The following is a 115,343-nucleotide window of genomic DNA, read 5'->3' on the forward strand; positions in this document are numbered from 1 at the left end:
TCATTGTCGTAGACGTACTGGAAGGTGGAGTCGTTGCGGTCGGTCCAGGACGTTATGCGGCCGACCGGATCGTAGGTGAAAAGCAGCGGCAGGCCCGAGGAGTTGGTGACCGCGTTGAGGTTGCCGTCCTCGTCGAAGCCGTAGGAGGCGACGGTGACCGGGCCGTCGGGGGTGCGCAGGGACAGCGTGCGTATTCGCTGGTCTTCTGCGGTGAGGTGGACCGTGTAGCCGCCGTGATGGACGACGGCGGTCGGGGTGCCGTCGCCGTGGCGGTCGATGGTGATGCGGTTGCTGTTGCGGTCGGTGAGCTCGGTGAGCCAGTAGGCGGTCGACTCGTTATAGGGACTTCCGGTGAAGCAGCGCACGGCGCCGGTGTGCGTGTCGGTTACCTGGTAGACGATTTCGGTGTTCTCGTCCCCGCCATAACTCAGGGGCAGGCGCGGGCCTTCCAAGGGGAGAACCGGTTCACCGCCGGGCTGAGGAAGGCGTGGATAGACCAGGAGGGAGCCGTCTTCCCGTGCCCAGACCGCCCCAGTCCCCGCGGTGTCGAGTTCGATGCGCTCGTCAAGGGTGGAAGCCCAACTGCGGCCGAACCACTGCCCGTAGCGATACCCAGACAGGTGCGTACGCCGCAGGACCAAGGGCAGGACCCCGGGCAGCGACAGATCCGTCTGCGGCAGGGTCATCTCGCCTGTGGCGACGTCTACTGGATCGTTTTTGCAGGTTTTGTTATCCAGTTGGATGCCGTGACGGCGCGGGTCAGACTTCGCCTCGCTCAGCGAGTCCGGCTTACTGTAACGCGACCCCCCTCCAGGGCCCTTGGATGCAAGGTGGAGGTCGTCGTTCCCGCCGTGGTGCTTGCGGAGCTTGTGGAAGCCGTCCTCGATGTCCTGGTCTGCCTTGCGGAAGTCCTTGGAGATCTGCTGGACGGCCTTGGGCAGACGGTCCTTGAGATGGTCGCCCAGCTCCGTGGCGGCCTTCTCCAACGCGTTGACCGCCTTCTCCGCGACCGGTGCGATCGCCTCGGCGATCACACCCCTGCCGCGAGTACGCCCCAAGTGCCCGCGCGCCGTGAATATCTGGCCCCTGGTCTTGCCATGAACCGCGGCACCGACCACGTTGAGGTGAGTGCTCGCCCGCTCATGCTCGGCGTGGTCGATCAGGACATCATCGGAGCCCCCACCGCCGCCCCCTCCGGCTCTACCGTCTCCGCCGCCGACGGAGTCAAGGTGCAGTGCCCCCTTCGCGGAGCCCACACCCTGATGGAAGCCGTCCTTGCCCGCCTGCTTGACCTCGTTGAGGTTCACCCCGTCCTGCACGCCCATGCCATCGGCGGCAAGTTGGATCGCCAGATCAACCGCCATGCCATCCAAAGCCGCCACCGCGGGCTCGGCCAGGGCCGAGACGATGTAGTTGACCGCGTCCTTGGCGACCGCCTGGAACAGCTGCTTGACGACCTGCTGCGTGGCTTCGATCGCACCCGCGTCCAGCAGCGCCGACAACCCGCCCGTCTCCGGGATCAGCGCAAGCGCGATCCCGGTCTCGTCGGCCAGGTACCCCAACTGCGTGATGGCCTCGCCTTTTTGGGCTGTGATGGCACCCGCAGCCAGGTCCAAAGCCCCTGCCACCACTGTCGCCGCAGTGGCGAGGTCTTTCAGGTGCTTGTCCTTGACCTTCCCCCAGTGGGAGCTGAGTGCCTGCATCGACTGGCCCCGGCCGGACGCCAGCAGGCGTTGCATGTGCTGGTTGGCGGCGCCGGTGTTGTCGTCGAGGTCGTGCGCGAAGTCGCGGAGCGAGTCGGCCGTGTGGTGGTAGTCGTCCTCGTCCACGTTGGGCCATGACACGCCGATGAGGTCCAGCATCGTGGCGGCCCAGTCGGGCAACACAACACCCACGACTCAATCCCCCCGTAAAAACGATCAAGATTGGCTAGTCGTATCACGAGGGGATCGGGCAGCGGAAGCCGAGTTTTGGCCTCTTACCGGTACGTAATGCCGGGTCAGGACAGGCGCCATCTTCAGCAAGCCCAGATCAGTTGGGAGGCCCAGCCCATACGCTGTCCGTGCGGCCAGTGCGAGTGCGCTCGAGTTGGTTGAAGCCGCTGTGCTGTGTTGGACAGCGGCACTCAGGTGGTTTGGGCGGTGCGCCGCCGGATGAAGAAGCCGGCAATGGCTCCCGCGGCGACGATCGCCCCCAGGCCGCCCAGGGCCCAAGGCATCATGCCGCTGCCGCCGTGGTCCCCGGCAGCAGTCTGCTCCTTCTCGCCATGCGCCGCAGTTCCAGGCTTGGGTGCCGCGGAGGCCGAGGAGTTGCTTCCAGCGGGGTTCGGCAGGGGGAAGACGTTGGCAGGCCCAGGATCCCCTTCGTGGTCCAGGAGAACCATCCGGGGGCGCACGATCCCGTAGCCGAGGTACTCGCTGGGCACCTTGCCGTCCTGCGGCTTACCAGCGGTCTCGATCAGTGCGCGCAGCACCTGGTCGCCTGTCCAGTCCGGGTGCGCGGACCAGACGAGGGCGGCGGACGCGGAGGCGATAGCCGTAGCTTGGCTTGTACCCCAACTGGAACACAGTCCGGTGCTATTGGGGCAGTGCATGGGAATGTCGTCCCCTGGCGCCGCGAGGGCCACCTGCGGACCGTGGGTTGACCACTTCGTGACGGTGAGGTTCTTGTCCACGGCGCCGACGGCCACCACGCCGTACATGGAGGCGGGCGCGGTGAGCAGGTTGGCCTTGTCGCCGTCGTTCCCTGTAGCCGCGAACATCAACACGCCTTTTGAGTTCGCGTAGTTGACTGCCGAGCGCATATCTGGGCTCTCACCTTTGAGGATGCTCCCGAATGACATGTTGATGATGCGAGCCCCGTGATCCACGGCGTATCGAATATATTTGGAGATCACCTCTCCGCCGAAGTAATACTTGAGGGGGAGGATTTTTGCCCGTGGAGCGAGACCTTGAATGCCGCCGTCGGCGCCCGTTCCCGCGATCAAGGCCGCCATCTCCGTGCCGTGACTGTCGTCGCTCCCCGCAGGCGCCTTGCCCTTGTTCAGATCCGCGCTGGGCAGCAACTGGCCCCGCAGTTCCGGCCTTGACCCGTCGATCTCGCCGTCTATGACGGCAACCGTCACCCCTTGCCCTTGGCTTACCTTCCACATGCTGTCGGCTTGCATGCGGTCCAGGTACCACTGATGCGAGCGAGCATCATCAGCAAACGTCCCTGATGCGGCGGCAGTTGATGCGAGCGTGAAGCTGCCGAGGGCTGCAAGCAACGACGCCAAGCGATAGGCCGCCTTCGCTGTCGACGTTCGCATGGCGCCGTTGCCTCCCACCAGTCCCCAGCTTCCTTTTGGCCTACTCAATGACACGTGGCACGACGCCCTGTCGGCTCGCCTTCCACGTCTCTTCGTCTTTTTCGAGATAGTTCGGGCGAGCGTGGGTGGTGCGTCGGGCGCCGCCTGTTGACCCTACGCCAGTCGACGGAAGGACCCCGTTGCCTGGGTCTTGCCTCACCAGGCCGGAACCGCCAGGGGTGAACTCCCGTGCGGCCGGGTCTAGCTCATGTGCCTCACCCACAACTCCGCCTCTTTCGGAAGCAAGGCGCCGACCAGGACTCGTGGGAGCGCCTGGCGCTCGCCCACCTACGTTCGCTACCCCGCCGGTGCCCATCGGCCCACGGAACATTGAACCGGTAGGAGACGGCTCGCCTTCTCCGCCGATGACGGTCCCCCGAGGAAGCCGGGGTGAGGACATGGAAGCCCCGTTACGACTGGGAATGCCACCGACGATCCCATCGCCGCCTGCTTCGCTCGGCAAGCCGCCACGCGTCGGGAGACGGTAACCGCCGAATCCACCGACGCCCTTGGGTACCTCGACAGCCCTCTCTGGAATTCGTGGAGTTACGTCGCCAGGGCCGGTTCCGGGGATGGTAGCCACGGGAGGAATGCCGATACTCCTCGGCGGGGCGACCGACGGTTCCACCGGTGCATTGCTGCCATGCGGGGTCAGAGGCGGCGTCGTGGGAGCATGGGTCACCGAGTCAATCGTCGTATGCGAACCGACATCGCCTTGCGGCTCGCGCTGATGAACGTCCTCTGCCGTGGCCGTCGAGCCATTGCCTGGTGTCATCGCGTGTTCGGGAGCGCTACTGCTGTCCCCGTGGGATACCGCTGGCTCGTACGTTTCACCGCGTGGTGTGATACCGCTGGTCGTCGCGTCGGGCGATCCGTAAGGGCGGAATCCTCCGCCGTGTTGGTCCGACGGCAGCAAGGGGGCTGGCATCGGCTGAAAGCGCGGCTCCTCCTGCTGCGCGATCGTCTCCGTAGACGTCACGTAGTAGGAGGTCAGCTTGTTCATCTGGTTGATGGCCTCTTGGTGGTCCGACTCGCTCGCCTTGCCACCGCCATTCGACAGCGACCACATGGTCCCGGTCACCTCGGCGAGCGCCTGACCAGCCGCGAGGATGTGGTCGCCCGCCGTACCGGTGTAGTTGGCCAATGTGAAGCTCTGCTTGGACAGTTGGTCGACCCACAGGTGAAAGGCATCGGCGCCATCACTCTCCCACTCAACCCCTTGCCCATACGTCTTGAGGTCGTTGGCGATGGACTCAATCTGCTTCTGCGCGGCCAAGAGCGCATGCCCAGTGCTGGTGAGTTCGCTGGGCATGGCGTTGGCCACCATGGCATGCAAGTCCTCGAAGGACTTGCCCTCGAAATCGGTCTTACTGCGATAGCACGCGGTGACATTCATCTGGCCGGCGGTGATGCCGTCGTCGCCTTGCCCCATCTGCTCTCCCCGGTGCCTAAATGCTGCCCGGCGCGGCGGTCTTACCCTGTCCTTCGGCCGACTGCGGTGTCGACGAAGTGGTCGACCGCGTACCCGATCCGCTCGACTTCGGCGCCTGGTAGAACTTCTCGGTGCTCTGCTGGATCGCGATCAGCCGCTCCATCTGCTCCTGATCAGCGCCGCTGTAGCCGTCCTTGGCCATCTGAACTGCGATGCCGAGCGCTTCTATCTGCTCCCCGAACGTCTTCGACAGAGCGACGAGCCGACCGTGGACCTTGTCGTACAGGCCCGCCAGATCGCCTGCCTCAGCGAAACCTTCGCCGTACGACGAGTGCTCGATCCCCTGAGCGCCGACATTGGTATGCGACGCCTGGGACTTCTCCAAGTCGCTGAGCATCTTGTCGACGCGGCCCTTGAACACCGCAAGCGACTCGGCCTTGACCGCGAGCCCCTTCGCATCGCTGCTGGGCGCAACCACGGTGCCCTCCCCCAATCACCACCACCCCTAACACCTGGCACCACTCTATCGACCCCCTCTGACACCGCCCAACCAAGTTCGCGGCGGAGCAGCCCTCCAAAGCGCGGGCCGCGTCGCGCCAGCTCCGGCCCGACGTGGCATGTCCTGATGCCCTTGACAGCCTTCCTGCCCTCGCGTCCGACTGGCCCGAATACTCCGGTTCCGGTGCAGGTCAGGCTTTCACCTGATGGCCCGCTAATTCGCAACACGACCCGGTGTCCGACTGACAGTACGTTGCGTCCTGGTAGTGTTGACAACATGTCCGAGAGAGGAGGACGGTTGATGTCTGATGATTCCGTGCTGAGTGCTCGCCAGCGGGCGCTGCTGATCTCAACCGCCATGCTCAAGGACGCACCGGTAGAGGAGGCCACCAGAATCGCCAGCACCCTGGTCAACTCCCTACGGCAGCGCGAGTCCGCAGACCGGGTGGAGGCAGCGGCCTGGCTGGCTGAGTTCAGTGATCAACTTCTGCTTGCCGCTGTGGCGGCTGAGCGTTCTGACGGGGCGTCTTGGAGCACCATCGGCAAGGCTCTCGGAGTCACCCGTTCTGCAGCTCACGGGCGTTTCGCAGACGCCGTGGGTCGGCACATTAGGGCCGGGCAGGATGGTAGCGACTCGCCAGAGGAGCCCACGTCTGCCGAGCTGTTCGATCGCGTCCGCCTCTTGTGGGCGGAGGTCGGAGCGAAGGCAGCCGAGGAGTCGCGTGTGGCAGCGCTTCAGTCACTCACAGTCGGCGATCTGTCCATCGACACTGACTACGAGAACGAGAAGCCAGGCAAGTTGCTTCTCCACGGTCCGCCTGGCACGGGCAAGACGCAAGCTCTTGAAGCGGCCATTGAGGCGTTGCGTTCCGAGAGCCCAGGCAGTCATGTCGTCGTCGTTCAGACAGGGCGTCGAAGCGCTTTGGCGAATTTGGGCCGGGTGCTCCGCCAGGCGGGCGAGCCCGAGGAAGCGGAGCGGGGGGAAGACCTCGTTGGCCACACTGCGGATGGTCACCAACTCAGTATTTTGCGGCTTCAGCACGAAGCAGCAGTCCGTGGCGGCCTGGCTGAGTCCGGTTGTGACCTGGATGCCGACCTGGTTGTGACTGATCTGCCACCGCTGGACGAAGCGGTCCAGCGCCCAGGACGATCCGGTCGCCAGGTTGAGGAGCGCCTGTTGGAGCTTGAAGCCCAAATCAAGGTGATCTTGGAGCGGCTGCCTGAACGGCCATCTGCCGATTCGGAAGAGGGAGCACCCGATCCAGCCGCTCGATCTTGAACAAAGACCAAAGTGCCACCCCGCCGGCAAGAGTTAGTGGCGCCAGGTCGCAGAACCGTCCTCATGGAAAGGATGAGGTCCGTTGGTCCAGTATCTCGTGCCTTCGCACAGTCGGTCACCGCGCCCAGCTGGTGATCCCTCCTGGTCGGGACCCCGGGAGGCACGGTGACCACGGAGTCAACGCGCACCCAACAGATCCACCCAGCTGCCTACGGCGCACTGGTCGAGGCCCTCGCCAGCATCTACTGGTACAAGAAGGACCTGGCCAAGTTCATCCGACACCGGGTGACCGACTTCCCCGAGCTGCTGGTCGGCCTCGACTTCGACGGGTACAAACGGACCGTTGCCGACGAGTTCGTGGACCGGCTCATGGAGGGCGACAGCCGTTACCGCGAGCTGGCACTCGACCTCATGGTCGAGATCTCGGAGATGGACAGCTTCCCGGGTCTCAAACGCAACCCAGATTCGAACCGCCTGATCGGGCTCGCGCGTGAGGCGGTCGCCGACCTCAAGAAGTGGACCGAGCAGTACCGCGGAGCACTCCAGGAACGGCAGGCAGTCGAGCGCGCCACCGCGGACTACCGTGCCCGGACTGCCGCCCGGCAAAGCTTTTCCGGAGAGCTGGAGAGACTCAAGGAACGCTTCCTCGAAGTCGGGTCGATGCCCAATCGCCAGGAGGCCGGCCGGCTGTTCGAGATCTTCCTCAATGAGCTGTTCCAGCTGTTCGATCTTGATCCCCGGCTGTCCTACAAACTGGCGACCGAGCAGATCGACGGGTCGCTGTCGTTCGACACAGACGACTACATCATCGAGGCGAAGTGGCATAAGGGCGCCATGGAGCGAGAAGCGCTGGACATCTTCGACCAGAAGGTCAAGCGCAAGGGCCGCAACGCGCTCGGCCTCTACATCGCGGTCAACGGCTTCACCGCTGGCGCGCTGCGTGAGTACAACCGCTGCACCTCGTTCATCACCTTGGACGGTGGCGACCTGTTCTGTGTGCTCGACGGGCGGATTCACCTGGACGAATTGTTGAAGCGGAAGAAGCGCCACGCGAACGAGACAGGCAACTGCTACTTCCCGGTGCATCAAGTGATCGAGTAGCTCAGAGCCTCGGGTGGGGCCAGATGCTCTGGCCCCACCCCCTTCGGCCCATGCTCCTCGACGTCAGCGGTGGAAGGGAGATCAGACGCAAGGGCTACGGGAGTCCCCTGCGCGGCTCGAACGGTTCTGCACAGCCCAGTCAGCATCTACCGCTCGTTACAGCAGGTAGCTGCCAGCCAAGGTGCCATCAAACCCCTGCGCGGCGATGGCGTCGTTGAGGCTTGGGTAGAGGACCTGATCTGGCGTGTTGATGAGGGCCTCGAAGTCGGCACGGGTGATCTCCGGCTCCGCCCACTGATTACCGCAGCGGCACTGGATCCAGACGGTGCGGCCCTCGTTGATCAGTAGCCAGTCGCGTCTGGCGCTGCAGGCCGAGCAGAAGGCCGGAATACCGCGGAGCGCGAGTTCCTGCCAGTGTCTCAGGCAGCGGATCGCTACCGGTCCGGTCGGCGCCTCGGGCTGGAACTCCAACTGCAGCAGCGGACCGCTGCATGCCGTGGGCTGGGTGGTAACCGGCTGTGTGGCGCGGTCGGTCGTTTCGAGCACGGGTATCTCCCAGTAGTGGCCTTGAGTTTTATCCGTAATAGCAGGTGAGGCTGGTGTCCAGCGGCCTTCTGCTGAGCCAGCAGGCCGTCGCTGGCCTGCTAGTTCGTGCCAATCAGCGGCGCGCTGGGCGGCTGCGGAAATCGGGTGCTGCCGACCGCGGTTCAGGCATTGCCGGTTGAGTGGTGCGGCAGCTCGCCGAATTGGTGCCTGTCTCGGTCCTGGGTCGTCGACTGACGGGTTGCGGGTGCGCGGGAAGGTTGGCGAGGCGACGTAGGCGCCAGACCAGGACATCGTTAGCGCTCTCGGCGGTGTCCAACTCCCGCATGGCGATGGCCTGCTGGAGCAGAGTCTCGGGGTCGTGACCGGCTTCTTCGACTTGGGCGAGGGTAGCGGCCAGCGCATCGTTCTTGGCGTGCCCGGACTCGTCTTCAACGCTCGAAGTGCGGTGGTGGAGGGCGGCCGAGATGGTGGCCTCGTGGCGGCGCCGCTCGACTTCCGGCAGGGCCCGACCTTGGTCGCGCAGGGTCTGCATGGGTGTGGTGGCGGCTTGGCGGTAGGCGGCGCGCAGGTGTCCGGCGGCCTGGCGGGCGGCTTCGGCCTGCTGGGCATGGTGGCGGGCGGAGTGCCAGCGGGCCGCCGCGACGGTGACCAGGACGAGAGTGGACAGCAGCATCGCCGTGGCTCCGCCGTCTTCGCCGCGGCCGAGCGCACTGCCCGCCTGGATGATGCCGCGAGCTGCCGAGCGCAGGGCGCGGGCATCGGCGCGCTGGGCGCGGGTATGGGAGCGGGTGGCGCGTTCGAATGCCTGGGTCGCTGCTCGCAGTTCCTGGCGCGTGGCTGCTGGGGAGGTCTGGGCGAGCGCGTCGAGTAGTTCGCCGACGCCGACGAGCTGGCTGGCGGCCTCGTCGCCGTCGGTGGTCAGGCTGGTGGCGGCGTGCTCGGCGACGTCGGTCGCGTGTCGACGGCCCTTGGCAGGCGCTGACCACCGTGTCGATGGAGCGACGGACGCGATGGATGACGCCGTCTCGGTGGAAACTGCACGCTCCGCAGTGATGCGTTTGCGGATCTTCGGCAAGGACAGGTCCGGGGCGAGAGTCGAGCCCGCGAACCAGACTGGTTCGCGGTCGCGGTTGCGATCACCGGGCAGGGCGACCTTGTAGCCGAGGACGTCGCCGGAGGGAGCATGCCGCAGTTGGACGCGGACGCCGGCGTCGCGCAGGCGTGTGAAGAACTCCTCCTCCGTTGCGGCTCCGGCCAGCGCCTGGCGCACGTTCTCGCGCAGCGTCTCACGCGGGGTCTGGGGGCGGCCGAGGCGTTCGGCCTTGAACCGTTCCGCACTGGTGGGGGCCTTGGCTGCTGTGCCGTCGCCGGGTTTGAGCTGACGCAGCCCCATCTCCCTCTCCATCAGACGGCATTCCGCTTGGGCCTTCTTCTTGTCGTAGTTCAATCGAGGGCGTCGCAGGTCGCCCCGGACCATGATGGCGACGATGTGGATGTGGTCGTCGGCGTGGCGTACGGCGACCCAGCGGCAGCCGTCCGGATCGCCCTCGGGTGCGAGGCCGACGGCCTGGACTAGGCGCCGGGCGGCGGTGTGCCACTCGGCGTCGGTGAGCAGGCGGTCGTCGGGTGCGGTGCGTACCGAGCAGTGCCAGACGTGTTCCGTCGGGGCCTTGGGTCCGGCCTGCTTTACCCGTAGGTCCAGCGCGGCAGCGAGGCGGGCGAGGGTGGCTTCGGGATCGCGACCAGGGTCGGGAGCGAAGCCGTCCCAGGAGCCGACGAGGTGGGGGTCGATGTGCTCGTCGCGCTTGCCGGGACCGTACAGGTAGGCGAGCAAGCCATGGGTGCGCGAGCCGCGACGGATCTTCGGGACCATCAGGTGCGCTTCTTCACCAAGGCGTCAGCCGCATCGTCTATGCGGGCCAGCACGCGGCCCAACGCGGTCAGTGCATAGGCGAGTTCACCGGGGCGGTGCTGGCCTCCGGCGTTGTAGATGTAAGCGATCTGGTTGACATTGTTGCCGACTCGGGCGATCTGGGCGCGCAGGGCGGCCAACTCGTCGATGGCGGCGTCGAGCTGGGCGTTGTTGTCCACCGTGGTAGCACCGCGGGCGGCAGCGAGGCCAGCGGCGGCCATGTACCCGGAGGGGTACATCTTCGCGTGCTGGGCGGCGGCGACGATCTCCGCTTTCTCTTGTGATGACAGTCGGACGGCGATGACGTCTTCGCGGTGACGCGGCTGGTAGGCACGGCGGCGTGGCTGACGATCGGGGAAGGCGGGAGTGCGCGCGGACGAAGCATCGACGTCGGGCTCGGACTGCGTAGGCGCTTCTCCCTCGACTGGCTCCCCCTGGTGCTGGTCGCTCTGCCGGTGTTCGGGCGCCCTCGGCCGAACTCCGGCAGAGCCGCGCTCGTCCCCCTGGGCGAGGGCATCCGCCTTGGATAGCCCGTTGGGATATCCAAGGCGACAACTTGCTCCGCCAGGCGCCCCGAGAGGTTCACGCTCCGGTTGAGGGGTGGTACCCGCCGTGCCCGTGGCGATCAATGACCCAACTCCATGGCCTGCTGCTTGACTTCCCGCAGAACCTCTGCGATCCAGTCCATGGCCAGGACCGGGTGGTGCAGCGTCCAGGGGCGGCTGTGATGGTGTCGTTGCACGATCCGGGTGTCTTCTGCACCTGGTTGGGCGTGGTGCAGATGGCCGCGTTGGTGCAGGACAGTGAGCCAGGTATCTACTTCAGCCCAGGTGGCAGGGGTCGTACGCATGGTAGGACGCTCCGTTTCGGGATTTGGTGGCGGAGAAGTTGGAGCCGGGGAGGGCGACCGGTCAGCTATGTCGGTTCCGTCGCCCTCCCGGGGCACGGGTCAGGTCCGGCACTCGTGGGGCTGCTCTTCGGCCCGACCGCGGTTGCGTTGTCCGTTCGTCTCGCGGAGGCGGACCATCAGGGCGGTCAGCCGGTCGTTGGACAACGGGATCTCCTGACCGCGGATGGCATCGGCGACGACCTTGCGGGTCAGCTTGTCCTGGGCCATGACCGCTTCGCGGGCTATCTCCAGCAGCCTCTCGGTGTCCGGGTCAACCTTGCGGTCACCGGTTGTCCGGCTGTCCGGGTCGGTAACCGGCCGAGCAGTCTCCGGCGTCCGGTCAGTGACCGGGTGACCGTGTTTCGGGCGGTCGTCCGTTGGCCGGCTGACCGGTGGGGCTGTGACCGACCTGCGGTTGTCCGGTCGGTCAGTGTCCGTTGCTGCGGTCTCCGGGTGACCGCGCAGGTCAGCGCCGCCGAGCGCCGGGTCAGCGGGGTGGGATCGGTCAGGCTCGGTGTCCGGCGTGGTGCTGTCCGCAGGCGTGCTGTCCTCGGTCGCCATGGGACCGTCCGCGTCCTGGGTGACGGCGGTGAGGGCGGGCCGATCGCTGTCCTGTCCGAGGGGTGGGGTCAGGGCACTGATCGGTTGTCCGGGCGTGACCTGACCGGAGGCTGGCTTCTGTCCGGGGCGGTCCGGCCGAGTGACCGGGATCCGTTCGGTCTGTCCGCGGTGACCGAGGTGTCGCCGGTGACCGTCCCCTGCTGGTCCTCGGGCGATGAGGATGTAGAGGTGAACAGCTCCGGCCAGGGCCAGCGGAGCGAGGGTGGACAGGATGGCGACGACCGTGTCCCCGAGCCGTAGGCCGCCGGATCGGGTTGCCAGTTCGTTGAGCCGGACGGCGTGCAGGGCGTTGGCCCAGATGCTGGCGGTGGTGGCGGTGCCGAACAGGGTCCAGACGTATGCGCGGGCGCCCAACGGTGCGGTGCGCAGGACGAGCAGGGCGCGTACGCCGTAGGCGATGAAGCCGTCGATCACGAGGGGGAACAGGTAGGTCAGGAAGCCTCGGACGTGGATGGCGACGGCCATCTGCTGCAGCGCGTCGTACGACAAGGCGCATCCGGCGGCGCCGAGCAGGATGATGACGGCACGGTCCCAGCCGGTGATGTGCGCTGTCGTCGGTGTGGTGGCGAGGTTCACGCGGCTGTCCCGAAGTCATCGCGGCTCAAGGTGAGTTCGGTGCAGGGCTTGGGTGACTTACCGGTGCCGGCGGATTGTTGGGCATTGCGGTTGCGCAGCGCGCGGCGGGTCTGGCGGTAGAGCTTCTGCGCGTGCTCTTCGGTGATCTTCAGTAGCCAGGCGAGGCGTTGGGGGCTGATGCCGTGGCGGTATGCGGCGCGGGCGACGGCACGGCGTTCGGCCTTGGTGAGGTGGATGTCTCGTCCGGCGAGGGCCGCGTTGACGCGGGAGTAGTCGAGGCGGGAGGGGAGGTTGTCGTGCAGGGGGCTGCGCTCCTCCTCGGTCAGGCCGCCTCGGATGCCATGGGTGTCGCCGTGTTCCAGGGCGGCGTCCAGGCAGATCCGGCTGACTGGGCACTGGGCGCACAGGCGCTTGGCCGCATGGATCTTGTCCATCTCGTCGGGCTCGGGGAAGAAGAGGTCTGGATCGACCGGGTTGTGTCCAGCGGACTGGCAGGCGGCCTTTTCGTGCCAGGTGTGGTCTCCGAGGGAGCGGTGGCGAGCAGGGTTGATCGTCGTGGTCATGCGGGATTGCTCCGATTCACTCTCCGCGCGCAAGGTCGGCGTCGGCGGAGGGAGGGGTGCGCTGGGTCTATGGGGCATCGGGTGGCGCGATGGCGCGGCCCGGCGTCGAGCCGCAGGTCAGGCGGCGCTGTGCCGTCTGCGGTCGACGGTGTCGAATTCGACCCGGGTGGTCATCTGCGCTAGCCGGGAGGTGACGCGGTCGCCAAGGTTGGCGCGGAGGTCGCTGATCGGGAGGTTGGTGGTGATCAGCGTCGGTAGGCAGTGGTTGTACCGGCGGTTGATCAACCGGTAGGTGATCTCCTCGGTCCACTCGCTGGTCTTGGCTGCACCGAGGTCGTCGAGAATCAGGAGCGGACACCGCGCGACGGCCGCCAGTTGCAGTTCGGTGTCCACCCCGGCGCGAGGACGCAGGTCTGCGTAGAGGTCGGCGGCGGTGGTCGACCGCCAGCGCACGCCGATACCGGCCTGGACCAGGGCGCGGATGGCGCCGTACGCCTGGTGCGTCTTGCCTGCGCCGACGACCCCGGCCATCAGCAGCGACGGCCCGGTGGTCACTTGGCGGCGCGCACCGATGCTGGGGGCGACGGCCTGCCGCGCGACCTCTTGTACCCAGGCCAAGACCGTCGGGTGGTCGGCCACCGCGTCTCGATAGCGCGGCGGCAACCCGGCCGACAGGGCTTCCAGCGGCGTGTACGTCTTCGGTTCGTCACCGGCGGCAGACGCGGTGCCGGGGTCGATGTTGCGGGCTGTCAGGATCCGGGTCACCCGGTCGACAGCTCCGCCGAGAGGCTGCGGGTCACGGGTGCGCATCACAACTCCTCGGCGTAGGCGGCGGCACCGTCGACCGGGTTGGTCCACGCGGTGTGAGCGGGCACGTTAGGTCGGATTCCCGGCCGCGCCAAACCGCCAGCGTTCATGGCCTCGTTGACCAGGCTGGCGAGCACGCTGGGGTGCATCGGCTTGACCCGGAAGCGCTCCAGCCCCGCCCGGATATGCCTCGGATCGATGCCCTCGCCGAGCATCTTGTTGATCTCGCGTCCCAGGTGTCCGAGGACGTTGCCGGGTGGGCGATTCGAGCAGGCGGCGACGTATTCGCCGATCAGATGCCGGGCGGTGGGCGTCGGTGCGGGGGCGCTTGCGTCCCCCGTAGGGATAGATCCCTGATCCAAGGTCCTAGGTCCAAGATCCGTGCACTGAGGGCTCATGGAGGGCTCAGTGAGTCCTCCATGAGGGTTCACTGAGCCCTCAGTGAACCCCTGCTGAGCTGGGGATTTCTCATTCCCTTGCACACGGCTGGAGTCTTCACTGCGGTGTTCGTGAGTCTTCAGTGAGGGCTCAGTGAGTCCTCCGTGAGACTTCACCGAGGGCTCGCGGTGGTCCGATGGGGTGCCGCCCTCGTGCACAGGGCAGGCGGAGCAGCGTGACCCGCTCGGGCGGTTGATCTTCTGGTGCCGGTGCCAGGAGACGATGTGCAGGTAGCTCTTCCCGTCGTCACCGGTGTAACGGCAGATCAGCCCCGCGTCGGCGAGTTGGTTGAGGTCGTCTTCGACGTCAACCGGCGTGTGCTCGGGGCGTAGTGGCCACAGCAGGCCCCGGATGATCGCGGCGTGGTCGCGGTGGCGGCCGTGGTCGTCGGCCTGGGTCAGCAGGCCGAAGAACGTCCGCTCGGCGGTGAGGGACACCTGGGCGAGGGACTCAGACGTGAACGCTTCCGGCTTGATGGTGCGAATCCTCGCCATCGGTTACCGCCTCCGGTCGACGACGGTCAGGGCCGCGCTGGCGAGCCGGGCGCTGGCGCGGTGGAACTCGTGGACTTCGCCCCACGGCGCCGCGTTCGGGTGGGCCCGCATGTTCCAGCGGGCAGCGGTGTTGGCCTGGGTCCGGGTCGGCGGCACCAGACCCCCGGCCGTGTCGTGGGCGTGCGGGTGGGGCCAGGTCCGACTCGGGTTCTGGAAGTGGACCCGGATGGTGGCGGCTCCGGGGATCACGTCGGCCAGGAGAGCCGCGAGACGGCGCTGGCTCTTGCTGATCCCAGATATGGCCGGAGTTCCGCTCCAGGTTTCGGACATGCGATACTTCCTCGTTTGTAGGAGGGCGGAGCGGCCGTCTCGTCGAAAAGTTCAGCCGCGTCGCCTGGTTGTGAATCCGCACCCTCCGGGGTGCTGGCCGGCGTCCGGGAGCTGGTAACTCTCGGACGCCGGTCCACGCGCAACTGCGCTGATCGCCTCACGGCGGGATGTACGTCATCAAGCCTCTTTCCACAGCTATCGGCCCGGCCGGTGCGGCCTTGTGGAGCGACCGGAACCATACGAGCACCTCGGCCACACGTCCACGGCGATACCGCCCACCCGACCAGGTTCGATGCCCAAACCTACGGTACGTTGGTTTGGGCGTTCAAGCGGGGGGTACAGTTTTCCTCATCGCCTATCCCCGCAGGTCGAGCAGCATCAGGAGTACACGCAATGCCCGCACGCCACTTCGACGGCAAGCGAGTGCGGGCAGCGCGGCGGGCCCTCGACCTCACGCAGGACGATGTGGGCGCGGCTCTCGACGTATCGCGGGGCACCATCGCTGGCTATGAGGCCAATCGCTCCTTCCCTGACGGGTACAAGCTCCCTGGCTACGCCCGGGTCTTGCAGCGCCCCCTGGACGAGCTGTTCCCCCGGGACGGTGAGCCTGATCTGGCCGATCTGCGGTGCGATGCGGGCTATCCCCAGTACAAAACCAGCGAGATCATCGGAACGCGCAGCGCCACTCCGGTGCAGAACGCGGAGCGAGGCGTTGCCCGTCTGGACGACCGCTTCATGGGGCCTTTGGCCGCCGCATACGGGGTGACCGTCAACGAGTTGCTGGCGGCGCAGGAGCGCTCGTTCGGCATCTCCACCCCGCCACCGTCCGCTGCGCAATGCAGCGCGCAGGCGCTGGTCCCGCGCACGGTGACCGAGAAGATCAACTACCTGCTGCAGAATGCCTACTTCGGCCAGACCCCTCCGACCGATGCGGAGATCGCGCAGGCCATCAATGAGGCTGGCACGACCGTCGCCACGGCGGACGACGTCCGCGCGCTGCGCACCGGCACCGAAACATTCGCTTCCCCGGCGATGCGCGCCAGCCTGGCCCGGGCCTTCCAGGTCGAGCCCGCCTTCTTCGAGGACGGAGCGGAGGTGAACCCCGCGGCGAGGGAGGTGCTGGAGGGCATCCGCTTCCTAGGATCGATCCACCAAGGACAGATCCTCGCCCTGGCAGCCCGCGGCAGCAACACCGGCCTGTCGGCCGGGATGATCGCCAAGATCAACGAGCTCGTTGCCGAACTCCAGGACAAGCTTCCCGACGCGCCGGGCAGCGCCTGACGCTGGCGCATTGCGGGCTCTGGCCACGGCGCTTTTTACAGCAGCAGTACTTTTGCGGTGACCGCTCCCAGGGGCGTGCTGGCCGCGGTCTGCACGACCGCGTGGTGGGTCAGGGCGACGCGGCTCCAGCAGACCGCCACGACCAGGAGTTAGCCCACCAGCTACGTAGCTGGTGGCGGCGATGCCCGCGCGCAGCGCGGCGAACAGGCCCCACCCGGCTCCGTCCAAGGCCCCGGTCGTCGCACCGAGTCGGTGGGTCCGGCCACCAGGGCGTTGCGGGTGGGTCTAGACCTCGGTCAGGGGCACCCCAAGCAGGTCCTCAAGCTGCGAAATCGTCTGCTTGGGCTCCTTCGCGTGGACCGTCGCGAAGCCGAGATCGACTGCTGCCGGAAGGTAGCTTTCGGTGTCGTCGACGAAGACGCATTGCTCTGCGGGCAGCCCCAGGTGCTGCAGCGCGATCTGGAAGATCTCCGGGTCGGGCTTGCGCATCCGGTGGTGCTCGGAGATCACCACGGCGTCATAGAGCGTGTCGAGGTCGTGTCCGTCGTAGAGGTTCCAGGGGGCGAGCCCGACGGAGTTGGACAGGATGCCCACCTTGATCCCTGCTCGTCGTGCTGCGGCAGCCGCGTTGATCATCAGTGGCTCAGGACGAAGATCTCCGAATATTCGCCCCATCAGGTTCTCAGGAGCGACTCCGAGGCTCAGCGCTGCCGCCTCATTCCACTCTGTCTGGCTGATCGCACCGCGCTCCAGCAAGTGGGTGCGACGGGTGCCTTCCTCGTCGAGGTACAGCGCGGTGATGCACGCGCCTTCGGCCAGTCCCTCGCGCTTCTCGAACGCGAGCACGGCGGGCAGCAGTGGCGTGGTGAGCACCCCGCCGAAGTCGAGGACGAGGCCAGTGCGGTGGGACATGTGGGAACTCCAGCTGTGATGAGGGCTCGTGGTGTCGAATCAGGTGCTCGGCCAGGTCGAGCAGGCCGTGCAGCAGCGCCGAACTATGTCGGCATCAGCGAGGCGAGGGCATCAGCCAGGCGCTCGGCAGCGCATCGCGTTACCGCGGCAAATATCTCTGCGCGGGGGCCGGATCACCGGCGGATCAGGGACTGAATGATGCGTGCGCTGGGCCGCGGGACGCGATTGCGGTCGAATAGGCCGAATGGCACGCCGTACCCGTTGAGCCACTCATAGTTGTCCACACCGGTCCAGAAATGGACGCCGGTGATGCCCATGCCGCGGGCGACGGCGTCGCGGACCTGATCGAGGGCGGCTTGCAGGTAGGCGGCCCGTACGGTGTCGTCGTCGCCGCCATAACCGATCTCAGCGACGAGGAACCGCTTGCCCGGCAGCTCGGTGTCCAGTCTGGTGAGGACCTCGCCGAGGCCCGGTGCCCAAGACGCATAGCCCTGCGGCCCCACACGTTCCCCCGCTGGGTAGGGCAGGAGGTCTCCCGAGGAGTTGACCGCCGCAGTGAAGTAGTAGCTGAAGCCGTATCGGTCGAACGCGCCTTCGTATCTAGGCGTCCGAGCCATGTTCAGCCACGATCCCCACACGACGGCATCAACGAGGGCGGTGGCTGCTGCGGCGTCGTCGCTGTCGTCGACCGGGTGCAGCTGTAGCAGGGCCTCGTTGGTGGAGGTGGGCTTGCCGCCTTGGCGGAGCCGCAGCGCGGCTTCGAAGTCGGCCTGGTGGATGGCTTGCAGGGCGGTGAGGAATTCTTCCTGCGAGGTGTGACCGGGAGGGAAGGTACCGGCCAGGTATGCCTTTTGGGCGTAAGCGGTGGGGTTGTTCACCGGCATCCACCCGTCGGCGAGGTCGCCGAAGGTCTCTGCGATGAAGTCGACGTGCCGCAGCCACGTGTCGCTTGCCGTAGGGGAGAGGAATCCGCCCTCGGCCGCGAACCACGCGGGCAGAGCGGTGTGCAGGAGGCAGACCCACATGGTCAGGCCCGCATCGCGCCCGGCGAGGAGGACCTGTCGATAGTGCTCGATCGCCTGGCGGTCGTGCTGTCCCGGCTGCGGCTCGATCCGTGCCCAGTCCAAAGACACCCGGTAGTCGCTGAAACCCCAGTCGGCCAGCAGCGAAAAGTCCGAGGCATAGAGCCTGTCGAAGCCGTTGCCGTCGCCGCTGCGGGGCGCTTTCCCGGCCTGCTCCCAGCCCCACCAGTTATCCGCTGGTGTCGCTCCCTGGCTTTGGGTGGCGGAGCTGGCGGTGCCCCAGGAGAAGCCGGCGGGAAAGCCGCTGGGGCCGGGGACGGACGTGGTCATGGCAGTGCTCTCCTGATCGGTGCTGGCTGGTTGGGAGTCGGGAGACGGAGCGACGCGTCGCGCGAGTACGGGCGTCATGGCCGCGCTCCTGTCAACGAACGACCGCCGAGTGGGTGTGCACCGCGCAGAGACGAAGTGTGTGTCACTGATGCACTCCGTGGCTGCGCGCCCACCAGCCGACTTCGCGGCGGCGAGCTGAGCGCGGCGCACCTCACCAGGAGGTAGTGCTCCCGGCGATGAGGAGTCTGCCATCCCGGTGGTCCGGTTCCGATCGTGGGCCTATCGAGTGGACTCATGCCACTAGCCCTTCCTCGGCTTCCTCGAGCAGCCGCTGAGCTTGGGCAGTGGCGATCTCGCAGTACACCTTGCGTACCCGCACCAGCCAGGCTGCTTCACCGTCGGTGTCGACGAACGGCTTGGTCTGCATGGGGGAAGGTTGCTGACTTGGTCGTCTGTTGGCGACAGCCTGCAACGCGGCCTTGATCCAGTATGCCTCTGCCGCTGGCTGGGGGTCGGGGTGTTCGAGGTGTGACGCAACCGCTTCCTCCGCTGCGAACAGCAGCTTGGCCGGGGCGAAGTGGCGCAGTTTGTCGAAGGCGTCTGCGATGTCCGCGGTCCATCGGTCCAAGCGCACGTCGGTGGATCCGTGTGAGCGGGTGAGCTCGCGAAGGCGGGATCCGGGCGGGTACAGGCTGGTGCCAGGGAAGGCTTCCATCAGGTCCCGCCAGAGTGGGTAAAGCAGGTACAAGGTGCGCCACGTCCTCCAGCGAGCGGCGACCGCGCTGGTGGCGGGGATGCTGGCGCCCACCGCGACGAGCAGGAACAAGACATTCATCCACATAGCCGTGGCTCTGACGACGTCCTGCTCGACGACCGGGTTCAACGGGATGGCCACCGCCACCCAGATAAGGGCGATACGGGCCGCCGTGTAGACCAAGCCCATCCACATCGAGATGGCCATCAGCCCCAACCCGATGCGCATGCTGGAGGTCTCGGCCCGCCGGGCCGCGCTCGACCATTGGTAGCCGCAGACCGCAGTGGTGATGAGCGGAAAGAAGTAGAACACGCTCATATAGATCGCAGCGCCCCACTGGCCGGCGTGGTCGGTAACGAAGTCGGCGCTCGGCGTCTTGCGATCCACCACGGTGAAGAACAAGACGGTCAGCACGATCACGCCCACCACACCGGCCTTGTACGCGACGTGGGCGATCCAGCGGGAAACGGCGACGTGCCGGGGCACCACGCGCGCCGAGGTCTTGCCGTAGCTGGTGGCGACGTAGGTCAAGGCCGCCAGGATGGCCGCGGTACTGGCGAAGTGTTTGAGCAGGGCATCGAGATCGACGACCGGGACGCGACCCACGGCGCGCATCACCACAGGTGTGCTGAGCCACAAGGCCGCGGCGAATCCTGCGTAACCGCCCCACAGCGCCCGGCGGTGGGCGTCGCCGTACCGAACAGCCGGAACGCGCCACACGGCTACGACGGTCATCACAGCTGCGGCGAGGTAGTCGAAGAAAGCAAGCACGTAACCGGTGCTCCTTAAGGGCGTTACGCCTTGCCGCAACGTAGCGGGGCAACGGGGTGAGACAGCGAGGACTCCAGGAGGCTGACCATGTCGTCGCCAACGATCGGCTGCCGACGGGCGAACCGTTTAATCAAAGAAGCCGACAACTCCGCCTGCTGTTCCTCGGGGCTGTCGTAGTTGACTCGCCCCTGGACCAAGGCGGTGGGAAAACGGCGCAGCACTCCCTGCCGGATGTGGTCGGGCACGTACCGCTCGATCTCGGCTCGCGTAAGCGTGGTTCCGTGGTCCAACCACTCGTGGGCAAGCTCGTGGAGGATGACATGTTCGGTCTGGTTACGGCTCGCCCGCCGCCGGTAGAGCACAAAGGTGGCATCGGGCCCCTTGACCCGAAGTCCGCACGCCGCGCCCAGTTCCGCATCGCGTTCGTCCAGAGACGCGAGCCGAATCTGGCGGCCCAGCGCGCGCTCCATGTTGTGCACCAGCGCCTCGACGCTGAAGGGAACGGGCAGAGGGAGGTCCGCGAGTAGTTTCTCGCATTCCTTCAGAAGAGCGCGGCGTGAGGGATCGCTGCGCCACCGCATGATCGCTCCTTCTCGAGTGACACATTCGACAGGGGCCAGCCATCGGCGCGACTCCCCCTGCGCCATAGCGGGGCACCCTGCCGGTTTCAGAACTGGACTGGTTGAGCAGCGACACTACGCGACAGACCGGAGCCCCTGATTCCGGACCTGATCGCCCGCACCACAAGTTCAACCATCAATCATTCCCGTGATCAAGGTTCCTACCAGCGCATTCTCTGCCCTTGACTGGCGTCGCGACCGATCCGGCCGCGCTAGTGCATGCCTACTGCATGAGGTGCGCTTGAGCGACTCGTTATCGAAGCGCAATAGAGCCTTTGGGCGCATTCGATCTTGAAAGCGACGTCAAAACGGGTAGTTCTGCCGGATGCTGGGTGAGCAAGTTGCTTTGCTTTCCCGGGAGTTGATCCTTCGCGCGCCTCCGGGCTACGTGATGCGCGGCTGCGACCGGTCGCGACCGGCAAATCTATGCATGCCGCATCAAGGGATACGCTCGTGAATGTCACTGACCACGACTGTCCGCCCCGCATGCCTCTGCGAGAGATGATCAAGGGCTGGTCGGATGGCGTCACCCGAACAGATCAAGAAGGAATGCCGCCTTCTGGGGAGTCGAGGGTGATGGCCGTCACACGCGAAACCTGCCCAAGGGATGAGGTGAAGCCGAAATGGCGCAGCAGGAGAGAGCTGTCAAAACACGTCGCACGATCATCGAGGCGGCGGCGGCACTCTTCGGGGAGTTCGGCTACAACGGCACCTCCACTACAGACATTCTCGAACGCTGCGGCGTGACGCGTGGTGCGTTGTATTTCCACTTCCCGAACAAGCTGTCCATCGCCGATGCGGTAGTCGCCCTACAGGACGAAGCCCTCGGACCGCCCGAGCGCGAGGTCAAGGTCCAGGCCATGATCGCGTTGTCGTATCAGTACGCGTGGGGGTTGATGTACGACCCAATGCTGCGCGGTGTGGTGCGGCTGGCGGTGGAGCAAGCCACGTACAAAAAGCCGGATGACCTGTCCTACCGGGGGCCGAAGAAGGCTGTCCTTGAACTGCTGCGACAAGCCGAGCGGCGAGGCGAACTCCTGCCTGGCCTTGAGCTGGAGGCGGTTGCCCAATTCTTCGTGGGGTCCTTCACCGGCGTCCAGGTCTTGTCCGAGGCGTCAACGGGCCGTCAGGATCTGCCAGAGCGCGTCACTGAGATGTGGCGGATCATCCTGCCTGGCCTGGTCACCCCCGGCATTCTCACCAGACTTCGTATCCCGGATCTGCCTGGCGGAACACGTCCTGACGGTCGGCTGTCAGCGTAGGGCGACTGGGCCGACTTCGCCGTTCGGCTGCCCGTGACGGTGATCTGCGAGATGCTCGGTGTCCCAGAGGCCGACGGCGGGCTCGTACGCGGCTGGTCCAACGACCTGTTCCTGACCGGCCAGCACGAGCGGATCGACGCGGCCTCACACACGCGATTGAAACAGCCACGAGAGACAAACCACTCAACCTCTCCTGCCTGGGCTAACACACCACCGGTAACTCCATGTCACGGTTCAGCCAACTGCTGTTCCCACCCTTCACTGCCCCGAGTTGACTCGATCGGACCTGCGACGAGCAAGTCCGACCTAGCATGCTGTCAACGATCGAGGAGGGGATGATGAGCCGCCTCTTGCGGGCTGCGGAGCAGCAGGTGACCGTTGAACGTGGCCAGTTCGCTCTATGCGACAGCGAGATTCCCTTTGAGGACGACCCTTGGGCCCTGCCTGGCCTCGGTGGCCATCAACTTGCCGTGAGCCGAGGCGGTGCCATGGTCGCGAGTACCGTGGCTGCGCACGACACAGTGGTTCGCTTGGAAGTCTGGGATGGCCAGCCGCAGCAACGGGAAGGGGCTGCGCTGGGTGAAGCGAAGTTGGAAGTGCCCTCGGGCTCCGTGTTCGCCTGGTCGGTGCCGCATGGCCCTGCTGGCGATCCGCTGGAGCTGGATGGGGAGGGCACCTACAACTTTCGTGTTGTCCGATTCGGGGGCGGCCCTGAAGCGCAAGCGCGTCAGCAAGCTGCCACCCCCCCACTCTTCACTGGCCTGGAGCGGTACGAGATCCAGATGTGGCGGTGCTCCGCGTCGCAGTAGACGCGGAGCACCTGGAAATGACGGGATCAGGGGTCGATCTGGACGTAGAACTCGTCGTTGTGCAAGATCCGATCGGCCACGTACCAGTTGTTCAGGTCCGTTCCTGCGTTGCCGTTCTGGGTTTTGTCGAGGTACTGGACGGAGAAGTTTCCATCGCCCTTGCCGGCGCCTTCCCAAGTGGAGGCGAAGGGATACTCGTCACATTCCTGGTCTGGCTGATGGGTGAGCGCCGCGCACGTATTGCTGACGACTGCTCGATTCTTGTTGTACCGGGTCGTCGCTGCTCCGTCCCAGCTCGACATGAGCCGGTGCAGTGGCTTGCCCGAGGCTGGGCTGCCAGGTATGGACTTGGTTCCGCCGCCGGGCAATGGCGGGTAGGTCGCGGCCGGGTTGGTCTGAGCGAGGTGGATGTGGGCGGCGACGGCACCGTGTCGAGACGACGAGAGGCTGTAATGCATGACTGCCTTCACCCGGTCGAATATTCCCGCGCCTTTGGAACCGAGGTAGGAGGCGGAGTCGAACCGTACACCGTTTTGCAGGATGTTGTTCCCGACGGTGTTGTCCACGGCTCCCCACTGGCCCACGCTGCATCGGGACACGAAGTCTCGGCTGTATCCATCGGTCTTCGCAGAGGAGATGGTGAAGATCGCTGTCTTCCCGTTCTCCCACTCGGCTTGGGACTGTGGGCCGTCCCCGTGGACTGAGCACGGCTTGTTGCTGCCGTCTACACCGCTGTATCCGTTGGTAGCCCAATAGACTCGCAGAGGCGGATCAGCCGGTGGCTTGCCTATGACTTTGAAGTTGTCGAAGCCTGTCTCGAACCGGATGGCGCGGGAGCCTTTCGTGCCTTGACCAGCCGTGGTGCAACGGTAGGTGACGATGCCCACGATCTTTTTGTCTTCGACCCAATAGTATCCGCACTTTCCTGACTGGCAGTAGTTGTAGTGGTTGAGAACGCGCTCGCCCTTCTTACTGCCGAACAGAGAGCGGCAAGACGCCACACTGACTTGTGCTGCGGAAGCCGACTCATCAGCAGGATCGTTTCCCCTGATGACGCTAACCTGTTGCGCGGTGACATCTCCGTGTTCGTGTAACTCGGCTGGAACGGGAGTCTCGCCTCCATTGTCAGGAGGTGCGGTGAGCGTCGTACCGATCGGCAAGGTTGGGTGAGTGTCGTCGACCGTAAAGAACACCCCGGTCGCTTGTTGTGGTTTGAACGGCTGGGCGTTGGCGCCGGACGCGGCGAAGAGGACGACGGCTAAGGTCGCCAGAACAGCAGATAAGCAGCGGCGCATACAAGATCCCCCCGATCGTGAACGCCGGTTGCTGACTGGCTAGTACGTTAGTTCAGGGAGCGCACATCTGGCACATGTATATCGGTAAACTTCTTTCGCCTCACTTCTCTCCGCTGAGCACTGGCGGAGGGGACTCCGCGACGCCACGAGCGGTTCGCCGCCGACAGTGTTACGGGACAGGAGTCCGTTCCACGGACGGGATGGACGTACTTGGCTTGGCCCCTGGCGCCACAGGGCGACCGCAGTTACTTCACCCAAGCCCTGTTTCTGGCCCGCAAGATCAATTGCGCTCGGTTGATGACCGAATCGACACCCGAGTAGGGCATAGGGTTGCTACGGTCACGCGTATGACGCTGTCGCTTCCTGCCGCTCGCACTGTTGACTTGCGAAAAGAACCCGTCAGTCACGTACTTGACCGAGTGGAACGGGCTCTCGGGGTGCATCTGGACCGGGAGACGATGGTGCGTAAGCGTCGCTCCGTGGGGGCGCGTACGGACCGGGATTCGTGGGTGCGGATCGAGCGGCGCGGGCTGGACAGGATCGGCAAGCAGGGTTGGGATGGCGCCGCGTGCGCGGAAGCCTTGCAGGAGGTCGCCAAGCCGACCTGGTTCGGCGGCGTGTCTTGGCGGGAGGCCAATGAGGGGGTCATGTGGCGGGCTGATGAGACCGCCCTCCTGCCGGGGGCTCCGGTCGGGACGAGCATTGTGGCCGTGGACCCAGATGTGTCGGACGAGTGGTGGGCGGCGCTGAATGCCTCCCTCGATGCGCTTGCCACACAGCAGTCGAACCGCATCGCCACGCCAGACACTGAGACGATCACGCAGTCGTTGGTGAACGAGACCATTTGGAGCGTCTTTCCCAGGTCGTTGGATACGACTGTCGAGCAGTGGCGGCTGGCCCATGCGGATCTGAACTGGGCGAACGTGACCGCGCCGCAGTTCTCCCTGTTCGACTGGGAGGACTGGGGTATGGCACCGCGTGGGCTGGATGCCGCGACGCTGTGGGGGGCCTCTCTTGCCGTCCCGGCTCTGGCTAAGCGAGTCCGCCATGAGCGGAGGGAGGACTTCGCAAGTCGTGACGGCATGCTGATGACGCTCTTCGTTGCCGCGAAGATCCTCGGTCCTCATGCGCATCCCGAGGATCCCCGCCTCGAACCCGCCCGCGCCGTCTCGGCGCAGGTGATCAAAGAGCTTCAGACGGGTTGAGAGCGCGCCCGTAGCAGCTCTCGGTACTGCTGGATCATGTGGTCGTCGAGCTCCAGGTCCAAGGCGTCGGTCAACTCCCCGAGATGGCCAGGGTTATCAGTGCCGACGGCTACTGCGCTCACGGACGGAAGTCGGTAGGCGGCTCGGAATGCGGCTTGGATCGGCGTCGACGTCCTGGGTTCTCGCAGGAAGATCCTCGGGTCGAACCTGTCCCACACGGCGTCGGCAGTGCTTCCACCGAAGGGACTCATGCCCCACGCCTCTCTCGGCCGCAACCGCTCGGCCAGTCGCTCTGCCGCGTCGAGGATGTCCGCACTCACCAGGAGTCCGGCGCGGGTCATCAGAACATCCGGCCTTGGGAGTTCTCCCTCAGCGGGGATCACCAGTAGTCGTGGGTCCCAGGAGGAGATGCCCCAGCGATCGCAGAGTCCCTGCGCGCAGGCGTCCGCCAAGGTGGAGCACGCGGCCTCCAACAGGTCATCCCGCGTTGCTTCGGTAAGGCTGTGCTCGGGGTTGTGCAGGAACACTACGTCCGGCTCCCTGCCCAGGTCGCTGGCCGCGCGCTCCGTTGCCCTCCGCAGACGATCTGGCGCGAGAGAGTGCTGCGCGCCTGGGAAGTATCCGACCTTCGTGGAAACCGTAAGCCTCGGCAGCAGGTCACTAGCGACGTTTGCCAGGGTTCTGTGCGATTGGAAGTCGAGGTAGTTGCTGCCGGTATCGATCGCTTGAACGCCGAGTTCGAGCGCCCGGGTCAGAAGACGGCGCCCGTGACGAGACCGGTGTAGCCCGAGGACAATTCGGGGGTGAGCGGGGCGCATATCTCCTCCTGAACCAGGATCTCGGCTACCTCAGTCACCTCGGCCCCGGCGACAGCCGTGGCTTGTCGCAACGGAACCGGCTGGCCGCTCAGCAGCAACCTGAGTGCCGGTCGGGCTTTGACTGCGAGGGTGAGCTTCTTCCCAGACGTCACGACGTCGACCGTCTCCCCGTGCTCCTCAATTCGGGGCGGAAAGTGGGCGATGCACACCACGACGTCGAGTGGACCGAAGACGTCGAGATAGGGCACGTGTCGTCCGGGGGTGGTCTGTTGCTCGTACGCGGCGAGGAATTCCTGCGGACCGCGCTCATGGGCCAGCTCGGCGGCGGCTTCGACCAGGGCGTCAGCGCCAGTGCCGTACCAGCGGTCAAGGTCGAGCCGGAAGGTCTCGCGCTCGCGTGACCAGTCGGCTAGCCATGACAGCCAGCTTGCACCCGTTCGTTTTGTGATACCGAAGGTGACGTGCAGACTCTTGCCTGAGCCACTGCGGGTTCGGGTTGCCTGGTGCCAATGCCCTCGGGGGATGTGCATGACGTCGCCCGGCTTGACCACCCCTGCCCAAATGATGCGGTCGCTGGGGGTGTAGTTGGGGTCGGCGTCCCGATACATCGGCGCGGTGCGGGAAGTAGCGCGCACTTCCCACTCCTTCTCCCCCGCGAGTTGCACGATGACCACGTCGTGGTCGTCCCAGTGCAACGGGAACCCGGCAGCATCGTTTGTCGTCAGGTACACGTTCACTTGCACCCGCTCACGCGCCCACCACTGCAAGGCCCGGCAAGCGACTTCCATCGTTGGGTCGAAGACGTTGACCTGGTCCATGATGAGCGTTGCCCCCTCTCGCAGGAGGTCGCCGAGGCGGTGCATGTTGACCATGGGAATGCTCTGCCCACGGGGACTGACGCTGTCAGTCAAATAGACGGCGGGATGTACCTCTTCCCCTTTACGGAAGAGCCGGAACTGCGGGCGGTACAGGCTGCGGCGCATGGCGATGTCAAGGAGCCGGTTTGCCGTCAGGACGCGGGTGAGAAGTTCTTCGTCATCCACACGGCCTTGCGCGAACTCCTTACCGAGGGCTCCGGCCCCGTCCCAACCAAGGGCCGTCTCGATGGCGCTGACTAACCGGTGTTGCACACTGCCTCCTCATGAGTGCCGATCATGGTGACGGGGCGGCGGAGGTCGGCGCAGTGCCGGCCCCCGCCGCCTGGTGCGCTACTCGACGTCGTTCAGATTGCCGTCGCCACCGGGCCACGGCGCATCGCCGGAGGACCCTGCGTTGTCGGACCGCAGGCTGTCATAGCGGTCCTGGACGGCTGTCAGTTCTTCCACCGCCACCAGAAGGGTGCTCTTGTCGGCGGGCGGCGTTGCGCTTTGTGCCACCTCGTGCTCCTTCCTCTTCGGTACTTCCACCCACTGCCGGGCGGAAGGTCTGAGTCAACCCGCGCCCCGGCATCGGGCAGAAGCGGGGTTTCGGACGTGCGCCGCACACCCGGTCGGTGCTGATGGCCGATTAGACCGTGTGCTAGACCGTGTGCTTGGTGAGCTCGTCTGTGGTGCGCTCTGCGGGGATGCTGCGGTCGTTTTGCAGTCGCCACAGCTCGCTGAACAGGCCAGGATTCTCTACGAGTTCGTCGAAGGTTCCCTGCTGAGCAATGCGGCCATGGTCGAGGACGATAATGCGGTCGGCGATGGCGACATTGGTCAGGCGGTGGGTTACGAGAACGACGGCGCGGGTGGCGGCTAGGTCACGCAGCCCGGTGAAGATGCGGTGTTCGGCGCGGGGGTCGAGGGCGGCGGTGGGTTCGTCGAGGACCAGCAGTCCTGCGGGGCGGTGGAAGGCGCGGGCGATGGCGATGCGTTGCCACTGCCCGCCGGAGAGTTCCTCTCCGCTGAGCCATTCACGGGCCAGGAGGGTGTCCAGCCCTGAGCGCAGTTCCTTGACCACGTCGTCGGCTCCGCTGGCGTCACACGCGGCCCACACTGCCGCGTCGCCACCAGGTGTGGGCTGGCCGAGGGTGATGTTCTCCCGGGCGGACAGCGGCCAGCGGGCGTATTCCTGTGGCACCACGGCTACCCGTTGCCATGCCGCGAGCGGGTCCATCTCCTGGCTGTCGACGCCGTCCCACATGACGCTGCCGGAGGTGGGCACGTACAGTCCTGTCAGTAGCTTGGAGAGCGTGGTCTTGCCGGAGCCGTTCTCCCCGACCAGCGCCAGCACTTCGCCCCGCCGTACCGTCAGCGTCACGCCGTCCAGGGCGTTGCGCTGTGATCCCTCGTAGCGGTAGACGAGGTTCTCCGCCCGGATCTCCTCTGGGTCCTTCGGCGTGAGTGTGCCGCGGCACAGGCGGTATCCGCCGGCCTCGTCGACGAAGGTCGACCAGTCTTCGAGGTACATCCCGATGCGGAACGTCCGGGCGCCACCTGCGACGAGGCTCTGCACGGACGAGGTGACCGTTCTCAGTGCCAGCACCGCCGTGCCCGCCGATGCCACTGATATCCGACCGGTGGCCAACAGCATCACCAGTGCCGCCCACACCAGCCCGGAGGCCAGGCCACCGCACGCCGCACCCAGGAGGGCCATCAGCGCGCCCCGGCCCGCGGCCTGCCGTTCTGAGGCGTTGACGCGTTCGGCGATGCGTCGATAGGTGCTCAGAAGGAAGGAGGCCATCGTTCCGGCGCGGACCTGGTCGGCGGTGTGGGCTTCAGTCATGTGCCAGCGCAGCGCGGACAGCATCCGGCGTTGGCCCCATGTGCGAACGACCGCTAGGTAGGCGGCCTTGGCGCTTTGTACCTGTGCCGTTCCCTGCGGGAGCGCGGCGAGCACAAGCAGCGGTAGCAGCACCGGGTGTACGGAGGCCAGCACGGCGGCTCCTGCGGCCAGCGACGCCATCGCTGATATCAGGTCCTGGCATCCCTGGAGCAGGTCCCGGACAAAGTCCGCGCCACGTTCGGCTGCCTGCCTTCGATCACCGAAGCCGGGGCTGTCGTAGGCTGCCAGCTCGGTGGTCACCGAGGCTTCCAACATCAGCAAATGCGCTTCCTCGGCCATCACAGGAGCCAGCCGCGATGACAGCCATGTCACCACGATCGTCAGCAGCGCGCGTACGCCAGCCGCTGCGATCATCACAGCGACCGACGGCCAGGCCGACCACAGCCGGTGTGTCACGTCGCCGGAAGAGATCAGCGCCGTGATCGTGCCTGTGGTTGCCAGCAGGCCCATGCCCTGCGACGCCCCCGAGATCACCTGGCAGCCGAGCAAGCCGATCACAGACCGTCGGTCTACCTGCCAAACGAGTTGTAATGACCGTCCCACCAGCCGTGGCAGTGACCGCGCCATCCGCCGCGCCGTGATCGACTTCCCTGCCTCCCAATGAGAATCCCCGTCGAGCCGGAATTGCAGCTCCTCGCTGGGTACCTCCGAGACAGCCGCCTCGGTCATACCGCTCCCTCCATATGCTCAGGCAGTTCTCTGGCCATGCGGGAGCGGTACGGGATTCTTACCGCGCGCGTGGAGTTCCGGCTTTCGTGCCTGAGCTGTCAGATCGTTCGGACATCGTCGTGCTTGTGATCACGGCCGCTCGTCCCAACCGACGATCGAGAATGGCTGGCCGTCTTGTACATGGCGCAGGGCGACGGCCGTGTAATCGACCATCGGTGCGGGTAGTGCGTCCAGCGGCCACCAGCCAAGGTGTGCGCAGCGGTCGGGTTCGGCGTTGGCTGGTTCGCCTTCCCACCGTTGGGCACGGAAGAAGAGTTGGATGCGTGGGTCGTCTTCGACCGTGGCGTGGTGGACGGTGTGGACCAGTTGCAGGTCCTCTTCGGCGATGCGGATGTTCAGTTCTTCGGCGGCCTCTCGTACCGCGCACTCGGTGACCGTCTCACCGGCCTCGAGGTGGCCTGCGGGAACGTGGTAGTGCTGGTCACGCCATCCGGTGCCGGCTCGCAGGCCCAGCAGGACGGTGTGGTCGCGTTGCAGGATGAGGTGGACGCCGATGACGGTGCGGTAGCGGCCGTCGGGGTACTGCATGGTTGTGCTCGAGAGGTCGGCTTGCGACACGACAGGCTCCTTGCGGCGGTCTGCCCGGCCGCACACCTGCGGAGCCGGTGGACCGCTCGTCGCTGCCCGCTACCGCAGCCGGTGTTGACGCTTACGGCTGTGGGTCGTTGCCGAAGAGCAGGGTCGGTTCGGCAAGAATGTCACGGCCGAGCTCACTTTTGTAGATCTCGTCCACGCTACCGAAGCGGGCCTCCCCGTAGTCGAGTTGAAGCAGCTTGGCAGCCTCTCGCACGGCTGCCTCGTCCGGCCCTTCGATCTCCAGAAACGTGGGCAGGCCCGGCCAGGTGTCGAAGTCGAAGACGACCTCGCCGTACTGCCATTCCTCCCGGTAGTTCTCCTGGTAGCGCACCCGCCGCAGGCCGACGGCGCCCAGAAGCTCGGTAGTGGCTTGGAGATCGTTGACCTGGATCTCGATCTCGGTGGTGCCATTGATGCTGCTTGCGTCGGTGACTTGCTTGAGGGTGAGGGTGATCTTGTCGCCCTCGTCACGCAGGCGCAGCCACTGGTTGCCCTGGACGGTGTCGTTCTCGTAGATGACGCGCGTGAGCTTGGTCTGGGACTTGGCCTGCTCGGCGCCGAGCTGGTGGACCTTCTCGCGGAGGGTGTCAACGTCGATGTCGAGGAACTTGGCTTCGTATTCGTGCTTCATGCCTGATGTCCTTCAGACGGTTTCGGGTTGGTGGGTGGCGAGGAGGAACCCCATGCGGTGTTCATGGTCGTTGGGCTGACCGACGTGGGCTCGTTCCGTGAAGACGCCGGTCCGTAGCGTCAACGCAATGTTCCATGCGTAGAAGTTGTGGCGGATGAGGCGCTCGGGCGAGGTGTAGTGCTCCAAGACGTTGTGTCGCTGGTCGATGGGCATCATGAACTCCGCACCGAAGAGTCCCCGGGGGCGCAGGCAGTCCTGCATCCGGCCGACGAAGTCACCCAGTGGTCGCCGATGGTTGACGCTGTAGTGCCACGAGCAACTCGTCCACACAGCGTCGGCCACGCCCTGGAGGGAGTCGATGTTGAGGAAGTCCTCTTCCATGATGTCCACCCGGTCTTCGAGACCCTCGGCCTTGAGACGGGCCAGCAGGCCGGGCGCGTGCGTCGTGGTGCCGCCGGGAAGCACAACGTCTCCGCCATGAATGGCGACCGGGTCTCGTTCGATGGCGATCACGTGGTAGCCGGACGCCACCAGGGGCAGCACGAACTTTCCGTCGGAGGCCCCGACCACCACGACGGCGCCCTCGGCTATCTGCTCCTGGAGAACCGTGTGGAACTGAGGGAAGAAGGTCAGGGTGTGCTGCCACAGGCTCTGGGTCTTCATACCGGGCTCCTGCTGGGCGTGAGGGCGAGGATGGCCTCGACCACTTCGGGCGGCGTGCGTTCTGTGGTGTCCACCGGCTGCATGGAAAACGCCGCATAGGAGTCTTCGGTTCTGTCTACGACGGCCTCGGCCAGCAGGTCCCACCGTGTGGGCGGCTTGCGTCGCCGTGCGAGTCGTCTGCGGCGCACGTCCTCGCTGCAGGTGAGACGGTAGGTGTTCGGCTGTGGCAGATCGTCGGGCAGAGCGACGCCTAGAGTCGCACCCATGGATTGATGAGTGGCCAGGCACCTGGCGAAGTAGCTTTCCACCACGACGCCGACGCCTTCGGCCAAGTGCCTGCGGATCTGCCGGGTGGCCGCGAACAGGGCCGAAAGGTAGAGGCACATGCGCGTGTCCGGACACTCCTGCTGATCGACGAGTCGTCGCAACTGGTGGTAGGGCGCCGGGATGGTCGGCACCAAGATCGCCCCTCGCGCTTCGGCGAGAAGTGGCGCTACGGTGCTCTTCCCAACGCCGCGAAGCCCCTCCAAGCTCTCGAACAGCGGCTGATCAGGCACGGGAGTACACCACGTTCGGGACCGGCAGCGCGATCTCGTCGCCGCTGGTCGGCCGGTGTTCGATGATCCGGCGCTGTTTGTCGTACCAGAAGGCGTGAGCGTCCTTGCCCACGGCCTTGCACGACATGGTCAGCGCGCCCCGCGGGTCCGCCTCGATCCGATCCAGGACGACGGAGCCTGCCGTCGGGGAAGAGGTCATCGGCGCGGGCTCGGCTGAGAGGTCCTCGTCGATGACCATCTCCATGGCGAACGTCGTGGATTCGAGTTGTCGCCGCAGTCGTTCGTAGGCGTGTGTGTCGGTGATGGCCAGCTCTGGGTGGTCGGCGGCGAAGCCGACGAGGCGCAGGCAGTGCAGCTTCAACTGCCTGACCCCGTAAGTCTCCAGCACGCATGCCAGCGGAACGACCTCGCTGATGTTCCGGGAGTTCACGGTCATCGTGACTCCGGTCGGTACCCCGAGGTCCCGAGCCGCGGCGAGCGTGCGCAGTGCTGCGTCGAAGCTACCTTTCTTCCGCAGCTCATCGTTGGTGTGGCTCAGCCCCTCCATGGAGACTCGGAGTAAGTCGATCTGTCCGGCCAGGGCCGGAAGGTGGCGTTCGATGCGGTAGCCGTTCGTGCAGATCTCGACGCGCATCCCCAGCTTCTGCTTGGCGTGCTCGATGACCTCGGGCAGCGGCCGGTAGAGGAAGGGCTCACCGCCGAGGAGAGTGACGGCCTCGGTGCCGTAGTCGCGGTGCACCAGCTCCAGCAGGTCGATTGCTTCGGCAGGGCTGTAGGCGTCCTTGTGGCTGAGCCGCTCGCCATGGAAGCAGAAGGTCCCGCACTCGAAGTTGCAGCGGTAGAGCAACTGCAGGTACAGCATCCGGATCTTTTCGATTCCGGTCACATCCCTGATCACCGAGGCTCCTCCTGAACAGTCGGGGTCGGCTGTGCTGGGAGACGATGCTGGCCTGGCGGCAGGGACGGCGGTACCGTCTCGGCGGACGCCTCCGGGACGTCCTGGGACGTTTCACGTGCCCGCTGGAAGGGCGCTGCGCAACGCGGCCATCAGAGCGGAAGTGTCGCGAAGGTCAGGAAGGACTGTCCCGGCTCCGGCCTGGCGAAGTTCGTCGGCGCTGTGGATGCCGGACGCGACGGCGATGACACCGGCGTCGCTGGTCAGAGCTGCATCCACGTCGCGTGGCGTATCGCCGATCAGTACAACGGGCGTGTCCGTTGGCAGCCTGTACGCGGCGTGCACGCGCTTGCGTGCCACATCGACGAGGGCGGCACGATCGGCGGAGTCCGCCCCGTAAGACCCGACAGAGAGATCCACGAACTGGTCGAGGTCGAACGCCGCGAGCTTCATCCGGGCGTTCGCGGCGATGTTGCCGGTCAGCACGGAAGAGACCATGCGGTGATCGGCCCGCACAGCGCGCAGCGCATCGGGTACTCCAGGCAGCACTCTGCCGCGCAGCCGCAGCTGCCCGCTGTGGGCGGCCCCAGCCGTCTCCAGCGCTGACAGCGCACTTGGCCAGTCTGGAGCCGGCAGTCCATGCTGCCGGAACATTTCCGCGAGGATCAGTCGGTCCGTCCGGCCTTCCGTTGGGGCGGGCGCCATCGGCTTCTGCCGGGCAAGCTGGGTGAAGGCGGAGGCATAGATCTCCTTGCTCACACCGGCATTTTCGATGAGCGTGTGGTCGATATCCCACAAGACGATGACTGGCACCAGACCAGCGTAAACACGCCGAGACGGCCAAGGCGTTGAGGTCCTGCTGGACGCTTCGGAACGCTGAGACATCCTTGCCCAACACGCACCGTGTCCGCTTGGATGGGCAGTGTGAACGAGCGTCCGAATGAGCGCCTTCGCTTCGTCCTCACCCAGCGGGGCATACCTCCCGAAAAGTTAGCTGAAGTCTGTTCAGTGGATCCCAAGACGGTGGACCGCTGGATCAGCACCGGACGGACACCGCACCGACGGCACCGATTTGCCGTCGCCCAGCGCCTTGGCGTGGAGGAGACCTACCTGTGGCCGCCAGCCGGTGCGACTGCGGGTCCAGGCGAAGCCGCCGCGCGATCAGAACTCATCGACGTCTACCAGAACCGCGCCAGCGTTCACCGCGATGTGTGGATCTCCCTGCTGCTGGGAGCAGTTGAGCAAATAGACGTCTTGGTCTTTTCCGGCACCTTCTTCGCCCAGAGCAATCCGCGGGTGGCCGCCATGCTCGCTGAGCGCGCCTCAGACGGCGTACAGGTGCGGCTGTGCTTCGGGGACCCAGAGGGACGAGCGGTTGCCATCCGCGATGCTGAAGAGGGCCTTGGCGGTACGCTCGCCGCCAAGATCAAAGCCTCCCTGACGTACTACCGGAAACTCCCTGGCGTACCCGGATGCGAGGTGCGACTGCACGACACGACGCTGTACAACTCGCTGTTCCGCTACGACGACATTCTCATGGTCAACCCTCACATCTGGGGCCAGCCAGCCAGCGCCAACCCACTGCTCCATCTCCAACGCCTCGATGGCAGTGGATGGTTCGACCACTACATGGCCAGCTTCGACGCCGTCTGGGAGACCGCACGCCCCTGGGCAGCCGAGCGATAGGAGAAACACCACCGTGGGCAGGATTGAGTACTACCACGATCCATCGGCCCCGAAGGCCAACACCCTTATCCCCGCCAGCAATCTCCTGGTGGTCAACGGCGAAGGAGCAATCCTCCTGCAGCGCCGCCGGGATACCGGGCAGTGGGCTCTTCCCGGCGGTGCGCAGGATATTGGCGAAAGCGCGGCCCAATGCGCGGTTCGCGAATGCCAGGAGGAGACCGGAATCCTCGCCGAGGTCACCGGGCTGCTCGGGGTGTACTCCGAGCCCAAGCACATCGTCGCCTACACCGATGGGGAAATCCGGCAGCAATTCGAAGTCGCCTACATCGGACGACCGATTGGCGGGGAGCCGACCATCAACGACGAAGCGGACGGCGTTCGTTGGGTACGGCCGGAAGACCTTGACCGCTACGACATCCACCCGAGCATGCGCCAGCAGATCGGCGACTACCTGAGTGGTAGCTATCCCTACCTTGGCTGAGGCACGCGGCCCGCGAACCTATGCCGCATCCACTCGTGCTTGCACCCTGGTCACACTCGCGTGGATATCGGGTGCGGCGCGGCGGATGAACCTGCCCACCACGCTGTCGGTGCCGTACCGGTTGACGATCTCCGCGATGCGCTCCTCGGACGAGGTCCGTTTTCCGTCGGGCGTCGTCGTCATGTCGCAGTAGACCAGGGCGTCCAAAAGGAACGGGTCATCCACCAACGGGAACTCGCGCTCCAGATCCTCGCGCAACCCCCGCTCCTCGGCCTCCAGCAGCGCATACGAATGGTTGGCCACCAGCCGAACCAGCAGCTCGTGCGACGCGTGAACGTCCCGCAGGTACCGAGCGCCGTCCAGGGGATGGAACCCGGTGACCGCCAGCGGCGGCGCGTACCCCACGTCGTGCAGCCATGCCGCGGCGACAAGCAAGTCGGCGGACTCCCCCACGACGGGTTCCAGCGAACGGGCGCGGTCCGCGACCCCTTGGGTGTGTGCCCAGCGCCGTGGCAGAGCCTCCGCGAGCTGGGACTCCGCGATGTGCGTTGCCCATCCTTCGAGTCCCACACCGGGCAGTGTAGGTAACGCCGGGTCGCACGGACAGTGGTCTTGACGGGCGTTGCGCGGGATCATGCGTGACTACTTTCTTCCATGAGGTGGGCGAGTGTGACGCGTGCTCGCAAGATGGCTTCGGTGTCCAGGGCAGCGTGGCCGGATCGCAGCCTGGTGAGCGCATCCAGAGCTGCGAAAGCCGGAAGCGCGGCGCGCTCGACGTCGGTCAGATCCTGGCCGTAGCCGTCCAGATATGCCTCGCGAAGGTCATCGCGGTGGATCCACGGCCCGTAGGCGAGTCGGACGGTGTCACGTAGACGCAGGTTCTGCTCACAGCACTCGAAATTGAGCAGGGCGGCTACTTTCTGGGAGTTGTGCCATGATCAGTTGTGGGGCTGGTTGTCGCCGTGGCAGTAAGCAGTGGGGAGTTCGCTCATTTCTGGGCCAGCCAGGACGGCAGCATGCTTGCGAATCAGGGCCTCCTCATCGTCGGAAGGGAGCCTTGAGAGGCGCTGCAGAAGGATCTCCAGCTTGTCCACGGCGTGGTGGATGAAAGTGCTCGCTGGCGCTTTGGGAAGAGCCGCCTTTGGCGTGGCATCGTGCAGCCGACGGATCAGCTGACCGGCTTGACGGTGCAGGGAGGACTCATCGGTGTGCGACAAGCTCAGACTTGCGGCCACCGCTCCCGGCAGACCCGCGGTGACCACGGCGCAGAGGCGGGCGTTTGCAGCGACCAACCGTGGTGCCTGCCCATGCCCGAGGGACGGAACGGCGCGGCGAAGCGCGAAGACCTCACGGTGAAAGAACGCCGGGTTCGGCGGAATCTTGACGAAGTAGCTGGTCCCACTTGGGCGCAGAATCCGCCACGCACGGGACGCGTCCTGCTTCGACGAAGAGTCCCAGCATCCCACGTATTCGCCGACCATCCGGTACACCCACAGCCGCAATTCCGCGGGAAGTTCGGCGGGCTGTGCCCGGCCGCTCACGAGCCCCACCTCCTGGCGGCGGACGTCTGCCCCGCTCCAATTTCGCCTGGTGCCGCTTCGGGCTCAGCCGCGGTGATGGCGCCCTGGTGAGGCACAACGCGGGAGAACATCCAAACGCCGCCCTTGCGCTCGTCGCGGCGGAGGGCACGCACCAACCCGCCTCGTTCGAACGGCAGATGTGCGCCGATGGTGTTCTCGTGAAGTGGCATGCTGCTTCCGGTTCGCTCGTGTGATCGTGAAGTGGGCGGTGGTGTGGCGCGAGCGATTACGCAGCTGGCTGGCCCCAGACCAAGTAAGCGGTCCTTCCCGTCCCGGCGGCCGCAGTGGCGGCTCGGATTCGCCGCTCTTGGCACGGCCTGACGTAGTTGCTGAGCCGTGCGAGTGGGACAAACCCGTAGGCATCCAGCTCCGCTTCCTGCAGTGCGCTCTCTGCCGCGCGTGGGATTGTCCAGCCGCGGAAGACGAAGGTGATCCCTTCGACCGCGTCCTGCCTCCGGTTGGTCGGCGTGGAGTCGACTGCCAGAAGTTCGATCCTGGACAGTGTCAGGCCGGTCTGCTCGCGGATCCCACGGCGTGCCGCTTCGTGCGGTGTCTCGCTCGCGTGTGTTCCGCCGCCCGGCAAGGTCCACCCGTCGTCGCACGTTTCATGCGGCTTGACCAGCAGCACCTTCCCGGACTCGTTCAGGAAAAGAGCGACGCCGTTCACCCGTCGGCGTGTGACCTTGTACGTGGACCCTCCTTGCTTGGGAAATCCGGTGAAGGCGAGTAGGTCGGGGCGCATGTGTCGGAGTCCTTCCCGGTGCTGGGCGCCCTCGATGCCTGGGCGATTCGTTCAGGACGATCTAGGCGTACATCGGCATGAGGCGCCTCGGTGTGCCGCAGCTGACTGTCGGCCGCGGATCGACTACGCCTTGGGCGCCAGGTGGATCGGCAGGGCACGCAGGCCATGGGCGATGAACGACTCGACCGGCTGGAGCCGTTCGGCGTCGATGGCGAGTTGAAGACCGGGGAAGCGGCCGAAAAGCGCGGGAAGCGCGATATGGGCCTCCAGACGAGCCAGGGGCGCGCCGAGGCAGTGGTGGACGCCGTGGCCGAATGCCAGGTGGTCAGTGTGGGGGCGGGTGATGTTGAACTGGTCTGCGTCAGGTGCGTGATGGGCGGGGTCACGTCCGGCGGCGGCGTAAGCAGGCAGGATCGCTTCACCCTTGCGGATCGTGTGGCCGCAGGGGGTGGGGATGTCTTCGACGGCGAAGCGCAACGGCAGGCTGGCGATGCTGGGTGCCCATCGCAGAGTTTCTTCGATCACGTCGCTCCACGACGCCGTTCCTGTGCGAAGCAGGTGGAGTTGGTCCGGGTGGGTGAGCAGGGCGTGAACAGCGTTGCCGATGAGGTTGACGGTGGTTTCGTGGCCGGCGCCGATGACCAGTAGCAGGGTGTCGACCAGCTCGGGGTCGCTCAGGCGCGCGTTGCCGTCTTCGTCGCGGGTGGCGATCAGCACGCTGGTCATGTCGTTACCGGGGTTGGCGCGCTTGAGGGCGATGAGGTCGGCGAGCAGCTCATGGATCTCACGCCAGGTGGTAGCGGCCTGTTCTGGGGCCGCGGCGGCGGTAACGATGGCTTCGACAAGGCGGGCGGTCTCAGCGCGTAGGGCGTCGGGGAGACCGAACAGTTCGCAGATGACCTGCATGGGCAGCGGGTGGGCGAAGGCAGTGCGGAGGTCCACAGGTTGTCCCGTGGGGGTGGTGGACATGGCATCGAGTAACTGGTGAGTGATCTCTTCGATGCGTGGGGCGAGGGCCTCGGTGCGGCGGGCGGTGAACGCCGGGGCGATGAGTTTGCGCAGGCGCCGGTGGTCGGGGCCGTAGGCGGTGAACATGTTGGTGACGCCGATCCACTGGTGCAGCCACGAGGCGGGAGTGATCTCGCCGCGCTGCCAGACCGGCCAGTGCTGCCGGGGGTCCTTCGAAACCCGCGGGTCGGCTAGGAGCTGTTTGAGGAAGTGGTGGCTGGTGATCGCCCAGGCGGTGATTCCGCCGGGGAGCTCTACGAGGGCTGCGGGGCCGAGCTCGCGGAGGCGGGCTGCCTCACCGTGGATGTCGGTGCCTGTGGGGTCGATGGCGACGGGCTGCTGTTCCATGGGGTGGCTCCTGTTTGGTCGGGGCTGATAGGGGAGAAGCGGGCCGGGAGGGCGGAGAGGGCTCGGTGGAAGGGGCCGGGGCGCCACACCAACTGCTCGTAGGGCACGGCGAGCTCGATGTTGGACAGCCATCCGGTGAGGCGCTCGATCGCGGTGGTGGCGATCAGGAGCGCGTGCTGCTTGACGGGGCAGGCGTGCGGCCCAGCGGCCCAGGCGAGGTGTGATCGCTCGCCCGAGCGTGCCTGGCCGGGCGCGGTGTGGGCTGGCTGGGTGCTAGCCGCAGCGTAGGAGACCAGGACGAGTTGCCCGGCGCGGATCCAGGTGCCGTGGAAGTAGATGTCCCGTAGCGGGTAGTGAGCGGAGTAGTTGGCCATGGGCGGGTCCTGCCACAGGACCTCATTGATGGCATCCTGTGCGGTCAAGGCGCCGCCGGTCAAGCTGCTGTAGTAGCGGTCGTCCGAGAGCATGCGGCCCAGTGCGTTGCCGATCAGGTTGGTGGTGGGCTCGTGCCCCGCTCCCATGGTCAGGATGATCTGGTCGACGACTTCCTCTGGGCTGAGCCCTGCGGGGTGGTGCATGAACCAGGAGGTCAGGTCATCTCCGCGCTGTTGGCGTTTGAGGGCGACGAGTTCCCTTACGTACTGGCCGTAGGCGGTGTTGGCTTCTGCTGCCTCTTCGGGGCTGTTGCCTTCGAGCATCCCGGCCAGCGCGGCGATGAGGCGCTCGCTGTAGTGGTCGGGCAGTCCGAAGAGGGTGTTGAAGACCAGTAGCGGCAGGCTGCGAGCGTACTGCGCGATCAGGTCGCACTGGCCCGCGCCGCCGAACTCGCGGATGAGCCGGTCGGCGCAGTGTTGGACCAGGAGTCGCAGTTCGTGGGGTTCGACGAGGTCGAAGGCATCGACGATGACGTGCCGGTAGCGGGCGTGAGCCTCGCCGTCGCTGAAGAGCACGTTGCTACGCCAAGCCAGCATCGGCAGCACGGGCGAGTCCGGTGGGATGGTGACCTGCCACCGGCGCGGGTCCTTCGACCAGGTACTGGTATCGCGCAGCAGTTCCAGCGCAACCTGGCGGTCGGTGACCAAGAGCGCCTCGACACCGGGGGCGATCTCAACCGGCGCGACAGGACCGTGGAGCCGCAGGTGCGCGTAGAAGGCTTGAGGGTTGGCGGCGAACTGAGGGCCATAGAGCTGGACTACACCGGGTGCGTCAGCATGGGCCGGGCAGTTCGGCGGAGGTCCCGGTGGCTGTGGAGAGTAGGGCGTTGTCACGCGGGCTCCAGGTGCGTGTGGGCGATGACGTGCTCGACCAAGGCGATCAGCGCGTCGAGTGATTGGTCGCGGCTGCGGGCGTCGCACAGGACCAGTGGGGTGTCGGGGCGCAGGTCGAGGTGGTCCCGCAGCGTGTCCAGGTCGTATGTCGGGGCTTGGGGGAAGGCGTTGACGGCCACGGCGTACCGCAGCCCCGCCTCCTCGATGAGGTCCATAACTTCGAAGGACTCGTCCAGGCGGCGGGTGTCGACCATGACCAAAGCGCCGAGTGCTCCCTGAGCGATGTCCTCCCAAAGCAGGCGGAAGCGTCGCTGTCCCGGAGTTCCGAACAGGTACAGCACCAGGTTGTTGGGAAGGGTGAGGCGTCCGAAGTCGATGGCCACCGTGGTGGTGGTCTTGTGCTCGGCTTCTGCCAGGTTGTCGACGAACGCACCGGCCTGCGTCATCACTTCCTCCGTGTGCAAGGGCGCGATCTCGGAGATGGCTCGGATGAGCGTGGTCTTGCCGACGGCGAAGGGTCCGGCGATGAGAAGTTTGATCAGTACCGGATCGTTCCCGGTCAGGTACCTGGGGTCAGGACTTGAGCGCGCGGAGTCCATCGAGAACCTTTTCCATTGTTTCGATATCGGGCCCGGTGGCCTGGGGAATGGGAGGGCGGGCGTGCAAGAGCCCGGCGCTGACCAGATCAGCCACCAGGACTTTGACGATGCTGACGGGCAGGCGCAGATACGCTGCGGCATCGACCAGCGGCAAAGCCCCCGGCTGGATCAGTTCCAGCACGCCGCGCTGCTCCGGGCCCAAGCCGACTGGTATCTCCTCGCAAGCGGCGTGCAACGTGGTGAGCCGGTCGAGATGGTTGCGGCTGGGATGAGCGCGCCCGCCGGTTGCCAGGTAGGCGGGCACGAGCCGTCTGCTGTGCCTGCCGCCGGTCATCCCTGCGCATCCCCGGCGGGCTCGCGTGCCGGACTGGTCATGACCTTCTCTCCCAGGGACTTCACCTGGACCTGCATCTGATGCGCCACCACCCCCAAGTTGACTTCCGGACTGGCGAACACGGCCAGATAAGCGTTCCCTCCGGCGGGGATGACGAAGACGAAGCCGTCGTCGGATTCGATGATGGTCTGGCGCAGCCGGGGCTTCGGGTTACCGGAGAAGGCCTGTGTGGCGGCGCGGGCGGCCCCTTGAAGAGCTGACATCATCGCAGCCGCACCTTCCGCTTCCTCCTGCGTCAGGTCCGCAGAGCGGCCTTCGATGAAACCGTCGCCCGACAACACCGCGGCGTGAACCACGTGCGGAAGTTCCAATAGCGGGCCGAGCACCCACGACTTGCCCTCGGTCGCCTTCCGGAATGCGTTCATGAGGTCGCCTTCCCTTCTGCTTGCTGGGCGCCAGGCTCCACTGCAGCCCGGCCCGATTCAGTGCCGGCTTGGAACGCTGCCCAGCGCTGACCTGCCTCCTCCGGCGTACGGTCCGGGGCCGCCTCACCGCGCCTCGGTCCGGGCTGGGCTCCGGTGGGCTGACGTCGGCGTCGACGCGGTAGGACCTCCCCGGTAGCCGCGGGCGCAGCTGCGGGAGCGGTGGCGGAACGATGGCGTGGGGCCATCGCGGACATGGGCTGGGCCTCGGGATCCATGCGCGTGAGCAGGGCGCCCGGGAGGTACACGATGGCTCGCACGCCCCCGTAGGGGGACGGCTCGACGCGGACCGCAAACCCGTGTTCGTGGGCCAACTGCCCGATCGCAGGGAATCCGATCTGAGGCGGGTCACCGAGCTCAGTGAGCAGCACGGGAGCCCGACCGGTCATCAAGCGTTCCGCGCGCTGGAACTCCTCGGGATGCATGCCGATCCCGGCATCGTCGATGACCACCGAGGCACCCTGATGGCCCTGCAGCAGCACGACTTGAACCCGCAGGTCCGGGTGCGAATAGTGGAGCGCGTTCGCCAGCAATTCGGCGATGGTGATGGCGACGGGCTCCACCGCGCGGGCAACCACACCGAACGGCTCACGCAGTTGGTTGCTCGCCTGGACCCGCTCATACCCGCGCACCCGCGACCCCGCACCGACCACGATGTCGGCCAGATAGGAGTCTTCACGGATCAGCCCCGTCCAGGACGCTCCACACACCACAGCTGTGGCCTGCACCCGACGCAGCGTCTGCTCGTTGAGAAAATCAGCAGCAAGCAGATCCTGCGCAATGTACGGGTCGTCGTATCGCTCCTGCATCTGCTGCAGAACGCTCTGCAACTGGTACAGCATGGCCTGAATCGTGCTGGTGGACCCCCGCATCGCAGCCCGAGCCGCGGAATCGACACGCAGCCGCTCCTTGGTGACAGCCTCGCGAACCTGCTCCAGCACCAAGCCCAGAGCACGCTCGATATCCGTTCCGGCGAACCGGTCATCCAGCAAGCCCCGGACAGGTACGTGCGGGTGCGCCAGCGACCTCACCAGATCCGGAATGCGAGCCCCGGCCAAGTGCCCGACCTCAGCCTCCAGGGACTGCCACAGACTTGTCAGGTGAGCGTTCCCCTCCTCCACCGCCGCGCAACGCTCAACTTGAGCCTTCCTGCCCAGCCAACTGCGGATGAGGAAAGGTGCCATGCCAAGGGCTGCAGCAGTGGCCCCCGTCAGGGACGCCACTAGCACCCCCGGTATCTGCATCATTGAAGGTCCTCGCTATAGGGACGACGGATGCTCAAGGCTTCGTCGACTGAACTGGGAGAAAGTAGGAGATCCGGCTTAGCCTTCGCTGCGGCGCTACAGGTGGAGCTGGCCTACCAGGTGTGTCACGTTGGTCGTCAGACCGCGGATCGTGGGAGCGAGCGAGGAGCTGGCGAGATAGAAGCCCAACAGGATGCACATCAACGCCTGGCCGGTTTTCAAGCCTCCCTGCTTCACCAGCAGCAGCACCACGATCAGCAGAAAGAGAACCGTGGATACGCTAAGGACCACTGGCTTTCCTCCAGCGACTGTTCACGCTGCTCTAGCCCAGGTGGCGCGAACCGCTGCGAGTGAGTGATGCAGTTCAGCGCTGTCGGTGACAGGGAACGACGAGCCGTGCGGCAGCAACCAGATGCGGACGCACTCGCGGTGCTGCCATTCGCGACCAGGAACCAGGCAGGAGAAGTCGCCGTAGCGGCATGGAGCCTGGGGCGCGTGCCAACGCCACGCGGCGCCACCCTCCACAGGGATGTGAACCAACAGGTCGGTCATGCAGCACAGCACCGGCCCCACCGGACGATGTAGTTTACGCAATTCATCTAACGCCTTCATCCCGACGCAAAGGCCCGCCTGCACTACGTCTGTGCTAGTCGTCACTATTGAATCCAGTTGGGGGCGCTCCCCAAGACATACATTCCAGGGGAGCTCTGACAGGAGGGACAGCATCGTGACTCCGGTGCGGACAGTGAATGTGATGAGCTAGGGGCGGGCTGTCTGCCCGGCGGCACGATGCTGACCTGGTCTGCGGGACGGCGAAACCGCTTCGGTGGACGCCTTGAGGACGTCTCGGGACGTTTCTGGGTAGCTGCCGCAGCGACTCGACGGGGCACCCCCAAGCCCCACTCGGGACTGTGGTCAAGGTTCTACAGGGCAGCCTCACTGCCGAAGCGAACCGGGACTGAAAACCGACACTCATCCGCCAGTTCGCCGGGGGCAGACAGGACTGCTCCCGAAAGGACTGGTGGATAGCGGCAGGGGCATGCCAACGTGGAGCCCTCCGGAAAAACCCATGTCAGAGAGGTGCTTACCGTGGGCGTAGAGGCTGCTCGGCCCGGTTTCTTCACGACTGTCGAGGCCCTTCGGCTGCGCTCTTGGCTACTCGGACCAGGCCAGCCAAACACGGTCATCGATCAGTTCGACGCCGAGGACTTCACCTTGATCGTGGACGACCGAGCGGACGTCCACATCAGTTCCAAGGACTCCCGTTTCTATCTCGGATGGTTTCCGCTGGGGCGCCCAGGAACCGAAGGAGAGGGCTGGAAGCTCGCGGTCACCGGCACCAACGCGGTCCCCGGGTACAGCATCTCCTTTGACACCGAGACCCCCGCAGAGATCGTCACCACCACCGTGGCCAAGGTCCTGGCCACCTCCCACCCCTTGCAATCGAACAGCGCACGTCGCTAAACGCGTCATCAGCGATTCGCAATACCGGGGGGCTAGTCGTAACTTCTCCCACCCCTACGTGCAGTCAATAGCTAACGTCGGGGCCACATACCACATCTCTTCGGCCTGACCAAACCCCGGACCATCCAGACCATGGGCTCGAAAGTATCCGCCCCTCTGGAGACCGACCGATGCCCGAAGAGAAGCACACGACCCACCAGACGGCTTTCTTGAACCTTCCCAAGGCTGCCGAATATCTCGGGATCTCTCCGAACACTCTCTACGTCTGGCGTCATCGGCGGCAGGGGCCGCCGAGCTTCTGCATGGGGCGCCGCGTCATGTACCGGATTTCGGCGCTGAACGAGTGGGTCAGGCAACAGGAGCAGGCCGACTCACGCTCGAACCCTGCGCTCGATCCACTCAACACCAAGGCACAACCGCGTGCCGGACACACGCAGCGATAGCCCCGGCTGCTCCCACCTTCACGAATGAACATCAGCTAAAGGATCGTCAAGCTTTGTCAGGGTACATAGAGGACCGCTGGCTCAAGAAGCGGCCGAACAAGGAGACCGGGAAGCGGGAGCGCACCGATCTCTGGGGAAAGGGAGCGCGATATCGCGTAAAGGGCATACCCGGTGTCCGTGACCGCTCCTTTCATACCAGTGAGGACGCGAAGCAGTGGCTGGCCACGGCCCAAACTGGCACGATACGCGGCGAGTTCATTGACCCACGCGATGGGGCCATCCGCCTCGCCGACTACATCGAGCAGCACTGGTGGCCAGGGCGAACCGACGAGCCCTCCACTGAGGGGCCGATGCGCAGCAGGATCTGGAACCACATCATCCCCCTCCTGGGAGCGTTCGCTCTTCGGGACATCGACGCGGCGGTACTGCGCATGTGGAAGGCACAGCTGCTCTCCCGCGTTGAGGAGTCGACAGCAGAGGTGATCTGGATTCACCTCGCGACGATTCTCGGGGCGGCCGTCGACGACGGTCGCCTGCTCAAGAACCCGTGCAAGGCTCATCGAACCGTCAAGCCGCCGAAGCGGACGAAGAAGAAGGCCAAGGCGTGGGCGAGGGCGATCGTTGACTCGGTCCGCGCGAACGTGCAGGAGCGGTACCAGATCGCGGTGGACCTCGGCGTGGGCCTCGGTCTCCGGCAGGGGGAAGCGTTCGGCCTCGCCGAGGACGACTTCGACTTCGACGCTGGCGTCGTCCACGTTCGGCGGCAGCTGCGGTGGGACAGCAAGGGGCGGCCGTACTTCTGCTTGCCGAAGGGGGGCAAGACCCGCGACGTACCCATCGCTCCTAACCTCGCTCAGCGCGTCCGCGCACACTTCCGGCGGTTCCCGCCGGTCCCCTGCACTCTGCCGTGGCGCAACCCTGAGCCGCCGATGACAGACCTCGAAGCGCGGCAGCGAAAGCCGATCACGGTCCGGTTGGTACTCAGCACGTCGCAAGGGAACCGTGTCGTCTACAAGACGTGGAACGAGCGGAGCTGGAAGCCCGCACTCGCAGCCGCGGGGGTCCTCAAGGTCGTCGGTGAGAAGGTCCAAACGTACGGCGGACGCATCCGCAAGTACCCCGTCTTCGAACTCTCGCGCGAGGACATGTTCCATGTCCTGCGGCACACCTACGCCAGCGTGCAGCTTGAGGCTGGAGAGTCCATCGTGAGCCTCGCGCAGTGGCTCGGTCACTCCTCCCCGAACATCACCCTGGACCACTACGCTCACTTCATGCCCGAAGCGGGTCGGCGGGGGCTCGCGGCCATGGACACGTGGTTCGCGCCAGCCCAGCCGCAGAAAATCCCTGAGAAGTCCCTGGGCGCCCCGTGGATCAAGGAACTGAACCTAAACCCGCAGGTCAAGGACATGATCAGGTCTGCTGGGGCCATGAAGGTCAAGTACAAGGAGACCGCCCGCGGCGGGCTGGCGGTGAACGTCATCGAGTGCTGAGCTGATGGGCCAGTCGTCGGCCCGTCAGCGACGGGAAGCCGTCGGACTGCGCCTACTGGCCGCGGCGCCGGGTCGCGTGATGCTACAAGAGCGGAAGGAGGTGGATCGGCCGGGCTCGGGAAGCGGACAGAGTGCGCTCGGCCTTCCGGCACAATGGAGGCCATGTCCAGCGTCACCGACCCGCTTGCGAACTCGCCGACCGGCGACCCGGGCCGGGACGAGGAGCCATATCGGCCGTTCGCCCACCTCACCACCGACAACTGCGCCCTCTACCGCCAGGTGGTAGGGGTCTTCGTGCGGGCCAAGCAGGAGTTCACCGTCCATCTGCGCCCGGAGGACGTGCACTTGGGGCTGCCGCCGGACGCCCGTCCGCCGCTGGAATCGGTGGCAACCGCGCTGGAGCGGCTCGCCAAGTGGGGCAACCTGCGGGCCGATCCGGACACCAGCCGGGTCACCGCACTGGAGGACTTCTACCGCGCCCGCCACATCTACCAGCTCACCCGTGCCGGTGAGGCCGCCGAGGAGGCGCTGGCGGCGTACGACGAGGCATTGGGCCGGCGCGGTGAGCTGCAGGCGGTCGCGCTGGCCGACATCACGGTGCAGTTGCGGGCGCTGCTGGCGCTGGCCCAGCGGCCCGAACCCGACCCGGCCGTGGCGCACCTGTCTCTGCTGTCGCTGGTGGACCGCTTCTCGGGGCTGGCGGAGAACGCCCGGGCGTTCATGAACTCGCTGCAGCGGACGGTCGATCTGCACGAGGCCGAGGTGGAGGTGTTCCTCGCCTACAAACAGCGGCTGATCGAGTACCTGGAGCGGTTCATCGAGGACCTGGTCACCCGGGGTTCGGAGATCGCCGGCCTGCTGGCGGAGCTGGGCGCGCCGCCGGAGGGTCCGGTCGGACCGCTGCTGCGGCTGGCCGCCGAGCGCGAGGCGTCGGACGCGGCTCCGGATGCCGCCGCCGAGGCGCTGGCTGCCGCCGAGCGGCGCTGGCATGGGCGCTGGGACGGGCTGCGGGCGTGGTTCCTGAGTGTGCCGGGGCGCAACTCCCAGGCCAAGCTGCTGCGTTCGGCCGCCCGCCAGTCGATTCCCCAGCTGCTCGCTGTGGTCCAGGCGTTGAACGAGCGGCGGGCCGGACGGTCGGACCGCTCGGCCGACTTCCGGGAGCTCGCCCGCTGGTTCGCCGAGGCACCCGATGACGAAGCCCGTCACCGGCTGTGGCGGTCCGCCTTCGGGTTGTACTCGTCCCGGCATCTGACGATCGACCAGGAGTCGCTGGCCGAGCAGGAGGCCGAGCCGGCACCCGCCGCCGCGTCCTGGTACGACGCGCCGGGCGTGCGGATCAGCCCACAGCTCCGCCGAACCGGTTCGTACGAGCGGCGCGGCCGGGCCAGGGCGGTGCAGGACCGGACCGAGGCGAAGGCGTACCTGGCGGAGCTGTCCCGCAAGCAGGCCGGGCAGACGGCGGCCGCCCGCGCCCGGCTGGCCACCCGGGGAGAGGTGCGCCTGAGCGACCTCGGCGAGTTGGACCGGGATGCCTTCCGGTTGTTCCTGCTGCTGCTCGGCGACGCGCTGTCGGCGTGGCGGCCGGGCATGGAGTCGGTGTCGGCTACGACCAACGACGGGACGATGGAGATCAAGCTGACCAGGCTGCGCGGCGGCGGGGTCGCCGAGATCCACACTCTCGACGGCATCCTGCGGGGTCCGGAGCACGTGGTCGAGATCATCGACCTGGCGGCGCAGCGCGAACCGGTCGGTAGCGGGTGGTGAGTGACGACCGGCTGGGTGACGCCCTCGCCGCGCAGCGGGCCGAGGAGGTCCGGCGGGCCGCACGAGCGCTGCTGCGCCGACCGCTGCTGCGTGCGGGCAGTGACGAGTTCCGGCTGGTTCGGCAGCACGCGGCCGAACTGCGGACGTGGTTCGAGCGCAACACGGGCTGGGCCTTACTGGTGGACTCCGAGGTGGCCCGGCTGCGCCGCATCCCGGGGCGGGGCACCGATCCGAGCCACCCGGCGCGGGATCAGCGCACCTGGCTTCCGTTCTCCCGGCGGCGCTACGTCCTGGTCTGTCTGTGCCTGGCGGTGCTGGAGCGCGCCGAGCACCAGATCGCCCTGGGGCGGCTGGCGGAGCAGGCCGTGCTCGCGGCGGCGGACCCGGCACTGGAGGCGGCGGGCATCGACTTCACGCTGGCCGACCGCGAACAGCGCACCGATCTGGTGGCGGTCGTCCGGCTGCTGCTGCAGTGGGGCGTGCTGGCCAAGGTCGCCGGGGATGAGGATGCGTTCCTCAAGGCGGCCGGTGACGCCCTGTATGACGTGGACCGCCGCGTGCTGGCGGGGCTCCTGGTGTCCCGGCGCGGCCCGAGCACCGTGCGTGCCGACGGTTTCGAGGAGCGGCTTGCCGAGCTCAACGCCGAGGTGCTGCCGGACAGCGACGAGCTGCGCAATCGCGCGCTGCGCCACACCCTGACCCGGCGGCTGCTGGATGATCCGGTGCTGTACCTGGACGAGTTGTCGGAGGCCGAGAGCGCGTATCTCGCCTCGCAGCGGGGCGCGTTGACCCGGCGGATCGGTGAGCTCACCGGCCTGGTGCCGGAGGTGAGGGCCGAGGGCGTCGCGATGGTGGACCCGGACGATGACCTGACGGATCTTCGGATGCCGGAACAGGGTACCGACGGACATGTGGCGCTGTTGGTCGCCGAGTACCTGGCGGGGAGGGGCGGCACCGTCCCGCTGGCGGAGCTCCACCGGCAGGTGACCGCGTGGGCGCTGGACCATGCCGGGTTCTGGCGGCGCAGCGCGACCGTTCCCGGCGCCGAGACCGAGCTGACCGAGCAGGCCGTGGAGCGGCTGGTCGCGCTCGGGCTGCTGGAGCGGGCGACGGCAGCCGACGGAGCCCCCGCCGTCCGGGCCCGCCCCGCACTGGACCGCTACCGCGTCGGCGAGGCGATCCTGCTGGAGCCGGGCCAGAGCGCCCCCAGGAAAGGCCGTCAGAAATCCGCGAAGAGCACGAAGGGCAAGAGGACCCGATGAACACGACTGCCGGGACACTGCTGCCGTCCCCCGGCCGCACCCGCTGGCAGCCGCTGCGGGTCGGCCTGGTCGACCTGTTCTACTACGACGTCGAGGAGTTCCACTTCCGCGCCGGCCGCCTGCTGTTGCGCGGCAACAACGGCACCGGCAAGTCCAAGGTGCTCGCCCTGACCCTGCCCTTCCTGCTGGACGGCGACCTATCCGCGCACCGGGTGGAGCCTGACGCCGATCCCAAGAAGCGGATGGAGTGGAACCTCCTGCTCGGCGGCGAGCACCCGCACCCCGAGCGGCTCGGCTACACCTGGATCGAGTTCGGCCGCCTCGACGAGGACGGCACCACGCACTACACCACCCTGGGCTGCGGCCTGAAGGCGGTGTCCGGCCGGGGCATCGCCCGGCACTGGTTCTTCGTCACCGACCAGCGGATCGGCCCGGAGCTGAGGCTGCTGGACTCCACCGGCGCCGCGATCACCCGGGACCGGCTGGCCGAGGCCCTGGACGGTCGTGGCCTGGTGTACGACTCGGCGCGGGCCTACCGCCGGGCGGTGGACGAGGCGCTGTTCGGCCTCGGCGAGCAGCGGTACGCGGCCCTGGTCGACCTGCTGATCCAGCTGCGCCAGCCGCAGCTGTCCAAGCGGCCGAGCGAGAAGGCGCTCTCCCAGGCGCTCACCGAGTCGCTGCCGCCGATGGACCAGGCTGTGATCGCGGACGTCGCCGAGGCGTTCCGGTCTCTGGACGAGGAGAAGGACCAGTTGGCGGCGATGGTCGCCGCCGAGCGCGCTGCCCATGCCTTTCTCCAGCACTACCGCCGGTACGCGCAGGTCGCCGCCCGGCGCAAGGCCCGAACGCCCCGCACACGGCATTCGCGTTACGAGGCGCTGCGCGCCGACCTGAACACCGCCGAGCAGGAGTTCGAGGCAGCCGGCACGGCGCTCGCTGAGGCCGCGGCCCGGCTGGTAGAGCTCGACCAGCGGCGGGCGGGCCTGCGCGCCCGGGACGAGGTGCTGCGGGCGGGGCCGGAGATGCGCAGTGCCCGGGAGCTGGAACAGGCCGCCGAGCTGGCCGAGCGCACCGCCCGGGACGCCGGGCGCGCCGAGACCGACCGCGCAAGGGCCGAGGACGAGCTGGCCAGGTTCGCCGCCCGGCTCGGTGCCGCGCGCTCCCGGGCGGAGGCGGCCGAGCGTGCCCAGGAGGCCGCACTGGCCCGGGCCGGTGAGGCGGCGGCGGCCGCCCGGCTGGAGCGGGAGCACGCCGACCGGGTCGTCCTCCCGCTCGCACAGGAGGAGACCCCCCAAAGCGCCCAGCGCGGCGCCGCCGAGTTCACCGCCCGCCGACTGCGTTCGATCGCCTTGGTCGAGGAGCACCTGGCAGCCGCCCAAGGCTCGTTGCGCGAACTTGACCGGTCGCGCCGCCAGTTGGAGGACGCGGACGCGGAACTGGCCCACCGCACCGAGCTGCGGGCCGACGCCGAGGAGAGCGCGGCGCAGGCCGGTCATGACTACCTCGCGGCCGTCCGCGCGCACTTCACCGGGTGCGCCCTGCTCCGCCCAGCCGACCCCGAGGGTGTGCTCGACGACCTCGCCCAGTGGGTCGAGACGCTGGTCGGCGCCGACCCGTCCCGGATGGCCGCACAGCAGGCGGCCTCCGCGATCAATGCCGAACTCGCCCGCCGCCGCGCCGTCTTGGAGGCCGAGCAGCAGGAGGCGCAAGAGCTCCGCGACCGGCTTCAGGCCGAACTGTCCGAGTTGCGCGCCGGAGGCCAGCGCGCCCCGCGCGCCCCGCACACTCGCTCCCCCGAGGCGCGGCGGGACCGCCCCGGCGCACCGCTGTGGCGCCTGGTCGACTTCGCCGACGAGAGCCTGGCGGAGGACCAGAAGGCTGCTCTGGAGGCGGCGCTGGAGGCATCCGGACTGCTGGACGCCTGGATCGGCCCGGACGGCACGGTCGTCGCCGCCGGCACCTGGGACACCCTCGCCACCGTGGGCGCGCCGCTGGACGGCCCCTCGCTGGCGGGCGTCCTGCGCCCGGCGGTGAATCGTGACGACCCGGCCGCGGCGGCCCTGCCGAACGACCTGGTCGCCCGGCTGCTGGCCGGCATCGGCCTGCTCGGGCCGGACGAGTTGCTCCCCGGCACCGGTAGCTGGATCGGCCTGGATGGCCGGTTTCGCCTCGGCGCGCTCACCGGCGCCTGGTCCAAGCCGGCTGCCGAGTACCTCGGCGAGGGCGCCCGCGAGCAGGCGCGGCGCGCCCGGATCACCGCCATCGAAGCCGAACTCGCCCAGATTGCGGACCTGTTCGACCGCCTCGCGGCTCGTTTCGAGAGCCTCGACGCGGACGTGCGCACCCTGGCCGCCGAACAGGCCCTGCCGGACGACGCCGCCCTGCGGGGTGCGCACGCCGCCGTGGCGGCGGCCCACCGGGAGCACTCCCGCGCCGCCGAGCGCCGAGAGGCGGCCGAGCACGCAGCCGCCGAGGCCGCCGCAGCCGCCGAGCAGGCCACGGCCGAACTGCGCTGCCTCGCCGAGGAGCTCGGTGTGCCCACTACCGCCACCGGCCTGCGCGAGATGCGCGAAGCCCTCGGCGGCTACCGCGAAACCCTGGCGGCGCTCTGGCCCGCCGTACGCGAGGCCCGAGCCGCCCGCGCCGCACTCGCCGCCGAGCAGAGCGACCACACCCGCGCCGCAGAGCACACCGCCGAGCTCGCCGAGCGCTCCCGCATGGCGGCACGCGAGGCCGTCGGCGCCGCGGAGCGCCACGAGACGCTCGCCGCCACCGTCGGCGCCGCCGTCGCCGAGCTGCAACGCCAACTCGCCGACGTGGCCGCCGCGCTGCGCGCATGCGAGGAGGCCGAGCGCGCCGCCCACCGCGAGCAGAACGCCGCCACCGGTCGCCGGGCCGCCGCCGACGCCGTGCGCAGCCGGGTCCGCGCCGAGATCGAGGAGGCCGGCCGGACCCGCGCCGAGGCCATCGACGCGCTGCGCCGCTTCGCCGCCACCGGCCTGCTCGCCGTCGCCCTGCCCGGCCTGGAGATCACCTCCGACTCGTGGGCGCCCGAACCCGCCGTCCGCCTCGCCCGCGCCGTCGAGCGCGAACTGGAGTCCGTGGACGACTCCGACCCGGCCTGGGAGCGCGTTCAGCGCAAGATCACCGAGGAGCTCAAGGAGCTATCCGACGCGCTCGCCCGCCATGGCCACACGGCCGCCGCCCGGATGCTGGAGGACGGCCTGGTGGTCGACATCGTCTTCCAGGGCCGCGAACGCTCAGTCCCCGAGCTGGCCGCCGCGCTGAGCACCGAGGTCGCCGACCGCCAGCATCTGCTCTCCGCCCGCGAGCAGGAAATCCTCGAGAATCACCTGATCACCGAGGTGGCCGGAAACCTTCAGGAACTCGTCGGCGCCGCCGAGCAGCAGGTGCTGCGGATGAACGAGGAGCTCAAGGACCGCCCGACCAGTACCGGCATGCTGCTCCGTCTGGTCTGGCGCCCCGCCCGCAACGCCCCCGGCGGTCTGACCGCCGCCCGCGACCGGCTGCTGCGCCAGTCCTCCGACGCCTGGAACGCCGCCGACCGCGCCGCCCTGGGCGAGTTCCTCCAAGCCCAGATCGGGCGTGCCCGCACCGACAACCCGGCCGGCACCTGGCTGGAACACCTCACCACGGCCCTGGACTACCGTGCGTGGCACGAGTTCGGTATCGAGCGGCACCAGCACGGCAGGTGGCAGTCGGCCACCGGACCGGCCTCGGGCGGCGAGCGGGTGCTGTCCGTCTCCTTGCCGCTCTTCGCCGCCGCCTCCTCCCACTACGCCTCGGCTGGCACCCCGCACGCCCCGCGCCTGGTCACCCTGGACGAGGCGTTCGCCGGTGTGGACGACGACTCCCGTGCCAAGTCCCTCGGTCTGCTCGGAGCCTTCGACCTGGACGTGGTGATGACCTCCGAACGCGAATGGGGCTGCTACCCGCAGGTCCCGGGCCTGGCCATCGCCCAGCTCTCCCGCGTGGACGAGATCGCAGCCGTCCTGGTCACCCGCTGGGAGTGGGACGGCCGCCGGCGCACCCGCATCCCCGACGCCGAAGTGCCGGGCCAGCGCCAGGCGGGCCTGTTCGCCTGACCATGGATCTTCCCCGCCTGCGGCGCCTCCTCGGCGGCCCCGAGACCGCCTGGTTGCTGGAACGCGCCCGCGACCGAATGGCCGCCCTGCGGCCGCTGGACACCCCCGCCACCCTCAAGGCCGCCACCCCTGCACAGCGCCGCGCGGTCGAGCTGCTGCTCGGCCGCCGCCTGCGGGCGGGCACCTCCCTGACCGTGCCGCTGGCCGAGGTCGACCGCGTCCTGCGCGAGTCGTTGGCCTGCCCGGACGGCCTCGCGGCTGCCGTGGTCGCCCTCACCGGTCCGGTCACCGACAAACGAGCCCAGGACGCCGCCCTCGCCGCCGCCTGGCAGCAGGCGCTGGCCGAACTCGACCACCCCGCCGTCACCGACCGGCCCGAACTCGTACCCTGGCGAGCCAAGGTGGAGTCGACCGGCCTGCTCAAGCGCCTCTCGCAAGCCGACCCGACCACCGCCCGCCGACTTGCCGCCGACACGGTACGGGTACTCTCCGCGCTTCCGGCCGACGGTCTTACCCTCCCCGTCCTCGCCGCCCGCACCCTCGGCGACGCCCACGCACTGGACGACGGCCGCCCGCTCGCCGCGGTCGTCCTGTCGGCCGTCCGCGCCCTCGCCGCACTGCCCGCCGAGGCCACCACCGGCGCCGAAGGCCGCCGAGCGGCCTGGGCCACCGTCGGCGTGGCGTTGGACGAACTCTCCTCGCGGGTCCTCGTCCTCGGCCTGCCCGGTTCACCGCGTACCACGCCCGGCCGTGTCCTCGCCGCCGCGCACGAAGACGGTGAACCGTGCCTGCTGACACTTCGCCAGCTCACCCGGCAGCCGGCCGATCTCGGGCTGGCCGGGCGCACCGTGCGGGTCTGCGAGAACCCGGCCGTCCTCGCCGCGGCAGCGGACGAACTCGGCCCCCACTGCCCTCCCCTGGTCTGCGTCGAGGGCAACCTCTCCGCCGCCGCGCGCACCCTCCTGCGCCACCTCTCCGACCAGGACTGCCCCATCGCCTACCACGGCGACTTCGACTGGGGCGGCTTCCGGATCGCCACCAGTGTGCTGCGCCTGCCGACCGCCACACCCTGGCGGTACGACACCCCCTCCTACCTGACCGCCGTCGAACGCGGCCTCGGCGCCCCGCTCACCACCGGATCCCCGATCCCCACGCCCTGGGACCCTGCCCTGAGCACTGCCATGGCCCGCCACGGCATCCGCGTCGAGGAGGAACACCTGATCGACCGACTACTCGCCGACCTCCGCCAGTCATAGGGCCGCTCAGCTCCCGGTCGAGCCCGGTCGGTGACTCGGGCAGCCGACGAGGGCCCCCGGGCCAGACCCACCGGCGCCTCACCGTCAAGATGGCACATGTATTAGCGTCGGTACATGTCCATGAAGAGGACCAACGTCTACGCCGACCCCGAAGATCTCGCCCTCATCAAGGAAGCCGCAAGCCGTCGGGGCATCCCCGAGGCGGAGATCATCCGCGAAGGCATTCACCTGGCGGCCATGGCAAACCGTGTCTGGGACGAGCCCTTCGACTGGCCCACCTTCGACGGCAGCGGTGAACCGGTCACCGGCGAAGAGGTCACCGCGGCGGTCGCCAGGGGAGCCTCCAGGCGGTGATCGTAATCGCCGACACCTCCGGCATCATCGCCGCCTCCGACCGGAATGCCCCCGAGGCCGCTACCTGCCAGGGCGTACTGCGTGATGCCGGTGATCATCTCCCCGCTGGTGCTCGCGGAGGTCGACCACCTGGCCAAGGTCCGCTTCGGGCCCACCGCCCGGACCACGATCATCGCGTTCATCCTCACGCAGGTGCACAGCCTGCGATTCCAGGTCCCAGAGACCAGCACCGAAATCCTGGGCGCAGCACAAGCCGTCCAGCGGTGACACGCCGACCTGGACCTAGACCTCGCCGACGCGGTGAACATCGCGCTGGCGGCCGAGTATCGCACCGACGCCGTACTGACGCTGGACCGCCGCGACTTCCGCGCGGTGCGTCCACTCACCCCGCACAAGGCGTTCCGGCTACTGCCCGACGACCTGTAGACAGCGCCCGGCGGTACGCCGGTGAGAAAGTCCCTGAGAAGTCCCTGACGTTGCCGTGGATCAAGGAATTGCCCCATAAGCCTGGGTCGGCGCGGCCAAAGGGTCTGACTCGGTCTCCGTCCACTGTGATCCCGAAGGCGCCCGCGCCGCCGATGCTCGTCCGCTCGGACGCGATCCCGCTCCCGGGGCGGTATTCGCCCGGCCAGGCGGCGAGTGCGACGGATGCCCGATGCCCGATGCCCGATGCCCGATGCCCGATGCCCGATGCCCGATGGGCCAACTCCCTGCGGTGACCGAGGACATGGCCGTCCGCGAGGGGAGCTACGTCGGACTGGCCCCGGTCGCCGACGAGCCGCCGTTCGGCCCGGCTCCTCAGCCGCGGGGTCACCCCCGGGGCTGGACACCGTCCAGGGCGACGGGCAGATGGCGGGGGCCGCGCAGGATCGGGTTGCGCCGGTAGGGGGGCGGGTCCGCGACCAGTCGGGGGTTGCGCAGTCTGCGCGCGAGTTCGGTGAGCGCGAACTGTGCCTCCAGCCGGGCGAGCGGTGCTCCGAAGCAGATGTGGATCCCGCTGCCGAAGCCCAGATGCTGGTTGTCCCGGCGATCGGGGTCGAAGCGGTCGGGCTCGCTGAAGCGCCGCGGGTCCCGGTTGCCGGACGCCAGGGCGAGCCAGACGGACGAGCCTTCGGGGATGACGGTTCCCGCGATGTCGACGTCGGCCAACGCGACGCGCTGCGGCAGCAGTTGGACCGGCGGCTCGTAGCGCAGCAGTTCCTCGACGAGGGGGGATGCCAGATCGGGGTCGTCCGCGAGCCGTTTGAGATGCTCCGGCTGCCGCAGCATGGTCAGCATGCCGTTGGTGATGAGGTTGACGGTGGTCTCATGACCGGCGATGAGGAGCAGTACCGCGGTGGTGATCTGTTCGATCGGTGACATCCTCCCGTCCGGGCCGTGGTCGGTGGCGAGCACGGAGAGCATGTCGTCGCTGGGGCTGCGGCGGTACTCCTCGATGAGTCCGCCGAGGTATCCGCCGAGTTCGATCCTGGCCTGCTGGGCGGCGCGCTGCCGGTCCGCTTGGCCCTCGTCCCCCGTGGGGTCCAGACCCGCGACGACGGCGTCGGCCCAGCCGTGGAAGCGGGATTCGTCCTCGCGCGGAACGCCGAGCAGGCGGCAGATCACCGTGACCGGGAACGGGTAGGCGACCTCGTCGACCAGGTCCACCTGCTCCTTGCCCTGCAGTTCGTCGATGACGTCGGAGATGATCCGCAGCAGCTCCCCCCGCATGTCGAACACCCTCCTCGGGCTGTGCGGCGGCCCGAACGCCCGCATCGCGAGCCGCCGCAGCCGGTCGTGCTCGGGCGGATCGAGCCTGATGAAGGAGGGCGGCAGTCCGGACTCCTCCTCCGCGGCCAGCCCGCCGCCGCGGCCGACGAGGTTGCGGATGTCCGAGCTGAGCCGCGGGTCGTGCAGGAGGCTGATGATCTCGTGGTACGTGCCGACCAGGTAGGTGCCGTCGTCCTGGCGGGCCACCGGCGTCCTGCGCAGTTCGGCGTAGAGCGGATACGGGTTGGCGCGGTTGGCGTAGTCGGTGATCTGCTGGAGCAAGGTGCCGGAGGTCATGGACGGGTCTCCTGCGGTCTGCGGGGTCGGTCTGGTCGACCGCCGTGGGGGCGTTCATGCTCATAGAGGTGTCGATCGATCAATTCAGGACGCCCAGCCCATACTTCCAGCCAACGTCGGACGGTGACGGTCACCCTCCGGCGTGGCGAGGTAACTTCGGGTCGCTGCCGCCACACCAGGAGCACGAGGCTCCCAGGGACATGCGGCACGAGAGGTGAAACTGCCTTGCGCACCAGCCAAATCATGCTGGCTGAGACCCGCACGACAGAGCCTGAGGAAGAATTCGAGGTCTTCCCGTTCACCACCGCCTGCCAGGTCATCTGGGAGGAGGGTGACCATGTCCTCATCGGCGTGAGCCCGGGAAACAGTTACTTCTCCGCACCGCGCATCTGCGCTCTCGCACAGTGGGCGGCACGCCGTTTCGAGAAGGTGGACTTCGTCCACGCCGATCTCCACGTCGACGCGTTGTTCGCCGCGTTCGGGTACACGCCCGAGCATGCCGCCCGCCGCGCCATCAAGGAGATCAAGGCGGTACGGCGGAGAATCCTGCGCGGAGTTGAGGTGTCCGGCGCCGCGGATCGCATCCGGGTCAGCGCGCTGTCGGAATTCACCGGTCATCCGGAGTACCGGCTGCTGCGCCGCCGGGTGGACTTCCTGCTCGACCACGACGCCGAACTGCGCCAGGGCTGCGACGCGATGATCCAGCAGTTCCTCGCGCCCCGGCTGGTGGACTCCGGCCAGCCCGCCACCGCGGAGCAACTGCGGGCCTGCCGCGACTACATCGCCGCCGAGCTGCCGTTCTTCATCGACACCCCCAGCATTCTGCGGGTGCCCTCGTCGGTGTGCTGCTATCACGTCGTCCTGCCGCTCACCGAAGTGCTGTACGGGCGCGGTGGGGGGCTGCGGGCGACCCGTAACCAGGCGTACGCGGTGGTCCGGCCGGAAAGGACGGTGCGCGATGACCGTCGAGCAGCGTGAGGGGGGCGCGGACCTGCCGCTGGAATTCCCGTTCTCCCGGCGGGGGGACGCGGTTCCGGCCGAATGCGCGTGGCTGCGCGAAAAGCGGCCCGTCGCACGGGTCCGCACACTGACCGGCGACGTGGCCTGGCTGGTGAGCAGTTACGCACTCGCCAAACAGGTGCTGGAGGACGAGCGGTTCAGCCTGCGGCACACGGCGGCCCCGGGAGTCCCCCGGCAGTACGCGTTGACGATTCCCCCAGAGGTCGTCGACAACATGGGCGAGATACACAGCGCCGGACTGCGCGAAGCCGTGATGAGGTCGCTCGCACCGCGTTCGGATCCCGGCCTGGCCGACTGGCTGCGCGACCGGGCGCACGACCTGATCGACGCCCTGGTGGCCGAGGGCGCCCCGGTCGATCTGCGGGCCGGCTTCGCCGATCCGTATTCGGCGGCGCTGCACTGCAAGGTGATCGGGGTGCCGTACGCGGACTGGCGGCGGCTGATGTCAGGACTGGACATCGCGTTCATGACCAGTGCGCGGCCGTTCGCGGGTGCGACGGCGAGCTGGCGCAAGGACCACGGCTACATGCTGGAGCGGCTGCGCCAGGCCGAACCGAACGGCGGCGGCCTGCTGGGCCGGTTCGCCGCGCTGCGCGCGCCGGAGGACGGCGGTGGGCCGTCGGACGAGCAGTTGGCGACCGTGGCGGTCTCGCTGTTCGGCGCCGGTGCGGTGAGTACGTCGGCGTTCCTGGTCCATGCCGTCCTGGCGCTGGTCCGCGAACCGGCGCTGGTGCGGCGGCTCCGGGACGAACCGGAGTCGGTGGGGCGCGCGGTCGAGGAGCTGCTGCGCTACAACCTGTCCATCGGCGACGGCCTGCCCCGGCTGGCGACGGCGGACGTACGGCTCGGCGATGTGCTGGTCAGGGCGGGAGAACTGGTTCTCGTCCTGGTCGAGGGCGCCAACTTCGATCCTGGGGTGTTCGCGGACCCGGAACGGCTCGACCTCGACCGGGCGGACAACCCGCATCTGTCGTTCGGCGCCGGTTCGCACTTCTGCCCGGCCTCCGCGCTCGGCCGCCTGCACGCGCGGGTCGCGCTGGGGGCGCTGGTGGAGCGGCTGCCGTCACTGCGGCTCGCCGTGCCTCTGGGGCAGCTGGTCTGGCGTACCGGCTTCATCAAGCGGCTGCCGGAGCGGCTGCCGGTCACCTGGTAGAGCGAACCGCATAAAATGCGGCGTTCCGGGCAGCCCTCCGCCGTCCGGAACGCCGCTATTCGTTCCTAATGCCGCATACCGATTCACGCCCCCGCAAGGCTATTACCAAGCATTAGCCACCACTTTCAAGGGTGGTGGCGCGTATCACCTTCGATTCCACCCGCGCTACGCCGGTTATGCGCCTTACGCCCGAAATGCCCGCTTGTCTCCTCCGCGCCCTCCGTGCGAGAGTCGTCGACAACGGCCCCCATTGACCCGGGCTCGGTCGTGCCACGTGCGCCGTGGACCACACCCCCCCTTGCTCCTCGGCGTCACGAAGAAGCCCCCATCGCGTCCGCAACCCGGCGCTGGGGGCTTCTCGTTTGTCAGCGTTCTTTTGTCAGCGTTCTTGTCAGCGTTCGACGACCCGCTTCTCGAACCAGGTGGTCTTGCCACGGGGCAGCAGATCCACCCCCCACCGGTCGGAGAGCTTGTCGACCAGGAACAGCCCGCGCCCGCTGGTGTCCAACTCCCGCACCGGCAGCAGACAGGGCAGCGCGCGGGACGGGTCGCGGACCTCGACGCGGATCCAGCCCCGGCGGCGCAGCATCCGCAGACCGAAGGTGCGTGCCCCGGTGTGCCGGACGGCGTTGCCCACCAACTCCGAGACCAGTAACTCGCAGTCCTCACCGAGCTGCGGCAGCGCCCACAGCCGGAGCACCGCCAGGGTGAGCCGGCGTGCGGTGGACGCGGACTCCGGGCGCGAGGTGAGCCGCACCTCGTCGAGCGACGGGTTGCCGAGCAGTACGAGAGTGCTGGCGTCGTACCGGTCCGGCGGCATCGACACCCACGCCGCCGCGGTGATGCTCGCCCGTTGTGCCTGCTCAGATCCTCCCCGACCCACCATGCGTTCATCATGGCCGCCCAAGCACCGGTTCGGGCCAGAACCGGGGGAATTGAACCCACCCCAACGATGCTTCCCGGCCACCTCGAAGGCATATGCCGAAGGCAGCAGCACCCCCTCCACAGCCCCGCCCACCTGCTGTGATCACCAGCGGACCGAGGGTGACGAGCCGTCGCGGACCAGACTCCCTTAAGCCTCTCTTAAGGTGGCCTTAAGCTGATGTCCGCTGCCGCCCGTCACCCACACGGCCGCCCAACCGGCCCTGGCTCAGCCGAACTTGGCCTTACCCGGCCCCTCCTCGACGAAGCTCCGCATGCCGATCTCGCGGTCCTGGGTCGCGAACAGCCCGGCGAACAGGCCCCGTTCGATCGCCAGGCCGGTCTCCAGATCCGTCTCCAGGCCGCTGTCGACGGCCTCCTTGGCCGCGCGCAGCGCCAGCGCCGGGCCCTTGGCGAGCTTCGCCGCCCAGGTGTACGCCTCCTCGTAGACCTTCTCGGCGGGGACCACCCGGTCGACCAGGCCGATGGTCAACGCCTCGTCGGCGGTCACCATCCGGCCGGTGAAGACGAGGTCCTTGGCCTTGGCCGGGCCGACCAGGCGCGACAGCCGCTGGGTGCCGCCCGCGCCCGGAATCAGGCCGAGCAGGATCTCCGGCTGGCCGAGCTTGGCGTTCTCCGCCGCGATCCGTACGTCGGCGCACAGCGCCAACTCGCAGCCGCCGCCCAGCGCGTAGCCGGTCACCGCGGCCACCACCGGCTTGGGGATGCGCGCCACGGCGGTGAAGGAGTCCTGCAGCGCACGGGCCCGCACCGCCATGTCCTCGTACCCCATGGCCTGCATTTCCTTGATGTCCGCGCCCGCCGCGAACACCTTCTCGCCGCCCCATACGACGACGGCCCGTACGTCCTCGCGGCGGGTGGCCTCCTCCGCGACCTCGCGCAGCCGGTCCTGGGTGGCCACGTCCAGCGCGTTCATCGGCGGACGGTCCAGGCGGATGATGCCGACGCCGTCGGCGGCCTCAAGGTGAACAGTCATGGCCCGACGGTAGCGCCCGCCTACGACAAACGGCCCGCCGGGGCGGGCCGTTCACCGTATGTCACCGCTAAGGGTTGATCACTGACCGGCGGTCCACTGCGACCACGGCATGTTCCAGCCGTTGAAGCCGTTGTCCGGCGCGACCGTCTTGTCGTTGGAGTTCTTGACCACCACCACGTCGCCGATCATCGAGTGGTCGTAGAACCAGGCCGCCGGGCTGCCGTTGTCACCGCCGCCGCGGATGTCGTGCAGGCCGACGCAGCCGTGGCTGGTGTTCTCGCTGCCGAACACCGATGTGTTGCCCCAGTAGTTGCCGTGGATGAACGTCCCGGACTGGCTGAGCCGCATCGCGTGCGGCACGTCCTTGATGTCGTACTCGCCGCCGAAGCCGACGGTGGAGCCGTCCATCCGGGTCACCGGGTCCTTCTCGCTGATGACCATCTTCCCGTTGTACGTGGTGTGCTCGGGGGCACCCGCGGAGATCGGGATGGTCTTGATCGTCTTGCCGTCCTGGGTCACGGTCATCTCGTGCGAGGCGGCGTCAACGTAGCTGACCTGGTTGCGGCCGATGGTGAAGTGCACGTCCTTGGACTGCGAGCCGTACACGCCCGGCGAGCTCTGCACGCCGTTCAGCTTCAGGCTCAGGGTGACCTTCGTACCGGGCGCCCAGTAGGACTCCGGGCGGAAGTCGATGCGCTGGTTGCCGAACCAGTGGCCGACGATCGGGACGGACGGGGAGGCGGTCACCTTGATGCCGTTCTGCACCGCCTTGGTGTCGTCGATCGGCCGGTTGAAGTTGATCGAGACCTCGGTGCCGACGCCCACGGTGGCGCCGTCATCGGGAGTGAAGAAGCCGATGAAGCTGTCCTTCGGGACGACCGTGGTGAACGTGGCGTGCTTGGCCGACTCGCGGCCCTGCGAGTCCTTGGCGAGGGCGTCCACCGTGTACTTGGTGGAGGTACTGAGGTTGCTGTCCGGCACCCAGCTGGTGCCGTCCCCGGAGATCTTCCCCGCGATCGCGGTGCCCTTGGCGTCCTTGACGGTCACCTGGCTCAACTTGCCCTGGCCGACGGATATCTTCAGCGCACCGCTGGTGGCGACATCGGTCGCGCCGTCCTTCGGCGCGACGTTCACCACGGCCTGCGAAGCCTGTTTGTCCGACCCGCCGGAACCCGCCTTGTCCGATCCACCGGAACCGTGTCCGCCGCACGCGGTCGCCAGCAGCAGTACCGCGCCGATCGCCCCGGCCAGCACAGACCGCTTGGCGCCCGACGCCGCCCGGGTGGACCGCCGCACCGGCGGCTGATGTGACAGCAACTCGTCTCTCCCCTCGCGCGACCGTCCGCTTCCGCCCCCGGGCCCGCCTTGACGGCATGCCCCGGTAGCGATCCTGCCCGGTCGAACTCGCACTGATCCCCCGTGTATGCGCCGAGATGCCTTGACCGCACCCGCACAGGCGTCATCCACGCTCGCCGATAGATAACCACACTGATGGTGCGTAGGAAGCTACGGGATTGTCACCGTTCCGTCCCAGTCCGCTGCGAACCGCCCGCAACTGGGTACAGAAGGGCGGACATTCGGCCTCAGCCGGGTGGGATCAGGGGGAGCTCACCGCCGACCCCGCGAGCCACTGCTCCCACGTCAGGTTCCAGCCGCTGAGCCCGTTGTCGGGTGCGACGGTCGCGTCATGGGCGTTGACCACCTCCACCACATCGCCGACCAGCGAACTGCCGAAGAACCAGCCCGCGGGGGTCTGTGCGCCGCCGCCCTTGACGTCGGACAGGCCGACGCAGCCGTGACTGGTGTTCGCGGCGCCGAAGGTGTCCTTCGGCGACCAGTAGTTGCCGTGCACGAACGTCCCGGACTGGGTGAGCCGCATGGCGTGCGGCACGTCCGGGATGTTGTACTCGCCGCCGTAGCCGACGGTGTCCCCGTTCATCCGGGTCACCGGGAGCTTCTCCGAGATCACCATCTTCCCGCCGTACGTGGCGTGCTCCGGGCTGCCGGTACTGACCGGCAGGGTGCGCACCACCTGCCCGTCACGGCGCACGGTCATGGTGTGCGCCTCGGCGTCCACCACACTGGTCTGGCTGCGGCCGATGGTGAAGACCACGTCCTTCTGCTGGCTGCCGTACACGCCGGGCGCGCCCTGCACGTCGCGCAGCCGCAGCCGCAGGTCGACCTTGGTGCCGGGCGTCCAGAAGTGCTGCGGACGGAAGTCGAGCCGCTGGGCGCCGAACCAGTGCGGGGCCACCTGGGCGGCGGGCTGGGCGGTGACGGTGATCGCGCGCTCCACCGCGGCGCGGTCGGCCACCGAGCGGTTGAAGGTGATCGACACGATCATGCCGGCGCCCACCGTCGCCCCCGCTTCCGGGGTGTAGAAGGCGATGAGTCGGTGCTGCGGCACCAAAGTGGTGAACTCCGCGTGCTTGGCGGCCCGCCGCCCGTCCGAGTCCTCGGCGAGCGCGTCCACCGTGTACTTGGTCTCCAGCGCCAGCTTGCCCGTCGGATGCCAGGCGTGCCCGCCGGAATCGATCCGGCCCGGCACCTGGGTGCCGGCCGCGTCCGCCACCTTCACCTGGGTGAGCACGCCGCCCTCGGCCGTCACCGACAGCGTCCCCGTGGCCGGTACGCCGGAGGCGCCGTCCCGCGGGGTGATCCGGATCGTCGTCTGGGAGACCGCCGGGGCGGCCGCGCCGGTGCCGCGCCCGTCCCCGCCCGCACCGCTGCCGGTGCCGCCGCCGCCAGTGCACCCGGCCAGCACGACCGCACCGGCCAGCACGCATCCGGCCACCGATCCCGTACGCGGCAGCCTTCGTACCGCCCCGCGCACCCACGCAACCACTGCACTCGTCACGCCGGGGTCAACGACTTCCAGGACTACGGGTTCCGTGAGGACGGCCCCTTAACCGGGAATGACACCATGAAGCCATAAGGGAGAACGGAACCGCGCGCGGTACGGGACACCGCCGCCGGTCCCGTAGAGCCGCGGGAGGCCGCCACGTGTCGAGCGCACCCGATCAAGGTCAGGCCACCGCCGCTCCCGGCGGAACCGCGAGCGGCAACGGCGCCGCCGTCCCGACGCTGACCGGCCCGCTCCGCATCACCCACCCGGCGCAACCGGCCGCCGACGCCGCCCAGCGGCGCCCTGACGCCCCGCCACGTCCGGTGTGGCCCGGCGCACCCGAACCGCTCGGCGCGCGCTTCCATATCGGCCCTGACGGCACGCCAGGCAGCAATTTCGCGCTGTGGGCGGGCGGTGCGGAGGCGGTGGAACTGTGCCTGTTCGACGCCGACGGCACCGAGACCCGGCTGGCGCTGCCCGGGCTGACACACGAGGTGCGGCACGGCTTCGTGCCCGGCGTACGGCCCGGCCAGGCGTACGGCTACCGGGTGCACGGCCGCTGGGACCCGTGGACCGGCGCCCGCTGGAACCCGGCAAAGCTGCTGCTCGACCCGTACGCCCGGGCGGTGGACGGCGACTTCGGGCTGCCCGCGGAGGTCTACGGGCACGTACGGGACTGGCCGGACCGCCCGGTCGCCGACACCGTGCGGGACAACCGCGACTCGGCCCCGTTCGTCCCCAAGGGCATCGTGGTGGACGACGACGATGACTGGGAGGACGACCACCGGCCCAAGACGCCGTGGTCCGACTCGGTCATCTACGAGCTGCACGTACGCGGTTTCACCATGCGCCACCCGCAGATACCGCCCGAACTGCGCGGCACCTACGCCGGGTTGGCGCACCCCGCGGCGATCCGGCACCTGACGGAGCTGGGGGTGACCGCCGTCGAGCTGCTGCCGGTCCACCAGTTCGCGCACGAGGACCATCTGCTCCGCCGGAACCTGCGCAACTACTGGGGCTACAACTCGATCGGCTACTTCGCGCCGCACGCCGCCTACTGTGCCTCCGGCACCCGCGGCCAGCAGGTCGGCGAGTTCAAGCGGATGGTGCGTGCGCTGCACGCGGCGGGCATCGAGGTCATCCTCGACGTCGTCTACAACCACACCGCCGAGGGCAGCGAGCTGGGGCCGACGCTCTCCCTGCGCGGCATCGACAACCGCGGCTACTACCGGCTGGGCGACGACCCGCGCGGCTACGCGGACTACACCGGGTGCGGCAACACCCTGCACGTGGTGCAGCCGCAGGTACTGCGGCTGATCACCGACTCACTACGGTACTGGGTGACGCAGATGGGCGTGGACGGCTTCCGCTTCGACCTCGCGGCGGCGCTGGCCCGAGGCATGCGTGCCGACGAGGATCCGGTCATGCTCTCGCCGTTCCTCGCGGTCATCGCCCAGGACCCGGTGCTGCGGCGGGTCAAGTTGATCGCCGAGCCGTGGGACGTCGGCTCGGGCGGCTACCAGGTGGGGGCCTTCCCACCGCTGTGGACCGAGTGGAACGACCGCTACCGCGACGCCGTTCGCGACTTCTGGCGGGGCGCCAGCGGGGACCTCGCCGACCTGGGGTACCGGCTGTCCGGCTCCAGCGACCTGTACGCGTGGAGCGGCCGCCACCCGTACGCCTCGGTCAACTTCATCACCGCACACGACGGTTTCACCCTGCGCGACCTGGTCTCCTACGACCGCAAGCACAACGAGGCCAACGGCGAGGACAACCGGGACGGATCGAACGACAACCGCTCCTGGAACTGCGGCGCGGAGGGCGAGACGGCGTCGGAGCCGGTACGGGAGCTGCGCCAGCGGCAGTTGCGCAACCTGCTGAGCACGCTGCTGCTGTCCACCGGTGTGCCCATGCTGGTCGCCGGCGATGAGATGGGCCGCACCCAGGGCGGCAACAACAACGCGTACTGCCAGGACAACACGGTCAGTTGGGTGGACTGGTCGCTGCTCGACGTGCCGCGGTGGCGTGAGCTGTTCGACCTGGCGGCACGGCTGATCGCGCTGCGCCGCGACCATCCGGTGCTGCGCCGCCGGGCCTTCTTCTCCGGGCTGCCACAGGGCCAGGGCGGGCTGCGGGACCTGGCGTGGTTCACACCGCAGGGCGAGGAGATGACGGAGGCGGACTGGTTCGCACCGGCCGCCACACTTGGCATGTATCTGTCGGGCCAGGACATTCCGCAGCACGGTCCCACCGGCCGCCGGGTCCACGACGACAGCTTCCTGACCGTGCTGCACGCCGCGGCCACCCCGACACCCTTCACCCTGCCGGGCCCGCCGTGGGCGCGTACCTACGAGGTCCTGGTCGACACCTCGCGGGGCCCGGACGCCTCGGCGGAGCCGTCCGGGCCGAGGCGGTACCGCGCGGGCACCACGATCACCGTTCCGGAGCGGTGCCTGCTGCTGCTGCGGGCCGAACCCCGATAAAACCCCGTGGGCGTTGTCAGCGGTGACCTCTAGTCTCTCAATCGAGGGAGGGACGGAGAGGGCGGCGATGGCAGGCGAACAGGGTGGGTCAGAGGACGGCCAGGGCGCGGCGCGGGCCGTGGCGCGACGGTCGGCGGTGCGGTCGCTTGTGCGGTTGTGGCCGTATGTACGGCCGGTATCCGCGCGGCTGTTCGGGTCGGCTGGGGTGGCGGTGACGGCGTCCTGTCTGGCGCTGCTGATCCCGTTGGTCCTCAAGTGGATGGTGGACGGCCCGGTGGCGCACCGGGATCCGTCGGGGGTGTGGCTGGGCGGCGGTCTCGTGCTGCTGCTCGGGCTGCTGGAGGCCGGCCTGTTCGGGGTGCGCCGCTGGCTGATCGCCCGGCCGATGGCCGGGCTTGAGGCACGGATGCGGGCCGATCTCTACCGGCATCTGCAACGGCTGCCGGTGGCCTTCCACGACCGCTGGGGATCCGGGCAGTTACTCTCTCGCGGCACCAACGACCTGCAGATCCTGCGGATGTTCCTGTCGTTCCCGATGGTCTTCCTGGTCGTCAACTCCAGTACGGTCCTGGTGGGTTTCGCGATCCTGCTCGTCCAGCGGTGGTCTCTGGGGCTGATGTTGCTGGTCCCGGTGGTGCCGCTGGTGCTGCTCTGCTCGTACTTCGAGTCGCGGTACGCACTGGCCTCGCGCCGCGCCCAGGACCAGACCGGCGATCTGACCACGCTGGTCGAGGAGTCGGTGCTGGGCATCCGGATCATCAAGGCGTTCGGTCGGCACCGCAGCCAGGCCGAGGCGTTCCGCCGCGAGTCGCACGCACTGCGGGGCACCGAGTTGCGCAAGGCACGGCTGCTGGCCGATCTGTGGGCGCTGATCACGGCGGTGCCGGACGTGGCGCTCGGCGTGGCGCTGGTGGTCGGTGCCGTACAGGTGGCCGACGACCGGCTGTCGGCGGGGACCCTGGTCGCCTTCCTTTCCACGGCGCTCGCGCTGCGCTGGCCCGTCGAGTCACTGGGCTGGCTGCTGTCCATGAGCAACGAGGCGGCCACCGCGGCCGACCGGTACTTCGAGGTGATGGACACCGGGCTGCCCTCGGAAACCGCGCCCGAGCCCGAACGGCCCGACGCCGACCGGCCCGACGCCGACCGGACCGTACGCGGCCAGGACGGGATCCGCTTCAGCGGTGTCCGGTTCCGCTATCCGGACGCCCCGGACGGCACCGCGGACCTGCTGACCGGAATCGATCTGCACATACCGACCGGCGAGACGCTGGCGCTGGTCGGGGCGACGGGTTCGGGCAAGACCTCGCTCACCGCGCTCATCCCCCGGTTGTACGAGGCGACCGCCGGCCGCATCACGCTGGACGGTGCGGACACCGCGCGGCTGACCCGCGAGCAGCTGCGCGGCATGGTGTCGATCGCCTTCGAGGAGCCGACGCTGTTCTCCGCGAGCGTCCGCGACAACGTCCTGATGGGTGCGCCCGGGGCGAGCGACGCCGATCTGCGGTGGGCGTTGGAGACCGCGCAGTGCGGTTTCGTGGACGCGCTGCCGCATGGTGTGGACACCCAGGTCGGCGAGCAGGGACTGAGCCTGTCCGGCGGTCAGCGGCAGCGGCTGGCGCTGGCCCGCGCGGTGGTGGGGCGCCCGCGCTTCCTGGTGCTCGACGATCCGCTGTCCGCGTTGGACGTGCACACCGAGGCGCTGGTGGAGGGCGCGCTACGCGAGGTGCTGGCGACCACCACCGCGCTGGTGGTCGCCCACCGGCCGTCCACGGTGCTGCTCGCCGACCGGGTGGCGCTGCTGTCGGGCGGCCGGATCACGGCGGTCGGCACCCACCACCAACTCCTGGCCGACTGCCCTGAGTACCACCACCTGATGTCCGGCGACACCGACGAGAGGAGCGCCGCCTGATGACCACCCTCGCCGACCGGCCGGTGGACGGAAGCGACGAGCCCGGAGCGGACCCGCCCGAGCCGGCGCGACAGAAGAGCGATCCCTACGACCGCGATGTGCTGCCCACGCCCAAGGGCGCCACACGCGCGCTGCTACGCGAGTTGCTGCGGCCGTATCGGGCGCGCGTCTGGCTGGCGGCCGTCGTACTGGTCGTACAGCAGGCGGCGGTGCAGGTCGGTCCGCTCATCGTGGCGTACGCCATCGACCGGGCGATCCCGGCACTGCGCGCCCACGACAAGGGGCCGCTGATCGCCACCGCCGTCGGGTACCTCGGCTGCGCGCTGCTGGCCGGGGTGCTGCAGCGGGCGTTCATCAGGCTGTCCGGCACGGTCAGCCAGGACGTGCTGCTGGACCTGCGCGGCCGGATCTTCCGCCATGCGCAGGCACTCGGCCTGGACTTCCATGAGCGCTACACCTCCGGACGGATCATCGCCCGCGCGACCTCCGATGTGGAGTCGTTCCGCGAACTGCTCTCCGAGGGCATGCAGGAGCTGTTCGACGTCGCCCTCTCGGTGCTCTACATCGGCTTGGTGCTGCTGTATCTGGACTGGGCCCTCGGCCTGTTCGCGTTGGCCACCGCGCTGCCGCTCGCCTGGGTCATGCGGTCCTTCCACCGCCGGTCCCGCCGGGTGTACACCCGGCGGTCCGCCGCGATAGCCAGCGTGATCGTGCGGTTCACCGAGACCATGAACGGGATCCGGCCGGTGCAGGCGTTCCGCCGGGAGCGGGACAACGACGCGGCGTTCGCGGAGTTGAACCGCACCCACGAGCGGGCGAACGGCGATGCGATCGTGGAGATGGGCCGGTTCAACGTCACGTCCTGGCTGATCGCCAACACCTCGGTCGCGCTGGTGGTGCTCTGGGGCGGCTACCGGGTCGCCTCCGGCTCGCTGGAGCTCGGTGTGCTCGCCGCCTTCGTGCTCTATCTGCGCCGGCTGTACGGGCCGATCGATCCGCTGGGAATGTTCCTCAACTCCTGGCAGTCGGCGGCGGCTTCCCTGGAGAAGATCGCCGGACTGCTGGCGCAGCGGCCGTCCGTGCCGGAGCCCGCCAGGCCGAGGGCGCTGCCCGTGCAGTCCGGTGACCGCCCCGGCCGGACGGTGGCCTTCGAGGGCGTGCGGTTCGGGTACCGGACCGGTGGCGAGGTGCTGCCGCGCTTCGATCTGTCCATACCCGCGGGCCAGACCGTGGCGGTGGTCGGCGCGACCGGCGCGGGCAAGTCCACACTGGCCAAGCTGCTGTGCCGGTTCTACGACCCGACGGGCGGCCGGGTCACCCTGGACGGCGTCGACCTGCGTGAGCTGACCGTGCCGGAACTGCGGCGCGGCGTGGTGATGGTCACCCAGGAGTCGTTCCTGTTCTCCGGAACGGTCGCCGAGAACATCTCGCTGGGCAACCCGGACGCCACCGCGGCGGAGATGGAGACGGCCGCCAAGGCGATCGGCGCGCATGACTTCATCGCGGCGCTTCCGGACGGCTACGACACGGACGTCCGCAAGCGCGGTGGCCGAATATCCGCCGGGCAGCGCCAGTTGGTGGCCTTCGCCCGGGCGCTGCTCGCCGATCCGGCGGTACTGGTACTGGACGAGGCGACCTCCTCGCTGGACGTGCCGAGTGAACGTGCGGTGCAGCAGGCCATGGACACGGTGCTGCACGGCCGGACCGCGGTGATCATCGCGCACCGCCTGTCCACCGTGGAGATCGCCGACCGGGTGCTGGTGATGGAGTCCGGCCGGGTCGTCGAGGACGGCACTCCGGCAGAACTCATCGACGGCAGCGGCCGCTTCGCCCATCTCCACCAGGCGTGGCGCGACAGCCTGGTGTGAACCGCCCCCCAGGCCGCCGCGGGATGCCGGCGCCGCAGCCCCTGGAGGGCAGCCGCCCACCCGCCGAAGCGGGTGAGCGCGAACCTCACCCCCGCCCCCAGGCCCGCCGCGGGGCCAAGGGACGGCGAGGCTACCGCAGAACGCCTGCCGTCATCCCCGCCGCCTCCGCCGGTACCGCGATCAGGCCCAGTTCGGCGGCGGACGCCAGCAGCGGATGCGCGGGCAGCACCCGCACCGTGTAGCCGAAGGGGCCGCTGCGGTCCAGTGCCAGCGGGCCCTCGAACAGCCAGCGGCCCTCAAGATCGGGACGGCCCGCCGGTTTGAGGGAGACCGCTGACGCGTCGGCGATCCGGTCGGAGTCGTCCACCCGGCCGGAGACCACCTGCACGTCCACGTCCTGCGGGTCGAGATCGCCGAGCGCCACCCGCACCCGCAGCGCCAGCGCGGAGCCCAACTCCGCGGTGCCGCCCGCCGATCCGGCCTCGACATGGTCGATGGCGACCCGCGGCCACTGCTCACGCACCCTGGCCTTCCAGCCGCTGAGGTCGCGCGCCGCCTCGGCGGTCACCGTGCGGTGGGCCAACGCGGCGGGCGCGTAGAGCTCGTCCACGTACTCGCGGACCATGCGCCCGGCCAGCACCTTGGGCCCCAGGGTGACCAGGGTGTGCCGGACCATCTCGATCCACCGGCGCGGCAGCCCACCACCGTCGGTGTCGTAGAACCGCGGGGCGACCCGCGACTCGATCAGGTCGTACAGCGCGGCCGCCTCGATGTCGTCGCGGCGCTCCGGGTCCTCACCGGAACCGTCGTCGGCGGTCGGGATGGCCCAGCCGTTGTTGCCGTCGAACCACTCGTCCCACCAGCCGTCCAGCACCGACAGGTTGAGGCAGCCGTTGAGCGCCGCCTTCATCCCCGACGTACCGCACGCCTCCAGCGGGCGCAGCGGATTGTTCAGCCAGACGTCGCACCCCGGGTACAGGTGCTGGGCCATCGCCATGCCGTAGTCGGGCAGGAAGACGATGCGGTGCCGCACCCGCGGATCGTCGGCGAACCGCACGAGCTCCTGTACGAGGCGCTTGCCGCTGTCGTCCGCCGGGTGCGCCTTGCCCGCCACCACGATCTGGACCGGGCGCTGCGGGTGCAGCAGCAGTTCGGTGAGCCGGTCCTTGTCACGCAGCATCAGCGTCAGCCGCTTGTACGACGGCACCCGGCGGGCGAAGCCGATGGTGAGCACGTCGGGGTCCAGTACCTCGTCGGTCCAGCCGAGTTCCAGCGCTCCGGCGCCGCGCTGCCGCCATGAGGCGCGCAGCCTGGCCCGTACCTCCTCGACCAGCTGCTCGCGCAGTCCCCGCCGTACCTCCCAGATCGCCGCGTCGGAGATGTTGGCGACCGACTCCCAGGTTTCCGAGCCGCCGACCGCCAAAGCGTCCTCGGTGCGCTGCACGCCGACCTGGTGGGCGCCGAGCCGGAACACCTCGGGGGCGACCCAGGTGGGCGCGTGCACCCCGTTGGTGATTGACCGGATGGGCACCTCTTCCGGGTCGAATCCCGGCCACAGTCCGGCGAACATCTGCCGGCTGACCGCACCGTGCAAGGTGCTCACCCCGTTGGCCCGCTGGGCCAGCCGCAGGCCCATCACGGCCATGTTGAACACCCCGGGGTCGCCGCCGGGGTAGTTCTCCCGGCCGAGGTCGAGCACCCGGTCGACGTCCACCCCCGGCAGTTCCCCGCCCTCACCGAAGTGACGGCCGATCAGTTCGAGGGCGAACCGGTCGATCCCGGCGGGCACCGGGGTGTGGGTGGTGAAGACGGTCCCGGCGCGCACCGCCTCCAGCGCCGCGTCGAACTCCAACCCGTCCGGCCCGTCATGGAGTTCTCGGATCCGCTCCAGGCCGAGGAACCCGGCGTGTCCCTCGTTGGTGTGGAACACCTCGGGCTCGGCGTGTCCGGCGAGCTTGCAGTAGGCGCGCACCGCGCGCACCCCGCCGATGCCCAGCAGCATCTCCTGCAGCAGCCGGTGCTCGCTGCCACCGCCGTAGAGCCGGTCGGTGACCTCGCGTTCGCTCTGGTTGTTCTCCTCGACGTCCGAGTCGAGCAGCAGCAGTGGCACCCGGCCGACCTGCGCCTTCCAGATGCGGGCGCGCAGCGACCGACCGCCGGGCAGGGCGAGGGTGACCAGCGCGGGACTGCCGTTGGCCTCGCACAGCGGGGTCAGCGGCAGTTCGTGCGGGTCGAGCACCGGATAGTGCTCCTGCTGCCAGCCCTCACGGGAGAGCGACTGCCGGAAGTACCCGTGCCGGTACAGCAGTCCTACGCCGATCAGCGGTACGCCGAGGTCGCTGGCGGCCTTGAGGTGGTCTCCGGCCAGGATGCCCAGCCCCCCAGAATACTGCGGCAGGGCTGCGGTGATCCCGAACTCGGGCGAAAAGTAGGCAATGGCGGACGGCAGTTCATGGCCGTGCGCGCTCTGGTACCAACGCGGATTGGTGAGGTAGTCGGAGAGGTCCTCGGCCGCGGCGGCGAGCCGCCGTAGGAACCGGCGGTCTTCGGCGAGTGCCGCCAGCCGCTGCGCGGGTACGGCGCCCAGCAGCCGGACCGGATCGCCGCCCGCGGCCCGCCATCCACCGGGGTCGACGGACTGCAGCAGCTCGCGGGTCTCCTGATGCCAGGACCAGCGCAGGTTCTGGGCCAGCTCGCCGAGCGGGCGCAGGGGTTCGGGGAGGACCGTACGGACAGTGAATCGACGGATAGCCTTCACGGTACGAAGGTAGCGGCGCGGCGGCCGGTTTCACCCGAAGTCGGCTTTCCTCGGCGAGGATCCCGGAGATCCTTTGCGTTTCGGGCGTGTCCGCGGTTTGGCTGATTCCCTTCCCTCCGGGTCCCTTGTACAGGACGATTTCCTACGTAAGGCTTCCCCGTGGCGCCCGCGGTGTTCTCGGGGGCGCGAAGCACGGTCCTTCACCCTTACGGCCCTGACTCGTCATCTGCCGGCCGTTCCACGGTCGGCGATTCATCACCGCGTCACCCCTTCGTACGAGCGTCCTCGGTCCGAAAGATGGTGTTCGGGAGGAGTCTCCGGGAAGGCTTCCAGGACGCCCCGCACCCTGTTACTCCGTCATGTCTCGTCCATTCCAACCGAGTGAACGCGCTCAGGAGCGGCCATGCAGACGAGTGCACAGTCGAGGGAGCAGATACAAAAGGCATTGGGGGCACCGAGACCACATAACGACGCAAGCCCAGGTGAGCAAATGATCGGTCGTATCCCCGTACTGGATCTCCGCCCGCTGGTGGACTGCGGGAGACGTCCCGCGAAAGCCGTGGTAGGCGAAGCCTTCCAGGTCAGCGCCACGGTCTTCCGTGAAGGCCATGACGCGGTCGCCGCCAATGTGGTGCTACGGGACGCGGCCGGGCGGTCCGGCCCCTGGACCCCGATGCGTGAACTCGCCCCGGGCACCGACCGCTGGGGGGCCGATGTCACCCCGACGGCCGAGGGGCGCTGGACGTACACCGTGGAGGCGTGGTCCGACCCGGTGAACACCTGGCGGCACACGGCGCGGATCAAGATCCCGGCCGGTATCGACACCGATCTGGTGCTGGCCGAGGGCGCGGCGCTGCATGAGCGCGCGGCGGCCGGCGTGCCGAAGAAGGACGGCCGCGCGCTGGTGCTGGAGGCGGTGGACGCGCTGCGGGACGACAAGCGCGGCGCCGATCAGCGGCTGACGGCCGCTCTGTCCGCACAGGTCGTGGAGGTCCTGGAGCGCTTCCCGCTGCGCGAGTTGGTCAGTGCCTCCCGGCCGTTGGCGCTTCAGGTGGAGCGCAAACGGGCACTGTTCGGCTCCTGGTACGAGTTCTTCCCGCGGTCCGAGGGCGCGGTGCTCAAGGAGGGCGTGCCGCCACGCTCGGGGACGCTGCGCACCGCGGCCGAGCGGCTGCCCGCGATCGCCGCGATGGGCTTCGACGTGGTGTACCTTCCGCCGATCCATCCGATCGGCACCGCCTTCCGCAAGGGCCCGAACAACTCGCTGACCGCCGGGCCGTATGACGTCGGCTCACCCTGGGCGATCGGCTCTGCCGCCGGTGGCCATGACGCGGTCCACCCCGATCTGGGCACCCTCGACGACTTCGACGCCTTCGTGGCGCGGGCGCGGCAGCTGCGGCTGGAAGTGGCACTCGACTTCGCGCTGCAGTGCTCGCCCGACCATCCGTGGGTCAAACAACACCCCGAATGGTTCGCACATCGGATCGACGGTTCGATCGCCTATGCGGAGAACCCGCCCAAGAAGTACCAGGACATCTATCCGCTGGCTTTCGACACCGATATGCAGGGGCTCACCCGGGAGACCCTGCGGGTACTGCGGCACTGGATGGAGCACGGCGTGCGGATCTTCCGGGTGGACAATCCGCACACCAAGCCGGTGGTGTTCTGGGAAAGGGTGATCGCGGAGATCAACCGCACCGACCCGGATGTGATCTTCCTGGCCGAGGCCTTCACCCGTCCCGCGATGATGCACACGCTGGCCACGATCGGTTTCCAGCAGTCGTACACGTATTTCACCTGGCGCAACACCAGGGACGAACTCACTGGATATCTCACGCAGTTGAGCGAGGATGCCGCCTCTTATATGCGGCCCAATCTCTTCGTCAACACTCCGGACATCCTCAACGCCTACCTCCGACAAGGCGGGCGCCCGGCCTTCGAGGTACGAGCCGTGCTGGCCGCCACGCTCTCGCCGACCTGGGGCGTCTACTCCGGTTTCGAACTGTGCGAGAACACCCCGGTCCGCGAGGGCAGCGAGGAGTACCTGAACTCCGAGAAGTACGAGCTGCGCCCGCGCGACTGGGCGCGCGCCGAGGCCGAGGGCCGCTCCCTCGCCCCGCTGATCACTCGTCTCAATCGGCTTCGGCGGCGCCATCCGGCCTTGCAGTACCTACGGAACCTGCGGTTCCACGGTTCCGACAATGACGCGATCATCGCGTACTCCAAGCGGGTGCCGACGCAGGAGGGCGCACACGACACCGTTCTGGTGGTCGTCAACCTCGACCCGCACCACACCCGTGAGGCGACCGTTTCGTTGAACATGCCGGATCTCGGCCTTGAGTGGCACGAGACCTTCCCGGTGCGCGATGAGCTCACCGGTGAGACCTACCAATGGGGCAGGGACAACTACGTGCGTCTGGAACCGGGGTCCCGCCCCGCGCACCTGCTGTCCCTGCGACCGTCCTCAACGATCGGAGGGTCACCCAATTGACAGTCAACGAACCCGTCCAGGACACCTTCGAGGACACGCCCGCAAAGGACCGTGACCCCGACTGGTTCAAGCGCGCGGTCTTCTACGAGGTGCTGGTCCGCTCCTTCCAGGACAGCAACGGCGACGGCATCGGCGATCTGAAGGGCCTCACCGCCAAACTGGACTACCTCCAGTGGCTCGGGGTCGACTGCCTGTGGCTGCCGCCGTTCTTCGCCTCGCCGTTGCGTGACGGGGGGTACGACGTCTCCGACTACACCGCCGTACTACCCGAGTTCGGTGACCTCGCCGACTTCGTGGAGTTCGTCGACGCCGCCCACCAGCGCGGCATGCGCGTCATCATCGACTTCGTCATGAACCACACCAGCGACCAGCACCCGTGGTTCCAGGCCTCCCGCACGGATCCGGACGGACCGTACGGCGACTACTACGTCTGGGCCGACGACGACAAGCAGTACCAGGACGCACGGATCATCTTCGTCGACACCGAAACCTCCAACTGGACCTTCGACCCGGTGCGCAAGCAGTACTACTGGCACCGCTTCTTCTCCCACCAGCCGGACCTGAACTACGAGAACCCGCGCGTCCAGGAAGAGATGATCGCGGGCCTTCGGTTCTGGCTGGACCTCGGCATCGACGGCTTCCGCCTCGACGCGGTGCCGTACCTGTACGCCGAGGAGGGCACCAACTGCGAGAACCTCCCGGCCACCCATCAGTTCCTCAAACGTGTACGGTCCGAGATCGACGCCCAGTACCCGGACACGGTGCTGCTGGCCGAGGCCAACCAGTGGCCGGAGGACGTGGTCGACTACTTCGGCGACTTCCCCAGCGGCGGCGACGAGTGCCATATGGCGTTCCACTTCCCGGTCATGCCGCGGATCTTCATGGCGGTACGCCGCGAGTCCCGCTACCCGGTCTCGGAAATCCTCGCCAAGACCCCGGCGATCCCGGCCAACTGCCAGTGGGGCATCTTCCTGCGCAACCATGACGAGCTGACCCTCGAAATGGTGACGGACGAAGAGCGCGACTACATGTACGCGGAGTACGCCAAGGACCCGCGGATGCGCGCCAACATCGGCATCCGGCGGCGGCTGGCGTCCCTGCTGGACAACGACCGCAACCAGATCGAACTGTTCACCGCACTGCTGCTCTCGCTGCCCGGCTCGCCGATCCTCTACTACGGCGACGAGATCGGCATGGGGGACAACATCTGGCTGGGCGACCGCGACGCGGTGCGCACCCCGATGCAGTGGACCCCGGACCGCAACGCCGGCTTCTCGTCCTGTGACCCAGGACGCCTCTACCTTCCGACGATCATGGACCCGGTCTACGGCTACCAGGTCACCAACGTCGAAGCCCAGATGAGCAGCCCGAGTTCGCTGCTGCACTGGACCCGCCGGATGATCGAGATCCGAAAGCAGAACCCCGCTTTCGGTCTCGGCTCCTACACCGAACTGGCGTCGAGCAACCCGGCGGTACTGGCCTTCCTGCGCGAGGCTCCCTCTGCTGAGGGGCAGCGGGACGACCTCGTCCTGTGCGTGAACAACTTCTCGCGCTTCCCGCAGCCCACCGAGTTGGACCTGCACACCTGGGAAGGCCGCCATCCCGTCGAGTTGATCGGCGGGGTCCGCTTCCCGGCGATCGGCGAACTCCCGTACCTGCTGACCCTGGCAGGCCACGGCTTCTACTGGTTCCGCCTGCGGCGCGACGTGTGATGCTTCCCGGGCGCCTTCTGGGTGGGGTTGCGGTGGGTTCGAGACCGCCGGGCTCCTTCGTCGTGGTTGCTCGCCGTCGCGGCGGAAGACGCTGTTGGGTCAACTCCCCAACCTCCGCTGTCCCGCTGCGGGCGAGCCCCCGCGCTCCGGGGGTTCGAGGGCCTGCCCCCGAACATGTCCGCCGGGACGGCGTGCAACCCCCATGGCACGGACCGGCGGTGTGCGCGGCCACCGCAACCCCACCGGTAGATCCGCCGGAATGGCCCGAGTTTCACAGCGAAGCGTCAGGGCAGGCTCACCGTTACCAAAGCGGCGTCGGACACGACGTCTACGCCACTTGCGCCACCTACTCGGATGGTCCTTCGTCCGACACGGTCCCGCCGCCGGACACCCGCCGCCGCGCACCCCTTCACTGATGCCAACCATCGCACTGAACGGGCGTGCGATGCCCGAGGAAAGGACGCCATGTCGGATACCTCGCGGCTCCGCCCTCCGGTCACGGGTCAGGACCCGTGCCAGGAACCGGCATACGACGCCGACCACCCCGCCCCCGGTACCCGGCCGGGTGCGGCCGGGCGCACCGGCACGGGTTTCGGCGACGGCACCGCCGTACGGGCGCGAACGTCACTCGCGGGCTCCGGGCTGTTGCAGGCGCTGACACCGCTGCTGCGCGAATGGCTGCCGCGGCAGCGGTGGTTCGCCGGTAAGGGGCGGCCGATCTCCGGCTTCGATCTGGTCAGCGCGGTGGAGCTGCTGCCGCTCGACGGGCGGGTCGGCGGCGCGGGACTGCTCCATCTGCTGCTCGACGTCAACCAACCCGGCGTCCCCCCGGACTGCTACCAACTGGTGCTCGGCACCCGTCCGCTGCTGCCACCGCCGTTGGCGCCCGCCCTGATCGGGCACGCCACCGGCGGCCCGTTGGCCGGACTCACGGTGTACGAGGCGCTGTACGATCCCCGGCTCGCCACCCTGCTGCTGGAACGACTACGCACGCCCGGCCGCACCGGCCCACTGCGGTTCTCCGCCGAGTCGGGCATCTCGATTCCCGCCGGACTCGCCCCCAGGCTGTCCGGCATCGAGCAGTCCAACTCCTCCGTGGTTTACGGAGATACGTTTATCCTCAAGCTATTTCGCCGGGTCTCCCCCGGCGCCAATCCGGACCTGGAACTCCCGCTCGCCCTGGCCCGCACCGGCTCGACCCGGGTGGCCGCGCCGGTCGCCTGGGTGGAGGCGCTCGGCCTGCACGGGGAGCCCGCCACGCTCGGCGTCCTGCAACGGTATCTGCCCGGTTCCGTCGACGGCTGGCAGCTGGCACTGGCCGCGGTGGCCGCCCACGACGACTTCACCGGGCACGCCCGTTCGCTCGGCGGCGCCACCGCCGAAGTGCACGCCGCGCTGGCCCGCGCACTGCCCGGGGCGACCCTGCGCCGCCAGCAGATCCGGCTGCTCGCGACCGCGATGGCCGACCGGCTCGACGCCGCGGCGGCCGCGGTGCCCGCCCTGGGGCGGTACGCCGAGCGGCTTCGCGGCGCCTTCCATGACCTCGCCGAACTCTCCCGCTCCGCCGTGGAGTTGCCCGCCCAGCGGATCCACGGCGACCTCCATCTCGGCCAGGCGCTGCACACCTCCGCCCAAGGGTGGGTGCTGATCGACTTCGAGGGCGAGCCCGCCCGTCCGCTTTCCGAACGCCGTCGGCCGCAGTCACCCGTCCAGGACATCGCGGGCATGCTGCGGTCCTTCGACTACGCGGCCCGCCACCACGACCCGGCCGCACCGGACGCCGCCGCCTGGGCCGAACGCCACCGCGCGGCCTTCTGCGCCGGTTACGCGGAGCGCTCCGGGCACGATCCGCGGGACGCACGGGTGCTGCTGCGCGCGTACGAGACCGACAAGGCCGTGTACGAGGTGCTGTACGAGGCCCGCCATCGCCCCGAGTGGCTGCCCATCCCGATGGCCGCGATCCAGCGGCTGAGCGAGCCCGCTCCCCGCTGACCCCAACTCACCGTCCGAGGAGGACCTGACCGTGATTCCCCGCGATCCCTCGCGCCCGACCCCCGGGGAGACGGCATCCGTTGTACCAGCCACCTTCCTCCCGTTCTCCAACCCCGCGAAACCCGGGATCCCCGCGGCGCCCGGCACTCAACCGGAGGCCGCCGCCCGCGGCTACACCCCGGGCAACCGCCCGCCCGCCTCGGGCACCGCCCCGCGCCGCAGGCCGTCGGACGCCGCGAGCCCCAAGGCACCGGCGTACCCTGCCCCGCCCGCACCCCCCGCCGCCGAACCGCCAGCGGCCCCCGCACCCCCGGCCGCTCCCGAACCGCCGGCCGCCACACCACGGGTGGTGCGCGCCTCGGGCGGGGCGCGACCGGCCACCGCCATCGATCCCGGCGAGACGGACCGGCTGCTCGCCGGTGCCCACCACGACCCGCACGCACTGCTGGGCGCGCACCCCGTCGCGGGCGGGATCGCGGTGCGCGCGCTGCGCCCGTACGCGCGGGCGGTGTCCGTGGTCGCTCCTGGTCTACGGGTGGAGTTGCGCTCGGAGGGCCGGGGGCTGTTCAGCGCGGTGCTGCCGCTGCGGGAGATCCCGGACTACCGGCTGCTGGTGACGTACGACGACGGGGAGCACGAGGTCGACGACCCGTACCGGCTGCTGCCGTCGCTGGGCGAGTTGGATCTGCACCTGATCCACGAGGGACGGCACGAGCAGTTGTGGCAGGCCCTCGGCGCGCGAGTGATGACCCACCAGGGAGTCCGCGGCACCCGGTTCGCGGTGTGGGCACCGAACGCATGCGGTGTCCAGGTGGTCGGTGACTTCAACTACTGGGACGGCACCGGCCATCCCCTGCGCTCGCTCGGCTCCTCCGGCATCTGGGAGGTGTTCGTCCCCGAGATCGGCGAGGGCGCGCTCTACAAGTTCCGGATCACCACCGCGGACGGCGGGCAGGTGGTCAAGGCCGACCCGATGGCCCGGCGCACCGAGACGCCGCCCGCCACCGCCTCGGTGGTCGAGGACACCCGTCACACCTGGCACGACCAGGAGTGGCTGGCTCACCGTGGCACACGGCCGGTGCACCAGTCGCCGTTCTCGGTCTACGAGGTCCATCTGCCGTCCTGGCGGCCGGGCCTGACCTACCGCGAACTCGCTGAGCAACTCCCGGCCTACGTCAGGGACCTGGGCTTCACGCACGTGGAGCTGATGCCGGTCGCCGAGCATCCGTTCGGCGGTTCATGGGGTTACCAGGTCACCTCGTACTACGCGCCCACCGCCCGGCTCGGTACGCCGGATGACTTCAGGTACCTGATCGACGCGCTGCATCAGGCCGGGATCGGTGTGCTGATGGACTGGGTGCCCGCGCACTTCCCGAAGGACGACTGGGCGCTGGCCCGGTTCGACGGCACCCCGCTGTACGAGCCGGACGATCCGCGCCGTGCCGAGCACCCGGACTGGGGCACCCTGGAGTTCGACTTCGGCCGTACCGAGGTGAAGAACTTCCTGGTGGCCAACGCGGTGTACTGGCTTGAGGAGTTCCACATCGACGGGCTGCGGGTCGACGCGGTCGCCTCGATGCTCTACCTCGACTACTCGCGTGAGGACGGCCAGTGGTCGCCCAACGCCTTCGGCGGCCGGGAGAACCTGGACGCGGTCTCCTTCCTGCAGGAGATGAACGCCACCGTCTACCGGCGCTGCCCCGGCATCGTCACCGTCGCCGAGGAGTCCACCGCCTGGGACGGCGTGACCCGGCCGACCGACGCGGGCGGCCTGGGCTTCGGGCTGAAATGGAACATGGGCTGGATGCACGACACCCTGTCGTACCTCTCCCATGAGCCGGTGCACCGCAAGCACCACCACGGCGACATGACCTTCGCCATGGTCTACGCCTACTCGGAGAACTACGTGCTGCCGATCTCGCATGACGAGGTGGTCCACGGCAAGCGCGCCCTGGTCGCCAAGGCGCCGGGCGACTGGTGGCAGCAGCGGGCCACCCATCGCGCCTACCTCGGCTTCATGTGGGCGCACCCGGGCAAGCAACTCCTCTTCATGGGGCAGGAGTTCGCGCAGGGGGCGGAGTGGTCGCATGACACCGGTCCCGACTGGTGGCTCACCGACCCCGGGTACAGCGCCGCCGGGGACCACACCGGCGTCCGCGATCTGGTGCGGGACCTCAACACGTACTACCTGTCCACACCCGCGCTGTGGGAGTTGGACACCGATCCCGCGGGCTTCGCCTGGATCGACGCGCACGCCGCCGACGACAACGTGCTGTCGTTCGTCCGCTATGGCACCGACGGCCGTCCGCTGGTCTGCGTCAGCAACTTCTCCCCCGTCGTACGCCATGACTACAAGGTCAACCCGCCGTCGGGGCACGGCGGCTGGCGCGAGGTGCTGAACACGGACAGCGCGGCGTACGGTGGCGGCGGGGTCGGCAACTCCGGTGTGGTGTCGAGCGTGTTGACCCTGCCGCCGCTGGCCACCATCTGGCTGCGACCTGGTTGAATCCGATGTTGAATACGGCCTAGTCGAGCACCCCAAGCTGTACGAAACTCCGAAATCGGCGGCGATTTTCAGCCGCCGATTCATCGGTCCGCACGGTGCGTTACGCGGGGTGATCGGCCGTACTCTGACCGGGTGCCGCCCCCCTTCGATGCTGCCGCCGCAAGGCGCATGCGCCAGCAGCTTGGAATGTCACACGCCCATGTTTCCCATGGAATATGGGCCTCATTTGGGCTGCAGATAGGGCCCGACACCGTGCTCTGCTGGGAGCAGGGAGACGCCGTCCCCACCGAACAGGAGCTGACCGCGCTGGCCGGTGCGCTGTGGTGCGCGCCTTCCGATCTGCTCGGCGTGCCCACCACGCTGCGCGAGCACCGCTGGGCCCGTGGGCTGGCCGTCGAGGACGTGGCGTTCCGCACCGGCCTGCGCCCCCGGGAGTACCAGAAGATGGAGGAGCGCAACCGCTGGACCGGTGACGAGCGGCAGACCGCCGCGCTCGGCGCGGCCCTCGGCCTCACCCTGGCGCAGTTGGTCACCGTGACCGGCCGGGACCGGAAGCTGGCCGAATACCTACGCTCGGCGGCTGCGGTGCGCTGGCAGGCGTACGTCAAGCCGGTCAACGCGATCGTCCCGCTGCCCAGAGAGCGGATCGAGCGGGCGCTCGGCCAACTGCACAACGACTACCAGTCGTTGATGACCTCCACCCTGAGCTGGAGCGCGACCGCTTCCGCGGAGGACAAGGGCGCACCGTACCTGGCGAAGATCCTCGACCACTTCTGGAAGCTCTTGGAGCCGTAGGCTTGCGGACAGCCCCTCCGCCAGCGGGTTGTGGGCAGTCGTTCCTCCCCCACTGCCTTGAGGGCGTGGGAGGTGCCCCCCCGGCGGAACGGGCGGGCACAACCCTTGGCGGCGCTGAGCCTCCGGGGTTACCCCCGGACGGCTTCCAACTCCCGCTCCACGGCGGGTTCCGCGACCGCGGCCCGGCGGCGGCGCGGCAGCAGCACCGCGACCAGTACCGTGCCCGCGGCCAGCACAATCGCTCCGACCAGGCTGGTGTGCGCCACCGCTTCGGAGAACGCGGAGTGCACCGCGTGCACCATGGCGGCGCCCTGCTGCGGCCCGGCCTGCGCCGCGACCTTGCCCGCGACCGCGAGCCCCGCGCCCACCGAGTCCTGGGCGGTGGACAGTGCGGCGGCCGGAAGCTTGCCGTGCACGGCGTCGGCGAGGTGCGAGGAGTACGAACCGGACAGCACCGAGCCGAGGATGGCGATGCCCAGCGAGCCGCCGAGTTCCAGCGAGGTGTCGTTGACCGCACCGCCGACGCCCAGTTCGGACTCCGGGAAGGCCCCCATGATCGCGTCGGTGCACGGCGACAGGCTGAGCCCGATCGCCAGGCCGAGCACCACCAGCGGGATGACCAGGTCCCCGTACGAGGAGCCCGCGTCCACCTTGGTCAGCAGCGCCAGCGCCACCGTGCCGCCGACCATGCCCGTGGTGACCGTCACCTTCATGCCGAGCCGCGGCGTCAGCACGCCGGTCAGCGCGGCGCCGACGAACACCGCCCCGGCGAGCGGCAGCATCCGCACCCCGGTGTCCAACGGGCTGTAGCCGAGCACGAACTGCAGATGCTGGGTGAGGAAGTAGAAGGCGCCGAAGACCGCCAGGAAGAACAGCGCCACGGCGAGGTTGGAACCTGCGAACCCGCGGTCGCGGTACCGCCGTACGTCGAGCACCGGGCGCGGGTGCCGCGACTCCCACAGCACGAAGGCGATCAGGCCGACGCCCGCGATGACGGCGGCGGTGATCGCCGCGGTGCCCCAGCCGAAGTGCGGGCCCTCGATGATCATGTAGACCAGCGCGCCGAGCGAGACCACCGACAGCAGTCCGCCGACCACGTCGATCCGACCGTGGTGCGCCGCCTTGGACGGCGGGATCAGCACCAGTGCTCCGACCAGCGCGACGGCCGCCACCGGGACGTTGATCAGGAACGTCGAGGACCAGCTGTGGTTCTGCAGCAGCATCCCCGCGACCAGCGGTCCGACCGCGATGGCCAGACCCGCGGTCGCCGTCCACAGCGTGATCGCCTTGGCCCGCTCGGCCTTGGGGAAGGTGGCGGCCAGCAGCGACAGCGTGGCGGGCATGATCATGGCCGCGCCGACCCCCATCACCGCGCGCGCCGCGATCACTCCGGTGGCGCTGTGCACCAGCGACCCGGCGACGGACGCCGCGCCGAAGACCACAAGACCGAGCAGCAGCGCCCCACGGCGGCTGTACTTGTCGCCGATCGCGCCCAGCAGCAGCATCAGCGCCGCGTACGGGACGGTGTAACCGTCGATGACCCACTGCAGGTCAGAACTGGTCAGGCCGAGGTCCGCGGTCATGTCGGGGGCCGCGACGGTGAGCGAGGTGTTCGCCATCACGATGATCAGCAGACTGAGACACAACACCAGTAGCGCCCACCACCGGCGGGCGTACGGCCGGTCCATGGACTCGACCGGTTCGGTCAGGACGAGGCGCACGGTTCCACCCTCCCAAGATCTTGCACACGCCTGTGCAATTACACAGCCATGTGCAAGTTACGCCATTGCACATCGATGTGCAAAATGAACGGAGGGCCCACACCCGTAGGATTCGCGGACCCCCGTTCCGCGGGAGCGTTCGCAGGGGACCCAGGAAGGAACCAGCCATGACCGGCCGAGCCGACGCCAACCGCCGCCGACTGATGGACGTCGCGCTCGCCGAGCTGCTGCGCGACCCGGACGCGAGCATGGACCAGATCGCCCGCGCCGCGGGCGTCGTACGCCGCACCGTCTACGGACACTTCCCGAGCCGCGACGCGCTGATCAGCGCGCTGACCGACGATGCCGCCGAGGCCGTGGCCGCCGCGCACTCCGCCGCCCTGCGCGACGTGGAGGATCCGGCCGAGGCGCTGGCCCGCAGCATCCTCGCGGTCTGGGAGATCGCCGACCGCTACCGGCTGCTGGTCTCCCTCGCCCAGCGCAGCGTGACCGTCGAGGGCATCATGCGGCGCCTGGAGCCGGTCCGCCGCGCCTGCACCGAACTGCTGCAACACGGCCTGGACCAGGGCGTGTTCACCTCACCGCTGCCCGCCGAAGCCCTCGCCTACGTCCATGAGCAGGTGCTGTTCGGCCTGATGCAGGCGGTCAACGACGGCGCCCTGCCACCGCGAAAGGCGGGCAGCGCCGCCGCCGTCACCGCACTGACGGCAGCGGGCGTGCCCGCCGATCGGGCCGCGCGCCTCGCGGAGGCGGTCGCGGTCCGGTAGCCCGAACGCGTCAGACGACCGCGGGCTCCTGCACGCCCCCGACACCCTCCGGCCGCGCCGCGGGCCGGCCGTCGTCGACCAACACCGTCTCGTCGAACGGCAGTTGACCGGCGAACACCGTACGCGCCCGATCGTGGTCGAACTCCTTGGTCAAGGTGCCGATGACCACCGTCGCGATCGCGTTGCCCGCGAAGTTCGTCAACGCCCGCGCCTCGCTCATGAAGCGGTCGATGCCGACGATCAGCCCCACCCCGTCGACCAGGTCCGGGCGGTGCGACTGCAGCCCGCCCGCCAGCGTCGCCAGACCCGCGCCGGTGACACCCGCCGCGCCCTTGGAGGCGATCACCATGAAGACCAGCAGCGAGATCTGCTGCCCGAGGGCCATCGGCTTGCCCAGCGCGTCGGCCACGAACAGCGAGGACATCGTCAGATAGATCGCGGTGCCGTCGAGGTTGAACGAGTAGCCGGTGGGGACGGTGATGCCGACCACCGGGCGGCTCACGCCCAGGTGCTCCATCTTCGCGATCAGCCTCGGCAGCGCGGACTCCGACGAGGAGGTCGACAAGATCAGCAGGAACTCCCTGGCCAGGTACTTCAGCAGGGAGAACACGCTGACCCCGCAGACCAGCCGCAGCACGGCGCCGAGCACCACCACCACGAACAGGAAACAGGTCGCGTAGAAGCCGACCATGATGACCGCCAGCGCCTTGAGCGCCCCGACGCCGGTCGCGCCGACCACCGCCGCCATCGCGCCGAACGCCCCGACCGGCGCCGCCCACATGATCATTGACAGCACCCGGAAGGCCAGCTTCTGGAGGTGCCCGATACCGCGCAGCACCGGCTCCCCGGCGCCGCCCATGGCCTGCAGCGCGAAGCCCACGAGCAGCGCCACCAGCAGCGTCTGCAGCACCTGCCCGGTGGTGAACGCGGACAGCAGGGTCTTGGGGATGATCCCGAGGATGAAGTCCGTACCGCCCTGGCTGGCCCCCGCGGCCTGACCGTGCCCGGCGGCCTTCGCGGCGGCGGTCAGGTGCAGACCGCTGCCCGGGTGCAGGAAGTTGCCCACGACCAGCCCGATGGCCAGCGCCACCGTGGACATCACCAGGAAGTAGCCGAGCGCCAGCCCGCCCACCACGCCGACCTTCGCCGCCTTCCGCACCGAGCCGATGCCCAGCACGATGGTGCAGAAGATGACCGGCGAGATCATCATCGTGATCAGGCTGACGAAACCGGTGCCGAGCGGCTTGAGTTCCTTGGCCGCGCCCGGAGCGGCCAGCCCCAGCACGATTCCGGCCAGCACCGCCACGATGACGGCGAGATACAGAAAGTGGGTGCGGTCCCGGCGTGGGCGCGCGGGCGTCGGCTCTGCCATCGCTTCCTCCTGAGGTACCACCGGCGTCCCGACCGGTCGGTTCCGGTGACTATGCGCGGTCGACGTGACGGCGGTCACGTTTACGTTCATAGAGTTCACGGAACCTGTGCACACTGACCCCATGCCGATAGCCCGCCGTACCGGAACGCCCCGTGCCGGGCGAAGGGGTCCTGGGGTGAAACCCCCGGAGAAGAACACCCGACCCCCGCGCGGGAGGCGCCCCCGAAGCCTCGCCGGACAGCTGTTCGCGATGCAGGTCGTCGTGGTCGCCGTGGTGCTGGTCTGCTGCGCGGTGCTGGCATACACGTACACCCAGCGGCAGGCGGAGGACGACGCACGGGACAAGGTGACGGCCACCGCCCAGACCATCGCCGACTCGCCGCTGGTACACACCGCCGTCAGCGCCGCGAACCCCACCGCCGTACTCCAGCCGTACACCGAACGGGTGCGCCGCGACACCGGCGTCACCTTCATCACGATCATGAACCCGGCCGGTGTCCGCTGGACCCATCCCGACCCCCGCCAGATCGGCGGGCACTTCCTCGGCAGCACCGCGCCCGCGCTCCACGGCCGCACCTTCACCGAGACCTACACCGGCACCCTCGGCCGCTCGGTCCGGGTGGTGACCCCGGTCGAGGGCAACGGCAGGGTGACCGCACTGGTCAGCGTGGGCATCACGGTCGCCACCATCAGCAGCGAGGTGCGCGGCCACCTCGCCGCACTGGTCGGCGTAGCGCTGGCCGCGCTGGTGGTGGGCGGCGCGGGCACGTACCTCGTCAACCGGCGGCTGCGGCGGCACACCCACGGCCTCGGCGCCGAGGGCCTGAGCAGGATGTACGACTACCACCAGGCGACGCTGCACGCCGTACGTGAGGGCTTGGTGCTGCTGGACGCCGAACGGCGGCTCGCCCTGTGCAACGACGCGGCGCGGGAGCTGCTGGGCCTGCCGGAGGACGCGGTCGGGCGGTACGTGGCGGAACTCGGGCTTCCGCCGTCCCTGACCGGCGCCCTGCTGGCCGCCGAACCGCGGGTGGACGAACTGCACCTCACCGCCGAGCGGGTGGTGGTGATCAACACCCGGCCGGTGACCGGCGGGGAGCAGCGCGGCACCGTGGTCACCCTGCGCGACCACACGGATCTCCAGGCGCTCGCCGGGGAGTTGGACAACCAGCGCGGCTTCACCGAGGCGCTGCGCTCACAGGCGCACGAGGCGGCGAACCGTCTGCACACCGTCGTCTCGCTGATCGAACTGGGCCGGGTCGACGAAGCGGTCGAATTCGCCACCGCGGAACTGGAGTTGGCCCAGGCGCTCACCGACCAGGTGGTGGCGGCGGTCGCCGAACCGGTGCTGGCCGCGCTGCTGCTCGGCAAGGCCGCCGAGGCGAGCGAACGCGGAGTGGAGTTCCGGATCACCCCCGACAGCCGCATCGTGGAGGGCGTCCCGCTGAACCCCCGCGATCTGGTGACCATCCTCGGCAACCTGGTCGACAACGCCCTGGACGCGGCGGTCGAGGGCGCGGGCACGGTCGCACGGCGCCCGTACGTCGAGGTCACCGCCCGCGTTGACGGCGGCGAACTGCTGCTGCGCGTGGCCGACTCGGGGCGCGGGGTGGATCCGCAGGCGCTGCGCGAGGTGTTCCGGCGCGGCTGGAGCACGAAGGAGGGCGGCGGTCGCGGAATCGGCCTGGCGCTGGTCGAGCAGGCCGCACGCCGATGCGGCGGAGCGGTCCGGGTCGACCGCGAGGAGGGTGCGGTCTTCACGGTCCGACTTCCGGTACGGGAGGCTGCCAGATCATGATCCAGGTACTGGTGGTGGAGGACGATCCGGTCGCGGCGGCCGCACACCGGATGTACGTCGAGCGGCTGCCGGACTTCGAGGTGGCCGCCGTCGCGCACTCCGGCGCGGAGGCGTTGCGGTTCCTGGACCGCAGGGCCGTCGACCTGATCCTGCTCGACCTGCATCTGCCCGACGGCCACGGCCTTCAGGTCGTACGCTCGCTGCGCGCCGCGGGCCACACGGCCGACGTGATCGCGGTGACCTCGGCCCGCGACCTGGACGTGGTCCGGCAGGCGGTCTCGGTGGGCGTGGTCCAGTACCTGCTCAAGCCCTTCACGTTCCCGGCGCTGCGCGACCGGATGGAGCGATGGGCGCGCTTCCGCGACGAGTTGGCGGGCGGCGGCGAGGCGAGCGGCCAGGACGAGGTGGACCGCGCCCTGGCCGTACTGCGCAGCAGCTCGGAGGCGGCCACCCTGCCCAAGGGGCTGAGCGCCCCGACCCTGGACGCGGTGACGGCTGCGCTACGCGATGCCGCTGGTGACGGCCTGTCAGCGGGTGCCGCTGCGAGTACGGTTGGCGTCTCCCGCATCACCGCCCGCCGCTATCTGGAGCACCTGGTGGAGACGGGCCGGGCGGTCCGCAGCCCGCAGTACGGCCAGGTGGGGCGCCCGGAGCTGTGCTACCGCTGGTCAGCCGTCTCACCGTGAACGGCTTGCTGGTGCCGCCGTGCCAGGACCCGGCAGTCCACGGCTCGGCTGTGGTCCCCTTCCCGGCGAGCGGCCACTTCTTCGGCCTTGAGTCGCTCACACTCCGCGCAGCCGGATTCGCTCACCGCCCCCACCCCGACCAGGCGTTGACCTCGGCCACCCGGGCCCGCAACTCCTCCATCGGACCCGCCGGACACACATCCACCCGCCGCGCGCTCCACGGCGCCCCGCCACCCGCCGGTCGGAGGCTCACCCGCCCGTCATTCATCCCGATCACCACGCCGACGCGGTCGGTCTTCACGTCCCGTACTACGGCCCCTGCTTCGAGCACTTGTTACTCGCCTTTCCCGCTCGTTCCCGTTCCGAGCATCGGGGCGTAGCGCTACGCTCACCAGGGGTAACCGCTTCAACGGCCCCTCGCCATCTGGTGCTTGAAAACCCCTGAAACGAAGGACGACGACGGATGGCCGCACCAAAGGAACTCGACCCCACGGTTTCTCTGGCCGCCTTGCTGGGCAAGAAGGTCCGCAAACACCGGGAGCGGTTGGGCTGGACCCAACGCGAGGTCGGCAACCGCCTCAACTACTCCCACAACCGCATCGCCCAGGTGGAGTTGGGAACGGATCCCCCGACCTGGGACATGTGCGTCGCGCTGGACGCTGCGCTGGGTGCCGGTGGCGAACTCACCGAGCTGTGGGAGCACATGGTCCGGGAGAGGGCGCGGGAGGAATTTCCGGACTGGGTGCAGAAGTATGTACTTCTGGAGGCCAAGGCCACCAAGATCTATCGGTATTCGCCCCAGATCGTGCCCGGGTTGCTGCAAACGGAGGCGTACGCTCGCGCGGCGTTGCGCAAAGGTCTCCCTCGGGCGTCTCAGGAGGAGATCGAAGAGAAGGTGGCGGCCCGAATGAGCCGTCAGCAACTGTTGGGGAAGACACCTCCGCCGCTCCTATGGGCGGTTCTCGATGAGGCCGTGATCCGCCGACCAGTCGGCGGCCCGCACACCATGCACGACCAACTGGCCCGCATCGTTGACGCGGCACAGGCTCCCGATGTCACGGTGCAGGTGATGCCGTTCGACCGAGGCGAGTACGCAATCATGGGCGGTTCACTCACGCTGCTGTCTTTCGCGGATGGCCCAGATGTGGCCTATCTGGAAGGCATCGGCCCGGGCATCCTCGTAGAGCAACCGGATCAGGTGACGGAACACTCGCTGACCTACGATCTTGCTCAGGTCCAAGCCTTGCCGCCGGATGATTCACTGGCCCTGATCAAGACCGCGATGGAGGAGTGCTACGCATGCACACGCCACGACCCGACCTGAGCGGCGCCAGATGGCGCAAGTCCACGTATAGCAACAACCAGGGTGGCGAGTGCATCGAAGTAGCCGACAGCACAACCGGGCTCGTCCCCGTCCGGGACTCGAAAGACCCCCAAGGCCCTGCCCTGGTCTTCACAGCAGACGCGTGGACGGCCTTCATATCGGCCGTCAAAGCAGGGGACTTCGCCGCCTCCTAGCCGGTGGCCGTCCGCTCTCCGTCAGTGGTGGCCGGTGTCGATGACGCAGAAGCGGTTGCCCTCGGGATCGGCGAGTACGACGAAGTCGGGATCATCTGGATAAAGATCCCAGTCGACGCGCTCGGCGCCCAGGGACACCAACCGCTCGACCTCGGCGGTCTGTTCGGCCGCGTCTCTGACGTACAGGTCCAGATGGCTCCGCGGATGTTCCTGGAGCGGCGTCTCGCTGAGACCCAGTGCCAGCGGCACCCCGGCCCCTTCCGACGGCACCAGCACCACCCAGTCGTCTTCCGTTTCCTCACGCGGGACGTAGCCGAGGGCCGCCATCCAGAACGAGGCCGCACGCGACACATCCGAGACACCCAGAACAACAGATCCGACTCGCAACATGCTCCGATTCTGACGGACGGCGCCGCACCGACGGCACTGCCCCCAACGAACGGGACCTCGGAGCCCCAGTGAGGTAGGACATGAACCCATCCCGCCGCAGCGTCCTCGGCGCGGGTCTTTTCTCCGTCGCTCTCACCGTGCCCGGCTGGCAGGACGTGGTCGGCCGCATGGAAGCCATCCAAACCGGCCATACGCAACGCATCGGCATGCCCGAAGTCGAGATGGTCATGGCAATGACCGAGCGTGTATCCGAACTGGACGACCAGTTCGGCGGACGGCACGCGCGCCCCATGGCCGCTGCGTTTCTCGTGAATACCGTCGCGCCCTACCTACGGGCAGACGCTCCCGAACACGTCCGCAAAGCGATGATGTCGGCCGCGTCAGACCTGTGCTACCTCACCGGATACATGGCGGTGGACGAAGGCGTTCATGGCCTCGCGCAGCAGTACTACCTCAAGGCGCTGGAACTCGCCGGAGCGTCAGAAGACCATCTGACGTACTGCACGACGCTGCGCGGAATGAGCGTCCAGGCAGTCGACTTGGGGCACGGCCGAGAAGCGATGCGGCTGGCGGACGCCGCAGCCGCCGCGTCCCCGCAGGCCGGCCCCAGGATGCGCGCCTTCCTCGCGGGCCAGCAGGCCCACTCCGCCGCGCAGATCGGGGACCGCAGCAGCGCCCTCATGTACCTCCGGCAGGCCGAAGTGGCCATGGATAAGGCGGAATCCAGGGAAAAGGCTTTCGGCTCATACGACCCCGCGGCCCTGAACTACCACACGAGCCAAGTCCGGTACGAGTTGGGCGACATGCACGGCGCCGTCGAAGCGATGCAGCAGTCCGACAAGTTGCGGTACGCCGTCTATCGACGCACCCGCGTGAAGGAGCGCGCACTTCTCGCCGAGCGCCAATTCGCGGTCGGTCATGTGGAAGCCGCGTGCGCCACATGGCATCTGGTTCTGGATGACTACCCCCTGGTCCAGTCCGGACGCGCGGACCAGCGAGTCCGAACGATGTACCAGCTGATCCGCCCCTGCCAGAAATCCCCCGCCGCCCGTGAACTCTACGAGCGCGCCCGGCTCGTCACCCCGGCCTCGCTGCTGGCTTGACGGAGCCGGGACGCCCGTGTTCCGCCGAGCGGGAACCTCGCCGCACCGCCTACAGCAACGCACCGGGGGCACGTCCTCAGCCGAACCGCAAGCTACCGGTCCGCTCCCGCTTCAGCTCGAAGAAGTCCGGGTGTGCCGAGAGCGTCTGCACCGCACAGGGCAGCGCGCCTGATCGTGAGCGCTACGTGAACTCCTGAGCTCAGCACGACCAGGTCGTCGCCCCGCGACTGGACCCCTTGGACAGCTCGATGACGACCGTGGGAACGGCCAGATCAACTCTCCCACTCAGTCGGGCCACCTGAAGCGCTCATGGGCCAAGGCAGGCGCTCAGTCACAAGGCCACGAGATCATCCGGCGACCGGTGGCCAACTAGGAATCGGATTGGCCAACTACCGCTCGACGTCACACCAATCCCCACGCCTACCCGCACCACCCCGGGTGAGCACTGCAAGCGCGTTGGCAGTCAACCAGGCATATGAATCCGCCGGCCAGGCCCTGGTCCCGGCCCGTCAACACGCTCTTGCCGCCGGGGATCTCCATCCTGAATCGTAGAGCCACCCGTGCGACCGCGAGAGCGAGGGAGCCAGAGACATGCACGCAAGCATCGGTGACCGCATCCGTGTCAGCGGGCGAATCGTCGGGACGAACGAGCACGTCGGCGAGATCATCGAGGTCCGTGGCGCCCAGGGCGGGCCGCCTTACCGCGTGCGGTTCGATGACGGCCACGAGTCCCTGATCTTCCCGGGCCCCGACTCCCACATCGAGTCGCGCCGCCAGGTTTGGCCCAAAGGGCAAGCCCCGCCCCTTCGGGGATCGAGGGACTTGCCCGTCCTCTCGGTCCTCATCTCCCCGGCCGAGCTCGAAGACCTTGAGGACGCACTCGCGCTCGCCCGCCTTGAGCGTGATCGCGCTCTCGGCCGAACAGATGCCCCCATACTCCACGACGAGGCACGCCGCGCCCTTCTTGAGGCTGCCGGGAGGGGCGAGTGACCTGGCAGGTTCTATGGGAGCCGACAGCCCTGAACGCCGCCGCCAGTCAGCTCAAAGTCGACCCTGGCGGTGTTGACGCCCTCCTCCGGGCGACCGACCAACTTGCCGAGAATCCCCCTGCCCAAAGAGTCCCGCCCGTGGGGCACCGACCATCGCCGCCTCCGCCACGGTCCGTGGCGCATCCTCTACCCGCCCCCGGGAAATGGCCCACGCTTCATAACCCACAGGAGTGGCTAGCATCTCCCCCCAAGCCGAGGCCCTACTGCTCCCATGCGATGGTGCGCCACGGACTGTTGGGATCGGACATGAGGAGCCGGTGCGGCTCAAGGACGGTTTCGTACCATTCCCCGAACCCCTCATCATCGAAACGGATCACGCGCCCCAGCGCGTACCCGGCTGAGAGCTCCGCCCAAGAGGAGTAGTGCTTCCGGCACAGCGCGCCCGTCTGGCGAATCGCCGATTCGGCGACCTCGAACGAGCAGTACCGCGCGCCGAATCCCCAACGGGCCATGTTGACCGCACGCCCGAAGTCGTAGCCGACGGGCGAACGCGTGGGCCAGCTCCCCGACCAACGGACCGGTGCTCTTCGTCAGCAGAGCCGTAGGCTGGGGCCACCACCGGAAGGCCATGCGTCCCGCAGCTCTCCGACGTGGGACCGCTGAGCCTCACGAGCTACCCCAGTGAAGAGGTAGAGCTTGCCGGAATTTTGTATGCAGCCGCCATGGATTCTTCAAAAATAACAACAAGAGAATCCGGCATATAAGTAAAACCGCCGCCCTTCGATTCACCAAGCGCGATGACGACGCTCGATGAATTACAGAAATCAAGACGGAAAGACCAGGGCATCTCCACGCAACCCTCATTAGGAACATGCCATACTGGGGTGATGTCCGTAATAGTTTTTCCCAAAAACCTCGCCCATTCGACGTGATTGCTCACGTCGACAGCCTCACCCATCGGCCTAGCCCCCTGTTCACCATGACCCCTAAGCTCAATCGCCAAGCCTTCGTTGAGGCCATCCATGGCCCAGTCGAAGGCCAATACGGCGCCGCTGGCCATGACCAGTTCCACAGCCAGGTCGACTTCATGAGCCCGATCCGCCCTATGACCTTCGGGCCAGCTTTCGCCCTGCAGTGCCGCATACCGGACTTCGACCAGAACCTCACGCGACACTGCGGCCACTAGAGTCGCAAACTCAGTCCCATTATTCGACTGCGCACACCATGGCTGAATTGCAATTACCACTAATACCGCCCAAAGTACTGGAAATTTCCACTGGCATCGAACGTCGCCCCAAATCCTCGCCCACCAGCAGGATCCGGCATGATGTAGCGCGTTCCTCCTGCAAAGTTTCCGGAGGTCACCGACACCTGCACAGTATCGGGGCTATTCAGGATATCATCAAGGAGGCCCTGGCCGGTCGAATCCAATTGTTTGCCGGGTACGACGGGTAGGTCACCGCGGTTCATGTGCTTCTGGTACTCGCGTCCCGCTCGGGTTAGCCTCCCCTTGTCTGGACGCTGCCCACTCTTTGACAATTCTTCTGGACACGGAGAAAGCCCAAGGAAGTCGGCTTCTACACACGGGTTTGTGACGTACGCGTGATGGTTGGGCGCCGGGACGAGGCCCAGCGGATCCGGAGAGATGTACCGCCCGGTTTCCGGGTCATAGTAGCGAAAGTAGTTATAGTTCAGGCCTGTTTCAGGATCTTGATACTGGCCAGGAAAGCGTAGGGGGCAATCGGCAGAGAAATCTGTCTTTGGCGAGGGGAGTTGGGGTCCCCACAGCGTAGTGCGGGCTTGCCAGGCGATCTCACCGTTGAGCGTGAGCAGCTCCGTCGGACTGCCGATGGAGTCCGTCAAGACGGCGTGGAAGCGGGCCGGTTCGCCCAGGCGGGCGATCAGGGAACCCGGGTCTGCCGGGGTTGCTCGGTCGGATTGGGTTAGGGGGCGGTGGGTTCCCGGGGCGTAGTCCCACGTCGTCGTGTGGCCGTCGTCGGCGGTCTGCTCCGCGACGCGGGTGTCGTCCCAGGTGAAGACGGTCTCGTCGGCCACCGAGCCGTCCTCGACCAGCCGCCGCTTCGCCACACGGCGGCCCAGTGGGTCGTACGCGTAGTGCCAGCGTTCGCCGTCAGGCGTTACCGCGTCCGTTAGGCGGTCTTCCGCGTTCCAGGAGAATGACCATGTTCGGGTTTGGCCGTTGAGGAGTTTGCGGGTCTTGCGGGTCAGGCGGCCTTGTGCGTCGTGTTCGTATGTGGTGCGGCCTGCGCGGTGGATGAGGGTGCCGGTGAATTCCCGGTCGCCTGCGGCGGGGTGGGCGGGGGCTTCGGCGCTGGTGAGGTTGCCTGCTTCGTCGTAGGCGTAGGTCTCGGTCCAGCCGTGCGCCGTAACTGCGGTTACTCGGCCCGATTTGTTGAGGGTGAAGCGCCTTGTGCCTGCTGTCAGTTCGCGGATTTCGGTGAGCAGGCCGTCGGGGCGGTAGGCGTATGTGCGGTGTTGGAGGAGGAGTTCCTCCTCGCCGCTCGGCCGGTGCGTAACGGTTTGGGTGGTGAGGCGGTCTGTGCTGTCCCAGGCCTGGGTGAGGCGTAGGTCTTCGCCTAGGCGCCGTTCCACCTCGCGGCCCGCCGCGTCGTATGTGAGGGCCAGGGAACCGGCGTCCGTGCGCAGCTCGTTCGGGCGGCCCGCCGCGTCGTATGTCCAGTGGGAGACCGCGCCGCCGGGGGTCGTGCGCCGGACGCGGCGGCCGGTCGCGTCGTACGCGTACGTCATCGCGCGGCCGTTGACCGTCTCCGTCAGGACGCGGCCCAGCGCGTCCCGCTCCCACACCAGCTCCGCGTCGGGATTCGCGGCCCGGGCCAGTTGACCCGCCGCGTCGTACGCGAAGGTCGTCTCCGTGCCGTCATCCGTCGCCGTCGCCACGGTGCGGCCCAGTGCGTCGCGCGTGAACGACAGGCTCTCGCCCGCGCCGTTCGTGCGCGAGCTCAACTGACCTGCGGCGTCGTGCGCGTACGTCAGCCTGCGGCCGTTGAAGTCGGTTTCCGCTACCAGGCGGCCCGCCGCGTCGTACTCGTACGTCCACGTCAGGCCCTGCGGGTTGGTGACGCCGGTCAGGTGTAGGTCCGTGTCGTACGTGAAGGCGTAGACCGTGCCGTCAGGGTCGGTGCGGGAGGCCGTGAGGTCGAAGTGGGTGGTGGTGTGGCGAACCGTGTTGCCCACGGGGTCGGTGTGGGAGACGAGGTTGCCCTCGCCGTCCCATTCCCAGCTCTCCCGTGCGCCGTCCGGCTGCTCGCGCCACTTGGGCTTGCCCTCGGTCGTCCAGCCCATGCGGGTGGCGTGACCCAGCGGGTCGGTGACTTCGACGACGCGGCCGAAGACGTCGCGGGTGACCGTGGTCGTGTTGCCGAGCGGATCCGTGACCGCGAGGGGCAGGCCAGCCGCGTCGCACGTGGCGCGCTGGACGTTGCCGAGGGCGTCGGTGATCGACGTGATGTGGCCGGACCCGTCGTAGGCGTACCGGGTCTCGGCGCCCGTCGGGTCGATCGAAACAAGCAGGTTGCCGGAGTCGTCGTACGTGTGGCGCCACACCGTGCCGCCGGGCTCGGTGACCTGTGTCGGTAGGTTCAGGGCGTTGTACGCGGCCTGGCCGATGGAGCCGTCCGGCAGGGTGACGGCGAGCAGGTTGCCCGCCTCGTCGTACGCGTAGCGCGTCGTGCGGCCCAGCGGGTCGGTGACCGACAGCCGGTGCTGGCCGTTGGGGTCCCACTCGGTGGTCGTGGTGTGGCCCAGTGGGTCGGTTTCGGCGGCCACCCGGCATGCGTCGTTGTAGCGGTAAACGCTCGTCTCGCCAAGCGAGTTGGTGTACGTGTTCGTACGGGTCTGCTCGTCGTAGGTGAAGGCCCCGGACATGAAGCCATCGGTGCCCTCGGTCCGCACCACCCGGCCGCGCTCGTCGTAGACGTACTCGAACCTCGTGCCGTTGCGGTCGGTCCAGGAGGTGATCCGGCCGTCCGCGTCGTATCCGAACCGCAGCGGCCTACCGCTGGAGTTGATGACCTCGGCCAGGTTTCCCGCTGCGTCATAGCCGTAGCGGACCAGGACCGTGCCCGGGGAGTCCGCGACCGGCCGGTACGGCGAGGGCGCCTCGTGGAGCAGCCGTAGCGCGGTGATGCGCGCGCCGTGGATGTCGACGGCGATGTGGTAGCCGCCGGAGTGCCGGATCGCGGTGGGGATTCCGGATGCGGTGCGGTCGATGTCGATGCGGTGGCCGTTGCGGTCCTCCATGGACTCCAGCGGTAGATCGACGGTGTCGCCCGGCCTGACCGACGACGGGTGGGTGAAGGTGCGCACCACGCCGGTTGCCGGGTCCGTGATGGTCATCGCGCCGTCCGGGCGGCCGTCCCAGGCCAGCGCCAGCCGCGGGCCCCGCTCGGGCAGCACCGGTTGCCCGGCCCGCGGTACGGGATAGACCAGACGCTTGCCGTCCGTGGCCGCGAACACCACACCCCGGGCGTCGAGTTGCAGCCGTTCGTCCAGCGTCGAGGCCCATGAACGGCCGAACCAGCCACCAGCCCGGTACGAGGACAGGTGTGTCCGCTCGATCACCAACGGGAGCTGACCCGGCAGGGTGACGTCGGTCTGCGTCATGAACATCGTGCCGGTCGCGATGTCGACCGGGTCGTTGCACGCCTCGGTCGAATTGGTGTCCCGCGCGTTCGCGGGCAGTTCGGTGTCGTCGGGGCGGATCGGGTCGGACGGCGGCTTTTCAACGTCCACAGTCGGCGGCTTGCCCGTCCCGCCGAGTCCGTCCAGATCGGTTGGCAGACCGGACAGCAGCGACGGGTCGACCCCGTCACCGAACACCCTCGGAAACGCCCCCGCCTCGATCGCCGCCTTCGTGGCACCAGCCGCGCCACCGAAGATCGCCCCGGAGATCATCCCGTCCTTGGCGGAGGAGTTGAGCTCGTCCAAACTGAAGTGGTCCTGCAGACCAGCGGCCATCCGCAACGGCTGTGCGATCGCCGCGTCGACCGCCACCGACTCCACCCCGCCGAAGGCGGCGGAGGCCACCGCGGTGCCCAGGACCCCGGCGGCGGCCGCCGAGACCTCGATCCCCACGGTTCCCGCCAGTGTGATCACCTCGTCGGCCACCGCCAGCGCAGCACCCGACAGCGCGCCGCCGGACAAAGCCGCCGCCCCGATCGCCACGGCCAGCACGGCGATGTCGATCTCGATCCGATGCTCGATCTTCTTCCGAGCATGCTCCACGGCATCGGCATACTTCTCGAGCATCTCCGCCATCTGCTCGGACGCCTTGGCCACATCGTCCAACCAGCCCTTGTCCTTGCCACCGTGATAGCGGTGCCAGAACTTGGCGTAGGCGTCGACCGCCTCACCCTTGTTGTTGTGGATCAGCGCGCTCGACTTGCCGTCCGTCGCATGGCACACACCATCCACGGCCTTGGAGAACGTCCGCCAAGCCGTCGCCGCCTGCCGGCACTTGCCCGGATCACCCTCCGGCCACTGCATCCCCATGTGCTTGGCAAGCCAGCCACAACAGTCCTCGATGCTCGGCAGACCCAGGAAACTCACTTGCCGCCCTTACCCCCACCAGCGGGCGGAAGCTTCGCCCCCGCCTTCCTGAACATCTCCGCGACCTGATGGTCATTGCCCGCATGACCATCCGCCATGTCCTTCAATGCCTCGAAAATGCTCTCCAAGCCCTGCACCAGGATGCCGACCGCCTTGTCGATCGACGTCTTGCTGGGACCGTACGAGTCATGGAAGTTCCTGCCGATGTCGTCATGGCCCCACGGCGAACCCACGTCATCCAACGACTTCTTCAACGCCGACGCCGCATCCCCCAGCGCCTTGCTCTGCGTCTGGAACGTCGGCGCCGACGACTTCAGATCAGCCACAGATATATGCAGGTCCGGTTCCTTGCCGCCCACGGCTCCCCCGTTTCCCATCCCCTGCGGATCCCCGCGAAAGTACCCGGACGACCCTAGGCCACGCCCCCACGTGGCGCACATCGCACCGCCGTTCCACCGTTGCCCAACAACGTTGTCATCAAGGCCCCGCACGCCCATTGACCCGGCCCTGACCCGCCCTTACCGTCACGGGCAACCCGCAGCATCCCCTTCCGTCCCGCACCGAAGGAGGACTTGCCCATGCGCCCCGTCGGCCGTTCCGTCCGTCTCCTTGCCGCCGCCTCGGTCATCGCCCTCGCCGCCACCGCCCTTACCTCGTGCGGTGGTTCCACCGAGGACAAGAACACGATCAAGGTCGCCTACCAGCGCGTGCCCGCCGACAACGTCCGGGTGATGGATGACTATCTCGCGCTGGTGAAGGGCCAGTTCGAGAAGGCCAACCCCGGCAGGCACATCGATCTGATCCCCATCACCGCCGCCGAGAACGACTACTACGCCAAGCTCCAGCAGATGATGCGCTCCCCGAAGACCGCGCCGGATCTGGCCTACGAGGACACGTTCCTCATCAACTCCGACATCAAGGCGGGGTATCTGCGCCCGCTGGACGACTATCTGTCGGGCTGGCCCGCGTGGAGCCAGTTCGTGGACACCGCGAAGGCGGCGGCGAGAGCGCAGGACGGCAAGACGTACGGGGTGCCGGACGGCACCGACACCCGTGGGCTGTGGTTCAACAAGGACATCTTCAAGAAGGCGGGCCTGCCCGCCGACTGGCAGCCGAAGGACTGGAACGACATCCTGACCGCCGCCCGTACGGTCAAGGCCAAGGTGCCCGGGGTCATCCCGCTCAACCTCTACACCGGTAAGGCCCCCGGTGAGGCGGCGGTGATGCAGGGCTTCGAGATGCTCGCGTACGGGACGGGCGCCGATCCGCTGTACGACCCGCAGTCCAAGAAGTGGGTCCAGTCCGGCAAGGGCTTCTCCGACGCACTGGACTTCGTACGGACCGTGTACACCGAGAAGCTGGGGCCGGACATCTCCGACGCCCTCGATCCCAACATCCAGCCGGTGGTCGGTACGGAGTGGATCCCGTCCGGCAAGCTGGCCATCGACCTCGACGGCTCGTGGCTCGGCAACAACTGGATCAAGACCGGTGGCAAGCCGTGGCCGCAGTGGTCGCAGGTGATGGGCACCGCGGCCATGCCGACGCAGAACGGTCAGGCGCCCGGCGCGGTCAGCATGTCCGGCGGGTGGACCTGGGCGATCACAGCCAAGGCCCAGCATCCCGCCATGGCCTGGGACTTCATCAAGGCGCTGCAGAGCGAGTCGAACGCGGCGGAGTACGACATCCGCAGCGCGAACATCGCCGTGCGCAAGGACGTCGCCGCCGATCACCGGTATCTGACCTCGATGCCGGGCATCGACTTCTTCACCAAGCTGGTGCAGTACACCCACTACCGCCCGGCGCTGCCGGCCTATCCGCAGGTCTCCACCGCCATCGGCACGGCGATGGAGTCGGTGTCCACCGGCCAGTCCTCGACGGCGTCCGCCGCCAAGTCGTACGACCAGCAGTTGTCGTCGATCACGGCCGGGGCCGTGGAGAACGCGCGGTGAGGGGAGCCCGACGCACCCTGTTGCGGGGGCTGCCGGTGCTGCCGTCCGTGCTCCTGCTGCTGTTGTTCCTGGCCGGGCCGATCGCGTACTGCGCGTACATCGCCTTCACCGACATGCAGTTGACCGGTGCGTCGGGCACCCACTTCGTGGGCCTGGCCAACTTCCGGCACGCCTTCGCCGACCCCGGGTTCCGCAACGCGGTGGTGCTCACCCTGGTCTTCACCGTGCTGTCCTCGATCATCGGGCAGAACACGCTGGGCCTCGGCCTCGCCGCCGCGATGCGCCGTGCCTCCCGGCCGGTGCGTACCGTCACCGGAGCGGTGGTGATCGCCGCGTGGGTGCTGCCGGAGATCGTGGCGGGGTTCTTGCTCTACGCGTTCTTCCGGCGCGAGGGGACGCTGAACGCGATCCTCGGCTGGCTGCATCTGCCCAGCCAGAACTGGCTGTTCACGTTGCCCATCCTGGCCGTCTCACTGGCCAACGTCTGGCGCGGCACCGCGTTCTCGATGCTGGTGTACTCCGCCGCGCTCGCCGAGATCCCGCAGGACATCGCCGAGCAGGCGGAGGTCGACGGTGCGAGCGCGGTGCAGCGGATGTGGCATGTGACGCTGCCGATGATCCGCCGCTCGATCGGCACCAATCTGATGCTGAACACCCTCCAGACGCTGTCGGTCTTCGGTCTGGTGTGGGCGATGACCCGCGGCGGTCCCGGTGCCAGAAGCCAGACGCTGCCGCTGTTCATGTACGAGAAGGCGTTCCAGCAGAGCCTGATCGGCTACGGCACGGCGGTGGCGCTGCTGCTCCTGGTGGTGGGGGCGCTGTTCTCGGTGGTGTATCTGCGGCTGCTGCGGACGGAGGTCTGATGGGTCTGATCTGGGATCTTCGGGGTGCCGGGGGTGCTGCCCGGCGTGCGTCGCCGGTGGCAGAGGGCGACCATGGAGGTGGAGGAGAGTGCGAGGAGGATCGCCATGGCGCAGAAGACTCTCACCATCGAGGTCAACATCAACGAGGTCGATCGGATGACCCAGGCCCAGGCCCAGCTGACCGGCGCGGGCATGACGCCGATGACCGGCGACGGAACGGCGCACTGCAACCCGAGCGACGAGAACATCGCCGACATCGGGGACGAGCTGGCCACCGCACGGGCGCTGTCCGACCTGGCTCATCAACTGCTGCACGCGGCCGTCGAGGACATCGAGGCCCATACGCACCGGAAGGTCGAGCGACTGACGGTCTGATCCGGACACCGCATGCGCGGGACCACACGCGGGCGGGGGCACGCCGATGACGTCCGCCCGGCGCGGGGGAAGGCCGCGCTCGTTCCGCTCCGCCCGGCGGGTCCGGCACCGGCTGGCGGCGGACCTCGCGCTGCTGCTGGTCGCCGTCGCGTTCGCCGTCCCGCTCGGCTGGCTGGCGCTGGCCTCGTTCAATGAGCACGCGGGGCTGCGCACCTCGTTGCCGCACCCCTTCACGCTCGGCAACTTCCAGGCGGTCCTCACCCCGGACACCACCTACACCCCGATGTTCAACAGCCTGTTGCTGTGCGGCAGCGCCACCGCGCTGACGGTGGCCGCCGCCACGCTGGCCGCCTATCCGCTGTCCCGCTACCGCTCCCGGTTCAATCGCCCGTTCCTGCTGACCATCCTGTTCGCCACCTGCCTGCCGATCACCGCGATCATGGTCCCGGTCTACGGGCTGTTCGTGCAGGTCAATCTGATCGACACGCTGTGGGGCACCGCACTGTTCCTGGCCACCGCCCAACTCCCGTTCGCCATCTGGCTGATGCGGAACTTCATGGACGGGGTGCCGACCGTGCTGGAGGAGGCGGCCTGGACCGACGGCGCGTCGTCCATGCAGGCGCTGTGGCGGGTGGTGCTGCCGCTGATGGGGCCGGGGGTCGGGGTGGTGACCGTCTTCACCTTCATCGCCATGTGGGGCAACTTCTTCGTGCCCTTCATGCTGCTGCTCTCCCCCGACCAACTCCCGGCCTCGGTCAGCATCTACACGTTCTTCGGCTCCTACGGGACCGTGGTGTACGGCCAGTTGGCGGCGTTCTCGGTGCTGTACTCGGCGCCGGTGGTGGTGCTCTACGTGGCCATCGCGCGGCGGCTGGGCGGCGGGTTCGCGCTGGGCGGCGCGGTCAAGGGGTGAATCGAACCGCCGCGGGTCCGGGGGCCGACCGGGGCGGACGATCGCCGTGGGTCAGAAGACCGACTCCGCCTCGCGGATCCGGTCCTCGGGCACCCGCTTCAGTTCGGTGATCGCGTCCTTGAGCGGCACCATCTCGATGCTGGTGCCGCGCAGCCCGGTCATATGGCCGAACGCGCCCTCATGGGCGGCCTCCACCGCGTGCCAGCCGAAGCGGGTGGCCAGCACCCTGTCGTACGCGGTGGGCACGCCGCCGCGCTGCACATGGCCCAGGATGACCGGGCGGGCCTCCTTGCCGAGGCGGTTGGCCAGTTCCTCGGCGAGCCGGGTGCCGATGCCCATGAAGCGCTCGTGGCCGTACGCGTCGATCTCGCCGTAGCCGTAGGCCATGCTGCCCTGGATCGGGTGCGCGCCCTCGGCGACGCAGATCACGGCGAACTTCTTGCCGCGGGCGAACCGCTCCTCGATCATGGCGACCAGATCGGCGGGGTCGAACGGGCGCTCCGGGATGCAGATGCCGTGCGCGCCGCCCGCCATACCGGACTCCAGGGCGATCCAGCCCGCGTGGCGTCCCATCACCTCGACGACCATGACCCGCTGGTGCGATTCGGCGGTGGTCTTGAGCCGGTCGATGGCCTCGGTGGCGACCGTGACGGCGGTGTCGAAGCCGAAGGTGCGGTCGGTCGCCGAGATGTCGTTGTCGATGGTCTTGGGCACGCCGACCACCGGCATTCCGGCGTCGGCGAGCATCCGGGCGGCGGTCAGGGTGCCCTCGCCGCCGATCGGGATGAGCACGTCGATGCCGTAGGTCTGGCACAGCTCCTCGGCGTTGTCGGCGGCCTCGTGCAGTCGGGCCCGCTCCAGCCGGGCGGAGCCGAGGATGGTGCCGCCGCGGGCCAGGATGCCGCTGACCGCGTTGAGGTCCAGCGGGCGGTAGCGCCCTTCCAGCAGGCCCTTGAAGCCGTCCTCGAAGCCGATGATCTCGTCGCCGTGCCCGGTCAGGCCGCGGTGTACCACCGACCGGATCACGGCGTTCAGCCCTGGGCAGTCACCGCCGGCGGTCAGGACTCCGATGCGCATGGCGGTCAATCTCCTGTGTAGGTGGCGGCCTTTCGTACGCGTCTGCGCAGACGGTCACGATGGGTAATCGTGACCGGATTACCACATCCTTCATACCTTATGAGAACTTTGCGGTGGCGGGGACAGGAACACATCCATAGTCCGGCGCGCGCCGCCCAGGGGCCCGGGTTAGCTTCGAAGGGCAGAACAGGCGCAGTACGGCAGAGCAGGCGCAGTACGGCAGAGCAGGCGCGATACATCGGATCGCGACGAAGGACGGAGAACGCGCGTGACGCGCAGCGTGTACGTGACCGGCATCGGACGCGGCGACGGCCGCCAGGTCGTGGAACTGGGGGTCATGGAGCTGCTGACCCGCCAGGTCGACCGGGTGGGGGTGTTCCGGCCACTGATGCACGAGGGGCCCGACCGTCTGTTCGAGTTGCTGCGCGCCCGCTATCGGCTCTCCCAGGACCCGGCGACGGTCTACGGCCTCGGCTATGACGAGGCCGCGCGGCTGCAGGCCGAGCAGGGTACCGACGAGTTGGTCTCCCAGCTGGTCGACCGCTTTCACGCGGTGGCCCGCGAGTACGAGTTCGTCCTCGTCCTCGGCTCCGACTACGCCGACACCCAGCTGCCCGCCGAGCTGAACCTCAACGCACGGCTGGCCAACGAGTTCGGCGCCTCCGTACTGCCGGTCGTCGGCGGCCTCGACCAGAGCGCGGACTCCGTCGTCGCCGAGGTGCACAACGCCCACCGGGCCTACGCCGACGAGGGCTGCTACATCCTGGCCATGATCGCCAACCGGGTCGCCCCGGACGCCGTCAAGATCGCCGTCGACCAGCTCGGCAGCAGGCTGCCGGTCCCGGTCTACCTGCTGCCCGAGGAGCCGTCGCTGTCCGCGCCCACCGTGGCGCAGGTCGTCCAGAAGCTGCAGGCCGATGTGCTGCTCGGCGATGACGCGGGGCTGGCCCGCAACGTGATGCACTTCGTCTTCGGCGGGGCGATGCTGCCGGCGTTCCTGCCCGCGCTGACCCCCGGCTGCCTGGTGGTCACGCCCGGAGACCGGGCGGACCTGATCATCGGCTCGCTCGCGGCGCACTCGGCGGGCGCGCCGAGCATCGCGGGTGTACTGCTCACCCTGGACGAGCGCCCCGGTCCCGACATCGTCGCGCTGGCCGAGCGGCTGGCGCCGGGCACGCCGGTGATCGCGGTGCCGGGCGGCTCGTTCCCGACCGCCGCCGAGCTGTTCTCCCTGGAGGGCAAGCTGACCGCGGCCACTCCCCGCAAGGCGGAGACCGCGCTCGGCCTGTTCGAACTGCACGTCGACACCGGCGAGTTGACCGACCGGCTGTCGGTCGCCCGCAGCGGCCGGGTGACCCCGATGATGTTCGAGCACGAGCTGATCGAGCGGGCCCGCTCCGGCCGTCGCCATGTCGTACTGCCCGAGGGCACCGAGGAGCGGATCCTGCGCGCCGCCGAGGTGCTGCTGCGCCGCAACGTCTGCGACCTGACCCTGCTCGGCGACCCGGGCGCGATCCGCAAGCGCGCCGGTGAGCTGGGCGTCAACCTCGGCCTGGACGTCGAGGACCACGGTTCCGGCGCGATCGCCCGGGTCGTGGACCCGCAGACCTCGCCGCTGCGCGAGAACTTCGCCGAGCTGTACGCGAAGCTGCGCGCCCACAAGGGCATGACGGTGGAGCTGGCGCACGACGTGGTCGCCGACGTGTCGTACTTCGGCACGCTGATGGTCCAGGAGGGACTGGCCGACGGCATGGTCTCCGGCGCGGTGCACTCCACCGCGGCCACCATCCGGCCCGCCTTCGAGATCATCAAGACCTCCCCGGGGGCCTCGATCGTCTCGTCGGTCTTCTTCATGTGCCTGGCCGACAAGGTGCTGGTCTACGGCGACTGCGCGGTCAACCCCGACCCGGACGCCGAGCAGTTGGCGGACATCGCGATCCAGGCGGCCACCACCGCCGCCCAGTTCGGCGTCGAGCCGCGGGTGGCGATGCTGTCGTACTCCACCGGCACCTCGGGTTCGGGCGCGGACGTGGACAAGGTGCGCCGGGCCACCGAGTTGGTCCGCGAACGCCGCCCCGACCTGGCGGTCGAGGGCCCGATCCAGTACGACGCGGCGGTCGACCCCGCGGTCGCGGCGACCAAGCTGCCGGGCTCGGCGGTCGCGGGGCAGGCGACGGTACTGATCTTCCCCGACCTGAACACCGGCAACAACACCTACAAGGCCGTGCAGCGCTCGGCGGGCGCGATCGCGGTCGGCCCGGTGCTGCAGGGCCTGCGCAAGCCGGTCAACGACCTGTCGCGCGGCGCGCTGGTCCAGGACATCGTCAACACCGTCGCCATCACGGCCATCCAGGCCCAGGGCGACGCCGTCATCTCGTGAAGCCCGTGACGTCCCCGAAGGAAGACCCCACTCCAGTGACCGCCTCCCGCGTCCTCGTCCTCAACTCCGGCTCCTCGTCGCTGAAGTACCAGCTGCTCGACATGTCCCGCCCGTCGCCCGCCACCACTCTCAACGGAGCGGCTACGCCGCACGGCGACGATTCCGGCTCCCGCCTCGCCTCCGGCATCGTGGAGCGGATCGGCGAGGAGGGCAGCGTGGCCGACCACTCCGAGGCGCTGGGCGTGGTCTCCAAGGAGCTGCGGGCCCGGGGCCTGGGCCTGGACTCCCCCGAACTGGCCGCCGTCGGGCACCGCGTGGTGCACGGCGGCAGCCGGTTCACCGAGCCGACGCTGATCACCGACGAGGTGGTCGCCGAGATCGAGAAGCTGGTGCCGCTCGCCCCGCTGCACAACCCCGCGAACGTCACCGGCATCAAGGTCGCCCGTGAGCTGCGCCCCGATCTGCCGCAGGTCGCGGTGTTCGACACCGCCTTCCACGCCACGATGCCGGAGGCGGCCGCCCGGTACGCCATCGACCGGGCCACGGCCGACCGGTACGGGGTGCGGCGGTACGGCTTCCACGGCACCTCGCACGCGTACGTCTCCCGGGCGACCGCCAAGCTGCTGGGCAAGGAGCCGTCCGAGGTCAACGTGGTGGTGCTGCACCTGGGCAACGGCGCCTCCGCCTCGGCCGTGCGCGGCGGGGTGTGCGTGGACACGTCCATGGGGCTCACCCCGTTGGAGGGCCTGGTCATGGGCACCCGCTCGGGTGACATCGACCCGGCGGTGATCTTCCATCTGTCGCGGGTCGGCGCGATGGACGTCGACGAGATCGACGACCTGCTCAACAAGCGCAGCGGCCTGGTCGGGCTGTGCGGTGACAACGACATGCGCGAGATCGGCCGCCGAATGGCGGAGCGCGACGCCTCCGCCCAACTCGCCTTCGACATCTACGTCCATCGGCTGCGCAAGTACGTCGGCGCCTATTCGGCGGTACTCGGACGGGTGGACGCGATCGCTTTCACAGCCGGAGTGGGCGAGAATTCGGCCGCGGTGCGCGAGGCCGCCCTGCGTGGCCTCGAACCCCTCGGCATCGAGATCGACGCGGTACGCAATGCTGTGCGCGGCACGGTGGCACGGGTGGTCTCCACAGAGACCAGCCGGGTCGCGGTCGCCGTCGTCCCCACCGACGAGGAACTGGAGATCGCACAGCAGGCCTACTCGCTGGTCCGCCCGTAAACCGGGCCGGAACGGGAGGCCTCCGTAGCGGGGCCACCCGGTAAATTCCGGACCGGAACAAAATATCGATAGGATCGTCCACATGCGCCGAGCGAAAATCGTCTGCACCCTGGGTCCCGCCGTCGACTCCTACGACCAGCTCAAGGCACTGGTCGAGGCCGGAATGAACGTGGCCCGTTTCAACTTCAGCCACGGCACCCACGCCGAACACGAGGAGCGCTACCACCGGGTGCGCAAGGTCTCCGAGGAGACCGGCCGCGTCGTGGGCACCCTCGCCGACCTGCAGGGCCCCAAGATCCGTCTGGAGACCTTCGCCGACGGACCGGTGGAGTTGGTGGCGGGTGACGAGTTCACCATCACCACCGAGGACGTTCCCGGTGACCGGCACATCTGCGGCACGACGTACAAGGGCCTGCCCGGGGACGTCCGGCAGGGCGATCCGGTACTGATCAACGACGGCAACGTCGCACTGCGGGTCATCGAGGTGGACGGCCCGCGGGTGCGCTGCCTGGTGGTCGAGGGCGGCATCATCTCCGACCACAAGGGCATCAACCTGCCCGGCGCCGCCGTCAACGTCCCTGCGCTGTCCCAGAAGGACATCGAGGACCTGCGGTTCGCGCTGCGGATGGGCATCGACATGGTCGCGCTGTCCTTCGTCCGGGACGCCAAGGACGTACGCGACGTCCACCGCGTCATGGACGAGGAGGGCCGCCGGGTCCCGGTCATCGCCAAGGTGGAGAAGCCGCAGGCGGTGGAGAACATGGAGGCCGTCGTCGCCGCCTTCGACGCGGTGATGGTGGCTCGCGGTGACCTGGCGGTCGAGTACCCGCTGGAGAAGGTGCCGATCGTCCAGAAGCGGCTGATCGAGCTGTGCCGCCGCAACGCCAAGCCGGTGATCGTCGCGACCCAGATGATGGAGTCGATGATCACCAACTCCCGGCCCACCCGGGCCGAGGCGTCCGACGTCGCCAACGCCATCCTGGACGGCGCGGACGCGGTCATGCTGTCCGCCGAGTCCTCGGTCGGCAAGTACCCGATCGAGACCGTCAAGACGATGTCCCGGATCGTCGAGGCGGCCGAGGAGGAGCTGCTCAAGCGGGGTCTGCAGCCGCTGGCGCCGGGGAAGAAGCCGCGCACCCAGGGCGGTGCGGTGGCCCGCGCCGCCGCCGAGCTGGCCGACTTCCTGGACGCCAAGACGCTGGTCGCCTTCACCAAGTCCGGCGACACCGCGCGCCGTCTGGCCCGCTACCGGGTGCCGGTGCCGGTGCTGGCCTTCACCACGGACGTCGCCACCCGCAACCAGCTCGCGCTGACCTGGGGCGTGCAGAGCCACCTGGTCAAGCACGTCGACCACACCGACGCGATGGTGGACCTGGTCGACCAGGAGATGCTGAAGCTCAGCGAGTACGACAAGGGCGACACCGTGATCATTACGGCGGGCTCCCCGCCCGGCGTCCCCGGCACCACGAACATGATCCGGGTGCACCACCTGGGCGGCGGCCGCCTGGACTAGCTCCGGCCCAGCCGGCCTCAGCCCTGGCCAGCGGTCCCGGCCAGCCGGTTCCGGCAGCCGTGGGCAGCGGATTTTTGCCGGGCGACACGCCCGACCTAAGGTGAGGCCCGTCCGTCGGCAGACGGACGGGCCATCGCCTTGGTGATGCCGCTTTCCCCCGACGTATGACGCACGGAGTGTCCCCATGGTCGACGTAGCCCCGCCGCCCGACAGTCCCGCCGCCGCGAGCGGGCCGGGGACCGAGGGAGCGGGCGAGGCGGTCGCCAGATGGCGGGAACGGCTCACCGAGCTACTGCGCCGCGAACCGGTGACGATACGTTTCGTCCGCCGCGAGGCACTGAACGCGGCCGGCATCTACCTCGCGGTGTCGGCGCTCGCCTTCGCCCTTCTGCTGCTGATCTCGCACCACCTCGACTACGGCGTCGAGGAGGTCCTGCGCAAATGGGACAGCAAGAACTACCTGAGCGTCGCCGAGCACGGCTACCCCCACCACCTCAGCTATCTGCCCACCGGCATACCGTCCTGGTCCACACTCGCCTTCTTCCCACTGGTCCCCGGGCTGATAAGAGCCGTCCACCTGATGACCGGGCTGGGCTACCCGTACGCGGGCGTGGTGGTCTCCTGGCTGGCGGCGACCACGGCCGCGGTCGGGGTGCACACCCTGGCCCGCTCGGTGGTGGGACGGCGCGCGGGGTATGCGTGCGTCGGGCTGTGGGCCTGCTCCCCGTACGCCTTCGCGCTGTGGGTGCCGTACTCCGAGGCCTGCTTCAGCGCGGCGCTGATGTGGGCGCTGATCGCGATCATCGCTCGGCGCTGGGTGGCGGCGGGCGCGCTGACCGCGCTGGCCGGGACGATCCGGCCGACGGCCTCGGTGCTGGTCGGCGTGCTCGTGCTGAGCGCCGGGTGGGCGATCGCACGGCGCCGGGACGGCTGGCGGCCGTGGCTCGCGCTGCTGCTGGCCCCGCTCGGGCTGGTCTTCAGCTGGCTGTACCTGGGCAGCCGGGTGGGCCGGGTGGACGGCTGGTTCGAGGCGGAGAAGGCCTGGGGGCAGTCCTTCGACTTCGGGCACGGCACACTGCACTTCCTCAAGCAGGTGGCGACCTACGCGCACATCGACATCCGCTATCCGGTGGTGCTGGCGCTGATCCTGCTGGTCGCGGTGGCCGTGGTGGCGCTGGCGATGGACCGCAAGGTGCCCTGGCCGCTGGTGATCGCGCTGGCCGGAGCGTGGGAGCTGATGTTCGGCACCCCGGGATCGCCGCTGTCCAAGCCGCGCTTCATGCTGCCGTTCCTGCCGATCCTGCTCCTGCTGGTGGCACGCCCCGTGGCCCGGTTGCCACGGCTGGTGCAGGCGTGTCTGTACGGTTGCGGCGCGGTGTTCGCCGGGTGGTACGCGGTCGGGCTGCTGATGCTGTTCAGGTGGTCGCCATGAGGCGATCCGGTGAAGACTCCTTTAATTCCGGTGAGAACTCTCTCAGACCGGCCGCGTGTCCCGGCCACCCATAGCGCCGTTCACTACGATGCCCGGCACGTTGTTCCACGCGGTGTCACGACCGACCGGCCGCCCCTCGTGGACATCCCCCAACAAAGGCGTAGGTAGTATCCCTACCCGTCCGTCGACCCGTAAGTGATTGAGGTACTAGTCAGTGGAAGCGATCCTCCTGGTCGGCGGGAAGGGTTCCCGTCTGCGCCCCGTCACGGAATACACGCCCAAGCCGATGGTTCCGACCGCCGGTGTCCCGTTCCTGGCGCACCAGCTCGCCAAGGCCCGGGCCGCGGGCGTCACCCACGTGGTGCTCGCCACCTCCTACCTGGCCGAGGTCTTCGAGCCGTACTTCGGTGACGGCGCGGACCTGGACCTGCGCATCACGTACATCCACGAGAACGAGCCGCTGGGCACCGGTGGCGCGATCCGCAACGCGGCCGACGCGCTGACCTGCGGCCCCGACGAGCCGGTGCTGATCTTCAACGGTGACATCCTCACCGGCCTGGACATCGCCGGTCTGGTCGACAGCCACCGTGCGGCCGGAGCCGATGTCTCGCTGCACCTGACCCGGGTCGAGGACCCCAGCGCCTTCGGCCTGGTCCCCACCGACGAGACCGGGCGGGTGCTGGCGTTCACAGAGAAGCCGCAGCGCCCCGAGGAGATCGTCACCGACCAGGTCAACGCCGGTTGCTACGTCTTCCGCCGCTCGGTGATCGACACCATCCCGGCGGGCCGGGTGGTCTCCGTGGAGCGCGAGACCTTCCCCGGGCTGCTGGAGTCCGGTGCGCATCTGCACGGTGTGGTCGACCAGACGTACTGGCTGGACCTCGGCCGTCCGGCCGCGCTGATCCAGGCCTCCGCGGATCTGGTCCGCGGCGTCGTACGGTCCCCCGCGCTGCCCGGGAAGACCGGTGAGTACCTGGTGCTGCCGGGAGCCACCGTGGAGGACGGTGCGAAGCTGTCCGGTGGAACTGTCGTGGGCGCCGGTTCGTTCATCGCGGCGGACGCGGTGGTCGAGGGCTCCATCGTGCTGGACGGCGCCCGTGTCGAGGCCGGTGCTCAGGTGCGTGCCTCCTTCGTGGGCGCCGGTGCCCGTGTCGGCTCGCGTACCGTACTGGACAACGCCGTGATCGGAGACCGGGCCGAGGTCGGCGAGGACAACGAACTGCAGGGCGGAGCGCGAGTGTGGTGCCACTCGACGCTTCCCGACGCCGCGATCCGCTTCTCTCCGAAGCCCTGAGGTCGCGGCCCGATAGAGAAGACCACTCAATGACGACGACGACCCCCCAGGCAGTCCCGACCACCGCCGCGCTGCGTCGGCCGGTACAGCTCCCGCCGGAGTGGAGCGGCATCCCGCTGACCGTGGTGATGCCCACGTACAACGAGGCCGAGAACCTGCCCGGGATGGCCGAGAAGCTGATGGCGCTCGACCTGCCGGGACTGCGGCTGCTCGTGGTGGACGACAACAGCCCCGACGGCACCGGCGAGGTCGCCGAGCGGCTGGCCGAGCAGTACAACGAACCGGACCGCACCCGCATCTCGGTGCTGCACCGCACCGCCAAGGACGGCCTCGGCCGCGCCTACGCGGCGGGCATGGACCAGGCGGTCGCGGACGGCGCGCAGTACGTGCTGCAGATGGACGCCGACGGCAGCCACCCGGTCGAGTACGTTCCGCAGATGCTGGGTACGGCGCTGGCCACCGGCGCCGGGTTCGTCGTCGGCAGCCGCTATGTCTGCGGCGGTCGGCTCGCGGAGGAGTGGGGCCTGCACCGCAAGCTGCTCTCCCGCTGGGCCAACGCCTATGTGAGCACGGTGCTGCGCACCGGGCTGCGCGATGTGACCGCGGGCTTCGCCATGTGGCGGGCCGACACGGTCACCGAGATGCGGCTGTCCGAGGTGCGCAGCAACGGCTACAGCTTCCAGGTGGAGCTCAAGTACCAGGCGGTGCGTGCCGGTTACACGGGTGTCGAGATCCCGATCCACTTCGAGGAGCGGCAGATCGGCGCCTCCAAGATGACCATGGCCGTGCAGCTCGAGTCGGCGGTCCTGCCCTGGCGTCTGCGACTGGACTCTTCGCGTGCCCGCCGCGGCTGAGCACGCCACGGCGGGGCCGGGCAGACCGACCGGGCGCATAGCGCGCCTGGGCCGGTCTGCCCGGACGCGCTGGCAGGACACCAGCCTGCTGGAGAAGGCGGTGGCCGCCGCCGCACTGCTGGTCGTCGTACTGCTCGCGCTGATGGTGGTGAAGCTGCCGTGGGCGGGCGATCTCGGAATCCACGCCGCCACCGTCGAGCGGCTCCGGCATGACCTCGGCAATCCGGGCGATCCGCTGGTCAAGGCGGACGTCAACAGCCCGTACTACTCGCCGTGGATGCTGTTCCTGGCGCTGGTCGCGAAGGTCAGCGGAGCGACCACGTTCCACGTCCTGCATCTCGCCGCCGCCATCAACCTCGTTCTACTGATCACCGGTATCCGGCAGTTCGTCCGTACGCTCACCACGCGGCCGGCCGCGGTGCCGCTGGCGATCCTGTGCGTCACGCTGCTGTACGGCTGGGAGCTGTTCACCTGGAGCGGCTTCCCCGGGGCCACCTCGCTGGCGCTGTGCATCGCCTACCCCAGTACGTTCGCGCTGGGAGTGGCGTTCCACCTGTGGGCGCTGCTGCGTACCGCGCTGTCCAGGGACTGGGGATGGCTGCCGTACCTCGGGCTCGGCGCGCTGCTGGCGGTGGTACTGCTCAGCCACCAGTTCACCGGTGTGGTGACCGTGCTGGGGCTGCTGGCGATACTGCTCGGCGCGCGGCCCTGGCCGGGCCGTGCGGTGTGGTTGCGGATCGCCGCGGCCGTGGCGCTGTCGCTGGTGATCGTGCTGGCCTGGCCGTACTACTCGTTCTTCTCCCTGCTCAGTGTCGGCGGCCTGGAGGAGATCCACCGGCCGCTCTACGACCACCTGGTCTCGCGGTTCGGCCTGCTGTCGCTGGGGATCGTGGCACTGGCGCTGCGGTTCCGGCGGGACCGGCGCGATCCGCTGGCGCTGTTCTTCGCCTTCGGCGCGCTGGTGTACGCGCTCGGCGGGCTGACCCAGCACTGGTCGTACGGCAGGGTGCTGCCCGCGCTGTTCGTCTCCGCCCAGGTCGCCCTGGCGGTCGAGCTGGCGGGCGAGTCCGGGCGCCGGGTACGCCGGGTCCTGGTGCCGGTGACCGCCGTGGCGCTGCTGGTCGGCTGCTGGTCGCAGGCGGGGGCGCTCAGCTACGTGATGTCCACGCGCTCGATCCCGGTGGTGCGCAGCGCCCCGACCCAGCATGAGTGGGGCGGCTACGAGTGGATCACGCCGTATGTGAAGTACGGCGACGTGATCATGACGAAGGACTACTTCGCGCTGCGGCAGAGCCCGGCGTACGGCCCGTACACCGTCGAGCCCGGTTACCCGGACTTCTTCCTCAAGGACGAGGCGCAGCGGACGAAGGACACCAAGGCGTTCTTCGCCAGGAACACCTCGCGCGACGAGCGGTTGAGGTTGCTGCGCAAGTACGACGTGCGGTGGGTGATCCAGTTCCGTAGCGACGGGGGCTTCGCGCCCGGCGACCCCGCGCTCCGGGCGGTGGCCTCCGGCCCGGATGGCGAGAAGCTGCTGAAGGTGGTCTGAGGGGGTTTTGGGGGCTCCGCCTCCAAACCCCCTTTGGGGCTTCGCCCCTGGACCCGCTCGTGGCTGTGCCCCCGATTCCCGAGCAGGGAGCGGGGGCACAGCCATCGGTGGGGGTCCGGGGGCGAAGCCCCCGGATGAACGCCCTACTTCGCCAGACCTCGGACGAGGCCGGTGACCTTGCGTAGGCCCGGGCCCGCCACGCGGGCGATCGCGGGGAGGTGCGGCTCGGCCTTCGCCAGCAGACCCGCGCGTTCCCAGCGGACCTGGATGCGGCCCGCGCCATGGCCCTCGGGCTCGACCGTCACCGTGTGCTCCGCCATGCCGCGGTGGTAGGCGATCCGCTTGCTGAGCTTCGGGAACTCCAGCGGCGCCAGCAGCAGGCTGGTGTTGTGCTGGCGGTGCTGGGTGATGGCGAGCACCGGGTGACGTACCCCGGCGAAGCCGTGCGGCGGCAGCGGGACCGTGGACAGGTCGATGGTGACCGTGCCCTCGAACAGGCCGGGTCGGACCGGGTCCAGCCGGAAGGACGCGCTCAACCGCTTGGTCGTGGGCGCCAGATGCACGGTGGCCACCACCGGCGCCATCGGCAGCTGGTTGCCCGGGTCGTAGGTGCGCACGTCCAGCGTGATGCGCGAGCCCGACTCGGGTGCGACGCGCGTGATCTCGTGCCGCAGCAGCGCGTTCTTGAACGGACGGGTCCGCAGGTCGAGGTCGGCGACCTCCAGCTCGCGCGCGGACTCCGGGTCGGCCGGGACCACCGAGCCCCAGTAGACACGCCCGGCGCCGTCCTCGGTCACCTCGCGCGGCGCCGCCTCGCGGCCCATGCCGCGCGAGGCCGACTGCGCCTCCTCGTACCGGCCGTCGCGCACCAGCTGGATGACGACGCGCTGGTCGCGCGGCAGACGGCGGAACGCCTCGGGGGCGAGCGTCTCCAGGTACGGGGAGACCTCGTCGGCGAACTGCTTGATCCACTCATGGCCGCGGTACGGCAGGTCGCCGGTGTACATCCGCAGGTCGTGCTTGAGGAACTTGAAGTCCTTGTCGGCCTTGATGCCCTGGTGACCGCTCTCCACGAGGAAGTCGTCGATCAGCCGGGCGACGTTGATCCGGTCGCGGACGTTCTCGATCCGGTGGCGCTGGTTGGAGATGGACAGCGCGCCCACGGCCTCGTACGGCGAGATGTACCAGCGGTAGCACGGGTCCGGCACGATCGTGAAGGCCCGCGCCAGGCAGTACGCCTGGGCCGAGAACAGCTGGTCCTCGTAGTGGATGCCCTCGGGGAAGCGCAGTGTGTGCCGGTCGATGAACTCCCGGCGGTACATCTTGTTGGTCGACAGATGCTCGAACAGCACCCCGGGGTGCTCCTCGATGCCGCGCACCGTGCGCTTGCCGGTGAACAGGTGCGGGTGCCAGTACGAGACGGAACCGGTGTCGGTGCGCACCCGCTCCACGGCGCCCATCGCGAAGTCGACGGTGTCGTCGGAGCGCAGCTCGTCCAGCAGGATCTCGCAGGCGCGCTCCGGCAGTTCGTCGTCGCTGTCGAGGAACATCAGGAACGGCGCCTTGGCGATACCGATCGCCGAGTTGCGCGGGGCGCTGCAACCGCCGCTGTTCTGCGGCAGGCGGTTGTAGACGATGCGGTCGTCCTGCGCCGCCAACGCACGGGCCACCTCGGGGGTGTGGTCCGTCGAGTGGTCGTCGCTGATGATGATCTCGATGTTGCGCAGCGTCTGACGGCGCAACGACTCCACCGCACGCGGCAGTCGGTCGGCGTCGTTGTAGACGATCACCGTGACGGTGACGTCGGGGGCCGTCGGGGCCATGGGTCCTCCGGTAGG

At 68.4% G+C, this 115,343-nt stretch carries 99 protein-coding genes and 3 pseudogenes (1 of these 102 cut by a window edge); 48 read left to right on the forward strand and 54 right to left on the reverse strand.

Translation table 11 applies throughout. From position 1 onward, the window contains the following. From P2L57_RS01055 to P2L57_RS01070, 4 genes are all read right to left on the reverse strand, one after another. On the reverse strand, window positions 1-1,895 hold the beginning of the coding sequence (locus P2L57_RS01055) for a DUF6531 domain-containing protein (RefSeq protein ID WP_275806622.1). It extends 2,851 nt beyond the left edge of the window; 1,895 of the gene's 4,746 nt are visible here — the first part of the coding sequence; the start codon lies at window positions 1,893-1,895; its stop codon lies off the left edge, out of view. 230 nt (window positions 1,896-2,125) lie between these two features. After that, a complete protein-coding gene (locus P2L57_RS01060) occupies window positions 2,126-3,325 on the reverse strand; it encodes a S8 family serine peptidase (protein WP_275806625.1) in 1,200 nt (399 codons plus the stop codon). Window positions 3,326-3,347: 22 nt separating this feature from the next. Then, window positions 3,348-4,778 carry a hypothetical protein gene (locus P2L57_RS01065; RefSeq protein ID WP_275806628.1) on the reverse strand — a complete coding sequence of 477 codons (1,431 nt, stop codon included), beginning with the start codon at window positions 4,776-4,778 and terminating at the stop codon, window positions 3,348-3,350. Between the two features lie 16 nt (window positions 4,779-4,794). After that, window positions 4,795-5,256, reverse strand: coding sequence for a DUF2563 family protein (locus P2L57_RS01070; protein WP_275806631.1), 462 nt, complete (start codon window positions 5,254-5,256; stop codon window positions 4,795-4,797). Between the two features lie 321 nt (window positions 5,257-5,577). Between P2L57_RS01070 and P2L57_RS01075 the strand changes: the two genes are divergently transcribed. Both P2L57_RS01075 and P2L57_RS01080 read left to right on the forward strand, forming a co-directional pair. Next, complete coding sequence (locus P2L57_RS01075; protein ID WP_275806634.1) at window positions 5,578-6,555, forward strand: DEAD/DEAH box helicase family protein; 978 nt, start codon at window positions 5,578-5,580, stop codon at window positions 6,553-6,555. A gap of 165 nt (window positions 6,556-6,720) precedes the next feature. Next, window positions 6,721-7,656: a restriction endonuclease gene (locus P2L57_RS01080; RefSeq protein ID WP_275806636.1), complete on the forward strand. Its 936-nt coding sequence runs from the start codon at window positions 6,721-6,723 to the stop codon at window positions 7,654-7,656. Window positions 7,657-7,812: 156 nt separating this feature from the next. Here the strand turns inward: P2L57_RS01080 and P2L57_RS01085 are convergent, their stop codons facing one another. The 3 genes from P2L57_RS01085 to P2L57_RS01095 all read right to left on the reverse strand — a co-directional run bounded on the left by P2L57_RS01085 (window position 7,813) and on the right by P2L57_RS01095 (window position 10,416). Continuing rightward, the gene (locus tag P2L57_RS01085) at window positions 7,813-8,202 is read right to left on the reverse strand and encodes a hypothetical protein (RefSeq protein WP_275806639.1); all 390 of its coding nucleotides are present in this window, start codon (window positions 8,200-8,202) and stop codon (window positions 7,813-7,815) included. Between the two features lie 112 nt (window positions 8,203-8,314). Beyond that, window positions 8,315-10,075 carry a relaxase/mobilization nuclease domain-containing protein gene (locus P2L57_RS01090; protein WP_275806642.1) on the reverse strand — a complete coding sequence of 587 codons (1,761 nt, stop codon included), beginning with the start codon at window positions 10,073-10,075 and terminating at the stop codon, window positions 8,315-8,317. Further along, complete coding sequence (locus P2L57_RS01095) at window positions 10,075-10,416, reverse strand: plasmid mobilization protein (RefSeq protein ID WP_372515582.1); 342 nt, start codon at window positions 10,414-10,416, stop codon at window positions 10,075-10,077. The genes P2L57_RS01090 and P2L57_RS01095 overlap by 1 nt, the downstream gene beginning before the upstream one ends. A gap of 12 nt (window positions 10,417-10,428) precedes the next feature. Between P2L57_RS01095 and P2L57_RS01100 the strand changes: the two genes are divergently transcribed. Further along, a complete protein-coding gene (locus P2L57_RS01100; RefSeq protein WP_275806647.1) occupies window positions 10,429-10,644 on the forward strand; it encodes a hypothetical protein in 216 nt (71 codons plus the stop codon). A 95-nt stretch (window positions 10,645-10,739) separates the two neighbouring features. Here the strand turns inward: P2L57_RS01100 and P2L57_RS01105 are convergent, their stop codons facing one another. The 6 genes from P2L57_RS01105 to P2L57_RS01130 all read right to left on the reverse strand — a co-directional run bounded on the left by P2L57_RS01105 (window position 10,740) and on the right by P2L57_RS01130 (window position 14,832). Further along, window positions 10,740-10,964, reverse strand: a complete 225-nt coding sequence (locus tag P2L57_RS01105; protein ID WP_275806651.1) for a hypothetical protein — start codon at window positions 10,962-10,964, stop codon at window positions 10,740-10,742. Window positions 10,965-11,063: 99 nt separating this feature from the next. Next, window positions 11,064-12,200: a DUF2637 domain-containing protein gene (locus P2L57_RS01110; RefSeq protein WP_275806654.1), complete on the reverse strand. Its 1,137-nt coding sequence runs from the start codon at window positions 12,198-12,200 to the stop codon at window positions 11,064-11,066. Next, on the reverse strand, window positions 12,197-12,763 hold the full coding sequence (locus tag P2L57_RS01115; protein WP_275806657.1) for a WhiB family transcriptional regulator: 567 nt from the start codon (window positions 12,761-12,763) through the stop codon (window positions 12,197-12,199). Before P2L57_RS01115 ends, P2L57_RS01110 begins: the two co-directional genes overlap by 4 nt. A 117-nt stretch (window positions 12,764-12,880) precedes the next feature. Continuing rightward, window positions 12,881-13,573, reverse strand: a complete 693-nt coding sequence (locus tag P2L57_RS01120; RefSeq protein WP_275806660.1) for an ATP-binding protein — start codon at window positions 13,571-13,573, stop codon at window positions 12,881-12,883. Continuing rightward, complete coding sequence (locus tag P2L57_RS01125; protein ID WP_275806662.1) at window positions 13,573-14,502, reverse strand: hypothetical protein; 930 nt, start codon at window positions 14,500-14,502, stop codon at window positions 13,573-13,575. Before P2L57_RS01125 ends, P2L57_RS01120 begins: the two co-directional genes overlap by 1 nt. Before the next feature lie 3 nt (window positions 14,503-14,505). Further along, on the reverse strand, window positions 14,506-14,832 hold the full coding sequence (locus P2L57_RS01130; protein ID WP_275806665.1) for a transcriptional regulator: 327 nt from the start codon (window positions 14,830-14,832) through the stop codon (window positions 14,506-14,508). A 393-nt stretch (window positions 14,833-15,225) separates the two neighbouring features. Between P2L57_RS01130 and P2L57_RS01135 the strand changes: the two genes are divergently transcribed. Further along, a complete protein-coding gene (locus P2L57_RS01135) occupies window positions 15,226-16,113 on the forward strand; it encodes a helix-turn-helix domain-containing protein (protein ID WP_275806668.1) in 888 nt (295 codons plus the stop codon). A gap of 285 nt (window positions 16,114-16,398) precedes the next feature. On the opposite strand, the gene P2L57_RS01140 is transcribed toward P2L57_RS01135, so the two are convergent. From P2L57_RS01140 to P2L57_RS01155, 4 genes are all read right to left on the reverse strand, one after another. Continuing rightward, window positions 16,399-17,025, reverse strand: a complete 627-nt coding sequence (locus P2L57_RS01140; protein WP_275806671.1) for an HAD-IA family hydrolase — start codon at window positions 17,023-17,025, stop codon at window positions 16,399-16,401. A gap of 173 nt (window positions 17,026-17,198) precedes the next feature. Continuing rightward, window positions 17,199-18,377 carry a family 1 glycosylhydrolase gene (locus tag P2L57_RS01145; protein WP_275806674.1) on the reverse strand — a complete coding sequence of 393 codons (1,179 nt, stop codon included), beginning with the start codon at window positions 18,375-18,377 and terminating at the stop codon, window positions 17,199-17,201. Window positions 18,378-18,669: 292 nt separating this feature from the next. Beyond that, entirely contained in the window at window positions 18,670-19,902 is a 1,233-nt protein-coding gene (locus P2L57_RS01150) for an MAB_1171c family putative transporter (protein WP_275806677.1), read from the reverse strand. 23 nt (window positions 19,903-19,925) lie between these two features. Further along, complete coding sequence (locus P2L57_RS01155; RefSeq protein WP_275806679.1) at window positions 19,926-20,483, reverse strand: hypothetical protein; 558 nt, start codon at window positions 20,481-20,483, stop codon at window positions 19,926-19,928. Window positions 20,484-21,145: 662 nt separating this feature from the next. Between P2L57_RS01155 and P2L57_RS01160 the strand changes: the two genes are divergently transcribed. Together P2L57_RS01160 and P2L57_RS01170 are read left to right on the forward strand one after the other, a co-directional pair. Then, window positions 21,146-21,784 (forward strand): ScbR family autoregulator-binding transcription factor, encoded by a 639-nt coding sequence (locus P2L57_RS01160; RefSeq protein ID WP_275806682.1) that lies wholly within the window; start codon window positions 21,146-21,148, stop codon window positions 21,782-21,784. A 311-nt stretch (window positions 21,785-22,095) separates the two neighbouring features. Then, window positions 22,096-22,593 carry a hypothetical protein gene (locus P2L57_RS01170; RefSeq protein ID WP_275806685.1) on the forward strand — a complete coding sequence of 166 codons (498 nt, stop codon included), beginning with the start codon at window positions 22,096-22,098 and terminating at the stop codon, window positions 22,591-22,593. A gap of 26 nt (window positions 22,594-22,619) precedes the next feature. Here the strand turns inward: P2L57_RS01170 and P2L57_RS01175 are convergent, their stop codons facing one another. Next, window positions 22,620-23,888, reverse strand: a complete 1,269-nt coding sequence (locus tag P2L57_RS01175) for a NucA/NucB deoxyribonuclease domain-containing protein (protein ID WP_275806688.1) — start codon at window positions 23,886-23,888, stop codon at window positions 22,620-22,622. 347 nt (window positions 23,889-24,235) lie between these two features. Between P2L57_RS01175 and P2L57_RS01180 the strand changes: the two genes are divergently transcribed. Next, window positions 24,236-25,093: a hypothetical protein gene (locus tag P2L57_RS01180; protein ID WP_275806691.1), complete on the forward strand. Its 858-nt coding sequence runs from the start codon at window positions 24,236-24,238 to the stop codon at window positions 25,091-25,093. Here the strand turns inward: P2L57_RS01180 and P2L57_RS01185 are convergent. From P2L57_RS01185 to P2L57_RS01230, 10 genes are all read right to left on the reverse strand, one after another. After that, complete coding sequence (locus P2L57_RS01185; protein ID WP_275806693.1) at window positions 25,081-25,911, reverse strand: aldo/keto reductase; 831 nt, start codon at window positions 25,909-25,911, stop codon at window positions 25,081-25,083. The two genes, P2L57_RS01180 and P2L57_RS01185, sit on opposite strands and share 13 nt — an antisense overlap. After that, window positions 25,845-27,041 (reverse strand): JmjC domain-containing protein, encoded by a 1,197-nt coding sequence (locus P2L57_RS01190; RefSeq protein ID WP_275806696.1) that lies wholly within the window; start codon window positions 27,039-27,041, stop codon window positions 25,845-25,847. Before P2L57_RS01190 ends, P2L57_RS01185 begins: the two co-directional genes overlap by 67 nt. Window positions 27,042-27,119: 78 nt before the next feature. Further along, complete coding sequence (locus tag P2L57_RS01195) at window positions 27,120-27,287, reverse strand: hypothetical protein (protein WP_275806699.1); 168 nt, start codon at window positions 27,285-27,287, stop codon at window positions 27,120-27,122. A 142-nt stretch (window positions 27,288-27,429) separates the two neighbouring features. After that, window positions 27,430-29,346, reverse strand: a complete 1,917-nt coding sequence (locus P2L57_RS01200; RefSeq protein ID WP_275806701.1) for an ABC transporter ATP-binding protein — start codon at window positions 29,344-29,346, stop codon at window positions 27,430-27,432. A 129-nt stretch (window positions 29,347-29,475) separates the two neighbouring features. Next, window positions 29,476-29,964, reverse strand: coding sequence for an NUDIX hydrolase (locus P2L57_RS01205; protein ID WP_275806704.1), 489 nt, complete (start codon window positions 29,962-29,964; stop codon window positions 29,476-29,478). Window positions 29,965-30,055: 91 nt separating this feature from the next. Beyond that, a complete protein-coding gene (locus P2L57_RS01210) occupies window positions 30,056-30,613 on the reverse strand; it encodes a class IV adenylate cyclase (protein WP_275806707.1) in 558 nt (185 codons plus the stop codon). 12 nt (window positions 30,614-30,625) lie between these two features. Further along, complete coding sequence (locus tag P2L57_RS01215; protein WP_275806710.1) at window positions 30,626-31,276, reverse strand: class I SAM-dependent methyltransferase; 651 nt, start codon at window positions 31,274-31,276, stop codon at window positions 30,626-30,628. Further along, window positions 31,273-31,833: a P-loop nucleotide/nucleoside kinase family protein gene (locus P2L57_RS01220; protein WP_275806713.1), complete on the reverse strand. Its 561-nt coding sequence runs from the start codon at window positions 31,831-31,833 to the stop codon at window positions 31,273-31,275. Before P2L57_RS01220 ends, P2L57_RS01215 begins: the two co-directional genes overlap by 4 nt. After that, complete coding sequence (locus P2L57_RS01225) at window positions 31,826-32,731, reverse strand: radical SAM protein (protein ID WP_275806716.1); 906 nt, start codon at window positions 32,729-32,731, stop codon at window positions 31,826-31,828. The genes P2L57_RS01220 and P2L57_RS01225 overlap by 8 nt, the downstream gene beginning before the upstream one ends. 111 nt (window positions 32,732-32,842) lie before the next feature. Continuing rightward, window positions 32,843-33,541: an HAD family hydrolase gene (locus tag P2L57_RS01230; RefSeq protein ID WP_275806719.1), complete on the reverse strand. Its 699-nt coding sequence runs from the start codon at window positions 33,539-33,541 to the stop codon at window positions 32,843-32,845. Between the two features lie 102 nt (window positions 33,542-33,643). On the opposite strand from P2L57_RS01230, the gene P2L57_RS01235 reads away from it, so the two are divergent. Together P2L57_RS01235 and P2L57_RS01240 are read left to right on the forward strand one after the other, a co-directional pair. Further along, the gene (locus P2L57_RS01235) at window positions 33,644-34,414 is read left to right on the forward strand and encodes a helix-turn-helix domain-containing protein (RefSeq protein ID WP_275806722.1); all 771 of its coding nucleotides are present in this window, start codon (window positions 33,644-33,646) and stop codon (window positions 34,412-34,414) included. Window positions 34,415-34,427: 13 nt separating this feature from the next. Continuing rightward, window positions 34,428-34,895, forward strand: coding sequence for an NUDIX hydrolase (locus P2L57_RS01240; protein WP_275806725.1), 468 nt, complete (start codon window positions 34,428-34,430; stop codon window positions 34,893-34,895). 18 nt (window positions 34,896-34,913) lie between these two features. Here P2L57_RS01240 and P2L57_RS01245 read toward each other — a convergent pair whose 3' ends face one another. After that, on the reverse strand, window positions 34,914-35,465 hold the full coding sequence (locus tag P2L57_RS01245; RefSeq protein ID WP_275806728.1) for an HD domain-containing protein: 552 nt from the start codon (window positions 35,463-35,465) through the stop codon (window positions 34,914-34,916). A gap of 68 nt (window positions 35,466-35,533) precedes the next feature. Between P2L57_RS01245 and P2L57_RS01250 the strand changes: the two genes are divergently transcribed. Next, a complete protein-coding gene (locus tag P2L57_RS01250; RefSeq protein WP_275806729.1) occupies window positions 35,534-35,767 on the forward strand; it encodes a hypothetical protein in 234 nt (77 codons plus the stop codon). A 66-nt stretch (window positions 35,768-35,833) separates the two neighbouring features. On the opposite strand, the gene P2L57_RS01255 is transcribed toward P2L57_RS01250, so the two are convergent. The 9 genes from P2L57_RS01255 to P2L57_RS01295 form a co-directional block, all read right to left on the reverse strand. After that, entirely contained in the window at window positions 35,834-36,436 is a 603-nt protein-coding gene (locus P2L57_RS01255) for a phosphotransferase (protein ID WP_275806733.1), read from the reverse strand. 265 nt (window positions 36,437-36,701) lie between these two features. Further along, the gene (locus P2L57_RS01260; RefSeq protein ID WP_275806736.1) at window positions 36,702-37,142 is read right to left on the reverse strand and encodes an NUDIX domain-containing protein; all 441 of its coding nucleotides are present in this window, start codon (window positions 37,140-37,142) and stop codon (window positions 36,702-36,704) included. A gap of 198 nt (window positions 37,143-37,340) precedes the next feature. After that, complete coding sequence (locus P2L57_RS01265; RefSeq protein WP_275806739.1) at window positions 37,341-38,573, reverse strand: cytochrome P450 family protein; 1,233 nt, start codon at window positions 38,571-38,573, stop codon at window positions 37,341-37,343. Then, on the reverse strand, window positions 38,480-39,841 hold the full coding sequence (locus P2L57_RS01270) for a cytochrome P450 (protein ID WP_275806742.1): 1,362 nt from the start codon (window positions 39,839-39,841) through the stop codon (window positions 38,480-38,482). Before P2L57_RS01270 ends, P2L57_RS01265 begins: the two co-directional genes overlap by 94 nt. Next, on the reverse strand, window positions 39,838-40,440 hold the full coding sequence (locus tag P2L57_RS01275) for a GTP-binding protein (protein WP_275806744.1): 603 nt from the start codon (window positions 40,438-40,440) through the stop codon (window positions 39,838-39,840). The genes P2L57_RS01270 and P2L57_RS01275 overlap by 4 nt, the downstream gene beginning before the upstream one ends. Beyond that, window positions 40,415-40,774, reverse strand: coding sequence for a DUF742 domain-containing protein (locus P2L57_RS01280; RefSeq protein ID WP_275806747.1), 360 nt, complete (start codon window positions 40,772-40,774; stop codon window positions 40,415-40,417). Before P2L57_RS01280 ends, P2L57_RS01275 begins: the two co-directional genes overlap by 26 nt. Next, window positions 40,771-41,199, reverse strand: a complete 429-nt coding sequence (locus P2L57_RS01285; RefSeq protein ID WP_275806750.1) for a roadblock/LC7 domain-containing protein — start codon at window positions 41,197-41,199, stop codon at window positions 40,771-40,773. Before P2L57_RS01285 ends, P2L57_RS01280 begins: the two co-directional genes overlap by 4 nt. Continuing rightward, entirely contained in the window at window positions 41,196-42,503 is a 1,308-nt protein-coding gene (locus tag P2L57_RS01290) for an ATP-binding protein (RefSeq protein ID WP_275806753.1), read from the reverse strand. The genes P2L57_RS01285 and P2L57_RS01290 overlap by 4 nt, the downstream gene beginning before the upstream one ends. 93 nt (window positions 42,504-42,596) lie before the next feature. After that, entirely contained in the window at window positions 42,597-42,791 is a 195-nt protein-coding gene (locus tag P2L57_RS01295) for a hypothetical protein (RefSeq protein WP_275806756.1), read from the reverse strand. Between the two features lie 798 nt (window positions 42,792-43,589). Between P2L57_RS01295 and P2L57_RS01300 the strand changes: the two genes are divergently transcribed. The 10 genes from P2L57_RS01300 (at window position 43,590) to P2L57_RS01345 (ending at window position 55,065) form a co-directional block, all read left to right on the forward strand. Next, window positions 43,590-43,964: an SPDY domain-containing protein gene (locus tag P2L57_RS01300; RefSeq protein WP_275806759.1), complete on the forward strand. Its 375-nt coding sequence runs from the start codon at window positions 43,590-43,592 to the stop codon at window positions 43,962-43,964. A gap of 170 nt (window positions 43,965-44,134) precedes the next feature. Next, complete coding sequence (locus P2L57_RS01305; RefSeq protein ID WP_275806761.1) at window positions 44,135-44,407, forward strand: helix-turn-helix transcriptional regulator; 273 nt, start codon at window positions 44,135-44,137, stop codon at window positions 44,405-44,407. 53 nt (window positions 44,408-44,460) lie between these two features. After that, a complete protein-coding gene (locus P2L57_RS01310) occupies window positions 44,461-45,897 on the forward strand; it encodes a tyrosine-type recombinase/integrase (protein ID WP_275806764.1) in 1,437 nt (478 codons plus the stop codon). A gap of 162 nt (window positions 45,898-46,059) precedes the next feature. Then, window positions 46,060-47,661: a TIGR02677 family protein gene (locus tag P2L57_RS01315; RefSeq protein WP_275806767.1), complete on the forward strand. Its 1,602-nt coding sequence runs from the start codon at window positions 46,060-46,062 to the stop codon at window positions 47,659-47,661. Continuing rightward, entirely contained in the window at window positions 47,658-48,923 is a 1,266-nt protein-coding gene (locus P2L57_RS01320; protein WP_275806770.1) for a TIGR02678 family protein, read from the forward strand. Before P2L57_RS01315 ends, P2L57_RS01320 begins: the two co-directional genes overlap by 4 nt. Beyond that, window positions 48,920-53,029: a TIGR02680 family protein gene (locus P2L57_RS01325; RefSeq protein WP_275806773.1), complete on the forward strand. Its 4,110-nt coding sequence runs from the start codon at window positions 48,920-48,922 to the stop codon at window positions 53,027-53,029. Before P2L57_RS01320 ends, P2L57_RS01325 begins: the two co-directional genes overlap by 4 nt. Window positions 53,030-53,031: 2 nt before the next feature. Further along, window positions 53,032-54,285, forward strand: a complete 1,254-nt coding sequence (locus tag P2L57_RS01330; RefSeq protein ID WP_275806776.1) for a TIGR02679 family protein — start codon at window positions 53,032-53,034, stop codon at window positions 54,283-54,285. A gap of 114 nt (window positions 54,286-54,399) precedes the next feature. Continuing rightward, window positions 54,400-54,639, forward strand: a complete 240-nt coding sequence (locus P2L57_RS01335; protein ID WP_275806779.1) for a ribbon-helix-helix domain-containing protein — start codon at window positions 54,400-54,402, stop codon at window positions 54,637-54,639. A gap of 81 nt (window positions 54,640-54,720) precedes the next feature. Continuing rightward, window positions 54,721-54,906 carry a PIN domain-containing protein gene (locus P2L57_RS01340; RefSeq protein WP_275806782.1) on the forward strand — a complete coding sequence of 62 codons (186 nt, stop codon included), beginning with the start codon at window positions 54,721-54,723 and terminating at the stop codon, window positions 54,904-54,906. A gap of 33 nt (window positions 54,907-54,939) precedes the next feature. Further along, a complete protein-coding gene (locus tag P2L57_RS01345) occupies window positions 54,940-55,065 on the forward strand; it encodes a PIN domain-containing protein (protein WP_275806785.1) in 126 nt (41 codons plus the stop codon). A 384-nt stretch (window positions 55,066-55,449) separates the two neighbouring features. Here P2L57_RS01345 and P2L57_RS01350 read toward each other — a convergent pair whose 3' ends face one another. Next, window positions 55,450-56,685 carry a cytochrome P450 gene (locus P2L57_RS01350; protein WP_275806788.1) on the reverse strand — a complete coding sequence of 412 codons (1,236 nt, stop codon included), beginning with the start codon at window positions 56,683-56,685 and terminating at the stop codon, window positions 55,450-55,452. 225 nt (window positions 56,686-56,910) lie between these two features. On the opposite strand from P2L57_RS01350, the gene P2L57_RS01355 reads away from it, so the two are divergent. After that, a complete protein-coding gene (locus P2L57_RS01355; protein ID WP_275806791.1) occupies window positions 56,911-57,663 on the forward strand; it encodes a tRNA-dependent cyclodipeptide synthase in 753 nt (250 codons plus the stop codon). Next, entirely contained in the window at window positions 57,644-58,858 is a 1,215-nt protein-coding gene (locus tag P2L57_RS01360) for a cytochrome P450 (protein ID WP_275806794.1), read from the forward strand. The genes P2L57_RS01355 and P2L57_RS01360 overlap by 20 nt, the downstream gene beginning before the upstream one ends. 391 nt (window positions 58,859-59,249) lie before the next feature. Here the strand turns inward: P2L57_RS01360 and P2L57_RS01365 are convergent, their stop codons facing one another. The 4 genes from P2L57_RS01365 to P2L57_RS01380 all read right to left on the reverse strand — a co-directional run bounded on the left by P2L57_RS01365 (window position 59,250) and on the right by P2L57_RS01380 (window position 63,609). Further along, window positions 59,250-59,744 carry an ATP-binding protein gene (locus P2L57_RS01365; RefSeq protein WP_275806797.1) on the reverse strand — a complete coding sequence of 165 codons (495 nt, stop codon included), beginning with the start codon at window positions 59,742-59,744 and terminating at the stop codon, window positions 59,250-59,252. A gap of 264 nt (window positions 59,745-60,008) precedes the next feature. Then, the gene (locus P2L57_RS01370) at window positions 60,009-60,776 is read right to left on the reverse strand and encodes an enoyl-CoA hydratase/isomerase family protein (protein ID WP_275806800.1); all 768 of its coding nucleotides are present in this window, start codon (window positions 60,774-60,776) and stop codon (window positions 60,009-60,011) included. A 78-nt stretch (window positions 60,777-60,854) separates the two neighbouring features. Continuing rightward, the gene (locus P2L57_RS01375) at window positions 60,855-62,090 is read right to left on the reverse strand and encodes a L,D-transpeptidase (RefSeq protein WP_275807582.1); all 1,236 of its coding nucleotides are present in this window, start codon (window positions 62,088-62,090) and stop codon (window positions 60,855-60,857) included. 283 nt (window positions 62,091-62,373) lie between these two features. Continuing rightward, the gene (locus tag P2L57_RS01380; RefSeq protein ID WP_372515583.1) at window positions 62,374-63,609 is read right to left on the reverse strand and encodes a L,D-transpeptidase; all 1,236 of its coding nucleotides are present in this window, start codon (window positions 63,607-63,609) and stop codon (window positions 62,374-62,376) included. A gap of 170 nt (window positions 63,610-63,779) precedes the next feature. Between P2L57_RS01380 and glgX the strand changes: the two genes are divergently transcribed. The 3 genes from glgX (at window position 63,780) to P2L57_RS01395 (ending at window position 69,881) form a co-directional block, all read left to right on the forward strand. Continuing rightward, on the forward strand, window positions 63,780-66,104 hold the full coding sequence (glgX, locus tag P2L57_RS01385) for a glycogen debranching protein GlgX (RefSeq protein WP_372515568.1): 2,325 nt from the start codon (window positions 63,780-63,782) through the stop codon (window positions 66,102-66,104). Between the two features lie 67 nt (window positions 66,105-66,171). Beyond that, window positions 66,172-68,013, forward strand: coding sequence for an ABC transporter ATP-binding protein (locus tag P2L57_RS01390; RefSeq protein WP_275806803.1), 1,842 nt, complete (start codon window positions 66,172-66,174; stop codon window positions 68,011-68,013). After that, a complete protein-coding gene (locus P2L57_RS01395) occupies window positions 68,013-69,881 on the forward strand; it encodes an ABC transporter ATP-binding protein (RefSeq protein ID WP_275806806.1) in 1,869 nt (622 codons plus the stop codon). Before P2L57_RS01390 ends, P2L57_RS01395 begins: the two co-directional genes overlap by 1 nt. A gap of 130 nt (window positions 69,882-70,011) precedes the next feature. Here the strand turns inward: P2L57_RS01395 and glgP are convergent, their stop codons facing one another. Beyond that, window positions 70,012-72,639, reverse strand: coding sequence for an alpha-glucan family phosphorylase (glgP, locus tag P2L57_RS01400; protein WP_275806810.1), 2,628 nt, complete (start codon window positions 72,637-72,639; stop codon window positions 70,012-70,014). A gap of 490 nt (window positions 72,640-73,129) precedes the next feature. On the opposite strand from glgP, the gene P2L57_RS01405 reads away from it, so the two are divergent. From P2L57_RS01405 to P2L57_RS01425, 5 genes are all read left to right on the forward strand, one after another. After that, window positions 73,130-75,130 (forward strand): alpha-1,4-glucan--maltose-1-phosphate maltosyltransferase, encoded by a 2,001-nt coding sequence (locus tag P2L57_RS01405; protein ID WP_275806814.1) that lies wholly within the window; start codon window positions 73,130-73,132, stop codon window positions 75,128-75,130. Further along, window positions 75,127-76,842, forward strand: coding sequence for a maltose alpha-D-glucosyltransferase (gene treS / locus P2L57_RS01410; RefSeq protein WP_275806817.1), 1,716 nt, complete (start codon window positions 75,127-75,129; stop codon window positions 76,840-76,842). The genes P2L57_RS01405 and treS overlap by 4 nt, the downstream gene beginning before the upstream one ends. 465 nt (window positions 76,843-77,307) lie before the next feature. Then, on the forward strand, window positions 77,308-78,834 hold the full coding sequence (locus tag P2L57_RS01415) for a maltokinase N-terminal cap-like domain-containing protein (protein WP_275806820.1): 1,527 nt from the start codon (window positions 77,308-77,310) through the stop codon (window positions 78,832-78,834). A gap of 31 nt (window positions 78,835-78,865) precedes the next feature. Beyond that, window positions 78,866-81,340 carry a 1,4-alpha-glucan branching enzyme gene (glgB, locus tag P2L57_RS01420; RefSeq protein WP_275806823.1) on the forward strand — a complete coding sequence of 825 codons (2,475 nt, stop codon included), beginning with the start codon at window positions 78,866-78,868 and terminating at the stop codon, window positions 81,338-81,340. Window positions 81,341-81,592: 252 nt separating this feature from the next. Next, window positions 81,593-82,135 carry an XRE family transcriptional regulator gene (locus P2L57_RS01425; RefSeq protein WP_308292419.1) on the forward strand — a complete coding sequence of 181 codons (543 nt, stop codon included), beginning with the start codon at window positions 81,593-81,595 and terminating at the stop codon, window positions 82,133-82,135. 128 nt (window positions 82,136-82,263) lie between these two features. Here the strand turns inward: P2L57_RS01425 and P2L57_RS01430 are convergent, their stop codons facing one another. Next, window positions 82,264-83,856 carry an MFS transporter gene (locus P2L57_RS01430; RefSeq protein ID WP_275806829.1) on the reverse strand — a complete coding sequence of 531 codons (1,593 nt, stop codon included), beginning with the start codon at window positions 83,854-83,856 and terminating at the stop codon, window positions 82,264-82,266. A gap of 167 nt (window positions 83,857-84,023) precedes the next feature. Between P2L57_RS01430 and P2L57_RS01435 the strand changes: the two genes are divergently transcribed. Next, window positions 84,024-84,623 (forward strand): TetR/AcrR family transcriptional regulator, encoded by a 600-nt coding sequence (locus tag P2L57_RS01435; protein WP_275806831.1) that lies wholly within the window; start codon window positions 84,024-84,026, stop codon window positions 84,621-84,623. Between the two features lie 10 nt (window positions 84,624-84,633). On the opposite strand, the gene P2L57_RS01440 is transcribed toward P2L57_RS01435, so the two are convergent. Further along, entirely contained in the window at window positions 84,634-85,995 is a 1,362-nt protein-coding gene (locus P2L57_RS01440; RefSeq protein ID WP_275806834.1) for a cation:dicarboxylate symporter family transporter, read from the reverse strand. 250 nt (window positions 85,996-86,245) lie between these two features. On the opposite strand from P2L57_RS01440, the gene P2L57_RS01445 reads away from it, so the two are divergent. Together P2L57_RS01445 and P2L57_RS01450 are read left to right on the forward strand one after the other, a co-directional pair. Then, window positions 86,246-87,793, forward strand: a complete 1,548-nt coding sequence (locus P2L57_RS01445; RefSeq protein WP_275807590.1) for a sensor histidine kinase — start codon at window positions 86,246-86,248, stop codon at window positions 87,791-87,793. Further along, window positions 87,790-88,479 carry a response regulator gene (locus P2L57_RS01450; protein ID WP_275806837.1) on the forward strand — a complete coding sequence of 230 codons (690 nt, stop codon included), beginning with the start codon at window positions 87,790-87,792 and terminating at the stop codon, window positions 88,477-88,479. Before P2L57_RS01445 ends, P2L57_RS01450 begins: the two co-directional genes overlap by 4 nt. A gap of 121 nt (window positions 88,480-88,600) precedes the next feature. Here the strand turns inward: P2L57_RS01450 and P2L57_RS01455 are convergent, their stop codons facing one another. Then, entirely contained in the window at window positions 88,601-88,810 is a 210-nt protein-coding gene (locus P2L57_RS01455) for a hypothetical protein (RefSeq protein ID WP_275806840.1), read from the reverse strand. A 132-nt stretch (window positions 88,811-88,942) separates the two neighbouring features. On the opposite strand from P2L57_RS01455, the gene P2L57_RS01460 reads away from it, so the two are divergent. After that, window positions 88,943-89,803 (forward strand): helix-turn-helix domain-containing protein, encoded by an 861-nt coding sequence (locus tag P2L57_RS01460; protein ID WP_275806843.1) that lies wholly within the window; start codon window positions 88,943-88,945, stop codon window positions 89,801-89,803. Next, on the forward strand, window positions 89,779-89,997 hold the full coding sequence (locus tag P2L57_RS01465; protein ID WP_275806846.1) for a DUF397 domain-containing protein: 219 nt from the start codon (window positions 89,779-89,781) through the stop codon (window positions 89,995-89,997). Before P2L57_RS01460 ends, P2L57_RS01465 begins: the two co-directional genes overlap by 25 nt. 21 nt (window positions 89,998-90,018) lie before the next feature. On the opposite strand, the gene P2L57_RS01470 is transcribed toward P2L57_RS01465, so the two are convergent. Further along, the gene (locus tag P2L57_RS01470; RefSeq protein ID WP_275806849.1) at window positions 90,019-90,387 is read right to left on the reverse strand and encodes a VOC family protein; all 369 of its coding nucleotides are present in this window, start codon (window positions 90,385-90,387) and stop codon (window positions 90,019-90,021) included. Window positions 90,388-90,464: 77 nt separating this feature from the next. Between P2L57_RS01470 and P2L57_RS01475 the strand changes: the two are divergent. Then, window positions 90,465-91,490, forward strand: a pseudogene (locus P2L57_RS01475) (NsdA family TPR-like regulatory protein); the annotation flags it as partial. 591 nt (window positions 91,491-92,081) lie between these two features. Then, window positions 92,082-92,261, forward strand: a pseudogene (locus P2L57_RS41060) (DUF1918 domain-containing protein); the annotation flags it as partial. Window positions 92,262-92,739: 478 nt separating this feature from the next. On the opposite strand, the pseudogene P2L57_RS40520 reads toward P2L57_RS41060, so the two are convergent. The 4 genes and pseudogenes from P2L57_RS40520 to P2L57_RS01495 all read right to left on the reverse strand — a co-directional run. After that, a pseudogene (locus tag P2L57_RS40520) lies at window positions 92,740-93,006 on the reverse strand (DUF1266 domain-containing protein); the annotation flags it as partial. Between the two features lie 146 nt (window positions 93,007-93,152). Next, the gene (locus P2L57_RS01485; protein ID WP_275806855.1) at window positions 93,153-93,653 is read right to left on the reverse strand and encodes a hypothetical protein; all 501 of its coding nucleotides are present in this window, start codon (window positions 93,651-93,653) and stop codon (window positions 93,153-93,155) included. Between the two features lie 71 nt (window positions 93,654-93,724). After that, window positions 93,725-98,068, reverse strand: coding sequence for a DUF6531 domain-containing protein (locus P2L57_RS01490; protein ID WP_443732070.1), 4,344 nt, complete (start codon window positions 98,066-98,068; stop codon window positions 93,725-93,727). After that, window positions 98,065-98,427, reverse strand: a complete 363-nt coding sequence (locus tag P2L57_RS01495; RefSeq protein ID WP_275806861.1) for a WXG100 family type VII secretion target — start codon at window positions 98,425-98,427, stop codon at window positions 98,065-98,067. Before P2L57_RS01495 ends, P2L57_RS01490 begins: the two co-directional genes overlap by 4 nt. Before the next feature lie 219 nt (window positions 98,428-98,646). Here P2L57_RS01495 and P2L57_RS01500 point away from each other — a divergent pair, with 219 nt between their 5' ends. From P2L57_RS01500 to P2L57_RS01515, 4 genes are all read left to right on the forward strand, one after another. After that, the gene (locus tag P2L57_RS01500; protein WP_275806864.1) at window positions 98,647-100,017 is read left to right on the forward strand and encodes an extracellular solute-binding protein; all 1,371 of its coding nucleotides are present in this window, start codon (window positions 98,647-98,649) and stop codon (window positions 100,015-100,017) included. Continuing rightward, window positions 100,014-100,880 carry a carbohydrate ABC transporter permease gene (locus P2L57_RS01505; RefSeq protein ID WP_275806867.1) on the forward strand — a complete coding sequence of 289 codons (867 nt, stop codon included), beginning with the start codon at window positions 100,014-100,016 and terminating at the stop codon, window positions 100,878-100,880. The genes P2L57_RS01500 and P2L57_RS01505 overlap by 4 nt, the downstream gene beginning before the upstream one ends. A gap of 105 nt (window positions 100,881-100,985) precedes the next feature. Then, a complete protein-coding gene (locus P2L57_RS01510) occupies window positions 100,986-101,255 on the forward strand; it encodes a DUF1876 domain-containing protein (protein ID WP_275806870.1) in 270 nt (89 codons plus the stop codon). A gap of 46 nt (window positions 101,256-101,301) precedes the next feature. Continuing rightward, on the forward strand, window positions 101,302-102,168 hold the full coding sequence (locus P2L57_RS01515) for a carbohydrate ABC transporter permease (RefSeq protein ID WP_275806873.1): 867 nt from the start codon (window positions 101,302-101,304) through the stop codon (window positions 102,166-102,168). Between the two features lie 51 nt (window positions 102,169-102,219). On the opposite strand, the gene P2L57_RS01520 is transcribed toward P2L57_RS01515, so the two are convergent. Next, the gene (locus P2L57_RS01520) at window positions 102,220-103,245 is read right to left on the reverse strand and encodes an ATP-dependent 6-phosphofructokinase (protein WP_275806876.1); all 1,026 of its coding nucleotides are present in this window, start codon (window positions 103,243-103,245) and stop codon (window positions 102,220-102,222) included. Between the two features lie 268 nt (window positions 103,246-103,513). On the opposite strand from P2L57_RS01520, the gene pta reads away from it, so the two are divergent. The 7 genes from pta (at window position 103,514) to P2L57_RS01555 (ending at window position 113,505) form a co-directional block, all read left to right on the forward strand. Then, complete coding sequence (gene pta / locus P2L57_RS01525; protein ID WP_275806879.1) at window positions 103,514-105,625, forward strand: phosphate acetyltransferase; 2,112 nt, start codon at window positions 103,514-103,516, stop codon at window positions 105,623-105,625. A 35-nt stretch (window positions 105,626-105,660) separates the two neighbouring features. Continuing rightward, on the forward strand, window positions 105,661-106,863 hold the full coding sequence (locus P2L57_RS01530) for an acetate kinase (RefSeq protein WP_275806882.1): 1,203 nt from the start codon (window positions 105,661-105,663) through the stop codon (window positions 106,861-106,863). Window positions 106,864-106,945: 82 nt separating this feature from the next. Then, a complete protein-coding gene (gene pyk, locus P2L57_RS01535) occupies window positions 106,946-108,376 on the forward strand; it encodes a pyruvate kinase (RefSeq protein WP_275806885.1) in 1,431 nt (476 codons plus the stop codon). A 184-nt stretch (window positions 108,377-108,560) separates the two neighbouring features. Continuing rightward, window positions 108,561-109,808 carry a hypothetical protein gene (locus tag P2L57_RS01540; RefSeq protein WP_275806888.1) on the forward strand — a complete coding sequence of 416 codons (1,248 nt, stop codon included), beginning with the start codon at window positions 108,561-108,563 and terminating at the stop codon, window positions 109,806-109,808. Window positions 109,809-110,022: 214 nt separating this feature from the next. Continuing rightward, complete coding sequence (manB, locus tag P2L57_RS01545) at window positions 110,023-111,102, forward strand: mannose-1-phosphate guanylyltransferase (RefSeq protein ID WP_275806891.1); 1,080 nt, start codon at window positions 110,023-110,025, stop codon at window positions 111,100-111,102. 29 nt (window positions 111,103-111,131) lie between these two features. Continuing rightward, the gene (locus P2L57_RS01550) at window positions 111,132-111,956 is read left to right on the forward strand and encodes a polyprenol monophosphomannose synthase (protein ID WP_275806894.1); all 825 of its coding nucleotides are present in this window, start codon (window positions 111,132-111,134) and stop codon (window positions 111,954-111,956) included. Continuing rightward, window positions 111,940-113,505 carry a putative glycosyltransferase family protein gene (locus P2L57_RS01555; RefSeq protein ID WP_308292421.1) on the forward strand — a complete coding sequence of 522 codons (1,566 nt, stop codon included), beginning with the start codon at window positions 111,940-111,942 and terminating at the stop codon, window positions 113,503-113,505. The genes P2L57_RS01550 and P2L57_RS01555 overlap by 17 nt, the downstream gene beginning before the upstream one ends. Before the next feature lie 143 nt (window positions 113,506-113,648). On the opposite strand, the gene P2L57_RS01560 is transcribed toward P2L57_RS01555, so the two are convergent. Beyond that, entirely contained in the window at window positions 113,649-115,328 is a 1,680-nt protein-coding gene (locus P2L57_RS01560; protein WP_275806897.1) for a glycosyltransferase family 2 protein, read from the reverse strand. Window positions 115,329-115,343 lie beyond the last annotated feature (15 nt).

The organism is Streptantibioticus ferralitis (assembly GCF_029223525.1).
Lineage (GTDB): Bacteria > Actinomycetota > Actinomycetes > Streptomycetales > Streptomycetaceae > Streptantibioticus_A > Streptantibioticus_A ferralitis.

Bases quoted from the DNA above. Each gene is read 5' to 3' on its own strand.
- P2L57_RS01065 (WP_275806628.1), bottom strand. From the start codon at position 4,778: ATGGGGCAAGGCGACGACGGCATCACCGCCGGCCAGATGAATGTCACC.
- P2L57_RS01075 (WP_275806634.1), top strand. From the start codon at position 5,578: ATGTCTGATGATTCCGTGCTGAGTGCTCGCCAGCGGGCGCTGCTGATC.
- P2L57_RS01090 (WP_275806642.1), bottom strand. From the start codon at position 10,075: ATGGTCCCGAAGATCCGTCGCGGCTCGCGCACCCATGGCTTGCTCGCC.
- P2L57_RS01105 (WP_275806651.1), bottom strand. From the start codon at position 10,964: ATGCGTACGACCCCTGCCACCTGGGCTGAAGTAGATACCTGGCTCACT.
- P2L57_RS01115 (WP_275806657.1), bottom strand. From the start codon at position 12,763: ATGACCACGACGATCAACCCTGCTCGCCACCGCTCCCTCGGAGACCAC.
- P2L57_RS01120 (WP_275806660.1), bottom strand. From the start codon at position 13,573: ATGCGCACCCGTGACCCGCAGCCTCTCGGCGGAGCTGTCGACCGGGTG.
- P2L57_RS01125 (WP_275806662.1), bottom strand. From the start codon at position 14,502: ATGGCGAGGATTCGCACCATCAAGCCGGAAGCGTTCACGTCTGAGTCC.
- P2L57_RS01130 (WP_275806665.1), bottom strand. From the start codon at position 14,832: ATGTCCGAAACCTGGAGCGGAACTCCGGCCATATCTGGGATCAGCAAG.
- P2L57_RS01135 (WP_275806668.1), top strand. From the start codon at position 15,226: ATGCCCGCACGCCACTTCGACGGCAAGCGAGTGCGGGCAGCGCGGCGG.
- P2L57_RS01140 (WP_275806671.1), bottom strand. From the start codon at position 17,025: ATGTCCCACCGCACTGGCCTCGTCCTCGACTTCGGCGGGGTGCTCACC.
- P2L57_RS01145 (WP_275806674.1), bottom strand. From the start codon at position 18,377: ATGACCACGTCCGTCCCCGGCCCCAGCGGCTTTCCCGCCGGCTTCTCC.
- P2L57_RS01155 (WP_275806679.1), bottom strand. From the start codon at position 20,483: ATGCGGTGGCGCAGCGATCCCTCACGCCGCGCTCTTCTGAAGGAATGC.
- P2L57_RS01160 (WP_275806682.1), top strand. From the start codon at position 21,146: ATGGCGCAGCAGGAGAGAGCTGTCAAAACACGTCGCACGATCATCGAG.
- P2L57_RS01170 (WP_275806685.1), top strand. From the start codon at position 22,096: ATGCTGTCAACGATCGAGGAGGGGATGATGAGCCGCCTCTTGCGGGCT.
- P2L57_RS01175 (WP_275806688.1), bottom strand. From the start codon at position 23,888: ATGCGCCGCTGCTTATCTGCTGTTCTGGCGACCTTAGCCGTCGTCCTC.
- P2L57_RS01180 (WP_275806691.1), top strand. From the start codon at position 24,236: ATGACGCTGTCGCTTCCTGCCGCTCGCACTGTTGACTTGCGAAAAGAA.
- P2L57_RS01185 (WP_275806693.1), bottom strand. From the start codon at position 25,911: ATGCGCCCCGCTCACCCCCGAATTGTCCTCGGGCTACACCGGTCTCGT.
- P2L57_RS01200 (WP_275806701.1), bottom strand. From the start codon at position 29,346: ATGACCGAGGCGGCTGTCTCGGAGGTACCCAGCGAGGAGCTGCAATTC.
- P2L57_RS01210 (WP_275806707.1), bottom strand. From the start codon at position 30,613: ATGAAGCACGAATACGAAGCCAAGTTCCTCGACATCGACGTTGACACC.
- P2L57_RS01215 (WP_275806710.1), bottom strand. From the start codon at position 31,276: ATGAAGACCCAGAGCCTGTGGCAGCACACCCTGACCTTCTTCCCTCAG.
- P2L57_RS01235 (WP_275806722.1), top strand. From the start codon at position 33,644: ATGGGCAGTGTGAACGAGCGTCCGAATGAGCGCCTTCGCTTCGTCCTC.
- P2L57_RS01265 (WP_275806739.1), bottom strand. From the start codon at position 38,573: ATGGAACAGCAGCCCGTCGCCATCGACCCCACAGGCACCGACATCCAC.
- P2L57_RS01275 (WP_275806744.1), bottom strand. From the start codon at position 40,440: ATGGACTCCGCGCGCTCAAGTCCTGACCCCAGGTACCTGACCGGGAAC.
- P2L57_RS01280 (WP_275806747.1), bottom strand. From the start codon at position 40,774: ATGACCGGCGGCAGGCACAGCAGACGGCTCGTGCCCGCCTACCTGGCA.
- P2L57_RS01285 (WP_275806750.1), bottom strand. From the start codon at position 41,199: ATGAACGCATTCCGGAAGGCGACCGAGGGCAAGTCGTGGGTGCTCGGC.
- P2L57_RS01290 (WP_275806753.1), bottom strand. From the start codon at position 42,503: ATGATGCAGATACCGGGGGTGCTAGTGGCGTCCCTGACGGGGGCCACT.
- P2L57_RS01305 (WP_275806761.1), top strand. From the start codon at position 44,135: ATGCCCGAAGAGAAGCACACGACCCACCAGACGGCTTTCTTGAACCTT.
- P2L57_RS01315 (WP_275806767.1), top strand. From the start codon at position 46,060: ATGTCCAGCGTCACCGACCCGCTTGCGAACTCGCCGACCGGCGACCCG.
- P2L57_RS01325 (WP_275806773.1), top strand. From the start codon at position 48,920: ATGAACACGACTGCCGGGACACTGCTGCCGTCCCCCGGCCGCACCCGC.
- P2L57_RS01330 (WP_275806776.1), top strand. From the start codon at position 53,032: ATGGATCTTCCCCGCCTGCGGCGCCTCCTCGGCGGCCCCGAGACCGCC.
- P2L57_RS01335 (WP_275806779.1), top strand. From the start codon at position 54,400: ATGTCCATGAAGAGGACCAACGTCTACGCCGACCCCGAAGATCTCGCC.
- P2L57_RS01350 (WP_275806788.1), bottom strand. From the start codon at position 56,685: ATGACCTCCGGCACCTTGCTCCAGCAGATCACCGACTACGCCAACCGC.
- P2L57_RS01360 (WP_275806794.1), top strand. From the start codon at position 57,644: ATGACCGTCGAGCAGCGTGAGGGGGGCGCGGACCTGCCGCTGGAATTC.
- P2L57_RS01365 (WP_275806797.1), bottom strand. From the start codon at position 59,744: ATGGTGGGTCGGGGAGGATCTGAGCAGGCACAACGGGCGAGCATCACC.
- P2L57_RS01370 (WP_275806800.1), bottom strand. From the start codon at position 60,776: ATGACTGTTCACCTTGAGGCCGCCGACGGCGTCGGCATCATCCGCCTG.
- P2L57_RS01390 (WP_275806803.1), top strand. From the start codon at position 66,172: ATGGCAGGCGAACAGGGTGGGTCAGAGGACGGCCAGGGCGCGGCGCGG.
- P2L57_RS01395 (WP_275806806.1), top strand. From the start codon at position 68,013: ATGACCACCCTCGCCGACCGGCCGGTGGACGGAAGCGACGAGCCCGGA.
- P2L57_RS01405 (WP_275806814.1), top strand. From the start codon at position 73,130: ATGATCGGTCGTATCCCCGTACTGGATCTCCGCCCGCTGGTGGACTGC.
- P2L57_RS01415 (WP_275806820.1), top strand. From the start codon at position 77,308: ATGTCGGATACCTCGCGGCTCCGCCCTCCGGTCACGGGTCAGGACCCG.
- P2L57_RS01435 (WP_275806831.1), top strand. From the start codon at position 84,024: ATGACCGGCCGAGCCGACGCCAACCGCCGCCGACTGATGGACGTCGCG.
- P2L57_RS01440 (WP_275806834.1), bottom strand. From the start codon at position 85,995: ATGGCAGAGCCGACGCCCGCGCGCCCACGCCGGGACCGCACCCACTTT.
- P2L57_RS01445 (WP_275807590.1), top strand. From the start codon at position 86,246: ATGCAGGTCGTCGTGGTCGCCGTGGTGCTGGTCTGCTGCGCGGTGCTG.
- P2L57_RS01450 (WP_275806837.1), top strand. From the start codon at position 87,790: ATGATCCAGGTACTGGTGGTGGAGGACGATCCGGTCGCGGCGGCCGCA.
- P2L57_RS01460 (WP_275806843.1), top strand. From the start codon at position 88,943: ATGGCCGCACCAAAGGAACTCGACCCCACGGTTTCTCTGGCCGCCTTG.
- P2L57_RS01465 (WP_275806846.1), top strand. From the start codon at position 89,779: ATGCACACGCCACGACCCGACCTGAGCGGCGCCAGATGGCGCAAGTCC.
- P2L57_RS01470 (WP_275806849.1), bottom strand. From the start codon at position 90,387: ATGTTGCGAGTCGGATCTGTTGTTCTGGGTGTCTCGGATGTGTCGCGT.
- P2L57_RS01500 (WP_275806864.1), top strand. From the start codon at position 98,647: ATGCGCCCCGTCGGCCGTTCCGTCCGTCTCCTTGCCGCCGCCTCGGTC.
- P2L57_RS01510 (WP_275806870.1), top strand. From the start codon at position 100,986: ATGGCGCAGAAGACTCTCACCATCGAGGTCAACATCAACGAGGTCGAT.
- P2L57_RS01515 (WP_275806873.1), top strand. From the start codon at position 101,302: ATGACGTCCGCCCGGCGCGGGGGAAGGCCGCGCTCGTTCCGCTCCGCC.
- P2L57_RS01520 (WP_275806876.1), bottom strand. From the start codon at position 103,245: ATGCGCATCGGAGTCCTGACCGCCGGCGGTGACTGCCCAGGGCTGAAC.
- pyk (WP_275806885.1), top strand. From the start codon at position 106,946: ATGCGCCGAGCGAAAATCGTCTGCACCCTGGGTCCCGCCGTCGACTCC.
- P2L57_RS01540 (WP_275806888.1), top strand. From the start codon at position 108,561: ATGGTCGACGTAGCCCCGCCGCCCGACAGTCCCGCCGCCGCGAGCGGG.
- P2L57_RS01550 (WP_275806894.1), top strand. From the start codon at position 111,132: ATGACGACGACGACCCCCCAGGCAGTCCCGACCACCGCCGCGCTGCGT.
- P2L57_RS01560 (WP_275806897.1), bottom strand. From the start codon at position 115,328: ATGGCCCCGACGGCCCCCGACGTCACCGTCACGGTGATCGTCTACAAC.